Source organism: Methanobrevibacter acididurans, from assembly GCF_046197875.1.
Taxonomy (GTDB): domain Archaea; phylum Methanobacteriota; class Methanobacteria; order Methanobacteriales; family Methanobacteriaceae; genus Methanobrevibacter_A; species Methanobrevibacter_A acididurans.
On record NZ_CP166991.1, the window covers coordinates 1,002,501 to 1,117,843 of the forward strand.

117 protein-coding genes and 1 tRNA gene (2 of these 118 cut by a window edge) are annotated in these 115,343 nt (G+C 27.4%); 17 read left to right on the forward strand and 101 right to left on the reverse strand.

Features of this window, described 5'->3' with window-relative positions; translation table 11 throughout:
• The 10 genes from ACA135_RS05000 to cbiM all read right to left on the reverse strand — a co-directional run.
• Window positions 1-252, reverse strand: partial view of an LUD domain-containing protein gene (locus ACA135_RS05000; RefSeq protein WP_409197668.1) — the beginning only. The gene continues 972 nt to the left of window position 1, outside the view; 252 of the gene's 1,224 nt are visible here — the first part of the coding sequence; it begins with the start codon at window positions 250-252; the stop codon falls past the left edge of the window.
• Window positions 252-959, reverse strand: coding sequence for a (Fe-S)-binding protein (locus tag ACA135_RS05005; protein ID WP_409197669.1), 708 nt, complete (start codon window positions 957-959; stop codon window positions 252-254). Before ACA135_RS05005 ends, ACA135_RS05000 begins: the two co-directional genes overlap by 1 nt.
• 25 nt (window positions 960-984) lie before the next feature.
• Window positions 985-1,350, reverse strand: a complete 366-nt coding sequence (locus ACA135_RS05010; RefSeq protein WP_409197670.1) for a DUF2304 domain-containing protein — start codon at window positions 1,348-1,350, stop codon at window positions 985-987.
• A 24-nt stretch (window positions 1,351-1,374) separates the two neighbouring features.
• Window positions 1,375-2,100 carry a glycosyltransferase family 2 protein gene (locus ACA135_RS05015; protein ID WP_409197671.1) on the reverse strand — a complete coding sequence of 242 codons (726 nt, stop codon included), beginning with the start codon at window positions 2,098-2,100 and terminating at the stop codon, window positions 1,375-1,377.
• Window positions 2,101-2,115: 15 nt separating this feature from the next.
• Window positions 2,116-2,577 carry a riboflavin synthase gene (gene ribC / locus ACA135_RS05020; protein WP_409197672.1) on the reverse strand — a complete coding sequence of 154 codons (462 nt, stop codon included), beginning with the start codon at window positions 2,575-2,577 and terminating at the stop codon, window positions 2,116-2,118.
• 177 nt (window positions 2,578-2,754) lie between these two features.
• The gene (locus tag ACA135_RS05025; protein ID WP_409197673.1) at window positions 2,755-4,809 is read right to left on the reverse strand and encodes a heavy metal translocating P-type ATPase; all 2,055 of its coding nucleotides are present in this window, start codon (window positions 4,807-4,809) and stop codon (window positions 2,755-2,757) included.
• Between the two features lie 197 nt (window positions 4,810-5,006).
• Window positions 5,007-5,840, reverse strand: a complete 834-nt coding sequence (locus ACA135_RS05030; protein WP_409197674.1) for an ATP-binding cassette domain-containing protein — start codon at window positions 5,838-5,840, stop codon at window positions 5,007-5,009.
• Window positions 5,841-5,864: 24 nt separating this feature from the next.
• Window positions 5,865-6,551 carry a cobalt ECF transporter T component CbiQ gene (gene cbiQ / locus ACA135_RS05035; protein ID WP_409197675.1) on the reverse strand — a complete coding sequence of 229 codons (687 nt, stop codon included), beginning with the start codon at window positions 6,549-6,551 and terminating at the stop codon, window positions 5,865-5,867.
• Window positions 6,552-6,634: 83 nt separating this feature from the next.
• Window positions 6,635-6,931 (reverse strand): energy-coupling factor ABC transporter substrate-binding protein, encoded by a 297-nt coding sequence (locus ACA135_RS05040; RefSeq protein WP_409197676.1) that lies wholly within the window; start codon window positions 6,929-6,931, stop codon window positions 6,635-6,637.
• Window positions 6,932-6,949: 18 nt separating this feature from the next.
• Window positions 6,950-7,663, reverse strand: a complete 714-nt coding sequence (cbiM, locus tag ACA135_RS05045) for a cobalt ECF transporter S component CbiM (protein ID WP_409197677.1) — start codon at window positions 7,661-7,663, stop codon at window positions 6,950-6,952.
• 283 nt (window positions 7,664-7,946) lie between these two features.
• On the opposite strand from cbiM, the gene pyrF reads away from it, so the two are divergent.
• Window positions 7,947-8,594, forward strand: a complete 648-nt coding sequence (pyrF, locus tag ACA135_RS05050; protein WP_409197678.1) for an orotidine-5'-phosphate decarboxylase — start codon at window positions 7,947-7,949, stop codon at window positions 8,592-8,594.
• Between the two features lie 52 nt (window positions 8,595-8,646).
• Here pyrF and ACA135_RS05055 read toward each other — a convergent pair whose 3' ends face one another.
• The 14 genes from ACA135_RS05055 to ACA135_RS05120 form a co-directional block, all read right to left on the reverse strand.
• Window positions 8,647-9,177, reverse strand: coding sequence for a hypothetical protein (locus ACA135_RS05055; RefSeq protein WP_409197679.1), 531 nt, complete (start codon window positions 9,175-9,177; stop codon window positions 8,647-8,649).
• Window positions 9,178-9,216: 39 nt separating this feature from the next.
• A complete protein-coding gene (locus ACA135_RS05060; protein WP_409197680.1) occupies window positions 9,217-10,167 on the reverse strand; it encodes a deoxyhypusine synthase in 951 nt (316 codons plus the stop codon).
• A gap of 205 nt (window positions 10,168-10,372) precedes the next feature.
• Window positions 10,373-11,287, reverse strand: coding sequence for a CBS domain-containing protein (locus tag ACA135_RS05065; protein ID WP_409197681.1), 915 nt, complete (start codon window positions 11,285-11,287; stop codon window positions 10,373-10,375).
• Window positions 11,288-11,461: 174 nt separating this feature from the next.
• Window positions 11,462-12,448 (reverse strand): ATP phosphoribosyltransferase, encoded by a 987-nt coding sequence (locus ACA135_RS05070; RefSeq protein ID WP_409197682.1) that lies wholly within the window; start codon window positions 12,446-12,448, stop codon window positions 11,462-11,464.
• A gap of 42 nt (window positions 12,449-12,490) precedes the next feature.
• Window positions 12,491-13,636 carry a TIGR04083 family peptide-modifying radical SAM enzyme gene (locus ACA135_RS05075; protein ID WP_409197683.1) on the reverse strand — a complete coding sequence of 382 codons (1,146 nt, stop codon included), beginning with the start codon at window positions 13,634-13,636 and terminating at the stop codon, window positions 12,491-12,493.
• 45 nt (window positions 13,637-13,681) lie between these two features.
• Window positions 13,682-13,903, reverse strand: a complete 222-nt coding sequence (locus ACA135_RS05080; protein ID WP_409197684.1) for a TIGR04165 family Cys-rich peptide — start codon at window positions 13,901-13,903, stop codon at window positions 13,682-13,684.
• Window positions 13,904-13,954: 51 nt separating this feature from the next.
• Complete coding sequence (locus ACA135_RS05085) at window positions 13,955-14,905, reverse strand: ADP-ribosylglycohydrolase family protein (protein WP_409197685.1); 951 nt, start codon at window positions 14,903-14,905, stop codon at window positions 13,955-13,957.
• Window positions 14,906-14,923: 18 nt separating this feature from the next.
• Window positions 14,924-15,610: a glycosyltransferase family 2 protein gene (locus tag ACA135_RS05090; RefSeq protein WP_409197686.1), complete on the reverse strand. Its 687-nt coding sequence runs from the start codon at window positions 15,608-15,610 to the stop codon at window positions 14,924-14,926.
• A gap of 45 nt (window positions 15,611-15,655) precedes the next feature.
• Window positions 15,656-16,624, reverse strand: coding sequence for an NAD-dependent epimerase/dehydratase family protein (locus ACA135_RS05095; RefSeq protein WP_409197687.1), 969 nt, complete (start codon window positions 16,622-16,624; stop codon window positions 15,656-15,658).
• Window positions 16,625-16,657: 33 nt separating this feature from the next.
• Window positions 16,658-17,197, reverse strand: coding sequence for a hypothetical protein (locus tag ACA135_RS05100; protein ID WP_409197688.1), 540 nt, complete (start codon window positions 17,195-17,197; stop codon window positions 16,658-16,660).
• Between the two features lie 11 nt (window positions 17,198-17,208).
• Window positions 17,209-18,066, reverse strand: a complete 858-nt coding sequence (galU, locus tag ACA135_RS05105) for a UTP--glucose-1-phosphate uridylyltransferase GalU (protein ID WP_409197689.1) — start codon at window positions 18,064-18,066, stop codon at window positions 17,209-17,211.
• Window positions 18,067-18,328: 262 nt separating this feature from the next.
• Window positions 18,329-18,412, reverse strand: a tRNA-Leu gene (locus tag ACA135_RS05110).
• A 77-nt stretch (window positions 18,413-18,489) separates the two neighbouring features.
• Window positions 18,490-18,912: a DUF371 domain-containing protein gene (locus ACA135_RS05115; protein WP_409197690.1), complete on the reverse strand. Its 423-nt coding sequence runs from the start codon at window positions 18,910-18,912 to the stop codon at window positions 18,490-18,492.
• Window positions 18,913-18,924: 12 nt separating this feature from the next.
• Window positions 18,925-20,778 (reverse strand): sensor histidine kinase, encoded by a 1,854-nt coding sequence (locus ACA135_RS05120; protein ID WP_409197691.1) that lies wholly within the window; start codon window positions 20,776-20,778, stop codon window positions 18,925-18,927.
• A gap of 359 nt (window positions 20,779-21,137) precedes the next feature.
• Here ACA135_RS05120 and ACA135_RS05125 point away from each other — a divergent pair, with 359 nt between their 5' ends.
• Entirely contained in the window at window positions 21,138-21,596 is a 459-nt protein-coding gene (locus tag ACA135_RS05125; RefSeq protein ID WP_409197692.1) for a GIY-YIG nuclease family protein, read from the forward strand.
• 11 nt (window positions 21,597-21,607) lie between these two features.
• On the opposite strand, the gene ACA135_RS05130 is transcribed toward ACA135_RS05125, so the two are convergent.
• The 10 genes from ACA135_RS05130 to ACA135_RS05175 form a co-directional block, all read right to left on the reverse strand.
• Window positions 21,608-22,957, reverse strand: coding sequence for a sensor histidine kinase (locus ACA135_RS05130; protein ID WP_409197693.1), 1,350 nt, complete (start codon window positions 22,955-22,957; stop codon window positions 21,608-21,610).
• Window positions 22,958-22,994: 37 nt separating this feature from the next.
• Window positions 22,995-23,414: a hypothetical protein gene (locus tag ACA135_RS05135; RefSeq protein WP_409197694.1), complete on the reverse strand. Its 420-nt coding sequence runs from the start codon at window positions 23,412-23,414 to the stop codon at window positions 22,995-22,997.
• Window positions 23,415-23,510: 96 nt separating this feature from the next.
• On the reverse strand, window positions 23,511-24,311 hold the full coding sequence (cfbC, locus tag ACA135_RS05140; RefSeq protein ID WP_409197695.1) for a Ni-sirohydrochlorin a,c-diamide reductive cyclase ATP-dependent reductase subunit: 801 nt from the start codon (window positions 24,309-24,311) through the stop codon (window positions 23,511-23,513).
• 15 nt (window positions 24,312-24,326) lie between these two features.
• Entirely contained in the window at window positions 24,327-25,562 is a 1,236-nt protein-coding gene (locus ACA135_RS05145) for a U32 family peptidase (RefSeq protein ID WP_409197696.1), read from the reverse strand.
• A gap of 155 nt (window positions 25,563-25,717) precedes the next feature.
• On the reverse strand, window positions 25,718-27,106 hold the full coding sequence (gene purF, locus ACA135_RS05150) for an amidophosphoribosyltransferase (protein WP_409199089.1): 1,389 nt from the start codon (window positions 27,104-27,106) through the stop codon (window positions 25,718-25,720).
• Window positions 27,107-27,221: 115 nt separating this feature from the next.
• Window positions 27,222-28,277 (reverse strand): hypothetical protein, encoded by a 1,056-nt coding sequence (locus tag ACA135_RS05155; RefSeq protein WP_409197697.1) that lies wholly within the window; start codon window positions 28,275-28,277, stop codon window positions 27,222-27,224.
• Between the two features lie 20 nt (window positions 28,278-28,297).
• On the reverse strand, window positions 28,298-29,263 hold the full coding sequence (galE, locus tag ACA135_RS05160; protein WP_409197698.1) for a UDP-glucose 4-epimerase GalE: 966 nt from the start codon (window positions 29,261-29,263) through the stop codon (window positions 28,298-28,300).
• A gap of 238 nt (window positions 29,264-29,501) precedes the next feature.
• Window positions 29,502-30,683 carry an NAD(P)/FAD-dependent oxidoreductase gene (locus tag ACA135_RS05165; protein WP_409197699.1) on the reverse strand — a complete coding sequence of 394 codons (1,182 nt, stop codon included), beginning with the start codon at window positions 30,681-30,683 and terminating at the stop codon, window positions 29,502-29,504.
• A gap of 24 nt (window positions 30,684-30,707) precedes the next feature.
• On the reverse strand, window positions 30,708-30,875 hold the full coding sequence (locus ACA135_RS05170) for a 4Fe-4S binding protein (RefSeq protein ID WP_409199090.1): 168 nt from the start codon (window positions 30,873-30,875) through the stop codon (window positions 30,708-30,710).
• 267 nt (window positions 30,876-31,142) lie between these two features.
• Entirely contained in the window at window positions 31,143-31,751 is a 609-nt protein-coding gene (locus tag ACA135_RS05175; protein WP_409197700.1) for an acyltransferase, read from the reverse strand.
• A gap of 219 nt (window positions 31,752-31,970) precedes the next feature.
• On the opposite strand from ACA135_RS05175, the gene ACA135_RS05180 reads away from it, so the two are divergent.
• Complete coding sequence (locus ACA135_RS05180; protein ID WP_409197701.1) at window positions 31,971-33,011, forward strand: ATPase; 1,041 nt, start codon at window positions 31,971-31,973, stop codon at window positions 33,009-33,011.
• Between the two features lie 83 nt (window positions 33,012-33,094).
• Window positions 33,095-33,400 (forward strand): hypothetical protein, encoded by a 306-nt coding sequence (locus tag ACA135_RS05185; RefSeq protein ID WP_409197702.1) that lies wholly within the window; start codon window positions 33,095-33,097, stop codon window positions 33,398-33,400.
• Between the two features lie 40 nt (window positions 33,401-33,440).
• Here the strand turns inward: ACA135_RS05185 and ACA135_RS05190 are convergent, their stop codons facing one another.
• The 24 genes from ACA135_RS05190 to ACA135_RS05305 form a co-directional block, all read right to left on the reverse strand.
• On the reverse strand, window positions 33,441-34,145 hold the full coding sequence (locus ACA135_RS05190; RefSeq protein ID WP_409197703.1) for an ABC transporter ATP-binding protein: 705 nt from the start codon (window positions 34,143-34,145) through the stop codon (window positions 33,441-33,443).
• 15 nt (window positions 34,146-34,160) lie between these two features.
• Complete coding sequence (locus tag ACA135_RS05195; RefSeq protein WP_409197704.1) at window positions 34,161-35,309, reverse strand: ABC transporter permease; 1,149 nt, start codon at window positions 35,307-35,309, stop codon at window positions 34,161-34,163.
• Window positions 35,310-35,445: 136 nt separating this feature from the next.
• Window positions 35,446-36,873, reverse strand: a complete 1,428-nt coding sequence (gene argH, locus ACA135_RS05200; protein ID WP_409197705.1) for an argininosuccinate lyase — start codon at window positions 36,871-36,873, stop codon at window positions 35,446-35,448.
• 182 nt (window positions 36,874-37,055) lie between these two features.
• On the reverse strand, window positions 37,056-37,211 hold the full coding sequence (locus ACA135_RS05205; protein WP_409197706.1) for a 30S ribosomal protein S27ae: 156 nt from the start codon (window positions 37,209-37,211) through the stop codon (window positions 37,056-37,058).
• 47 nt (window positions 37,212-37,258) lie between these two features.
• Complete coding sequence (locus tag ACA135_RS05210) at window positions 37,259-37,573, reverse strand: 30S ribosomal protein S24e (protein ID WP_409197707.1); 315 nt, start codon at window positions 37,571-37,573, stop codon at window positions 37,259-37,261.
• A 91-nt stretch (window positions 37,574-37,664) separates the two neighbouring features.
• Complete coding sequence (locus ACA135_RS05215; RefSeq protein ID WP_409199091.1) at window positions 37,665-38,138, reverse strand: GTP-dependent dephospho-CoA kinase family protein; 474 nt, start codon at window positions 38,136-38,138, stop codon at window positions 37,665-37,667.
• 149 nt (window positions 38,139-38,287) lie between these two features.
• Entirely contained in the window at window positions 38,288-38,470 is a 183-nt protein-coding gene (gene spt4, locus ACA135_RS05220) for a transcription elongation factor subunit Spt4 (protein ID WP_409197708.1), read from the reverse strand.
• Window positions 38,467-39,033 (reverse strand): DNA-directed RNA polymerase, encoded by a 567-nt coding sequence (locus tag ACA135_RS05225; protein ID WP_409199092.1) that lies wholly within the window; start codon window positions 39,031-39,033, stop codon window positions 38,467-38,469. The genes spt4 and ACA135_RS05225 overlap by 4 nt, the downstream gene beginning before the upstream one ends.
• A gap of 53 nt (window positions 39,034-39,086) precedes the next feature.
• Entirely contained in the window at window positions 39,087-39,611 is a 525-nt protein-coding gene (locus ACA135_RS05230; RefSeq protein WP_409197709.1) for an inorganic diphosphatase, read from the reverse strand.
• Between the two features lie 66 nt (window positions 39,612-39,677).
• Window positions 39,678-40,031, reverse strand: a complete 354-nt coding sequence (locus ACA135_RS05235; RefSeq protein ID WP_409197710.1) for a PIN domain-containing protein — start codon at window positions 40,029-40,031, stop codon at window positions 39,678-39,680.
• A gap of 86 nt (window positions 40,032-40,117) precedes the next feature.
• Complete coding sequence (locus ACA135_RS05240) at window positions 40,118-41,344, reverse strand: translation initiation factor IF-2 subunit gamma (RefSeq protein WP_409197711.1); 1,227 nt, start codon at window positions 41,342-41,344, stop codon at window positions 40,118-40,120.
• A gap of 256 nt (window positions 41,345-41,600) precedes the next feature.
• Window positions 41,601-41,984 (reverse strand): 30S ribosomal protein S6e, encoded by a 384-nt coding sequence (locus ACA135_RS05245; protein ID WP_409197712.1) that lies wholly within the window; start codon window positions 41,982-41,984, stop codon window positions 41,601-41,603.
• A gap of 96 nt (window positions 41,985-42,080) precedes the next feature.
• Window positions 42,081-43,868 (reverse strand): translation initiation factor IF-2, encoded by a 1,788-nt coding sequence (gene infB, locus ACA135_RS05250; protein ID WP_409197713.1) that lies wholly within the window; start codon window positions 43,866-43,868, stop codon window positions 42,081-42,083.
• 175 nt (window positions 43,869-44,043) lie between these two features.
• Window positions 44,044-44,502: a nucleoside-diphosphate kinase gene (gene ndk, locus ACA135_RS05255; RefSeq protein WP_409197714.1), complete on the reverse strand. Its 459-nt coding sequence runs from the start codon at window positions 44,500-44,502 to the stop codon at window positions 44,044-44,046.
• Complete coding sequence (locus ACA135_RS05260) at window positions 44,499-44,660, reverse strand: 50S ribosomal protein L24e (RefSeq protein WP_409197715.1); 162 nt, start codon at window positions 44,658-44,660, stop codon at window positions 44,499-44,501. The genes ndk and ACA135_RS05260 overlap by 4 nt, the downstream gene beginning before the upstream one ends.
• Before the next feature lie 79 nt (window positions 44,661-44,739).
• On the reverse strand, window positions 44,740-44,949 hold the full coding sequence (locus ACA135_RS05265) for a 30S ribosomal protein S28e (protein WP_409197716.1): 210 nt from the start codon (window positions 44,947-44,949) through the stop codon (window positions 44,740-44,742).
• Window positions 44,950-44,995: 46 nt separating this feature from the next.
• Complete coding sequence (rpl7ae, locus tag ACA135_RS05270; RefSeq protein ID WP_409197717.1) at window positions 44,996-45,364, reverse strand: 50S ribosomal protein L7Ae; 369 nt, start codon at window positions 45,362-45,364, stop codon at window positions 44,996-44,998.
• Between the two features lie 464 nt (window positions 45,365-45,828).
• A complete protein-coding gene (locus ACA135_RS05275; RefSeq protein ID WP_409197718.1) occupies window positions 45,829-46,296 on the reverse strand; it encodes a hypothetical protein in 468 nt (155 codons plus the stop codon).
• A 364-nt stretch (window positions 46,297-46,660) separates the two neighbouring features.
• Window positions 46,661-46,891, reverse strand: coding sequence for a histone family protein (locus ACA135_RS05280; protein ID WP_409199093.1), 231 nt, complete (start codon window positions 46,889-46,891; stop codon window positions 46,661-46,663).
• Window positions 46,892-47,029: 138 nt separating this feature from the next.
• Window positions 47,030-48,229 carry a threonine synthase gene (gene thrC / locus ACA135_RS05285; RefSeq protein WP_409197719.1) on the reverse strand — a complete coding sequence of 400 codons (1,200 nt, stop codon included), beginning with the start codon at window positions 48,227-48,229 and terminating at the stop codon, window positions 47,030-47,032.
• A gap of 220 nt (window positions 48,230-48,449) precedes the next feature.
• Entirely contained in the window at window positions 48,450-49,160 is a 711-nt protein-coding gene (locus ACA135_RS05290) for a stage II sporulation protein M (protein WP_409197720.1), read from the reverse strand.
• A gap of 23 nt (window positions 49,161-49,183) precedes the next feature.
• Window positions 49,184-50,275, reverse strand: a complete 1,092-nt coding sequence (locus ACA135_RS05295) for a tryptophan--tRNA ligase (RefSeq protein WP_409197721.1) — start codon at window positions 50,273-50,275, stop codon at window positions 49,184-49,186.
• A gap of 20 nt (window positions 50,276-50,295) precedes the next feature.
• Window positions 50,296-50,811 carry a tRNA-intron lyase gene (gene endA / locus ACA135_RS05300; protein ID WP_409197722.1) on the reverse strand — a complete coding sequence of 172 codons (516 nt, stop codon included), beginning with the start codon at window positions 50,809-50,811 and terminating at the stop codon, window positions 50,296-50,298.
• A 225-nt stretch (window positions 50,812-51,036) separates the two neighbouring features.
• A complete protein-coding gene (locus tag ACA135_RS05305) occupies window positions 51,037-51,756 on the reverse strand; it encodes an iron dependent repressor, metal binding and dimerization domain protein (RefSeq protein WP_409197723.1) in 720 nt (239 codons plus the stop codon).
• A 242-nt stretch (window positions 51,757-51,998) separates the two neighbouring features.
• Between ACA135_RS05305 and ACA135_RS05310 the strand changes: the two genes are divergently transcribed.
• Both ACA135_RS05310 and ACA135_RS05315 read left to right on the forward strand, forming a co-directional pair.
• Window positions 51,999-52,712: a hypothetical protein gene (locus tag ACA135_RS05310; RefSeq protein ID WP_409197724.1), complete on the forward strand. Its 714-nt coding sequence runs from the start codon at window positions 51,999-52,001 to the stop codon at window positions 52,710-52,712.
• Window positions 52,713-52,717: 5 nt separating this feature from the next.
• Entirely contained in the window at window positions 52,718-53,203 is a 486-nt protein-coding gene (locus ACA135_RS05315) for a hypothetical protein (protein ID WP_409197725.1), read from the forward strand.
• A gap of 116 nt (window positions 53,204-53,319) precedes the next feature.
• On the opposite strand, the gene ACA135_RS05320 is transcribed toward ACA135_RS05315, so the two are convergent.
• The 4 genes from ACA135_RS05320 to ACA135_RS05335 all read right to left on the reverse strand — a co-directional run bounded on the left by ACA135_RS05320 (window position 53,320) and on the right by ACA135_RS05335 (window position 62,248).
• Window positions 53,320-56,874 carry a transglutaminase domain-containing protein gene (locus tag ACA135_RS05320; protein WP_409197726.1) on the reverse strand — a complete coding sequence of 1,185 codons (3,555 nt, stop codon included), beginning with the start codon at window positions 56,872-56,874 and terminating at the stop codon, window positions 53,320-53,322.
• Between the two features lie 1,442 nt (window positions 56,875-58,316).
• A complete protein-coding gene (gene thsA / locus ACA135_RS05325) occupies window positions 58,317-59,990 on the reverse strand; it encodes a thermosome subunit alpha (RefSeq protein WP_409197727.1) in 1,674 nt (557 codons plus the stop codon).
• Between the two features lie 233 nt (window positions 59,991-60,223).
• The gene (locus ACA135_RS05330) at window positions 60,224-60,898 is read right to left on the reverse strand and encodes a DNA alkylation repair protein (protein ID WP_409197728.1); all 675 of its coding nucleotides are present in this window, start codon (window positions 60,896-60,898) and stop codon (window positions 60,224-60,226) included.
• A 126-nt stretch (window positions 60,899-61,024) separates the two neighbouring features.
• Window positions 61,025-62,248: an FprA family A-type flavoprotein gene (locus ACA135_RS05335; RefSeq protein ID WP_409197729.1), complete on the reverse strand. Its 1,224-nt coding sequence runs from the start codon at window positions 62,246-62,248 to the stop codon at window positions 61,025-61,027.
• Between the two features lie 138 nt (window positions 62,249-62,386).
• Between ACA135_RS05335 and ACA135_RS05340 the strand changes: the two genes are divergently transcribed.
• Together ACA135_RS05340 and ACA135_RS05345 are read left to right on the forward strand one after the other, a co-directional pair.
• A complete protein-coding gene (locus ACA135_RS05340; protein ID WP_409197730.1) occupies window positions 62,387-63,214 on the forward strand; it encodes an alpha/beta fold hydrolase in 828 nt (275 codons plus the stop codon).
• Window positions 63,215-63,238: 24 nt separating this feature from the next.
• Window positions 63,239-64,060, forward strand: coding sequence for a pyrroline-5-carboxylate reductase family protein (locus tag ACA135_RS05345; protein WP_409197731.1), 822 nt, complete (start codon window positions 63,239-63,241; stop codon window positions 64,058-64,060).
• A 202-nt stretch (window positions 64,061-64,262) separates the two neighbouring features.
• Here the strand turns inward: ACA135_RS05345 and ACA135_RS05350 are convergent, their stop codons facing one another.
• Both ACA135_RS05350 and ACA135_RS05355 read right to left on the reverse strand, forming a co-directional pair.
• Window positions 64,263-65,468 (reverse strand): PH domain-containing protein, encoded by a 1,206-nt coding sequence (locus ACA135_RS05350; protein WP_409197732.1) that lies wholly within the window; start codon window positions 65,466-65,468, stop codon window positions 64,263-64,265.
• A 246-nt stretch (window positions 65,469-65,714) separates the two neighbouring features.
• Window positions 65,715-66,965, reverse strand: coding sequence for a proteasome-activating nucleotidase (locus ACA135_RS05355; protein ID WP_409197733.1), 1,251 nt, complete (start codon window positions 66,963-66,965; stop codon window positions 65,715-65,717).
• 408 nt (window positions 66,966-67,373) lie between these two features.
• Here ACA135_RS05355 and ACA135_RS05360 point away from each other — a divergent pair, with 408 nt between their 5' ends.
• Together ACA135_RS05360 and ACA135_RS05365 are read left to right on the forward strand one after the other, a co-directional pair.
• Window positions 67,374-68,351 carry a transposase gene (locus tag ACA135_RS05360; RefSeq protein WP_409197734.1) on the forward strand — a complete coding sequence of 326 codons (978 nt, stop codon included), beginning with the start codon at window positions 67,374-67,376 and terminating at the stop codon, window positions 68,349-68,351.
• Window positions 68,352-68,569: 218 nt separating this feature from the next.
• Entirely contained in the window at window positions 68,570-69,046 is a 477-nt protein-coding gene (locus tag ACA135_RS05365) for a multiprotein bridging factor aMBF1 (RefSeq protein WP_409197735.1), read from the forward strand.
• A gap of 32 nt (window positions 69,047-69,078) precedes the next feature.
• On the opposite strand, the gene ACA135_RS05370 is transcribed toward ACA135_RS05365, so the two are convergent.
• From ACA135_RS05370 to ACA135_RS05425, 12 genes are all read right to left on the reverse strand, one after another.
• A complete protein-coding gene (locus ACA135_RS05370; protein WP_409197736.1) occupies window positions 69,079-69,501 on the reverse strand; it encodes a DUF356 domain-containing protein in 423 nt (140 codons plus the stop codon).
• Window positions 69,502-69,797: 296 nt separating this feature from the next.
• On the reverse strand, window positions 69,798-71,078 hold the full coding sequence (locus tag ACA135_RS05375) for a hypothetical protein (protein WP_409197737.1): 1,281 nt from the start codon (window positions 71,076-71,078) through the stop codon (window positions 69,798-69,800).
• Window positions 71,079-71,101: 23 nt separating this feature from the next.
• Window positions 71,102-71,590 (reverse strand): hypothetical protein, encoded by a 489-nt coding sequence (locus ACA135_RS05380; RefSeq protein ID WP_409197738.1) that lies wholly within the window; start codon window positions 71,588-71,590, stop codon window positions 71,102-71,104.
• 422 nt (window positions 71,591-72,012) lie between these two features.
• Window positions 72,013-73,176 (reverse strand): hypothetical protein, encoded by a 1,164-nt coding sequence (locus tag ACA135_RS05385; RefSeq protein ID WP_409197739.1) that lies wholly within the window; start codon window positions 73,174-73,176, stop codon window positions 72,013-72,015.
• Between the two features lie 29 nt (window positions 73,177-73,205).
• Entirely contained in the window at window positions 73,206-73,676 is a 471-nt protein-coding gene (locus ACA135_RS05390; RefSeq protein ID WP_409197740.1) for a methylated-DNA--[protein]-cysteine S-methyltransferase, read from the reverse strand.
• Between the two features lie 85 nt (window positions 73,677-73,761).
• Window positions 73,762-75,273 carry a Mur ligase family protein gene (locus tag ACA135_RS05395; protein ID WP_409197741.1) on the reverse strand — a complete coding sequence of 504 codons (1,512 nt, stop codon included), beginning with the start codon at window positions 75,271-75,273 and terminating at the stop codon, window positions 73,762-73,764.
• A 72-nt stretch (window positions 75,274-75,345) separates the two neighbouring features.
• A complete protein-coding gene (locus ACA135_RS05400) occupies window positions 75,346-76,434 on the reverse strand; it encodes a glycosyltransferase family 4 protein (RefSeq protein WP_409197742.1) in 1,089 nt (362 codons plus the stop codon).
• 204 nt (window positions 76,435-76,638) lie between these two features.
• Complete coding sequence (locus ACA135_RS05405) at window positions 76,639-77,757, reverse strand: ATP-grasp domain-containing protein (RefSeq protein ID WP_409197743.1); 1,119 nt, start codon at window positions 77,755-77,757, stop codon at window positions 76,639-76,641.
• Between the two features lie 72 nt (window positions 77,758-77,829).
• Window positions 77,830-78,309, reverse strand: a complete 480-nt coding sequence (hycI, locus tag ACA135_RS05410) for a hydrogenase maturation peptidase HycI (RefSeq protein WP_409197744.1) — start codon at window positions 78,307-78,309, stop codon at window positions 77,830-77,832.
• A 25-nt stretch (window positions 78,310-78,334) separates the two neighbouring features.
• Window positions 78,335-79,126 carry a 50S ribosomal protein L11 methyltransferase gene (locus ACA135_RS05415; protein WP_409197745.1) on the reverse strand — a complete coding sequence of 264 codons (792 nt, stop codon included), beginning with the start codon at window positions 79,124-79,126 and terminating at the stop codon, window positions 78,335-78,337.
• Between the two features lie 133 nt (window positions 79,127-79,259).
• Window positions 79,260-79,679, reverse strand: a complete 420-nt coding sequence (nikR, locus tag ACA135_RS05420) for a nickel-responsive transcriptional regulator NikR (protein WP_409197746.1) — start codon at window positions 79,677-79,679, stop codon at window positions 79,260-79,262.
• Between the two features lie 180 nt (window positions 79,680-79,859).
• On the reverse strand, window positions 79,860-80,330 hold the full coding sequence (locus ACA135_RS05425; protein WP_409197747.1) for a hypothetical protein: 471 nt from the start codon (window positions 80,328-80,330) through the stop codon (window positions 79,860-79,862).
• A gap of 83 nt (window positions 80,331-80,413) precedes the next feature.
• On the opposite strand from ACA135_RS05425, the gene ACA135_RS05430 reads away from it, so the two are divergent.
• Window positions 80,414-80,959: a DUF2115 family protein gene (locus tag ACA135_RS05430; protein ID WP_409197748.1), complete on the forward strand. Its 546-nt coding sequence runs from the start codon at window positions 80,414-80,416 to the stop codon at window positions 80,957-80,959.
• Between the two features lie 20 nt (window positions 80,960-80,979).
• Here ACA135_RS05430 and ACA135_RS05435 read toward each other — a convergent pair whose 3' ends face one another.
• The 5 genes from ACA135_RS05435 to ACA135_RS05455 form a co-directional block, all read right to left on the reverse strand.
• Entirely contained in the window at window positions 80,980-82,482 is a 1,503-nt protein-coding gene (locus ACA135_RS05435; protein ID WP_409197749.1) for a glutamate synthase-related protein, read from the reverse strand.
• Window positions 82,483-82,497: 15 nt separating this feature from the next.
• Window positions 82,498-83,190 (reverse strand): tributyrin esterase, encoded by a 693-nt coding sequence (locus ACA135_RS05440; protein WP_409197750.1) that lies wholly within the window; start codon window positions 83,188-83,190, stop codon window positions 82,498-82,500.
• A gap of 15 nt (window positions 83,191-83,205) precedes the next feature.
• Window positions 83,206-84,120, reverse strand: a complete 915-nt coding sequence (locus ACA135_RS05445; protein WP_409197751.1) for a class II glutamine amidotransferase — start codon at window positions 84,118-84,120, stop codon at window positions 83,206-83,208.
• Entirely contained in the window at window positions 84,108-84,695 is a 588-nt protein-coding gene (gene pdxT / locus ACA135_RS05450) for a pyridoxal 5'-phosphate synthase glutaminase subunit PdxT (protein WP_409197752.1), read from the reverse strand. Before pdxT ends, ACA135_RS05445 begins: the two co-directional genes overlap by 13 nt.
• A gap of 315 nt (window positions 84,696-85,010) precedes the next feature.
• Window positions 85,011-85,490, reverse strand: coding sequence for a HEAT repeat domain-containing protein (locus ACA135_RS05455; protein WP_409197753.1), 480 nt, complete (start codon window positions 85,488-85,490; stop codon window positions 85,011-85,013).
• Window positions 85,491-85,672: 182 nt separating this feature from the next.
• On the opposite strand from ACA135_RS05455, the gene aksF reads away from it, so the two are divergent.
• The gene (gene aksF / locus ACA135_RS05460; RefSeq protein ID WP_409197754.1) at window positions 85,673-86,671 is read left to right on the forward strand and encodes a homoisocitrate dehydrogenase; all 999 of its coding nucleotides are present in this window, start codon (window positions 85,673-85,675) and stop codon (window positions 86,669-86,671) included.
• Window positions 86,672-86,692: 21 nt separating this feature from the next.
• On the forward strand, window positions 86,693-88,195 hold the full coding sequence (locus ACA135_RS05465; protein WP_409197755.1) for a class I adenylate-forming enzyme family protein: 1,503 nt from the start codon (window positions 86,693-86,695) through the stop codon (window positions 88,193-88,195).
• 14 nt (window positions 88,196-88,209) lie between these two features.
• Here ACA135_RS05465 and argB read toward each other — a convergent pair whose 3' ends face one another.
• Window positions 88,210-89,085 (reverse strand): acetylglutamate kinase, encoded by an 876-nt coding sequence (gene argB / locus ACA135_RS05470; RefSeq protein ID WP_409197756.1) that lies wholly within the window; start codon window positions 89,083-89,085, stop codon window positions 88,210-88,212.
• Between the two features lie 190 nt (window positions 89,086-89,275).
• Here argB and ACA135_RS05475 point away from each other — a divergent pair, with 190 nt between their 5' ends.
• The gene (locus tag ACA135_RS05475) at window positions 89,276-89,884 is read left to right on the forward strand and encodes a class I SAM-dependent methyltransferase (protein ID WP_409197757.1); all 609 of its coding nucleotides are present in this window, start codon (window positions 89,276-89,278) and stop codon (window positions 89,882-89,884) included.
• 147 nt (window positions 89,885-90,031) lie between these two features.
• Here the strand turns inward: ACA135_RS05475 and ACA135_RS05480 are convergent, their stop codons facing one another.
• Window positions 90,032-90,865, reverse strand: coding sequence for a hypothetical protein (locus ACA135_RS05480; protein WP_409197758.1), 834 nt, complete (start codon window positions 90,863-90,865; stop codon window positions 90,032-90,034).
• Between the two features lie 870 nt (window positions 90,866-91,735).
• Between ACA135_RS05480 and ACA135_RS05485 the strand changes: the two genes are divergently transcribed.
• Entirely contained in the window at window positions 91,736-92,389 is a 654-nt protein-coding gene (locus ACA135_RS05485) for a hypothetical protein (protein WP_409197759.1), read from the forward strand.
• Between the two features lie 38 nt (window positions 92,390-92,427).
• Here ACA135_RS05485 and argJ read toward each other — a convergent pair whose 3' ends face one another.
• Window positions 92,428-93,672, reverse strand: coding sequence for a bifunctional ornithine acetyltransferase/N-acetylglutamate synthase (gene argJ, locus ACA135_RS05490; protein ID WP_409197760.1), 1,245 nt, complete (start codon window positions 93,670-93,672; stop codon window positions 92,428-92,430).
• A gap of 382 nt (window positions 93,673-94,054) precedes the next feature.
• Entirely contained in the window at window positions 94,055-94,294 is a 240-nt protein-coding gene (locus ACA135_RS05495; protein WP_409197761.1) for a hypothetical protein, read from the reverse strand.
• Window positions 94,295-94,847: 553 nt separating this feature from the next.
• On the opposite strand from ACA135_RS05495, the gene ACA135_RS05500 reads away from it, so the two are divergent.
• The gene (locus tag ACA135_RS05500; protein ID WP_409197762.1) at window positions 94,848-95,045 is read left to right on the forward strand and encodes a hypothetical protein; all 198 of its coding nucleotides are present in this window, start codon (window positions 94,848-94,850) and stop codon (window positions 95,043-95,045) included.
• Between the two features lie 27 nt (window positions 95,046-95,072).
• Here the strand turns inward: ACA135_RS05500 and ACA135_RS05505 are convergent, their stop codons facing one another.
• From ACA135_RS05505 to ACA135_RS05545, 9 genes are all read right to left on the reverse strand, one after another.
• Complete coding sequence (locus ACA135_RS05505; RefSeq protein ID WP_409197763.1) at window positions 95,073-96,284, reverse strand: hypothetical protein; 1,212 nt, start codon at window positions 96,282-96,284, stop codon at window positions 95,073-95,075.
• Window positions 96,277-97,308, reverse strand: coding sequence for an NYN domain-containing protein (locus tag ACA135_RS05510; RefSeq protein WP_409197764.1), 1,032 nt, complete (start codon window positions 97,306-97,308; stop codon window positions 96,277-96,279). Before ACA135_RS05510 ends, ACA135_RS05505 begins: the two co-directional genes overlap by 8 nt.
• A 344-nt stretch (window positions 97,309-97,652) precedes the next feature.
• A complete protein-coding gene (locus ACA135_RS05515) occupies window positions 97,653-98,393 on the reverse strand; it encodes a metallophosphoesterase family protein (protein WP_409197765.1) in 741 nt (246 codons plus the stop codon).
• A gap of 38 nt (window positions 98,394-98,431) precedes the next feature.
• Complete coding sequence (locus tag ACA135_RS05520) at window positions 98,432-98,782, reverse strand: nascent polypeptide-associated complex protein (protein ID WP_409197766.1); 351 nt, start codon at window positions 98,780-98,782, stop codon at window positions 98,432-98,434.
• 50 nt (window positions 98,783-98,832) lie between these two features.
• Entirely contained in the window at window positions 98,833-100,812 is a 1,980-nt protein-coding gene (tgtA, locus tag ACA135_RS05525) for a tRNA guanosine(15) transglycosylase TgtA (RefSeq protein WP_409197767.1), read from the reverse strand.
• Between the two features lie 138 nt (window positions 100,813-100,950).
• Window positions 100,951-101,790, reverse strand: a complete 840-nt coding sequence (locus ACA135_RS05530; protein WP_409197768.1) for an N-acyl homoserine lactonase family protein — start codon at window positions 101,788-101,790, stop codon at window positions 100,951-100,953.
• A 132-nt stretch (window positions 101,791-101,922) separates the two neighbouring features.
• Window positions 101,923-102,432, reverse strand: a complete 510-nt coding sequence (locus tag ACA135_RS05535) for a hypothetical protein (protein ID WP_409197769.1) — start codon at window positions 102,430-102,432, stop codon at window positions 101,923-101,925.
• A 153-nt stretch (window positions 102,433-102,585) separates the two neighbouring features.
• Window positions 102,586-102,795, reverse strand: coding sequence for a KTSC domain-containing protein (locus ACA135_RS05540; protein WP_409197770.1), 210 nt, complete (start codon window positions 102,793-102,795; stop codon window positions 102,586-102,588).
• Window positions 102,796-103,190: 395 nt separating this feature from the next.
• Window positions 103,191-103,481 (reverse strand): hypothetical protein, encoded by a 291-nt coding sequence (locus tag ACA135_RS05545; protein ID WP_409197771.1) that lies wholly within the window; start codon window positions 103,479-103,481, stop codon window positions 103,191-103,193.
• A gap of 404 nt (window positions 103,482-103,885) precedes the next feature.
• On the opposite strand from ACA135_RS05545, the gene rqcH reads away from it, so the two are divergent.
• Window positions 103,886-105,892, forward strand: a complete 2,007-nt coding sequence (gene rqcH, locus ACA135_RS05550) for a ribosome rescue protein RqcH (protein ID WP_409197772.1) — start codon at window positions 103,886-103,888, stop codon at window positions 105,890-105,892.
• Window positions 105,893-105,917: 25 nt separating this feature from the next.
• On the opposite strand, the gene ACA135_RS05555 is transcribed toward rqcH, so the two are convergent.
• The 7 genes from ACA135_RS05555 to hypE all read right to left on the reverse strand — a co-directional run.
• Window positions 105,918-106,631 carry a metal-dependent hydrolase gene (locus ACA135_RS05555; protein ID WP_409197773.1) on the reverse strand — a complete coding sequence of 238 codons (714 nt, stop codon included), beginning with the start codon at window positions 106,629-106,631 and terminating at the stop codon, window positions 105,918-105,920.
• Window positions 106,632-106,657: 26 nt separating this feature from the next.
• Complete coding sequence (locus ACA135_RS05560) at window positions 106,658-107,977, reverse strand: hypothetical protein (RefSeq protein WP_409197774.1); 1,320 nt, start codon at window positions 107,975-107,977, stop codon at window positions 106,658-106,660.
• A gap of 399 nt (window positions 107,978-108,376) precedes the next feature.
• Window positions 108,377-109,375 (reverse strand): tungsten-dependent formylmethanofuran dehydrogenase subunit FwdF, encoded by a 999-nt coding sequence (gene fwdF, locus ACA135_RS05565; RefSeq protein WP_409197775.1) that lies wholly within the window; start codon window positions 109,373-109,375, stop codon window positions 108,377-108,379.
• 231 nt (window positions 109,376-109,606) lie between these two features.
• Window positions 109,607-110,065 (reverse strand): phosphopantetheine adenylyltransferase, encoded by a 459-nt coding sequence (locus ACA135_RS05570; RefSeq protein WP_409197776.1) that lies wholly within the window; start codon window positions 110,063-110,065, stop codon window positions 109,607-109,609.
• A gap of 186 nt (window positions 110,066-110,251) precedes the next feature.
• A complete protein-coding gene (locus ACA135_RS05575; RefSeq protein WP_409197777.1) occupies window positions 110,252-113,059 on the reverse strand; it encodes a transglutaminase domain-containing protein in 2,808 nt (935 codons plus the stop codon).
• A gap of 813 nt (window positions 113,060-113,872) precedes the next feature.
• Window positions 113,873-114,328, reverse strand: coding sequence for an RDD family protein (locus ACA135_RS05580; protein ID WP_409197778.1), 456 nt, complete (start codon window positions 114,326-114,328; stop codon window positions 113,873-113,875).
• A gap of 69 nt (window positions 114,329-114,397) precedes the next feature.
• On the reverse strand, window positions 114,398-115,343 hold the 3' portion of the coding sequence (gene hypE, locus ACA135_RS05585) for a hydrogenase expression/formation protein HypE (protein WP_409197779.1). 65 nt of this gene lie beyond the right edge of the window; 946 of the gene's 1,011 nt are visible here — the last part of the coding sequence; its start codon lies off the right edge, out of view — the gene reads right to left on this strand; the stop codon is at window positions 114,398-114,400.

Below are 115,343 nucleotides of genomic sequence, written 5' to 3' on the forward strand. Positions count from 1 at the left end.
TTCTTTTATTAAATCTACGATTTTATCTTGAGCATCTTCAATTGTTGAAGCAAAAAATGAATCAATACCATTTCTTTTAAATGACTCACAGGCAGTTTTATATAATTCTTCATTATTATTTATACTGTCTTTCCTAATATTTTGAACTTTTTCTTTTAATTCTAGAGATTTAGGTTCTTTCATAATATGATTAGTTCTATCATTTGCTGTTTTGAAAGATTTTCTCATTGTTTCTAATTCATTTTCTTTCATCACATATCCTCTTCTTCTTGTTTTTTTAGATTAGTGCAAATAAATTCAGATAAATCTAATACTTCCATATCTGAATTATCATTAAGGTTTAATTTACAGAATGGACATGCTGTTACTAATAATTCTGCACCAGATTCTTCTGCTTCTTTCATACGATTTTTAGCTATTTCATTACTCATATCATTATATGCAGATTTAACTCCACCACCAGACCCACAACATAGGGCATCTTCTCGATTATGTTTCATTTCAACTAAATCAGCACTACTTTTTATAACTTCACGAGGAGCTTCAGATTCTCCAGCATGACGACATAAATGGCATGGATCATGATAAGTTACTTTGATATCATTTTTTTCAGGACTAATTTTTCCTTCTTTTATAAGTTGATTTAATAATTGTGATATATGAATAACATTAAACTCAGTGTTTAATTTTTCTTTATAATCATTTTTTAAAGTTTTATAGCATCCAGCACAAGATGTGAGTATTGTTTCATTTTGATAATCTTTTAAAAAATTTATATTTTCTTTCATTTGTTGTATTGCAGCATCATGGAATCCTGTTCGTAATAATACAGATCCACAACATGGTTCATTTTCTAAAGTATGGTATTTTATACCTGCTTTTTTAAGTATATATTCTGTTGCATCAGCTATTTCAGGTATTTTTTCACTGGCTGTGCATCCTTTATAATAAAGTATCATGTTTTAATTTTCCTAAAAAATTTTTTTATTCCTTTTTATCTTTTTCATCTTCTAATATTATTTCATTTTTAATTGCTAATTCTCTCACTAAATCATTAATATTCTGATTTAAATCATCAATTTTAATATATAATCTAAATATTAAGTAAAAACATCCTAAAATTGCTATTATGAATAATAAATTTGCACCTGTAGCTATACCGAATACATGTGCTATAGAATCTATTGTATTTGGTACAAATGCAAACAGAACAAGGAAAACCCATAATATAGCCCATAATATAAACGTTGGAAAACTAGTTTTTTCTTTTGTATATCTATGATAAATTAAAATAACTGCTACAATAGCTATAATTAAAAATATTACTTGATATAATAATAATTGTTGCATTGTATTTACCTACCTATCTTTTTATTAAAATCTAAATAAATCTAAAATCATTTGGAACATAATTTTTAGTCCTACCATTAAATTAGTCCCTTTTTCTTGTGTTTCTGGAGTGTATATAGTTGTAATTGTTACTTCTCCTACAGATATTTTATTTAACTTTATCTCTTTAATGAATTCAGAAGATACTCCATAACCTTGGGAAACTACATCAATTTTACTTGCAGCATCTGCTGAAAATGCTCTTAATCCTGATTGTGAATCTTTTACTTTAACTCTATAAAATATTAATGTAAGTAAATTCATCATTGTATTTGCAAAATTTTTACTTCTAGGCATATCTTCAAAAGGTCTTGCACCTATTACTGCTTCAACTTGACCTTGTTTTAATGGAAAACATACTTTTTTTATATCTTCAACTTCATGTTGTCCATCTGCATCAAATGTCACAATATATTTAGCATTATGTTTTAAAGCTGTATTCATTCCAGTTTTTAATGCTGCTCCTAAACCTCTGTTTATTACATGGGACACTATAATAATATTATTTGGATATTTTATTTGACTTTCTTTTGCACATTTTAAAGTCGTATCAACAGATCCATCATTAACTACTACTACATGATATCCTTTTTTTGAAATTTTTTCTATAACTTCACTTACTGTTTTTTCTTCATTAAATGCAGGTACAACTATGTATACACCGTCAGTATCTTCATAATTTGTTTTAGTTTGCGCTTGTGTGTTTGTCATGAAAATCAAAAAATATTATAAAGGACCTGCATCAGGTTTACCTTCTCTTTTACCTTTTCCTGCTTCTTTTGAAAATTGTTTTGGTTTAAACATCATTTTTATTAAGTTTTGTGCATGTTCTCTTGCTCGTGTTTCTGCAAGTATTTTTAAATCTTTTTCATTATCTTCTTCATCTTCATGTACAAAAACTTCCAATATATGTTTATTTGTCATTAATTGTGCTCTGATTAAACCTGTAGATGCTTCATGTGCACACATTTTGTCTTTTTCCATTGGACCCGGCATTCCAAGAGCCATTACAATTTCACAATCTTCTTCTTCTATTAATTTTTTAGAAGCCACAGGTAAGTCTTTTACACCAGGTACAACTGAATGAATTATTTTTATATCTGAAGCATATTTTTTTAATTCATCTATTGCAGCAGCCCCCATTTCAAAACGTGCAAATGTTGTTTCACAAACTCCTATTTTAAGCAATGTTTTATTCCACCTTTTATAATTTATTTTATGAAAAAATGATATAATATTATAATATATATTAATATTAGATATGAATTTTGTAATATAAAAAACTTTACAATGAAAAAAGAGTAGTTTGTGGAAGTAGAATAAAATAAAAAAAGGAGAAAGAAATTAGTATAAAAGAAAAAATATTTAATGCATATGTTTATGTGTATGTGATGAACCATTAAAAGTAATTACTTCCCCTAAATCTAAATTTTTATGAGAATGATTAAGATTACCTTTATCATGTGAATGGGTTAAAATTTCATTGTTTTTAACTGGTTCATTAGGATTATATTTTTTAATATTATCATCAAATTTACGATCATATAAAAATCCTGCATTAGCAATAACAACACATGATCCAATGTTATGAACAAGTGCACCAGTTACTGGGTTTAACCAACCCATTACACTACAGAATATAGCAACTGCATTTATACACATACTTAAAGTAATATTGAAATGTATATTATATAATGTGGCATTAGATAATTTCTTAAGATATGGGATTTTTTCAATATCATCACCAAGTAATGCTACATCTGCAGCTTCAATTGCAATATCACTACCCATTTTAGCCATAGCAACACTAATATTAGCTGTTTTTAATGCAGGAGCATCATTTACACCATCACCAATCATTGCAACCATTTCATTATTATCTTTGATTTTTTGTATTTGTTTTACTTTATCTTCAGGTAATAATTCTGCATGAACATTACTTATACCTACTTGTTTAGAAAAATAATTTGCTGCTTGTATATTGTCTCCAGTTAAAAGAATTACTTTAGTGTTTAATTCTTCTAAATTTTTAATCATTTCTTTTGCATCTTCACATAAAATATCGGATAATGCTATAATACCTAATATTTCATTTTCATTTGCAACAATTATATTTGCTTTACCTTCATTATTTAAATATTTTAATGTTTCATTTAACCCATTAGTATTTATATTATTTTCTTTTATGAAGTTTAAGTTTCCACAAAATATTTCTTCTTGATCTATTTTAGATTTTACTCCTTTTCCAGGTATCATTTGGAAATCTTCACAATCATCAAATTTTATATTATTTTCTTCAGTATATTTTATTAATGCTTTAGCTAGTGGATGTTCACTTCTTTTCTCACAACTTGCAGTTATCTTAAGTAATTGCTCATTACTTAAGTTTTCTTTTTTACTTATCACATCTGATACTTTTAAATCTCCATATGTTAATGTTCCTGTTTTATCAAATGCTATAATATTGGTTTTTCCAAGATTTTCTAATGCTTCACCAGATTTTATAATTACACCATATTTTGTTGCTTGACCAATTGCAGCCATAATACTTGTTGGTGTGGCAAGTATTAATGCACAAGGACAAAATACTACTAAAACAGTCACTGCACGATTTATATCACCAGTAAATATGAATGCACATATAGCAATTAGTAATGCTACTGGCACTAACCATGTTGCCCATTTATCTGCAATTCTTTGGGTTGGTGCTTGTTTATTTTCAGCATCCCTCACCATGTCTATTAATTTTTGTAAACTAGAATCTTCTCCACGACTAGTAGTTTCCATATCTACACTACCATATAAATTCATAGTTCCACAAAATACTTCATCCCCAGGTTTTTTATCAATTGGTAAAGATTCCCCAGTCATAATAGATTGGTCTAGAGAAGTATTTCCTTTTGTTATTACTCCATCGACGGGTATTACTTCACCAGGTAATACTCTTAAAGTATCTTTTAAGTTAATTTCATTAACATTTACTATTTCTTCTTTAAAATTTCCATTATTTGTTTGTATTATTTTTCTTCCTTTTTGTGGGGTTAAATTTATTAAGTTTTTTAAACCATTTTGAGCACGATCTACTGTATAATCTTCTAATAATGCGCCTAAAGACATTATAAATGCTACTTCTCCTGCAGCAAATATTTGACCTATACCTATACTTGCAATCATTGCAACTGTTATAAGTAATGCAGATGATACAAATTTTTCTTTTATTACTCTAATTAGTGCAAGATATATTAAAGGAAAACCACTTATTATTACTGCACCCCATGCTGGATCTATTGGTGATTGAATATGAAATACCATGAAAACTAAACTTATAGCTAAGAATATTCCTGAGATTATAGTCATTTTTAATCCGGCTAATAATTCATTTAATTTTTTCAGGCTCATATCCTCTTTATTTATATTCATTTTTTTCTCCCTGTAATAAATTGTATTACTTTTTTTGAATTTCTTTATATACTTAGTATTACTATAACTAGAAAAAAAATATAATAATACTTTTTTTAAATTCATTTATATAGTAAGTATTACTTAACTTGTATTAAAAAATCCTAAATCATAACAATTTAGGAAAACCTTTACTTAATACAAATTTTCTATAATAATTATAAATCTAATTTTTCTAAGAATTGATTTCTAGCTTGACTAATAGTTAAAGGATATTCCCCTTCAAAATCTATAGAATCTTCCTTTTCTAAAATTTCAGCTAAATGAGCAATACGAGGTAAACGTAAATTAGCATCTCTAATAGTTTTTACATCACTGAAAACTTCACTAGGAGTACCTTCCTTAATAATTTGACCTTCTTTAATCACATAAAGACGATTTGCATATAAAGGAACTAAATCCACATCATGAGTAGAAATAATAATAGATATACCTTCACTATTTAATTTATATAATAATTTTAAAACTAGTGAAGCACCTTTAGGATCTAAACCACTAGTAGGTTCATCTAAAACCATGATTTTAGGTTTCATAGCTAAAACACCAGCTATAGCCACGCGCTTCTTTTGACCACCACTTAAATGATGTGGAGGTTTACGTTCAAATCCAGACATCCCCACTTTTTTTAAGGATTCTTTAACACGATTTTCCACTTCTTCTTGAGAAAGTCCTAAATTTAAAGGACCAAAAGCCACATCCTCTTGAACTGTTGGTGCAAAAAGTTGATCATCAGGATTTTGAAAAACAACACCTACTTTAGATCTAACATTAAGTAAACCTTTATTATTATATTTAATTGGTTTACCCTCAACTAATACTTCCCCTTTATCTGGTTTAAAAATTCCATTAAAGTGTAAAAAAAGAGTAGATTTTCCAGCACCATTCTTACCAAGTAATGCAACTATTTCATTATCATTGACTTTAACAGTTACATCATTTAAAGCTTTAGTACCATCTTCATATTTATAAACTATATGATTTGCTTCTAACATTATTTTTTTTAACTCCTCTAAACTTTATTTACTAGGTTCATAAATTGGTATTTCACCATTATAACCACGAGATTCCAAAGTTCTTTGTAATGATTCTGCTTTTTCTAATGATTTAAAGAAAAGATTTGCAATAATACTTCCAAGAGATTTGAAAGAATTCATATAACCATTAAATCCTAATCTTGATTTTTGAGCATTTCTCATTGTTTCAACTTCTTCTAAGAATATAAATATAATATTATACATTAACATGGATAATTCTATAAATATTTTAGGTACATGAACTTTAGCTAAAGCATGTAAAAAATCATTTATTGGTGTTGTAAGTGACATGAACCCTAAACATGAGAAACATGCAAATACTCTAAAGAAAGTTAAAACAGCAAGGTTATATGCATCTTGGCGAATTACTATTCCCCAAATTCCACTATCCCATATAACAGGACCTACTCCAAAGAAGAACAATAAAAATACACAAGTAATACTTGTGAAAGCAAATGGTATCGCTATGAATTTTAAATAAATACTAGGTTTGACACGAGCCACACCCATAATTCCAATTGCTGCTAAGATTATTACACAAATTTCCAATGGAATATTTTGGCTAATTAAAGCGATTAACATTATCCCTATAGATAATACTATTTTAAGATTTGAGTTTACATCACGTAAGCGATTTGTTTGTGCAATGTAATCTATATTCAATGTCATGTTCTCATCTTTACCTTTTTTTTATTTTAATTTTTTAAAAAAAATTATTTAATAGATTTTTTAAATCTATTAATAAAATTCCATTATTCTTTAATATTGTATTTTCTTTGTGCTCTCCAATAACCAAAGAAATAACCTATAATTATAGTCCCTATAGCAGTTTGAACACAGAAGAGTAAACTTTGTATTTCCCCACTTGGTGGTTCCCATATTGAACTGAACCATGGTGTGTAACCAGTTGATTCTATTGCAGTTGCTCCAGCATCATCAGATCCGCCAAAATAACCTTGGTCTTCACCTAATCCACTATACATTGCTAAGGGTATCATTACAATGATTGCAACTAATATTAATAATATTATATACATTTTTGTTTTCATTAATTAAAACCTCCAAGTTTATATAGCAGATCCTTTATCATCATCTAATGCTTCAACTTGAGCTTCTTCAGCTTCTTTTGATGTTAATGCACCAAGTTTTTCCATGAGTTTTGGTTTATTTTTCTTTAACATATCCCATATTACAACTGTTAAAATACCTTCTGCTATTGCTAATGGTATTTGAGTTACTGCAAATATTGCAAAGAATTTTACAAATGCAGCTGTGAATGATGGTATTGGAAATGCAGCTGATAATTGTACAGCTGTTGTTACATAAGTTAATAAATCACCAAAGAATGCTGCAAAGAATATTGCAACTAGTGATCCAGCTTTTGTTTTATTGATTGCCTTATATACTGCCCATGCTACGAATGGTCCTACTATTCCCATTGAGAAACAATTTGCCCCTAAAGTTGTTAATCCTCCATGTGCTAAGATGATAGCTTGGAAAAGTAGTACGATTACTGCGAGTACACTTGTTGCTGCTGGTCCGAATAGTGCTGCTCCTAATCCATTACCACAAGGATGTGAACAGCTTCCTGTTACAGATGGCATTTTAAGTGATGATAGTACAAACATAAATGCTCCTGAAACTGCAAGTAATGCTTTTGATTCGGGAGTTTTTTCAAATGTTCTTTTAATTTGTATTAATCCCCATGCTACTACGGGTATCATTAGTATATACCAAAATAAACACCATAGTGGCGGGAGAAATCCTTCCATAATATGCATTTAATATCTATCCCCATAATTTTTTTTGTTTTTTTTTAAAAAGTTTTAAAATAAAAATTTATTAAAGTTAAATTGATTAAATTAAATTTAACTTTATAAATATTATTTTATCCAAAACCCTATTTAAGCCTTTCTAAAAATTTCAAATAAATATGAAAATAATAAAGTTAAATTAATAAAAACTTCTTGAATTAAATTAAGTAAATTTTAATATTTATAATTTACTAAAAAAAATAATAAACTAGAAAAAACAAACAATAAAAACAAAAAAGGATAAAAAAATATGAAAATAAAAAACAACCTAATATTAGCAATGGACATAATGGAACTCCAAAAAGCAGAAAAAGTATGTGAAACAATAGGAAACCAAATAGACACAATAAAAATAGGTTACCCCCTAACATTAGCAGAAGGAATAAAAACCATAAAAATATTCAAAGAAAATTATAATTACCAAATAATATGTGATTACAAAGTAGCAGATATACCAGCAACCAATTCAAAAATAGCAGAACAAACATTCAAAAACGGTGCAGACGGAATAATAACACATGGATTCGTAGGAGAAGACAGCGTAAAAGCATGCCAAGACAAAGCAGATGAATACAACAAAGACCTGTTTCTACTTACAGAAATGTCACACCCTGGAGCAAAAAGATTCCTACAAAAAGATGCAGATGAAATAGCTAAAATGGGAGTGGAAATGGGAATAAAAAATTATGTAGCACCAGCAACACGAATAAATCGTTTAAAAGAAATCAGAGAAATAGTTGGAAAAGATTCATTCATAATATCCCCAGGTGTAGGAAAACAAGGTGGAGAAGCTAAAAAAACATTAGAATATGCAAATGCAATAATTGTTGGAAGATCCATTTATGAATCTGAAAATCCAAAAAAAGCGACAGAAGACATAATAAAATCTACAAAATAAAAAAAAATGAGAAAAATACATTTAAAATATTTCTCATTAATAAAATCCTTTTTTATATTAAATATTTCTCAAATAATTCACGTGCAATTTCATAAAATATTTCAAAAAGTAAGAAATAAACAAAACTTATTAATTGAAGATACCCAAACATTGCTAAAAGTAAAATAACAACTTTCATTGAAAAACGATAATCAAAGAAATACTCAAAAAATTTACCTTTAGAATAAACTTTAGGATTATCATTACCTAATTCATCTATCCAAGCACCTAAAATACAAGCAAATAAAATAAAACCATTAATCCCTGGAATACCTATTATGGCCACAATAATTAAGAAAGTTAAAAGTGTAGCTATGTGATGAACACCATCAACTTTTAAACCCAAAAGATTACCAATAAGGATGCCTATAAAAATGTAGGCAGCATCTATATTTGTAACTGTAGCATAAGCTGCGAATAATCCACAAATTATACCCAGTATAACTGCTAAGATTTTATTGTTTTTCTCATCAAATTCATCATCACTAAATTTCATGAAAAAACCAGATAATGCATAGGATACTGCTAATAAAATTGGAGTCATAAATTTTTTACCTCAAAAATAATATTCCTCAAACTTTTTCTATTGAATTTTGTCTAATGCTGCAGCAAAAATCAATGGGAATATAATAGTTGCATCCCCTACAACATTAGCTAAATTTGAACCACACTTAGCTTTAGACCAACTTTTAGCTTCTTCTAAAGGAGCACCACTTAAACTTCCAGTTTCAGGACGATCCATAGTTATTTGTATAGCTGCATCTAATCCTCCTTTAAGTAAAGTTGATGCCATAGTATAATGTTTTGGAACTCCCCCTCCAAGGAAAATTCCACCAATTTCTGAAGATTCAAATACTAAATCTGAAAAATGATGCATATCTTTTACAACATCTAAAATTAGATTATGATCTTGTGTAAACATCCATAACTGTAACCCAAGCATACTATCCACAATTCCAGGTGCAAATATATCAACATTATGTATTGCTGCTTGATGAAGGATACTGTTTTCATCATCTATTATTAATCCTATTTCATGTAATAATGTGTTAATTGAAATTATCCCTTTATCTTTAGGATTATCTAATTTCTTACTAAGTTTATCAAAGATTTTATTGATTTCTGTTTCAAATATTTCAAAATCATCATTTTGAGTGTAAACATCAGCAATTCGTCCTATTCCTGCTTTGTTTAATTTTTCATCATCATCCCCAAAGTCCCTGTAATGTCTTCCTCCAAATGATTCTAATAAATCATGAGTAATATTTGCCCCACTTGTAACTAATACATTAATATATTCATGTTTTATCATGTATGCTATAATGTTCCGCATTCCCCCAGGTACTTGTGGTCCTGCCATACTCATAAAAATATGCATATCTTCTTCATTTATCATTGCTGCAAGTAAATCTGAGGCTCTTGCAACTCTTCCAGATCCTAATACTCCACAGTTTTCAAATTCTTCCATGAGTTCAGATACTTTCATATCTTTTTTAATATTCATTTGATTAACTTTAGTTTGTTCTATTCTCATAAAAATCATTTAAATTATTTATTTTATATTTTGTAAATTTTATTTTAAGAAAAATATATGTTTAAAAAATTTTACTTTTTTTATTAATATTTTATTATAAAATTTTAAAAAAAAGAATTATTAATTAATATAATATTTATTTATTATGTTAAATAAGTTTTATTAAAAAAAAGATAAATTTAATTTAAAACTTAAAAAGAGGATTTTAAGATTTTATAGAATCCATAATTGGGAAATTTTTTAAATTTGTAATTTGTTCTATTAAATCTGTACGTGTTACTATTCCAGTTGGTATTTTATTCTCATCAACAAGTATTAATCTTCCAACATGATTTTTATACATAATTTCAACAGCATTTGCTATTTTCATTTTACTGTTTACTGTTATGACTTCATTACTCATTATATCTTGAACTTTTAAGTTTTCCCTAGATTCTGCTAAGGATTCAACAATATCTGTTAATGTTAACATTCCTATTGCACAATTATTTTCAATTATAGGTGCTCCTTCAATATCATTTATGGTTAATATCTTGGCTGCTTCACGGATACTATCTTGACTTTTTAAACTTATTAAATCTGTAGTTGCTATGTCTTCTATAGCATTTTTAGGTATACTTCTAATAGTCGTTGTGTCTAAAAGTATTAGATTATCCATATCATCTCTTCCAACAATTTCTCCCATTACACCTAAATTATTTACCGGTGTTGGTCCTATTGTAACAATATCTCCAAGAGTTAAATCTTTAATATTTCCTAAAATTTTTATTGCTGCTTCACATTCCCCTGGGTGTGGAACACTTGTAAATTCTATTTTAGCAACAGATAATCCTTCTAATTTATTCCCATCTTTAAACATTGGGACTTTAAAAGAATCTTCATCAGAAACTGTTATGTTTAATGTTTGATATGCTTCAATTGTAGGTTTATACCCTCCTCTTGGGCCAGGAACACCTTTTACTAAACCTAAACTACGTAAAGATTGCATTTGGTTACGAATAGTACCTGGATTTCGACTCATAACATCAGCAATATCTTCCCCTTTAATAGATTTCCCATTAGAAGTTTGATATAAATTAATTAAATTTTGTAAGATTTCTTTTTGTACAGAAGTTAACATTTTTTTTAACACCCAAAAAAATATAATGATAATTTATAATGATTTTTTATGAATAATTATAATTTATTAAAATTTATATAAAAAGATATTGATTTAAATTTACAAAAAATATATAAAAAAGTTAGAAATAGTTAAAAAAATAAGATATAAAGTTAAAAAATTATTTAATAAATTTTATTTAACATACTGTTTTACATCACTTCGAATAATACTTGATGCACCATACTTTTTAATTTCATATAACATTTCAGGGAATTTTCCTTTCGGAATTAAAACATTTACCTGAGAGTATGTAGATCCTTTATTAATTGTTGGTTCATCTGAACATAATTTATTTTCAATTAAATAATCTGTTAATTCTTTAACAATATCATTATTAATATTAAATTTAACATCAAAGTATTTACGTGCAAGAATAGCCCCATATAATTGATCAAAAATTAATTGAGCTTTTTCCATTTTTTCCCCTGTACATGATACTCCAGCATATAATCCTGCAGAAGAGTGAAGAATTGTTTCTAATTCTTTTAATCCAGCTTTTTTAAGAGAGTTTCCTGTTTGAGTATTATCAACTATTAAATCCGCACCTTTAGCAATGTAAACTTCTGTTGCCCCATCACTGTTAATTACTTGAACTTTATCATTATTTCCATCTTTTAATCCTCTAACTTGTACAAGAGGTACAGTATCTCCATAAATTTCTTGATAACCTTTATTTTGCATCATGAATTTACGTGTTAAGTTTGGATATTCTGTAAAACATAATATTGGAGTATCCCTATTTTTATTTTTTCTGAAAAAGTCTGTTAAATTTTCATATGGAGAATCATTTGGCACAGCCATTATTAAACGTGTTTGACCATAATCTAAATCTCCAAGTTTAGTTATATCATTATCACTTAATACAGATTCTTCTTTTACCCAATCCTCACCAACAATAGCTAAATCCACCATTCCTCGATTTAATTCTACAGGTGAACTTTGAGGTCTAGTTAAAAATGCTTTAATATCCTCATCATTCACTATTTGTATTTCAAAGGATTCATCTTCAGGTTCATATCCTTTCATTTCATAACCTGCATCTACAAATAATTGATAAGTATTTCCTCTTTTAATATTATTTAAACTTCCTTTTGGAAGACCTAATGTAATTTTTACCATTTTCTAATCATCATCCTTAATATTTAATAAATATATTTTAAATTATTTTTTCATTGCTAAATCCATAATACTGAATTGTTTTTTAGACTTGTTTACTTCTTCAGAATTATTATTTAACATTTGTCCCATTGCACCTTTCATGAAATCTTTATTTATACGTTTGGAAACTTCAGCAAATATCATACTATAAGCTTCACATTGAGGATCAACTGCTTGTGGTGTTCCATTTGATACTAATGCATTATATGGGCAGCCTCCACGGCAATATTTTATAAATTTACATTTTCCACAATTTTCATCAACATATTTTTCAAATTCCATTAATTTTTTCCAAGCTTGTGATTGTTTTAAATCTTCCATACTTGGTTTATCAGCAACATTTCCCATTATGTATTCATCCATTCCTACAAAACGGTAGCAGGGGTATATGTTTCCTTCTGCACCTACTGCTAAAGTAGTACCCATACAATCATTAAATGTACATAATGTTCCTCTTCTTCGCAGGGTACTTTTAGTTATATGATCTAAATCCATTACAACAAATTTATCTAAATCATATAAGTATTTGTCTAACCAATCCACTAATATTTTCCCATGTTCTTCTTGAGGTAATGCCCATGGATCTGCATTTTCCCCTCTTAATGATGGTAGGGCTGCATGAATTTTAAGAATATAACCATTATCTTTGAAAAAGTCATATATTTGATTACTGAAATCTTTAGAGTAACTTGTAAAAGTACATACAAAGTTAATATTTAAACCATTTTCTTCTGCAAGATGTACTTTTTTCATGGTCTTGTCAAAGTATCCTTTTCCTCGTTGGTAATCGTTTATATCTTTTGGACCATCTATACTTGTACTAATGTTAATATTATATTTTGAGAATAATTTAGCCATTTCATCTGTTAATAACCATAAATTACTTTGCAAGGAGAATCCTTCTGTAATATGAGTATCACTATCATTTAAAAGTGGTAATGCTTCTTTATAAAAGTCATAACCTGCTAATAATGGTTCTCCTCCATGGAATGTGAAATGAACATCATCATCTCTGAAATCTTTTAACCATTCATTAATCTGTTTTATCACACTTATACTCATTATTGGTGATTTATCTTCAGATCCCCAACAGTAACTACAGTTAGATGGACATTTTAATGTTGGTATAATCATTACATGAAATGTCATAATATTTTAAACCTTCAAATCTTAGAAAAAAATGAAACATAAAAATTAGAATAAACCATTTTGGGTTAATTCTCTTAATACTTTTTCTTTTTCTTTAATTTCTTCAGGTTCTTCTTCAGAACCATCACTAAATACATGTCCACAATTTTCACATACAATTTCTTTTAATTCTGCATGTGCATGGTGGTTATCAATCATTCTTCTTTTAATAATTTTATCTGTAGAACCACATTCAGGACATTTTGCTAACATTTCTTCAAGTTTCATTATTTTTCTCCCTTAAGTTTTTATAAATTTAATTAAATTTAAAATTTTTTTTTATAAAGTTTCTTCAAAATTATCACATAAATCAATAATGTAATTAATATTTTCTATCTTAGAAAGCCAATCGGTTGGAATATTATCATAACCATAATATATTCCAGATAAACCACCACAAACAGCTGCAGTTGTATCTGTATCATAACCTAAATTCACAGATTTAAGTATAGAATCTTTATAATTATTTGTTTGAGCCAAACACCATATACTAGCTTCTAAAGTTGCAGTTACATAACCACTACTCTGTATTTTATCACGTGATAAAGTATAAATTTCACCGTTAATAATTCTTTTAAAATAATGATTTAATTCCCTAGAATACTCTTTTTTTGAATTATAATAATCTACAGCATCTTCCACACCATTTTTTATTACTTCAATAAGAGGTAAACCTATATCATTATTTAATAATTTTAATGCAATATTTACATATATACCGCAGGATATTTTACTTCTAATATGGTTATGAGTTAATGAAGATAAATTATGAATAATTTCCATTGCTTCTTCTGTTTCCATAGATTTTCCATGTAGATAATAAGCAGCAGGTAATATTCTCATAAGGGATCCATTACCATTATCTCTTTCACCATTACCTCCACAGAGTATTGGACTTTCACCTTCACCATATTTTATAATTGCATTTCTAGTACTTATACCCATATCAAATATTTCACCAGTTGCAGTATAATCAGAATCAATGAACCATGCATAAAACTTTTTCATTATATCTTCATAATCTAAGCCACAACTTGTTAAACTATCTATTGTTGCTAGTGTTAAACTAGAATCATCAGACCATGTTCCTGCAGGTTGATTATGGGTACCATATCCATCCATATTTGTTACAGGATGATCATCAAAATATTTTCTTGGTTTAAATTCATATGGGACTCCTAATGCATCCCCTACAACTAAACCCATTATACCATCTTTAACATTTTTCATAAAAATCAACAAAAAATTTTATTTTTTTAATGTTCTTTCAACTTTATCTTTACCAATTTTTAAGAGCACACCTACTCCATGAGTTACTGGATTTTTTGTTGAACTATTAACATCATATCTAACAGTTATAGGTACTTCACTAATCTTCAATCCATTATCAGATGCATCTGCTAACATTTCACTTTCAATACCAAATCCAGGATCATTAAATCTGAAACAAGGCAAAGCCTTATTACTGAATGCTCTAAATCCACTTTGTGAATCTGTTACATGAATTCCAGCTGAAATATTAGTTGCATGATCTAATACTTGTTGACCAACCCTACGATAAGCTGGAGTGTTTTCTTCATGTCCATTTAAATATCTGCTACCATTAACTAAATCTACTCCATCTTCAATTACAGGTTTTATTAATTCTGGAATTTCATCTGGGTTGTGTTGACCATCAGCATCAATAGTGATTATAACATCATAGCTTAAATCGGAAACATAATCAAAACCTGATTTTAAGGCTATGCCTTTTCCATAATTAACAGGATGAGTTAATACATGAGCTCCAGCTAATAATGCTGTTTGTTTTGTTTTATCTTCACTACCATCATCTATAACCAAAACATCATCAATATATTGAAGAGTTCTTAAAATTACTGAACCTATTGCAACTTCTTCATTAAATGCTGGAATAATTGCTATTGATTTAACCAAATTTACCAATTCTCCATTTGAAAATAATTATTTAATTAAAATGATTTATTCAATTCTATAATAATATTTCATCCAATCAACTGTTCTTTTAATACCTTCTTCGGGAGGTATTTGAGGATTATGTTTTAAATCACGAATAGCTTTGCTGAAGTCAATAGTTTTAACTTTAGTAGTGTAAGCTTCAGGTTCGGTGTAAGTTACAAGAGAATCATCCACTCCACATGCATCTAAAACCATATCAGAGTATTGTTTAATATCTCTTTCCCATTCTTGTTTACTTCCCACATTATATACTTCTCCAGGGATAAAATTATCCACAATATTAGCAAAAGTATTTACAGTATCATCCACATAATCTATTATTCTTTTATGTCCCATATGAACACTGTAAGGGAGACCATGTAATGCTTTATAGATAAATATTGGAATAAAACCTTTATAAGGAGAATAAGCTTCATGAGGGCCATAACAGTTTACTGGTCTAACTCTTACAGTTTCAGTGTTGAACATTGTTGCTGAATTCATTACCATTAATTCTCCAGCCCATTTACTGATTGCATAATCATTCATTTGATAGGTATCTGCAATTGGATTATTGGTCATTACATCTTCAGTCATAATACCATCATAATCTCCGTAAACTTCTGCTGAGGAAAAACTTATCATACGGAAACCTAATTTTTCTTGTAAACGAATCATATTTTTTAATCCCATTACATTTGTTTGCCAAAGGTTTTCATAGTATGCTTCACCATTCCATCTTCCATATTCTGCAGCTAAATGGTATACATAATCAAAATCATCATTATCATCAAATATACGTTCCATTTGACGATAACTTCTAACATCTCCACGTACATAATCTGAATATGAGTCACTGTATAAATCTGCTTCCCCTTCATGGTGTAATAAATCACATGCTAATACTTCATGACCTCTACTTCGGAGTTCATTTACTAAATTAGTTCCGATAAATCCACTACCACCAGTTACTAAAATTCTTTGAGTTTCCATTATTTAATTCCCCTAATTTTTTTATTAATTTAATTATTTTTTATAAATATTAGATATTTCACTGTTATCTCTAACAGTTTCTTCATATTTTGTTAAGTTTTCCGGTTTTTTATTACTTAAATAATCCCATAAACTTTGATATTGGTAATCTATGATTAAATCTTTTAATAAGTAATTTTCATCAATTAAATAATCAATATTTTCACTTATATCATCTATAATTTGGAATAATTCTTTAATATTTTTATCACATTTGGCTAATTTAAGGTTAAAATTTATATTATCTTGTCTTTGCTCATCTAATAAATTTTTTGTAACCTTTGTTCTATGTTTCATTTTATTGAAATCAATTCTAAATTTTACAACTTCTTTACTTTTTAATTTTAAATCCATTGCTTGATATTTTAAGAGTTCTTCTTGAACATTATTTTTCTCTTCAACCAATTGGGACATTCTTTTTTGTATGTAAGAGTTTCTGTCTTTTACTTGCTGGTATAATTGGTTTGTATTTTGAAGTTTTCGTTTTGTAATGTCCAATTCTTGTTTTAGTGAACTCATTGATTCATTAGCCATAAATATTACCATCAATCTTTATTTTTGAATAAATCATTTTTTATATAATTTGTTAAATCTTCTTTTGCTTCTGGATCATCCATTGCAAATTTCAATGATGTTTCTAACCATTCTAAACGATTCCCGATATCATAAGATTTACCATCAAAAACAGCACCATAAACTTTATCTAGTTTAGATAAAGCATCAGTTAATTGTATTTCTCCACCTTTTCCAGGTTGAGTTTCTTCTATTGCCTCAAAAATATTTGAGGTTAATAAGTAACGACCCATTATAGCTAGATTACTTGGTGCTTCGTTGATTGATGGTTTTTCAACTAAATTATTAATTTCATATACATTATTTTCCACTTGATTTCCATCAATAATACCATATCTTTCAATTTTATTTTGAGGCACTTCTTCAACGGATATTGCAGAAGAATTATATTTTCTATAAACATTTATTAATTGTTGTGTACATGGAATTTTGCCTCTTGTAATAGTATCACCTAACATTACAGCAAAAGGTTCATCACCTATATGTTTTTCAGCACAGTAAATCGCATGACCTAATCCTTTTTGTTTTTTTTGTCTAACGTAATAAATATCTGCTAAGTCACTAATTGCTTTAATTTGTTCAAGATAATCTAACTTACCTCTTTCTCTTAAGTGATGTTCAAGTTCAAATGACCTATCAAAATGATCTTCTATAGTTCGTTTACCTTTACCTGTTACGATAATTATATCATCTATTCCAGATGCAACTGCTTCTTCTATAACATATTGTATTGTTGGTTTATCATAAACTGGTAACATTTCTTTAGGTTGAGCTTTAGTAGCTGGTAAAAATCTTGTTCCTAAACCTGCTGCTGGTATAACTGCTTTCAAATATATTACCTCCTGAATAAATTATTCTAATTATTTTTATTGGGAAAATTAATTATTTTTTTCAAATTAAAAGTTTTTTCCAAAATTAAACTATTTATTAAATATTATTAGTTTATAATTTAAGTTATTTTTATTTTTTAAAATATATAAAATTTGATAAATTAAATTGTGAAAAAATTAGATTAAGAAATATTTTTTAGAAAAACTAGAAATTTTTTTATTAAAAATAGATTTTTTTTGAGTTAAATTAAAAAAGTATGAGTGCGGGAGACGGGACTTGAACCCGCGAAGGGACTAACCCAATAGGCCCTCAACCTATCGCCTTTGACCACTCGACCACCCCCGCATTATTAAAAATAAATAATACAGTAATTAATTATTTACCTATTAAAGTATTTAAACTTAACCATTATATATTTAAAATTATTTTAAAATAATTTCAACATCCATAAGCTCTCCATTACTTAAATCATCAATAAGATCTGCATTTAAATCACAAGATGCTTTATTTGCATTAACCATTAAAGTTCTATTACAAGTATAATTACTTTTTCTACATACAATATCTGTAGGATGATTTAATGTAAGTTTTTCATCTCCATAACCTTGAATTTCATCAAAACCATGAATTGTTTTAAGTTTCATAATAATTTGAGTATTAGAATCTCTAATTTTTTCTTTAAAATCGTCTGGAAAATCTAGTAATGATTTATCCATTTTAACTCCTATAATACAATCAGCAGTTTTACCAATTTCTGAATCTTTTGTTATTTCAAAAGTAGATTTATGTTTACTAGTCACATTCTTATGGCCTTTTGTACGAATTTTAAAATTATAATCATTCATTAAGATCACAGCTTAAATTTGGGGCATTATGAAAATAAATTCAACACCATTATTTTCCACTATCTCATATTCTGCAGATAATTGACTGGATAAAGCATTCATTAATTCTATACTAATATTTAAATCTTTATTAGAAAGATTAAAACCCCTACCATTATCTTTAACTTTTAATATAGCTTCGTAATTATCATTCTGGAATAAATTTACATCAATAACTCCTTGAATGTTTTTTTCTTTTAAATACTCCCCATTATTGAATCCATCGATTATAGAATTATTTAATAGTTCATTAATTATTAAACCTAATGGCACAGCATTATCTAAACTTATAAATTTATCTTCAACATTATTATTAATTGTTAAATTAGGAATATTACTGTAATGATTTTTAACTTCACCAATTAATAAGTCAATGTAATCTTTAATATTTATTTCTGAAAATTGTCCTGACATGTAAAGGTTTTCATGAACTAATGAAATTGCTTTAATACGTGATTGACTATCATTCAATACATTTATCACATTTTCATCTTTAATTTGATATTTTTGTAAGTTAAGTAAACTTATAATAATTTGCATATTATTCTTAACACGATGATGAACTTCAGTTAATAATACATTTAATAATTTTAAGGAAGACTTCAGATTACTTTCATCTTTTTCAATATCAGTTACATTAACTATAACATTTATACTACCATTAAAATTACCATCTTTTAAAATTGGTACTGCATAACCACTTAAATATAAATCTTTACCTTGAACTGTTACTTTATGAGATTCAATGAATTCTGTTGTTAAATTTTTACAAGATTTTAAATATAAATCTTTTTTTATAAACAGTTCAGGAGAAACATCCATAAAGTTTTTACCTAAAAAAGTATCTTTATCTAATTTTAATATTTCAAATAATTTAGAATTTGCATAAGTTATAATATGATTTGAATCAGTTACTAAAACCATATCATTTGTATAATCTATTAATCTTTCAAAAAATTTTTCCCTTTTATCAGATTTCATCTTTAAAATTATACTATTAATATCCTTTTTATTAATGTTACGTACAAATGCAAAAATTAATAAATAGAATACAAATAATAGAATAAAAGTTATTAATCCTTCAAATGGAAAGTCTTTATGCATTAAATAATTTGTATGGTTTACAATAGGAGAAATAAATAGTAATATTGAAAACATTATTACGGAAAATATGCTTAAAAAATATCTTCCAAAACGACTGCTCAAGTTATTTAAACAGAATATTCTCATTAAACCCTTATCTGGATGTATTAATAAAAAGGCAAAACCTAAGATGAAATAGGTTACTAAAGCACGAAAAGCTAAATTATGGTTATGCATACCTGGTTGTAAGTAAAAGAAAAATCCGATAATTCCAGTTACAAGTAGTATGAATGATAATATTTGTGATTCTTTAACATATTTTTGTTTAATTGTTAAATATAACAATACTAAAAAGGAAGATAAACATAGAGCATAAATTATATTAGAAATCCTAAGAATAAAACTTGGATTAATAAAAATTATGAATAGAAAAAATATTATAAATAAAATTAATGTTAAGAAAAATAATCTTTTAATTAAAATTTCATATTTTTCCCTAAACTTTGAAATGGACAATAGTGCAGTTACAGAAAAACAGAGAAAAAAGGTACTTTCTATCATGTAACGTTGAAAAAATTTAATATCTGTTATGGATACTAAGTTAAAAACCATACTCACTACAAATATTAAAATAGATAGTAAAAATAATAGTTTACTTAATTTTTTTAAATTATTAGCATAAACTTGATCTACTAATCCTGTTAAATATTTTTCATATTCCCCATCTTTAGTATTTTCAAACAATTGTTTATCTCCGATTCATTAGGAAAAAATTTTGTAATATAATCTTAATTTTTATCTTTGATTATTATTTATATTTAACTAAGACATAAGTATTAACATATCCCTAGAAAAATTTAAACATTAATTTCGATTTTATAATCAATTAAATAGTAAGTTTATTAATTAAATAAAAAAAATATGAAAGGTAAATAGTATTAAAATAGAAGTATAAGTTAAAATTATATTTTACTAATCCAACATATAGATATATAGATAACTAAATAAGAAAAAAGACTTTACTATAAAATATTAAATAAAGAAAAAATAAGAAATTTAAAAAAACCATTAGTTTTAATAAAAATTTTAAAAAGAGAAAAACAATGACATTAAAAGGTTCTTATTGTTTAATTATACATTTAAAAAAAAATGAAAATATAAAAGTAGGCAGTTTATACTCTAAACTAAAATTAAATAAAGGATATTATGTTTATATCGGATCTGCTATGAATTCACTAATTCCTCGGATTAACAGACATTTATCTCAAGAAAAAAAATTACATTGGCATATCGATTACTTATTAAAAAATAAAAATACTGAAATTGAAGAAGTCTTATTCAATATTTCCAATAATAAAATTGAATGCAAATTAGCAAAAAAAATAAGTGAAAAAGGAATGGAAATACCAAAATTTGGATGCTCTGATTGTGAATGTAACAGTCATTTAATTTATTTTAAAAATTATGAAGATGCAAATGAAAACATTAAAAAGGCATTTAATTACCTTAATATGGATTACCATAACTTAAACTATTTTAAAAATAAACTACAAAAAAAATAAGTTATTGATAATTAAACTTTATTTTTAAAAGTTATTGAAACTTTAGTTCCATTCTTACTATCAATTTCATATGTTCCTTCAATTTGAGCAACTAAACTATTAATTAAAGTGGAACCTATACCTGTACCTTTACTTAAAGAATTATTAATACCAATACCATTATCTTCAATAATTAAAGTAAACAAACCTTCATTTTCACTTAACTTAATCCATATTGTTCCTTCATCCCGACCTTCAAAAGCATACTTAATACTATTTGTTAAAAGTTCATTAATAATTAGACCAAGAGAAATTGCAATATCTAAATTTACATATGTTTTAACTAAATCCATTTTAAAAGTAATTTTCTTAGAAGTAACATAAGATCCTTTAATCTCACGAACTAAATCATTTATATAATCAAAAATATCCATATCCTCAAAATTTAGATTTTTATACAAATTCTCATGAACTAAAGCCATACTACGAACACGAGATTGAGTCTGAAAAATAGCTTCTTTAGCTTCTAAATTATCTATTTTATGGGATTGAATACTTAATAAACTAATAATAATTTGCATATTATTCTTAACACGATGATGAACCTCAGTTAAAAGATCATTCTTTTCTTTAATACTTTTTTTAAGAACTGATTGTTTTTCAATAGATTCAGATATATCAAAAGTTGTTATAACAACACCATCAAATTGATCATTTTTAATAAAAGGTATTACCCATCCATTAAAATTTCTATTAATATTTTGAGATTTATGACTAAATTCAAAAAATTGAGGTTTCAAGGATTTTTTTACTTCTAAAACATGATTTTTAACAAGAGCATCATATTCTGTGAAATAATTTAAACCAATAATACCTTCATCAACCCCGATATATTCATAAAAAACATCATTTGCATAAACAATCACATCTTTTTCATTTAAAACTAACACACCCTCAACAGTATACTGTAGTATATCTTCAAATAATACTTGCTTTTTTTCTGCTTCTTCCTCAGATTTAATACGAGTAAAATCAGCAAAACTAATATTATTAATATAATAAAAAACTAAAAATATTAAAAATAAAACTGAAGATAATATTAAAAAAAATTCATTAGAGATAAAAGCAAACCATTCAGATTTAAGGATTAAGATTAATGTAAGCACTACAATAAAAATACTGCCAAAAATGAAAATATTCCTTCCAAAAACACTATTTTTAGTTTTAAGATTTAATTGTTTTATAATTCCTTTATCAGAAGTATAAGCTAAGAATAAAAATGAAATTATTAAATAAGCTAAGAAAAAAAACAATACCACAATACTTTTAAAATTAGTATCCACATAAGTTATTGCAAAACCCACAAATCTTTCAATAATCAAAAATAAAGCTAATACTTGAGCAAAAGCATAATACTTTTTAAAGATTAAGGAATAAGAAAGGAATATAATTTAATATAATAAATAATAACATTAATTTACCAAAGCTAAAAATAGATGATAAATTAATTAAATTAATTAAATATAAAACAAATAAGCCAGTCATCAAAATCATTAAAGCAAGAAATAGTTTAGAAAATCTATTTAAATACTTTTTATGAAGATTTTTTTCATTAGCAACTAATAAAAACCCAATACAGAATAGTGATAAAAATGTAGTGCTATATATTACAAAATTTTTATCGGGTAATGGCCACAAAAGATTTAAGGAAATCACAATTAAACAGATTATTAGCATTATAACAGCAATTAGAACAGAATATTTTTTAAATTTATTAACAAGAGTATAATTAATAAATGCACTATAATCATTATCATCTTCTAATAACTTGTTTAACATGTTTTATACTTTCCTAATAATTACAATATATACATATAATAATTTTTTTGTTAGTAAGTATTAAAATAGTTTTCTAAAAAAAAGTAAATTTTATAATTAAATAAATTGTTTAAAAAATTTTTCAAAATCTTCATCATTTAATGGGTCAGGTACTACATAATCAGTGTTATCTAATATTTTTAAAGCTAAATCATTATATTCTCCTGCTTCATCAGATTCAGGATATTTTTCAACAACTGTTTTAGCATCTAATTCACTTTGTTGTATAAGATTACTTCTATGGATAGTTCCAATTACTTTAGTACCTATCTTTTCAGCAAATAATTTAACAATATTCTCTTCATTAGGTATATTTTTACAATTACAGATTATACCTGCAAGGTTACCATGTAATTTTTTAATTCCTCGAGAAATATTATTTGCAGCATATAATGACATATATTCACCAGATGATACTATAAAAACTTCATCAGCATAATCTTCACGTAGAGGAACTGAGAATCCTCCACATACTACATCTCCAAGAACATCATAAAATATTATATCTAAATCTTCATTGAATGCACCAACATTTTCTAAACGTTTCATCGCAACAATAACACCTCTTCCTGCACATCCAACTCCAGGTTCAGGACCTCCACTTTCCACACATTTTATCCCATTATATCCAGTGAAAACTAAATCATTTAATGTTGGTTTATGATTATCTTTTAAGGTACTAACTACTGTAGGTATTCTTTTACCATATAATGTTCTTGTAGTATCTGCTTTAGGATCACAACCAATAACCATTAATTTTTTTCCTTGTTGACTATATGCAGCTGATATATTCGCTACTGTTGTAGATTTTCCTATTCCACCTTTTCCATAGATTGCTATTTTTTTCTGTTTTTTCAAACTTTAACCTCCTAATTATTCCCTTTTAATTAATTTATATACATAATCACTTTCTCTTAATTTTTCAGATATTAATATTGCTACATTTTGGCCTTTATAAGCAGTTTGTATAGGTTTTTTGTTTATTTGCATTGAACTTATTTTATGAGTTATTGAACCTGTTGTTGGTCCCTGAATCATTATTTCATCCCCTAAATGTAAATCATCCCAAATTTTTAGCTCAGCAACATGTATTTTATTATAATAGTTTACTACTTTACCAATATCTTTTTTAATGTATTTAGATTGATTATTTTGACTTTGAGTGTAAGGTATTTTAAAGTAGAATCCTGTGTCAAATCCTCGATTAAATACTTTATTTAATTCTTCCATCCATAAAGGGTTATATTCATAGTTTCCAGTTTCATATGAATTTATTGCTTCACGGTAGACTTTTGTAGCTGTTGCAACATAATCAGGAGATCTTGCCCTTCCTTCAATTTTAAAAGAATCCACACCTGTTTTCATTATTTCCGGTATATGTTCAATTAATGCCATATCTTTAGGTGAGAAAAAATTAGTATGATATGAATTATCATATGCTTGTGTTATTATGAAAGATTCATCTTCACATTCTGTTGTGTTTTCAACATTTAAATTATTACTTCCTTCATAATTTAATTTCCATTCTTTTCTACAAGGTTGAAGACAATCCCCACAGTTTGCACTTCTATTATACAATCCATAACTTAAAAAACATCTACCACTAATAGCCATACACATAGCTCCATGAATAAATATTTCTGTTTCTATTGGAGATTTATGTGCTAATTTAGAAATTTCCTTTAGATTTAATTCTCTTGAGAGTATAGCTCTTTTAACTCCTAATTCATTTAATATTTTTAATGTTTCTAAATTAGTAGTGTTTTCTTGTACACTTAAATGAGCTTCTAAATCATTTTCTATTACAGAATGAATTAATCCTAAATCAGATAGAATTATTCCATCAGCACCCGCTTCTTTAATAGAAGGTAATTGTTTTTTCATTAAATTAATATCTTTGTCTTTCATTATAGTGTTAGTACAGACATATAATTTACTATTATATTCTTTAACAATTTCTGCAACTTTTTTTATGTCTTTAATTGTGAAATTGTTTGCATTTACTCTCATATTTACACCTTCTAATCCAATGTAAATTGAGTCTGCCCCATTTTTTAGTGCTGCAGATAAGCTTGTGAAATTTCCTGCCGGTGCTAATAATTCTACCATTTTTAATACTTACCTTAAATTATTTTTTTGTAAACTTATAAAAGAATATTAAATTATTGAAAAAGAAATTTATTTGAAAAAAGAAATTAATATTTAAATAGAAAAATATTTAAAAAAATTGTGAATAAATAGAATCTGAAAATTCCATTTAAATTTTAAAATTTATAATAAGATTCTGGAGTAGCTGTATCTGGAATACAAGTAGGATATTCTTCAGTTATACAACCTAAGCATAATTCTTCTCTATCAAATCCTATAGCATCTATTAAATCTTCAATAGTGATATATCCTAAAGTTTCTGCCCCTAATTTTTGTCTGATTTCTTCAACAGAAAAATTTGCAGCAATTAATTCCTTTTTTGTAGCCATTGCTACACCATAGTAACATGGACTTATGACTGGTGGACAACCTATCATTAAATGAACTTCTTTTGCCCCAGAAGCTTTTAATACATCTATTAATGATTCTGAAGTTGTTCCTCTAACTATACTATCATCAATTAAAACTATTTTTTTATCTTTTAATTCTGAAGCTAATGGGTTTACTTTTAATTTAACTGCCATTTCTCGTTCTTCTTGAGTTGGCATGATAAATGTTCGTCCAACATAACGATTTTTAATTAAACCTTCAGCATAAGGTATTCCAGAAGCCCGTGAATATCCAATAGCTGCAGGTATAGATGAATCAGGTACTGGCATTACAACATCAGCATCATCAATAGGATATTCTTCATAAAGTTTTTCCCCTATCTTTTTACGAACCTCATAAACTGTTTTACCATCTATAATACTATCAGGTCTTGCAAAATAAACATATTCAAACATACATCTTGCAAGTGGGAATCTTCCTGCAATTTCTAAAATATGACTTTTAACTTCATCACCATCAAAGTATACTATTTCACCAGGTTCTAAATCACGTATATATTCTGCATTAATAACATCTAATGCAACAGTTTCAGAAGCTGCTATATATACATTATCTTTTTTACCAAGAACTAATGGTTTTATTGCTCTTGGATCTCGAATTATATATAAATCATTGTTTATAAGTATTGTTAATGAGTAAGATCCTACAATATCTTTTGAAATAGTTTCTAATACTTCTATAATGTTATCATTTTTTTCATGTTCTCTTTTAATAAGATAACATAATACTTCAGAATCAGTATCTGATTGGAATTCATAACCATCTTGGATTAATTCTTTTCTCAATCTAGCAGAATTAACTATATCCCCATTATGAGCTATTGAAATGAATCCATCATCGAAGTCTGTTACAAATGGTTGTGAGTTTTCAAGTTTTGATTTACCAGTTGTTGAGTAACGTACATGTCCAATACCAACATTTCCAACTAAATTTTTGATTTGATCATCTTTAAAAACATCAGTTAATAAACCCATTCCACAGTAATAATTTAAGCCAGAATCATGATTAAAAGTAGCTATTCCTGCTGATTCTTGACCTCTATGTTGTAAAGCATATAATCCATAATAAATTAATGAAGATACATCAAAATCTTTATTTGTTGAGTGTATCCCCATAATTCCACATTTATCTCGCAATTTATAGTCTCCGTAGTTATAAAAAAAAATTAAAAAATATTTATAATTAATTAAATATTTAGTTATTCATAATATATAATATTTTATTTATTTCTTAATCCCAAAGGTTTTGAAAATTTGACATATCATATTCATCATTATTATTTTCATTTACACCATTAATTGAATTATCAATATCCTGATTTTTAGTATCAATATTATGATTTAAATCGTTTTGTAAATTTTCATTATTATCTAAGAATATTAAGGTTGTTCTAATTATTTTTAACCAATCAATTGCTTCATCTTTAGTTTTTGCCACTATAAAACCTTGACCTACAATCACATTTAATGGTTTAAAATTGTTTGTTGCATAAATGACTTTATCTTCATTTGGTAATAATTCATCAAAAGTTTCTTGCCATAATTCTTTAAGGTTAAATACTTCTAATAAATCTTTGGTGTATATATTTGCAAATTTTGATTTGAAATTACTGTATTCAGATTTAATTTCATCTAAAGTATTTTCTAAGCTTTGTATTTCTTCTTTTAAACTTTGATTATTATCTGTTAATTCTTTAGAATAATTAATTGCATTAGTATTCTCTAAATTTAATTGTTCATTAGTTTTAATTAATTTCCCATAATCTATTTTTAAATCATATAATTCTTTTTGAACTTCACTTATGTCTTCTCTATTTAATATAGATGTTAGGGATGCTCTAATTATACTATTATGAATTTCATGCTCTAATTTAGATGGTTCTATAAATTCATTCCCATTAGCATTTGAGAATATTAAATATTCCACATAATTATAATCTGTTTTTAATTCTTTGTATTGATTAATAAATTGTTCTTTTCCTTCAGATGTTAAATCAATGGCAATTAATATTAAATCAGAACCTATAATTGATTTTTTCATTAAATTTATATCTTTTGTTGGTATTATTGAAGAAACAGACATATTATAATTATCTGTTAAGTGCATATTGTTTACAGCTTTAATTAAAATTTCAGCGGCATTTAAATCTTTTACAATTATTTTTACATCTAAAATATTTTTTTCATAATCATGAGCTTCTTCTGAATATTGATATTTTTCTTCGGTGCTAGGGGTTTCTAATTCTTGTGAAATTTCATTTATATTAAAATTATTTTCATCTTCCATTTTAATTAATCCTTCATATTTTATTGTTTTTTATGCCAATTCCATGCAGTTTCTACAATTTTATTTAATGTATCATATTTTGGTTTCCAGTTTAATTCTTTTCTAATTTTAGTAGAATCTGCTACTAATTTTTCTGGATCTCCTTTTCTTGGTGATTTAATTATTGTGGGAATTGTGGTTCCTGTAACTTCTTGACAAGTATTAATTACTTCTTTTACAGAGAAACCTTCTCCATTTCCAAGATTAAATATTTTTGATTTTTGTTTATCTTTTAAATAGTTTAATGCTAAAATGTGTGCTTTGGCTATATCATTTACATGCACATAATCTCTGATACATGTTCCATCAGGAGTGTTATAATTTTCTCCATAAATTGAGATGTAACTTTGTTTTCCCATTGCAGTGTTAAGGATTAGTGGAATTAAGTGTGTTTCAGGATTGTGCATTTCACCTATTTCACTTTCAGGATCTGCTCCTGAAGCATTAAAGTACCTTAATGCGATATAATTTAAATTTCCATTTTTAGATTCATTTTCTAAAGTTTTTTCAACAAGTAACTTTGATTGTCCGTAAGGATTGATTGGTTTTGTTGGAGCATTTTCAGTTATTGGCATTTCTAAAGGATTTCCATATAATGATGCTGTTGATGAGAAAATGAAATCTTTAACATTATTTTGTTTCATTACTTTAATTAAGTTTAAAGTATTCTGGTAATTGTTTTTTAAGTACATTGCAGGATATTCAACACTTTCAGGTACTGATGTAAATGCTGCACAATGTATTACTCCATCAATTTGATATTTATTGAAAATTTTATTTAATGCTTGAGTATCTTTTAATTCTGCTTCTACAAGTTTACCCCATTTTACTGTATTTTTATTACTGCTTGAGAAGTTATCAAGCACAATTGTATCATATCCATCTTTGTTCAATAATTTATTGATATGTGAACCAATATATCCTGCTCCACCTGTGATTAAAATCATACTTTTTATTACTCCCATTATATTTGTAATTTTTATTAAAATTTAGATTGTACTTATAAATATTTAGAATTGAATATTAGTTAAATATTTAATTATGTTTATAATTATATTTATAAAAGATTTTGGAAATGGAATTAAATTAATTCATGAAAATTTTTAAAAAAAGAATATTTATGTTAAATTTTAAAAAAGAAAAAATGGTGGTGGTTGATTGTATTTTTAAGTAAATTATTTGTGTTTAGAATAATTTACCTAATTTTAATACAGCTTTTGGTGATACTTTAATTAAATTTTTAACTAGCTCTTCTGTGTTTGCTTTTTCAAATTCAATATCTTGGAAAGCATTTGCTACACTGTTTAATTCTTTATCGTTTAAACTGAGTAAGTAATCTTTTACTTTCAAGTATTTTTTCATTTCATCACCGATTGCGTCTCTTAAGTTTGTATCATATTCTTTGAGACGTTTTTCACTGTAATCTTTTTCTTCAATTGCTTTTGCAGCTACTTTACCTGCGTGTAAACCACCTGTCATTCCACTGATGATTCCTCCACCAGTTAATGGATTAACTTGTCCTGCTGCATCTCCAACTACTAAAAGATTGTCTGCATATATTTTTTTATGGATTCCTCCAACTGGATCTCCACCAACATTCATTTCTACAGGTTGTGCTTCTTGTAATGAATCACAGTTTGCTACGAAATCATCTAAATATTCTATTGCAGGTTTTTCTGCCACATTAGGTAATACTGCTAATCCTACGTTTGCTATGTCATCTTCTTTAGGGAAAATCCATACATATCCTCCAGGAGCAACACTTCCAAAGTAGAATTCTATAACATTTCTATCTTTAAGTTTAACATTACACATTTCGTATTGTATACCTGATTCCATATCTTTTGCTTTTGTGCTTGTTTTTAATCCTGCCCATCTTGCAATATGTGATTCTGGCCCATCTGCTGCTATTAAAATTTTACATTTTATTTCAAATAGTTCGCCCATTTTTTCACAGGTAACTATAAATCCATCTCCATCTTTTCTTACTCCTTTTGCTTGAGTTTTAATGAAGATTTTTGCTCCTTCTCTTGCTGCATCCATTGCCATGTATTTATCGAATACTTTTCTTTCTAAGATGTATCCTGCTTCAGGGATTTCAATTTTATCATTGGTTAACCATACATCAGTTCCATCTGGAGCTACTAATCTTACTCCATCTAATTCACGTGTTACCCAACGTGGGTTTGGTTCTACTCCAACTCTTTTTAATCCATTTTTAGAGACTCCTTCTGCACATCTTTTTGGAGCACCTATTTCTGCTTTTTTATCCATTAATATTACATCTGCTCCGCCCATTGCTGCATGTTTTGCTGCTGAGGAACCTGCAGGACCTGATCCTACTACTAATACATCAGTTTTAATCATAAGTATCATTATCTCCTAAATATTTTATTGTTTTTCTAAAGCATGTAAAGGACATGTTTTTATACAAATATCACATTTTTCACTACATTCGTCTTCATCAAAAACTAAATTAGTTTCTTTTACTTCAATACAATTTTTAGGACATACTCCAGCACATGCACCGCAATATGAACACCAATCTTTTATTATCATCATAGGGTTCTTAACTCCAGAAATATTTATTCTTTTATATTAATTAAAAATTTATAATTGTTAACTTAATTTAACCATATTTTTTCTTTTTTAAAAATTAAATATTTAGTTATGTAAAAAAAAAATTTTTATTATGGTTTGTAATTATAAAAGTTATAATATCTTAAATTTAAGTCAATGTAATATATATATTTTTCTAAAAAAAGTATTATTATTCAAATATCAAATTATTTAAAAAAAACTAAGGGAAGATTATAAAAATGTTTTTTAAATAATATTTTTAACTCTTAATGATGCTGCTAATGGTTTTATCTTAGCTGGTGTTCCTATAGCTAAATAAAATGGAGGAACACTTCTTGTTACGACTGCTCCTGCTGCAACCATAGCACCTTCCCCTATTTCAAGATTACTTAAGAAAGTGGTATTAGCCCCAATTGAAGCTCCTTTTCTTATTCGTGGACCTTTTAATTTGTAATCTACTCTTATTGGATATCGATCATTAGTAAAACATGCACATGGCCCTATAAACACATTATCTTCAATTATAGTGTTTCTTGGAATATATACGTTTGATTGAATACTTACATTATTTCCAATTACACATTCTCCTTCTATTACAGTATTTGTACCAATGAGAACATCATTTCCAATGTTAGTTTTTTCACGTATCACTACATTATGACCTGTTTTGAAATCATCCCCAATTACAACATCATTGTAAATAATACTATTAGATCGTATAACTATATTTTTCCCAAGGACAGGTTCTTTACTGAATCTTTTATAGTTCACTCCTAATTGAATATTATTTCTACTTAATTGTGGACTATCAGTAGTAGTATCTTCATCACCTAATATTCCAAAGAATTTTGCCATTTTATCTTCAATCTCCCCTAAATAAATTAATTTTATTAATTGTAAATCTTGACTTTAAAAAAAATTATTAAAATAATAAAATGAATATCAAAAGATAATAATTTTTTTAATATGATAATGATATATAATTACAAAGTATTTAAAAATTTTGTAAAAAAAGTTTAATATGATTATAAAATTAAGTTTATTATAAGTCTTAAATTAACTGAGGGAAAAATTTTGAAATTTACTAAGGAATATATTTTAAATAAAATCTACGAAATTCGAAAAGATATTGGTCATGACCCTATAATTATTAATATTCATGATATTATTTATAATGAAGAAGAAGATGAATTATGGATTATTACTACTGATAGACCTGATAAATCTGCTGTGATTGGTAAAGGTGGATGGGTAGTAGGTAAATTACGTGAAGATTTAAGTATTAATAGTATTCATGTAGAAAGTTACAGTGATTTTTTAACTAAAGAATATAGATTAAATTTATCATTAAAAACATTAAATATGTTTCGTGAAGGTTATCCTAAATTAAATAACCCATTAGTTAATTTAAGTAAATTAATTATGGATAAATTAAATAATCTTTATAGTTTTGATTTAGAACAATATTTTAATGAACATGATTTTGTTGAAAGTGACAAGCATTTAGCTGTTGTTGCTTTGTCTGGTGGTGCTGATAGTTGTTTTTCTCTTATTTTAGCTAAAATGTTAGGTTTTAATCCGATTGCTATTAGTGTTGATCCTGGTACTATTGTATTACCAAAACAGTTTAAAGAAAATATTGAAAAAATTACAAGTGATTTAAATGTCCCTCAAGTGTATATTCCTGTAGATTATAGTGAAATTATTCAAGAAAGTTTTAATGGTCGTTTTCATCCCTGTGGTAAATGTTCTGATGTTATTGAAAAAGAAGTTTTAAAATATTCTATTAAGAAAAATATTCCTTTAATGATTTTTGGTGATATGTTATCTACAGGTAGTCAATGCATTACAAAACAGTATAGTGGAAATAATGAAGTTTTGAGATTGAATTTACCAGCTTGCATATCTTCAACTAAAATGGAGCATAAGAAATTGAATAAAAATTATAGTCTTAAAAAGATGGAAGGATTTGGTTGTCCACTCCTACATGAAGTTCATAAAAAATATCCTTTTATGAAAAAATATAGTATTCAAAGAATTTTACGTGAAACACGATCAGGAGTTTTAGAACCAGGTGAAGCTTTAAAATTAATTTGGAGTTTTTATAAAACATGAAAAAATAGTTTTAATAATGTATAAAATAAATTAATAAATAATTAATAATTAAAAAAAAATTTTTATATAGAAGTTGAGTAAAATTGAAAAAGAAAATATGTCCAAGATGTGGATCTGAAAATGTCAAATGGATAATACCTCAAGTTTGGTCCCAATGGTTATGTTATAACTGTGATTATACTGGACCAGTAATAGAAGCAGATGATAAATTACAAAAAGAAATACAGGAAAATTGGGCTTTAAATAAGGAAGAAATCTTAAGTGAAGAAAAAGAACGTTTCGAAGAAACATTTGATGATGAAAGTGAATTTGATAAAAAATTAGATGATGATTTAACTGATGAAGAGATGGAAAAAAAGTTAGATCAATTATTTGAAGAAAATAAATAAAAAAAGAGCATTTTTTTAATAAAAATGCCTTTTTTAAAAATTAGATAGAAATTTTATTATCAAGTAAAGAATCCTCTGAATTTTCAAGGATTTTTCCATCTAAAACTTCAATAACTCGGTCTGCAAGTTTTGCTACATTCATATCATGAGTAACAAGAATTATAGTAACATTTTTTTGTTTATTTAATAAAGTTAATTTTTCAAGAATCTTATTACTAGTTTTAGAATCTAAGGATCCAGTAGGTTCATCAGCTAATACAATAGAAGGATCATTTGCAAGAGATCTGGCAATAGCCACTCTTTGACGTTCACCACCAGATAATTGATTTGGTTTCATTTTAGCCTTATCTTCTATTCCCACATCTTTTAATAAACTTAAAGCTTTAGTTCTTTGATCTTTACTAGAAATTTTTTGTGTAAACATAGGTATTTCAACATTTTCTACTACAGATAGATTAGGTATGAGATTATGTAATTGGAAAATAAAACCTATTTGTTCTGCACGAAATTCATTTAATTTTTTACTTTTTTCTAGATTTATATCCCCTACACGTATTGAACCACTATCCGGAATGTCTAATGCTCCTAACATGTGTAAAAGTGTTGATTTTCCACTACCAGAGGGTCCTATGATTGAAACAAATTCTCCTTTTTTTATGTTGAAACTTATATCATTTAATGCTTTTACTTGACCATTTTCATAAGTTTTCACTAAGTTTTTTACTTCTACAATATTTTCACCCATAATAATTTTCCCTCCTTATTCATATCTTAAAGCTTCTGTTGGTTGTAATTTAGTTGCTTTGATTGCAGGGTATAATCCTCCTAAGAGCCCTACTATAATTGCAACTGCGAATGCTTCTGATATAGTAGTTATGGTAAATATTGGTGTTAATCCATTCATTATTCCCATGGCTGTTATTAGTTCCACACCTATTACTCCCATAATAGTTCCAACTATAGCTGATATTACTGTTATAACTACAGATTCTCCCATTATCATTAGTAATATTTTTTTACTACTCCATCCAACAGCTTTCAATACTCCTATTTCTCGGGTTCTTTCCATTACACTCATTAGCATAGTGTTGATAATTCCTAATCCTCCAATGATTATAGCAAGTAAACTTATTGCCCAAGATGCACTGTTTAACATATCTATTACACTTTGCATTGATGAAATATCGGAAACTGAACTTATAGTAGTTACATTATCCTTATATAAGTTATCGATTCTTTGTGTAACTTGATTTACATCTGCTCCTTTATCTACTTTAACATATATCATGGAAACATTTCCTTTTGCATCATCTATGTTTTGTGCATTTTCTAAGCTGGTGTATACTCCTTGATCTTGGTTACTATCTCCAGTTTCATATGTTCCAACTATATGATATGTTTTATCATTAAGAGTTAAATTGTCACCTACTGTTTTGTTTAATTGTTCTGCTGAGAGTTTTCCCATTATCATTTCTGAAGTATTTTTATGGTAAGAGGTTCCATTGGTTATTGTTAACTCTGCAAATTTTGATTGGCTTGGGTCTAATCCTATAACAACTAAGTAACCATTTAATCCTTGAGGTTGTACCATAGTATTGTATATACCTACTGCAGAATTTACTCCCGTTACATTTAATATTTTCCCAACCCATGATTGGTTTAATGGTGTGGCACCAAATGATGCCATATTCTGTTGTGACATTCCTGAGTCAGTATTATTTTCATTTCCTGCAACTGTAAAGTCTGAGCCTCCAGCATGTAGGGTATCGTCAACACCGGCTACCATTCCTTCAGTCATTGCTCCTAGCGCTACTATTGTTGCTATTCCTATCCCTATTCCTATTATTGCAAGGATTGCTCGGGATTTACTCCTAAATGGGTTTTTAAGTATTAATTTTAAAAATGACATTATTTTTTTAATCCTTTAGTTTATTTAATTAAATTATAAAATAGTACAAAATTGAACTATCATATGTTAGTATATTGTTTATTATAATATATAAAAATAAGGTGAAAAAATAAAAATATAAAAAAAGTAAAAAATTTTAATCTTTAAAAGATTTCTTTAAAGAAACCTCATTATTAACAAAAGAAATCATATTAGTTCTAGCTAGCTCAACCATTTTAGGAGAAGGACCACCAGGAACATTTCTCATCTTAACATTTTCTAATGGATTAAGAGCAGTATGAACTAAATCATCACCTAAATTAAGTTTATTAAAACCTAATTCAACAGCAACATCATCAACATAAACTGAAGTAATATCCTCAGCACTTAAACCATTACTAATAGCTTCATTAACTATCCGACCAACAATTTTATGAGCAGTACGGAAAGGAATTTTACGTTCACGAACCATAATATCTGCAAGATCAGTAGCAGTAGCAAAATTCTTACTAGCTAAATCTAAACATCTATCTGTATTAAACTTAACAGACAATAACATATGTTTAACTATCTCTAAAGTATCATAACTATTTTGAATAGCATTCCAAAGATGAGGAGTGAGTTCTTGTAAATCCCTATTGTAAGTATAAGGTAAAGCTTTAAGCATAGTTAAAATTGTAACTAATTCCCCATTAGCAATGGTAGCTTTACTTCTTGCAACTTCAGCAACATCAGGATTTTTTTTCTGAGGCATAATACTACTTGTACTACAATATTCATCAGCCATTGTAATAACCCCAAATTCATAAGTACTCCAAAGAACTAACTCTTCACAAATTTTAGATAATGTAGTACATAATTGAGTTAAATCAAAAACAGTTTCAGCAATAAAATCTCGTGCAGCAACTCCATCCATACTATTCTCCATATATGAATCAAAACCTAAAAGTCGAGTTGTTAATTCCCGATTAATTGGAAAACTAGTAGTGGTCATAGCTGCAGAGCCTAATGGATTTATATTAACTCTTTTATAAGTATCATCTAAACGCTGATAATCTCTTTTTAAACTTTGAGCATAAGCCATTAAGTGATGTGCTACAGTAATAGGTTGAGCATGTTGTAAGTGAGTGAAACCTATGAAAACAGATTCTTTATATTCACCCGCAAGGTCAACTATACCACTTATAAAATCTAAAATATTAAATTGCATTTCTCTTATTTTTTCACGTAAAACAAGACGAATATCAGTAGCTACTTGATCATTTCTAGATTTAGCAGTATGCATGAAACCTGCTTCAGGACCTATTTTATTAGTTACATAATTTTCAACAGCCATATGCACATCCTCTACAGAGGGATCAAATTCTAATACATTATATCCTTCATCCTTAAGTGAAATTAATGCATCGATAATATGATCAGCTATATCAGAATCTATTATGTTCTCTTCTTTTAACATTAATGTATGTGCCATGTTACACTTTACATCTGCATTGAAAATGATTTTATCAAATTCAAGGGATGAAGTGTATTCAGCTGCTTCATCTGTCATTTCTTTTTCTAATCTTCCACTTCTAAGTTTCATGACTTCACCTTAAAAAAAATTTTATATTAATTAGTTTATATAATTTTCTAGATATTAAAATGTAGAAAAAATAGTATTAAGTATGTAAATATTTGAATTTAAAAAAAAATGAGCGTATTTATTATGAATTTAAAAAAAAATGGATAGTTAAGTAATAAAAAATATAATAATTTTTTATAAACTTAATCTTTATTTTTCATTTCAGTGTATCCACATTTACCACATGCGTATCTATCACCGTGGTCTGCCATAAATACTCCATTTCCACAACGTGGGCAGATTGGATTTTTACGTTCTATTTTATCGCCATCGACTTTGTAAAGACTACTTACTTTCATTTAATTTTCTCCCTTAAAATTTATTTTATTAAAATATTAGACTAATTTTATTCTTCTGCTTCTTCAGATTCTTCTGGAGCTTCAGGTTCAGTATTTTTTTCAATAACACTAGTGGTTTCAACTTTCTTTAAAGCTGCTTCATTATTGTATACTTTTGCATATCCTATTGCAATAGGTTCACCATAAGATGGTTTAATAGTATCTATTACAATTAAATCTTTTTTAGTATCTAAAAGTGCAATAAGTTTACTTTTAACAGTCATTGTGTTAGGAGTAGCTTCTCCTTCATAATCAATTTCAAATTTAACTTCAGTTCTTTCTAAAACATTGTTTTCTTTTTTTTCTATGATAGTGTATTCCATTATTAAACCTCATTATATATTTATTTTTTATATTTAAAATATCCAATTATTATTAATTTTTTGGGGTTTTCTTTATTTAATAAAAAGCATATTAATGTTTACTATAAGACATTAATTCTTTTGCTTTAGATTTAACATCTGAAGCTTTTACATAAACTAAACCTTCATTTGGTTGTCCATATAATATAATAGTATCTTCAGGTGCAATCAAGATGCAAGGAAGAACTGCAAGATCTTCTTCCCCTTTAACTACAATTTGACGTTTAAGTCCATCAGTATTGATAGCTTTAATAGCAGATTCTATGGTTTCCCATAGATCATCTGTAATTGTTCCTGCGGGATTATTTACTTCAAGAATGTTATTTTGTATTAAATCATGAGAATGATCTTTTCTTTGTATACGATTATCAATTATCCCAAGATGTGGTGTTAAATCGTTATCCTTTAAATTTTTAGTAGTTTGATCTCCTACTGAGATTAAAAAATCTGCTTTCTTTATATCAGGAATCGCATCCTCAAAATTTGGATATAATTTTCCAAGTGGTTTTTTGAATTCTGATATCATATCATTATTTAATATAAACAAGATTTTAACCTCTAATTATGTTTTAATTTAATTATATATTTAATATTTATATTTAAAAAGAATAATTAAAAAAAATTATATTCTTTTAGTAATTTGACAAATTTTTTTTTATGAAAAGTTTTAATTAATTATCTAACTCTTAATGCATATTCGCCTTTAAGAGATATATTTAATTCTTTAGCAACATCAGAATTATCAGGATCAGTTATGATTACTAATCCACTCCAATTTGAGCTTGTAGGGTTTTTACAAACAGGACATCTTTCTTTAGAAGTTAACATTTTACAAGAGGTACATGCTTTTTCACTCATTTTTTAGCCTTCTTACCTTTTTTATTCTTGTTTTTTTCTTCTTCAATCCATTCAAATCTACCTAAACCATTTTGTCTCATAGTTAACCCTATACGTGTATCATTAACAGATTTTCCTTTTAGACTAAGAGCAACAATTCTTGCTCTTACACGGTTAGTTTCTTCTAAAGATTTATTAGATTCTTTACCAAGAAGTGCTCCTCTTTTGAAATCATAATTAATATAATCATCAGTTACTTGAGAAACATGAACAAGACCATCCATTGGTCCAATTCTTACAAATGCTCCAAATTCAGCTATTTCTATTACTTCACCTTCAACAATTTCTTGTTGTTCTGGTTTGTAAAAGATAGCATTGAATGTTACATGATGGTAAGCTGCTCCATCACCCATTATGAGTACACCATCATCGATTTCATCGATACTTGTTACTGCTACCATTAAACCTAATTTTTTATCTAAAACACCATTATATTCATCGTTTAATGTTTGAATAGCAACATCATCAAGAGGGTCTTCAAATTTATAAGGTGGGATTCTTACTGTGTCTTGAATTTTACTCATATAATACAAATTTATCCCTTCTTTTCTCTTTTATTATTTATAATTTCTCTGTTTTAGTATTTTTCTTTATACATATCGATAGAACGTACTAATTCTGTTTTTGCAGCATCAATATCTTCCCAATCTAAAACATCTACTTTTTTACCTTGTAAATTTTTATATACACTGAAGAAATGTTGTACTTCTTTTTTAAATGCTTCAGGCACATCATCAATATTTTGTATTTCTGCAAATCTTGGATCATCTACAGGTACTGCAAGTATTTTATAATCTTTTTCTCCAGTATCAATCATACCCATTATACCTACAGGTCTTACTTTTAATAAGCATCCTGGGAATGTTGGTTGTTGCATCATTACTAATACATCCATTGGATCGCCATCATCATAAGTTGTTTGTGGTATGAAACCATAATCTGCTGGGTAATGTACGGGAGAATATAATACTCTATCTAATTCAAATGCTTCAGCTTCTTTATTATATTCATATTTGTTACGAGAGCCTTTAGGAACTTCAATTATTGCATTGAATTCGTCTGGTATGTTTTCTCCTGGTTTTAAATCTTTCCATAAATTCATTTTTTTGCCACCATTATCTTTTTTGTCAATAAATATTTTATTTAATATTAGTATGAAATATTTTATTTAAATATAACCATCTACTGCTACATATCTTTTTTGTCTTAAGTAAACGATCGTTCTTCCTTGATTTTTAGCCCTTTGTTTTAATTCTTTATCGTTTGTGGCTAAAACTTTACTTACTCTAATCAAAGCATCGTCTACAGTTTCTTTTTCTTGTAATGATATGTTTTTTATTTTTATTTTAGATGATTGTGCATATTTTAAAGCTAATCCTGCTTCTACCCTAGTTTTGCCTTTTTGATTTCTTTTTAAACCTTTTAATTCATTGATAACGAATTGAGGGGTTGTTAATTTATAAGAGGGAAAGGCTTTTTCAAGTTCATCAATTATATCTATATTGAACTGAAAGGGAATCATGAAAAATTCGTATCTAATATTATTTCTTTTTGATTTTCCATGATATTTAATACCTCTTATATTTATATATTGTATTAAAAATTTTTTTATTGGATAATACCGAAACCTATTAATCTCCAACGTGCTCCAACTCTACGACTTAGTGCTAATCTGTCACCACTATCTGCACATACAGGGAGTTTTAAGTTTACGTGGAAATCATCACCGGAAACTTCATCTACTACTCCAATTGTAGTAGTTGTTCCACAATTTATCATTAATGGTTCATGTAATTTAATTGGGGAAACTTCTCTTTCTTCTTTAGTACCAACTACACGATCTAATAAGTTTGCTTTCATATTGAAGTTATGTAATACATCTGGTAAGGAACCTTCTTTACCTGCAACAGAACCGGATAAAGTATCAGCTTTTGTTAATGATGGATCAAGTTTTGTAGCTACTCCTATTAATCCTCCAGGACCTACTTCTTCAACATGTTGTCCACCTACTTCTAAACCAACAATTTCACTTTTAAGATTAATCCATTTAGAATGTTTACCTTCACCGATATTGATTCCTGGGCGGATTTCAATAGTGTCTCCAACTTTAAGTTTTCCTTGAATGAGACTTCCACCTATAACTCCTCCACGAAGTTTTTTAGGAGGTGAACCTGGTTTGTTTATATCAAATGATCTTGCTACATACATACGTGCAGGTTTTTCAATATCATGTTCTGGAGTTTTTATAACTTCACCCATAGCTTCAATTAATATATCCATATTTGCTCCTTGTTGAGCTGAAACTGGGATGATTGGTGCGTTTTCTGCACAGGTACCTTTTACAAATTCTTGTATTTCTTTATAACTTTCAATTGCTCTCTTTTTTGGGACAATGTCTATCTTGTTTTGAACAACAACTACATCTTTTACTCCAATTACATCTAGAGCCATTAAGTGTTCTTTTGTTTGTGGTTGAGGACATTTTTCATTTGCAGCGATTACTAATACTGCACCATCCATTATAGCTGCACCAGATAACATGGTAGCCATAAGAGTTTCGTGTCCTGGAGCATCAACAAAAGATACTTGTCTTAAAAGTTCAGTTTCACTTCCACAATGCTCACAAGTTTTTTTAGTAGTATAACATAAAGGCTCGTCACATTTTGGACATTTTCTAAATTCTATATCTGCATATCCTAATCGGATAGATATTCCTCTTTTAGTTTCTTCACTATGAGTGTCTGTCCATACTCCAGATAATGCTTTGGTAAGAGTTGTTTTACCATGGTCGACATGACCCACTAAGCCTATGTTTACATCAGATTGTACTGTCACAGATTACACCTGCTAATTATTTTTTTTATTTAATTTTTTTATTTCGTATATAAGTGATAAAAAAAGGAATTGTTTTAAAAAAAACTATTACCCTCTTTTTTTATAATCGTTAAAAATCTATTTATATATTTATTATTTTTTAAATTTATATTATTGTATAAATTATAATTATTATATTTAATTTAAATTCTTTTTAAGAGTTTTCATTAAATAAAATTAAAAATTTAATTGAAAAATAGTTAAAAAAATATTATAACTATTCTTCAGCTTCTTCTTCAGGATTTAAGATTTCAGCTAATGATTTGCTACCATTTTTAGTAACAATAGTGTTAATTTGAACTATATCATCAGATATGACGTTTCCTCTTAAAGTTTTTCGTCTTTTAACACCATTATTTTTTGGATTGTAACCTACTCCATTAGATAAGAGACTTCTAACTCTTCTTGGTCCAGAAATATCACGTCTCATAGGGAAACCGTTTTTATCACTACCACCAGTGAGTTTAAGAGTGTATCCTTCTAATCCTATGACATTACCATCGAATTCTTCACCAAGAGATAAGCCTACAATTTGTTTAGCATCTTCAGCTTCAACTTGATAAGTTTCTGCTTTATCTGAAACAACTATTTTGAATGCCAAATAAATTCCTCCATTATTTTTTTTAATTTTTAAAATGTTTAATAATTTTAGTAAAATGATTTTTCTAATATAAAATTAGAAAAATTATTGTTAAATTTATTCAAATAAACCGAATTTACCCCATTCAAAATCATCTTTACGTTTAATACGTACAAATTCTTCTAAACAAGCTAATTCATCATCATTTAATTTATCCTTGAATTTTCTTTCAATAACTTTAAAATGTTTTTCAGGAATATCCACGTATAAGCTATCTCCCTCTTCAAAGTCTTTACCTGCAATAGCATCATTAATTGCCATTGCAACTTGTTGACCACGACTCATACTTGGTAAAGTTTCACCTTTATCTTCCATACTAGCTATTGAACCTACTTTATTACCATTTTCATCCATTAAAATATAACCGGGTTTTACAGTACCATTTAAAACTTCAATACCGCAAATAGCAGGTTTTGATTGTCTGAAAATAAGTTTAGGAAGAATCATAATTTTAGCTGGTTTTATTAAAGAATCAAGTAAATGTTTTTTAACAGCACTCTTTCTTTCTTCTAACCAATCATGATGATCTTCAGTTAATTTATAAATTACATTACCTTGGAATAATTTAAGAGATGTTTCTTCAAGTTCTCTTCTTGCTTTTGGATGAACATCAACATTAAAAGCAATAATTACCCCATGATCAGGATCTTCTTTTTGTGAGATAGATGCTTTAATAACATCCTTTTTATTAACATCTCCAATATCTGCAGATCTAATTGGAATTTTTTCTTGATTAAGTATATTAACAACTGCTTCAAGTGAACCTAAAGTATCTGCTTTAACTAAAACACCATTTTCTTCAGTGTCTATAGTGATATCTTCAATTTCTTTTAGGATTTCTTTTTTAACATCTTCTTCATCATTAATAACACGTAAAGGTGAACCAGACACTACATCTTCTAAGTTAGGTGCTGCTATTTTAACTCCTGCTGCAGCGACAATTTCATCAACTTTTTGGAATCTTTTCTTAGAATCTCGCATTTCTTCTAAAGGATTTGGTTTAAGTATAGATCTAACATTAGTTGTTAATATCTCATTTTTAAGCATTAAAACTATTTCATCATTAGTTCTTAAAACCCCATCATAAATGATAGTGTCAATTGTCATTCCTAATCCTGTTTCTTCTTTAACTTCAAGAACTGTACCTTTAGCAGGTGCATTTTCATGTATTTCTAACTGTTGTGTTAAATATTCTTGAGCTAAACCTAAAAGCATTGCATTTAATTCTATTATTCCTTCACCAGTGCTTGCACTAACTGGAATTATTGATATTTGACTTGCATAGGAGCTTATTCTATCAAATCTTTCTGATTGAAAACCTAATTTATGTAGTTCTCCAACAAGTTCATACAGTTTTTGATTAAGATCTTGTTGCACACTAGGTGCTTGTTCTTGAAATGATTGTGTGAATGAATTTCCCGGATGGGATTCCCAACCAAATATTTTATCAATTTTATTAGCTGCAACGACAAAAGGGGTTTTATACATTTTAAGGATATTTATTGCTTCAATAGTTTGAGGTTTAAAACCTTCATTTATATCCACTATAAGTATTGCTAAATCTGCTAAAGCTCCTCCACGTTTTCTTAGTGATGTGAATGCTGCATGTCCTGGAGTGTCTATGAAAAATAAACCTGGAATTGTATCTTTAATAGAGAGTTTTGATATGAAGTTTCCACAAATATCTTTAATAGTACTTATAGGAATTTCTGTTGCTCCTATATGCTGTGTAATTCCACCAGCTTCTCTATCAGCCACAGTACTTCCTCTGATATAGTCTAGTAGTGTGGTTTTACCATGATCTACATGACCTAATACAGATATGATTGGTGATCTTATCTTCATTTTTACTCCACTCCTCTTTAATGTTATTTTTTTAATAGTTTCCTCATCAAAAAAAAAGTCTTTTCTTTTTTTCCGTAAAATTTTTTTTTTATTCTCTAAAAAATTAATTAATATGATTTATTAAATTTTTTTGAGTTTTTAATGATGTATGGGTTTGTATAATTAAAATATTAGATTATAACTCTTCATAAATCCAAGTGTTATCTACCATATCATAATCTACTATTTCATCTTCATTAAAGAATAAACCAATTTCTCTTTCAGCAGATTCCGGTGCATCTGAAGCGTGGATTATGTTTCTTCCAGTTTGGATTCCATAATCTCCTCTGATGGTTCCGAGTTCTGCTTCTTGAGGATTAGTTGCGCCAACCATTTTTCTGATTAAGCTTATTGCATCGTCTCCTTCAATGACCATTGCAAGTACAGGGCCACTAATGATGTAATCTACTAAATCATTAAAGAATGGTTTTTCACTGTGTTCTCCATAATGTTCTTTAGCTAAGTCTTCACTTATAGTCATTAGTTTTATTGCTTTTAATTGGAGACCTTTTTCTTCAAATCTTGTTAATATTTTACCCATTAAGCGTCTTGCGACTGCATCAGGCTTCATCATTACAAAGCTTTTTTCCATCATTCTTTAACCCATTTAACTTTTCTTGGAACTCTTCCAAGTTGTATCATATTTTTTTCACATTTACTACTACAAAAGAAATAGATGCTTCCATCTTTTTTAACGTACATTTTTCCAGTACCTTCTTCTATTTCTTTGTTACAGAATGAACAAGTTCTCATGTTCTTACACCTTCTAAATATATTATAGATTAAGCAGTTAATATTTTGAACCTTAAAATTAAATAAATTTTATTTAAATTTATGGGGTTCTAATTTCTTTAGCTTCTCTAATTGTGTCGAGTAACATCAAAACATCTCCCTTACGTACAGGGCCCATGATGTTTCTTGTTAAAATTCTTCCTTTGTCTCTTCCATCGAGAATTCTGCATTTTACTTGCATGATTTCTCCAGTCATACCAGTTCTGTGTAAAACTTCTATGACTTCTGCTGGAACTCCTTCGTCATTCATTTTTTTATCCTCCTGTTTATATTATACTGGAAAACAGAGAATGTGATTATTCTTTGAGTTCAGCGACTTTTTCAACAATTTCGTTTACTAAATCTTCTGCTTCACCTGCATCTACAATACAAGCTGATGCGGTTCCAACGCTTAATCCTGCAGCTCCACCGACTTTTTCTTTAGTTGGTAAGTATGCGTAAGGAATTTCGTTTTCTTCTGCGAGTAATGGTAAATGTGCTACAATTTCAGCAGGATCTACATCTTCAGCGATAACGACAAGTTTTGCGTCACCTCTTTCAATAAATTTAGTTACTTCGTTAGTTCCTTTTGCTACCTTTCCGGTATTTTTTGCTGATTCTAAAGCTTCTTCGGTTTTTTGAGCTATTTCTTCTGGGGTGTCAAATTTTACATAAATGTTTGCCATATTAATTTACCTCCTTTTTCATCTGGCGTGAATTTTTTGCCATCCATCGGCAAATTATTATAACTGCACAGTTTTAAAATAAGTATTTTTTCTGTGGTTATAATAATCAAAACAGTGACTTTTTTAATATTTTATTAAATTGTCACAAATATTTAGTTTTAATCTATAACTCATGAAATTATATTCATATCACTAAATAATATAAACCATTAATTTATTTTTTTGTTTATATATTTTCAATGAATATTATTAGTAAAAATTAGCTAATAATATATTTTCTAAAATTTAGGATTTATGAAATAAATTCTAGAGAACTAGACAATATTAAATTTAGTTGTTATACCTTATATACTTAACTCTTTAAGGATTATAAAATATTTAAAAAAAGAGTGAATAAATTTTTTAATAATCCTTATATTATGTATTATATAGGATTATTTAAATTTTTTCATTAAATTTTGAAATTATGAACTTTCTGGGGATTGAACTCTTCCAGGAAATTCAAAATTAAAGAAGTATTCTGCTAATTTAATGCTTAAAGGCATTACTAATGCAGTTACTAATAAGTATGCAACAACCCATCTAAACGGCCATCCAAAAATTAGTATACTTAATGGCATTCCACCAAATACATAAGCTAATATAAAAGGCATTATAAATGATTCACATAAACTTATGAAGAAAGCCACAGGATTCCATAACTTACCATGTGGAGGGAATGTGAAAAAGTGTTGCGCAAGTCTTAAACTTACAGGAATAACTACTAAGTTAACTGTAAAATAAGCTATTATCCATCTGATTACCCATTGGCTGAAAAGTGTATATAAACTCATATTACCAAAAGGGACTGCTACTATAAGAGGCATTAAAAGTGACATAAATAAACTTATGAAAAATGCCATAGGGTTCCATATTCTATTTTTTATACTCATAACATATATTTTCCAATTATTATCTGTATTATCTTACAGCATTATTACCTAAATATGATAAAAATTAATAATGATTAAATTAAAATTAAAAGAAATTATTTTAAATAAAATATTGAATTTTTATTATAAAAAATTAGGGTAATGATCTATTATTTATTAGAAATTAAAATAAATCTAAATGATATACATAATTAATTATGTTTTCAGATATTATATACTTTATGGTTATATGATGAAAAAGAGAGAGTATAAATTTGATTAAAAATTTTTATTAAAAAAAGAATATTAAAGATTTTAAAGTAAAAGTTGGAAGGAAAAATGAAAATATAATTAAATCTTCATTAATCCTAAATATTAAATAAACTTAGCAAGTTTTAGTTGCTAATTTAATATCTTCAGCTTTTACAGTTTTTCTACCAGCGTGGCGAGCATATCCAACAGCTTTTTGAGAGATACCTTCTCCACATTCTTCGATTACTTCAGCTAATGCAATTTTTGCATCATCAGATACTCTTTCAGCACCAGCTTTTTTTAAAATTCTGCCTATTGGGGCAATTGGTAATTCACTCATATTTTTCACCTCATTTTTAGTAATAAATATAATAATTTCTTATATATAAATATATCGAAAAAATAGGGCTTAAGAGTAAATATTCTAGCTAAAAAATATTTAAAATTATTATAAAGATACAATTAATTAAAAAAAATAGAAAAAATAAAGGAAAATAGAAAATTACTTATTAAGTAAAAGTTCTTTAATTTTATTTAAATCTGCACTAACTTCCTTAGGTTTAGTACAAGCATTAATAGCAGTATTAGGATCTTTAAGTAAATGTCCAGTGACAATACATACTACTTTTTCACCTTTATCAATTTCACCTTCATTAACTAAACGTTTAACCCCAGCAATACTTGCAGCACTAGCAGGTTCAACACCAACCCCTTCTTTACGTGCCAGTTCTAATTGAGCTGCTAAAATTTCATCATCAGAAACAGTTTGAGCAAATCCATTACTATCATATATTGCATGTAAAGCTTTAATACTACTTACAGGTGCACCAATACGTATAGCAGTAGCAACAGTTTCAGGATTTTCAACTGGAGTCATTTTCATAGTATGTTGATTGAAAGCATTAACTATTGGACATGCTCCTTCTGCTTGGATTCCTGTCATCATAGGTAAATCATCAATAAAACCAGCTTCATGGAATTCTGATACACCTTTCCATATAGCTGAAATATTACCTGCATTACCAACAGGTAAAACAATACGATCAGGAGATTCCCAACCAAGATGATCTACAACTTCATAACCTATAGTTTTTTGTCCTTCTAATCTGTATGGGTTAATACTATTTAATAAGTATAAATATTTTTCTTCAGCTAATTGTGTCATAGCTTTTAATGCTTCATCAAAGTTTCCATCTATACTTACTACTTCTGCACCATGGAACATTGCTTGAGCTAATTTACCAAGAGCAACTTTACCTGAAGGTAAGAATACAATACAACGTTTTCCAGCACGAGCAGCATAAGCTGAAAGAGATGCTGAGGTATTACCAGTACTTGCACATCCAACAGTATCAACACCAAGTTCCATTGCTTTAGTCATACCGAGAGTCATTCCACGATCTTTAAAACTTCCAGTAGGATTAGAACCTTCAACTTTAACATATAAATCTATACCTAATTCTTCACCTAAAGTAGGGCATGGGACAAAAGGTGTTCCCCCTTCATCAAGAGAAACTTTTTTATCAGCATCAACAGGTAAAAATTCTTTATATTTCCATAAATTATCTCTTCTACCTTCAAATGTTTCTTTTGGAATATCATAATCTTCTGTTACAACTTCTAAGATTGAACCACATTTTTTACAATTGTAGATGATTTCATCATCATCATATTCTTCTCCACAGGATACACATCTTATCATTTTTTATCACTTTCAAAATATTTTTTTTGTAAGATTTTATTAAATAAAATTAATAATACTTCATTTTTTATTTCATTTTTTCATAATATAAAAAACTATTCAAAATTTAAAAAAAATTTTTTATTATGATATTTTTAAGCTTAAAGATTTAATAAAAGTTGAAAATAAGTATTTGAAATTAAAAGAAAAATAAAAAAATAAATTATTAGAGATTTATTTTTTATACAGATCCAAAGAAATATTTAAAAATTGTGAAAGCTAAAGGTTTAGTGATATTAGCTTCAACAAATGCTGCAATCATTAAAAGCACTACTGCAACAATAAGTAAAATTATAGATTGTTTAAACATTTTACCATTTTTTCTCCAAGACATTTTAAGTGTTTCTTTTAATGTAATTTTATCTTGGTTGTATACTGGATCAAATATTTCAGTATAAGTATAATCTGGAGATATTAAATTAATTAAGAATTTTATAATAAATGCTAACATTACAAATCCACCAGAACTTGCTATAACTAATGCAGGAATTTCAAATATTCCATGAGGGAGTATAAGTAATAAATATAATATTATTTGGTTATGTGCATTGTATATTGCAGCATAAAATCCTATTAGTAATGCATTTACAATTATAGCTAATATTCCAAATACACCCATTAGTAATGATCCCACATATATTGTTAATGTAGCTATTACATTATTGTAGTATAAACTATGAGTAGTTAATGTTACTTGTCCTGAACTAATTCTTTGTTGGAAAGTTTGAACTACTGGATTCATCAATGTTTGTAAGTTTGCTGCAAAGAAAAACCCTATAAGTGCTGTGATTATAAATATTGCAGCTATTATTAAAATTATATATTTATTTTCAGTGAATGCCGCTTTTACTTCTCTTCCAATTATTTTTAGATAATTTTTTATATTTGTCATTATATTAAAAACCTTTATTATTTTTAGAATAGTGTTTTAGCTATTTCTTTTGCTTCTGGTTGTTTTTCATGTAAGTCTTCAAAGAATTCTTTCATTAATTGACTGGTTCTTGCTTTACAAGCTCCACAAAGTAATGTTCCATTTTTACAATCTTCATGGATTTTATTTAATTCCTTATCAGAATCAATGAGGTGGTATACTAACATTTCATAAATTACACATTCATCTGGTTTTCCACCTAATTCTTTTTGTTCTTGTAAACTTTCTCTTCCACCTGTTTTTGCTGTTTTTACTTTCTTTTCAGCCTGTTTTGGTGTATCATTTAAATATATTGCAGTTTTTGGTTTACTACTTGACATTTTTCCACCAGTTAATCCTGTGAGGAATCTGTGGTATGTGCTTGCTGGTGGTTTGAATTTGTATTCTTCATTCATTTTATCCGCAATATCACGTGTTAATCTAATATGAGGGTCTTGATCAACACCTACAGGTACAACGACTTGTTTTGGCCCTCCATTTTCAGGTATTTGTGGGAGTAATATGTCTGCTACTTGTGTTAGTGGTGCATATAAATGTGCTAAATTTGTGGATTGTGTGAATCCATAAATTGCTTTCATTTCATTGAAATTGGATCTTTTACTGATTTTGAATGTTAAATCTTTTAATAAGTTATTTTGTGATTGTAAATAAACATTTATTTTTTCATTAGTTAAGTCCAATCCTAATGCTATATAATTTGTTAAGTATTCGTTTATTGCTATGTCTTTTGCTTTTTCTAAACTTATTCCTCTTGCTGCATATGATTCCATATCTGCAATAGGTAATGATAATGTTGCACCTTTATCCGCATACCATTTTAATTGGTCCAATACCATTTTGTGTCCTATATGCATTTGTCCACTTGGCATCATTCCAGTCACTACTGCAAATTCTTTTTTTTGGTTTGCTAATGGTATTATTTTATCATAGTCTCTGTGTCCGAATATTACTCCTCTTCTCATTAATCTTGAGGGTTCATTTATTTTTCCTATAATATCTTGGAATTTTTTTATTCCGAATTGGTTTACAAGTTTATCATAATCTACTTGTGATGATGCCCATGGGTCTATTAACATGAAAATTTTACCTCCTTTTTTTATGGTCTTGTCCATTCTACATTATAATATGTTATATCGTGGTCTTCGTCTACTACTGCAAGTAATAATTTCTTATTAACACCATGTGCTACTCTTATATAGCTTGCAAAGTCTAATGCGTGTATGTCATAAGATTCATATAATACTTTAACTAAATAGTCAGAATGTCCTGCACCTGGTTGTCTTCCCCGATCGTATAATCTGAATTCAGATCCATATTTAAATCCGGTTTTTATAATATATCCTCTATCTTTTAAATCTTTATATACTATATATTTTCCAAATAAATCTTGGTTTTTAATTAAAGTTAAGATTTGGTCTTGAGTACATTTTTGATTGTTTTTATAAATGTCTATTCTTCCATTTTCCATTAAGTATAATGCTTCTATTAGAGATAATTCTAATTTATCTTCACTTAATTTCCCAAATCCACTTTTTTGATTGAAGCTTATGGCTCTTTTACTTTCATTATCTATTTTTATTGTTACTGTTTTATCAAATAAGTCGGCACGCATATTAAAGTACAACCTTTTTTTATTATTGTTAAAAATTATTTCATTATCATTTTTTTATTATAAGAATTAGTTAAGAAAAAATTTTTTAATTAATTTATTTGTTTATTCTTTTATACTTATAAAAATTTTTAAAGATAAGTGGGTGGTTTTATAATTATTTTTTCTTTAAAAACTTTTAAATGGTTGTTAAATTAAATGGTGGAAATTTTATTTAACTATTATTATTTAGTTTTCTATTTTTATAAAGATATTGTTTGAGATTTCTGGTTTTAATATTTTTTGTTTAGAATTAACCAGGATATTTATGACATTGCTTGTTTCATCTTTTTTATTGAATGAAATTTCTGTTCCTATTGCTATGCCTTGACTTAATATTTTTGTTAATGTTTCTTCATCTCCTCTTATGAATAAAACTGTGCCTTTTTGTTTTGGTAAGAGATCAATTATACTTATAAGATTTTCATTTCTTATTCCTACTTCTGCAATATCTTTTGTGTTTTGCATACATTCTTCACAGTTTTCAAAGTCGAAGTGGCATGGAGGGATTAAATGATTATCTGGACATACATCGGGATATTTTAACATGTGACATAATGCTCTTTCTGCTTCATCTGATAATGCATGTTCCATTGCACATGCTTCTAAGTGAACATTTTCATCTTTTATTTTAAGAATATCTTTTAAGAATCTTTCAAGTATTCTATGTTTGCGTGTAATTTTTTGAGATACTGTTAATCCTTTATCGGTTAATATTGCACCTTTGTATGGTATATATTTAATGTATCCTAATTGTTCTAACTTTTTTAGCATTTGAGTTACACTACCTGGTGCTATATTTAGGTTTTTGGAAATTGTGGTAGTGGATACATGGTTTTTGTTTTTCCCCTCTTTGTATAAAACTTCTAAGTATTCTTCTATATTTTCACTAATATCTTTTGTTGACATTTTATTGATTAATACCCTCTTGAAATTTTTTTAAATAGTAGATATATTATAAAATAAAGTATATAAAAGTTTTGGTTAACCTAAACTTTTAATTAATGTATGAAAATCAGGCTCTGTCAAAAACTTATGTGTTTTGATTTTTTGAAAGTTTTGGCTTATACTTTTTTTTAAGCTTTAAAATTGTTTTATTTTTGATTTAGAAATAGTAAATTTAATATATTAAGTGGAGCTAATATATTTATATGACTAAAACAAAAATAAAAGCTCCATGTTATACTATGGAGCCAATACAATTTAAACTTTACGATTTTTGTGAAGAGTTTTCTGGTTTTAGATCTGATGTGTCTAAAAAGTTGATTGGATGTCAAGAGATGAGTCCTAATTTGATTCGTCTTGAAAAAAATGGTAAGATAATATTTAGCAATAGTAATGCTGTTTGTCCAGTGTGTGGGTCTAACCATAGTCGTAAAAATGGTAAAATAGAACGTGAATTAATATTTTTGAATAAAGGAACTGAAACTTGTATTGTTCAAAAGTATAAATGTAAAAATTGTGGTAATGTATTTAATGCTGATTTATCCTCCATAGTTGAGGTTAATCGGAATATTACTAAGCCAGTAATTGATTTTATCCTTAAATCCTATAGTATTGGTGGTGATAGTATTCGTAAAATCATGCACAGGTTAAAAGAAATCCATAATGTGGATATTTCTTATCAAAGTGTTGAAAACATTTTATTAGGCTTTGAATATGAAATGGATAATGATTTTTATAGTCTTTCGGGTTATTACTTATTTGATGCTTTGTGGGTTAAAATTAACAGCACATGGAATTATCTTTTAGCTTTATTCGACCTACAAAGTAATACTATTGTTTCCTATGATTTAGCCTCTTCTGAGTCAGAAAAAAGTATTTTACAAGTTTTTAAGCGAATCTACTTACAATCAAGATCGTAAATATATTGTATACTGATTTAAAACATGAATATCGCCAACCAATACGAAAATTAGGTTTTAAACATCAATTCTGTGTGTTTCACACAAAACAAAAAATAAACAGAGACATAAACGATTACTTAAAACAAAACAAATTAAGTTTTGAAGATATTGAATCTGTAAAAACTTTTAAACATGAAATTTTCAATATTATGGATGCTCCAGACTTAGAAACAGCTAAAATAAACAGAGATAAACTTATCAAAGAACAAAAAACCCTACCTGAACCAATTTTCAAAATCTTATGGAAATTCATAGTCCCCTACTTCAAAAACTTAACATATTACATTAAAAACACTAACATTAGTCGTACGAGTAACAAAATCGAGAATATATTCCAAAAAGTATTCCCAAAACATATTAAAAGACTAATGAAAACAAAAACCGGATTAATCAACAGATTCAAACTAAAACTAGAATTCTGGAACATAAAAAATAAAAACCAAATTTAGCACACAAGTTTTTGACAGAGCCGAAAATCAAAACAATAAAAAAAATAATATAAAAAAAGGTTTTAAGGAAGAATAATTATTCATTCCTTAAAAATTGCTTAAAATAAATTTTGTGTTTAAAAACTTAATGAACTATAAATACCAGCTAAAGTAAAACTACCAGTATTCCAATTCACAATATTCCCTAAACTATTACGTTTACTGGTAGCATCTGCTACTTTCCAAACACCATCAACATATATTTGTGCCCATACATGACCTGTTACAAGTCCACTACTAAATACACAATTTTTACCATGAACGTATCTAGCAGGAATTCCAGCAGCACGACATAAAGCAATTACAAGGTGTGCATGATCTACACAATTACCTTTACCTGCATTAAGAGTACCAACAGCACCATATTTAGTATTAGCATAAAAACTGTAAGTGATTTCATCACGTACATAATTAAATATTGCAGTAGCCTTAGCAAGAGAAGATGTTAAACCACTAGTTAAACTAGCAGCTAAAGCTTTAATTTGTGCATTATTTACTTCACAATTATTAGTTGCAACAAGATATTTTGAAGTATCAGTACCATCACCTTTCTCATTTAAACCAGATCCAGAATCGCTAGAACTAGAAGATGAGCTTGTAGTAATAATACTAGTATTTACACTAATACTTGTAGGTAAAGTATTAGTACTTGCATAGCTTGTTAAGATATTAGCAAATATGTAAACATAATTATCATAGGATATTTTACCTAAACCATTTGATGAATCAAAGTTAGGTGTGTAACCATTTGCATTTACAAATTCAATTATTCTTGAAGCTAAAGCTAAATATTGAGTACTTGATAATTGACCAGTTAAATTATCACCTGCAGAGTTTGGTGCACTAGATACATCAGCAACTGCAATATTATCAGTTTGCCCTGCACTAATTTTTAGCAATGCAGTCGCCATTAAATATGCAAATCTAGATTCCTCATATTGAACACCATTTAATGTTGTATATAATGGCAATCTACCATTTTTTACAATAAATGCTTGAACTCTTTCAGCAGCACTAATAACATCCGCTATTGAAACATAAACTTTATTAGTTGAATTAGTTGAATTAGAACTTAAAACACCTTTAACAGTTGAAGAATCAAAAGATACAGAGTTAGGTAAACGTGCATTAGTATTAACAAATACTAACATTTTTGAGAAAGCATAAGTATATGATTCAAAACTAATTTGACCAATACTAGAACTTTTATCAAAATTTGGTAAAGCGTTATTAGTATTCACATAAGCAATAATCCGATTAACCAATAAAATAGTGTCAGCTAAAGTTAATGTTCCTGTAGCACTACCTGTTGAATTATTTGGAGAATTAACATCCACAAAATCAACAGCATTATTATTACCACTATTAATATTTAAAATAGCTTGTCCCATTAAATATGATACTTGAGCAATAGTATATTCAACACCATTATAAGTTACAGAACTTGGTAAATAACCAGTACTTAAAACAGATTGACTAACTGTATTTGCAATAGATTTAATATCATTAATACTTAAAGAACCAACAATATCTGAACCATTATCTGTACTATTATCAGAAGTAGCATTTACAAGAACACTAACTCCAACTTTAGTTAAAACTTTTGTAGATCCTACGATTTTTTCTTTACCAGTTACTGCACAATAATCAGAATCACAAATTGCACATGTTAATTCAACTTCAGATACATTTTTAGGATTAATTAATAATGTTCCATATAAATCACAATCTGGACAATAGTTAATGAAAGTTGTATTATAATAAGCATATTTAAATCCAGTATAATTACTTGCACTTGGTCTAGCTATTACGTTAATGTAATAATTATCAGAAATATCAGTAACAACTACACTAGCGGGGAGTGTTTTATGATTATAATAATAAGCCATAACTTTTGTAAATGTATAAACAATTGTATTATATTGAATAACTCCAATGTTTGAGCTTATACCAGGATTAGCAGAATTAGTTGATGACATATAATTACTAATTGAATTTGCTAAACTTAGATAATCAGTTTTATTCATATTAGATAATACACTTGTTCCTTTTGATCCAGATGGACCACTAATAGATATTATGGGAATATTAGCTGTAGAACCATTATTAATTTCTGCAATTGCTGTAGATAAGAAGTATAGGAATTGTGGTGTAGTATATTTAACACCATTAATTCCAACATATTCAGGAATCTGCCCTTCATAATCTTTTTCAATTAAATCTTTAAGTGATGTTGCAGCACTTCCAATTAAATCTATACTTATAGTAGTTTCATTATTATTCACAATGGATTCATAGTTTGTAAAATTTATTATATTTGTTAAACCATAACGGAATACAGAAACTCCACATGCTCCACCATCATATGCTGCTTGAACATCATTTGCAAGTTCAGTTGCACTGAGTAATGTAACATCATTATCAGATTTATATCCTTGTAATGCTGCCCAAACTAATGCCCCTGCACCATTTTGAACATACCATTTAGTAGTACTTGTTATCCAAGTACTAGTTTTACCATAGTTTCCTTTGTATAACATTGGCATTAATACATCTAAGTATTGTCCTAGTTGAGATACATCTTGACCATAATAATATGCTCCAGAAGTAGTTTCTGGCATGATAGTTCCTGCAACAATTAGGTTACTGTTTACAGTTTTAATAGCTTTTGTTAATTCTGATACAAATGTATTAATAGCTGCAGTAGAACCATTATATTGGTAAGCATTACCCGCATAACGAATATAATCTAATAATACTCCTTTAATTCCAGATGTGGATGCGTAAGTGATTGCATCATTAACTTTAGAATCAAGTAATGTAGTATTTATAGCACCAGTTGAAGATATAACTGGATTATAAAATGATCCATTTTCATGTAATATTTGCATCCAAATATAAACATCTATCCCTTTAGAACTTGCTGTTGAAATCCAAGATTCAATAGCACTTTTAGTATATAATGAAAATGCACCATAACTAAGAAATATAGCGTTAACTCCATTGTTTTTTAAATTATCTAAATCAACAGAGTACATATTCTTACCAAATAGCCATAAAGCATTACCTGAAACGGAAGTTACAGTTTCATATATAGAAAATGAACTTGTTCCAGATATAGGTGCATAAGTATTACTACCCTCAAAAGAGTAAGTCATATTATATGCTCCTGAAGCTAGATTAAGTTTTAAGTAAGCTATTCCTTTACTATTGGTTACATTGGAATAAGTTACATTTGTTGTTCCTTTTGAAATAGTGAAATATATTGTTTGACCAGATACAGGATTTCCATTAGAATCTAATAACACAACTTCATAATTACTTCCATATTGTATTGAACCAGTAGTTCCACTAATAACCGTATCTTTAATATTAACATTATTATTAGTTATAGTTATACTTGTAGAAGCTGCAGAAGCTAAATACTTACTATTACCTTTATAATTTAATTCAGCAGTGTAAGTTCCAGCACCTAAACCTATTAACATTGATCCTTTACCAGTAGAATCAGTTACAATTGTATATACTTTACTTGCAGATCCTTTAGATAAAGTTAAGTAAACAGTTTGTCCTGAGATAGGATTACCACTAACATCAACTAATGTGAAATTAAAATATCCATTTTGACCCAAAACAGCCGTATAAGGATTTACATTAATAATTGTTGATGTTAAATTGGTTGTAGCGGAATATACTGTAATACTGTTTGTTGAAGCAGTACTAGGATTATAAGTTACATTATTTCTTGTAGTGAATCCACCAAAACTTGCTTTTGCTGTGTAATCATTAGGAAATAAATTGATTTGAAGATAAGCTTTACCTTGTAAATCAGTTGTTGCCCAATAAATTTTACTTAAACCATTAGAAGGATTAGTTAAATTTAACGCAATGTGTTGTCCAATAACTGGAGTTCCATCTGCTTGTGTTAATAAAACTGTGTAATTTAATCCTTGTCCATAAATTTCAGTAAAATTATATCCAGTTAATATAGTGTTTATATTACTAGAATCTGAATTAGATAATGAAATGACTGCATTAGATGATTTTAAATTATTATCATTATTTGTTGTATAATTGCTGTCATCATTTCCATTAGCATTACTGGTTAAAATATTTGAATTGCTTGAACCAGTACTTAGACTACTATTATTATCTATAGTAATTTGATTGCTATTTGAAATTCCATTGTCTGAACTTTCAATACTAGTTTGATTGTTTAATTCAGTAGCACATACTCCACTTATAGAAACGAAGCATGAAACTAAGAGTACGACTAGTAAAGTTTTACTCCCAATTGAAATTGTTTCACCTCACAATATTACCACTTTATATTTTTTTACGGGAAAAATATTTTTATATTTTCTAAGTAAAAAAATCGGTAATAACATTTTTTTAAAATAAAAACAATCCATCTTAGAATTTTTTTTTAATAGTTCATCCAAAATAGATTGGTTAAGATTTATAGTGTTATTATAATATAAAAGTTTCTAACTAATAAATAAACCTAAAAAGGAGTTTTATAGTTTAATTACATTAAATAAAGGGGAAAAATCATTAAATTAAGTTTAAAAAATGGTAATGTATCTAAAAAAAATTTTATTGTTTTAAAATTTATTGATAATAATTACACAAAATATTATGACATGAAAATAGATATGTAATATTAAAGCTTTAAATTAAGATAAAAGGAAAATAAATCAATAATTTAATAAAAATTTAAAGATTTTAACTTATTACTGGATAAATTAAGTAATATTTAAGTTATTACCTTAAAAAAAGTTTAATAGTTAAGTTTTAATTTTTGATTAAGTTCTTTTAAAATCTTAAGTTTTAATTAAAGTAAATTTTTATAGAATATATCGGTTGAAATTTAAGAATTTAAAGTAGTAATGAAATTTAAGAATTTTTTTACTTTCGAAAACTTAAAACTAAAAGTTAGTTAATTATTAAACTAAAAATTTTAGGAAAGTAATTTGAAATAATTAATTATATAAAATAAATAAAATTTTTTAAAAAAGTTTTAATGAAAGAAATAAAAAAAAAGAAAGATGTTAAAAAATTTAATATAAATTTCTTACATCATTGGAGGCATGCCGCCCATACCACCCATTCCTCCTTGAGGAGGCATTGGTGGAAGGTTACCTGGGTCATCCATTCCTTCTGCTTTGTTTGGTTTGTTTAATGATCCTTCTGCTGCAACTAAATCATCAATACGTAATATCATTTCACATGCTTCTGCTGCAGATAAGATTGCTTGTTTTTTAACTCTTTGTGGTTCGATTACTCCACGGTCTTTCATGTTAACTACTTCACCGGTGAATACATCGATTCCCATGTAAGGATTTGTTTCATGTGCACTTCTAAGATCTACAAGAACATCAATTGCATCTAACCCTGCATTTTCTGCTAAAGTTCTTGGAATAATTTCTAATGCTTCAGCAAATGCTTTAATAGCTAATTGTTCTCTTCCTCCAATAGTATCAGCATATGCTTTTAATTGTTTAGCCATTTCAATTTCTGGTGATCCTCCACCAATAACAACTTTTTCATCTTCAATTGTTGCTGAAACTACTCCTAATGCATCTTCTAAAGCTCTTTCAATTTCTGAGGATATGTGTCTTGTACTTCCTCTTACTATTATACTACAGGATTTAGGATTATCACATTCTTCTACAAAAGTAAATTTTTGATCGAATATTTTCTTTTCAAAGATATGTCCTGCTGTACCAAGTTTATCTGAGGTTAAATCTTTAATATCGGTTACTAATTCAGCTCCAGTTGCTTTTGCAATACGGGATATGTCTGATTTTTTAACACGTTTTATTGCATATATTCCATTTTTAGCTAAGTAATGCATTGCAACATCATCAATTCCTTTTTGACAGAATAAAACATTTGCTCCTGATTCTACAATATTATTTACCATATTTTTTAATTCTTGTTCTTCACTATCAAGGAACATTTGTAATTGTTCTGGACTAGAAAAGTTTGCTTTGGAATCAGTGTTAGTGTCTTTGTGTTCTATTGGATATTTTAATAATGCGATTTTTGCATCATTTATTTCTTCAGGCATTGAAGGTGAAGCTCGACCTTTATCTATGAGTATTCCATCTATTATTTCTGATTCGGAAATTTCTCCACCATTAACTCTTTGTATATTTATGTCTTTTTTATCAACGTTTCCATTATTTTCTACACGTAAAACTGCTTCTACTATTACATCTGAAAGTTCATCAGCTGCGACATCTGTTCCTTTTCCAGTCATTGCGGTTTTTGCAATTTTTTCTAAAGTTTCTTTATCATTGGCATCTATTGATATTCCAAATAATATTTCTATAACTTTATCTAATGCTAAGGTGAATCCTCTTAGGACAGTACTTGCATGAACTCCATTTTCGAAAAGTTCTTCTGCTTTTTTAAGTAATTCTCCAGCAAGCACTACTACTGTAGTGGTTCCATCTCCTACTACATCATCTTGTTTTTTAGCTACTTCTACTAACATTTTTGCTGCTGGGTGTGTAATATCCATTTCTCCAAGTATGGTTGCTCCATCATTACTTACAACAATATCTCCCATACCATCTACTAGCATTTTATCCATCCCTTTAGGTCCAAGGGTTGTACGAATTGTTTCTGCTAAAGTTTTTCCTGCTAGTATGTTCATTTTTGTTGCTCTACTTCCTTGGAATCTTTCTGTTCCATCTCGTAGAATGAATATTGGTTGATTTTGTTGATTTCCATTTGCCATTATTATCCACCTTCATATTTTATTTTTTCTAAAAAATTTACATAAAATTCGTTTTTTAGCTTTTAAGAGCTTTAAACTTTGTTTTATGGTTTTTCATTTTAAAATTTAATTTTTTTATTAAAATTAAGAATAAATATTATTGTTTATTCATCATTTATAACATGGGTTAGAGGTTATATAAAAGCTTTACGGTTAAAAGTTACAAAAAGTTAATTTAATATTTTGATTAAAATTTAAGAAAATTTACTTTGAACTTTATCACTACTTAACTCCTTAATAACACTACGAGCAACCCATTTAGAACTTTTACTACCCATTTCAAGAATATCATAAGCCAAATCCAAAGAATTTTGATTACAAACAATATTACGTTTACCAATACTTCGTAAAGCCCAACTTACACTTTTTCGTACAAAATTACGATTATCTAAAGAGGCATTTTTAATAATTGGAAAAAATTTAAAAAAATAATCATCAGATGAGATTTTATCATGAACTGCTAAAACTGCTATAAGACTAAAAGCAGTACGTTTAACAAACTCTTCTTCAGCTTGAGCCCAGATAGGAATATTATTAATTGCTAATGGAACTTTATCAAAAAGATTTAAACAAGCTTGATCCACTATATCCCAACTATAAAAACTATAAACCCACTCGTTTAACTGATTTTCAGTTACTTTACCGGGATCTTCAACCATGGTAGCAAGTAATCTTGTTTCATGATATCCATAATCCCATAATTGTAAAGTTAATTCATGATTTTTACCAACTGTTTTAGCTATTTTACGTAAAAAAGGAATTCTAACACCATAAGCTTTTAAAGTTTTTATCCCAAATCGTTCCATACCTTTAATATTATCTAAATTTTGATTAGATTCTAACTCATGTATAATATCTTCAAATTCCATAATTTTCACCAAAAATAATATTTAAAAAAATAGTAAAATTTCCATTTTTTTTTTCAAATGTAATTATTATATATAATATATTAAAAAAAAAAAATTAGAAAATTAAGAATATAAAAAAAGTAAATTTTATTCTTTTATAGTTTTAGCTAGTTTTTTACCAGCTTCATAACATTCTTCAAGAATTTCTTCTGTAGGTGTGAATGTTGTTTCCACATCATCAAATATTTCAAATCCTGCACCTTCAAGAGATTCTTCAAGTTTCTTAACAGCTCCTCCACCCCATCCTTTGGAACTGAAAACTAATGCTTTTTTAATACTAGTGGTTTGTTTAAAGTTTAAACAATTAAACCAGTACATAGTGTTTCCTATACGTGGAAATGGATTGTTCATCATTGTAGGTGCACCTACTGCAATAGCTTTACTATCTAAAACATCAGACACTACATCATCTGCTCCATCCTCTTGCATGAAGTACATTTTCACTTCTACACCTTCACTCATGATTCCTTCAGCTACACTATAAGCCATTTTTTCAGTGGAGTGATGCATTGTATCATAAATAACTGTGATTTTATCTTTACAAACTCCATGAGACCAATCAGTGTAATAATTTAATATGGTTTCAGGATTCTTCCAAATTTCACCATGACATGGTGCTATCATTTTTATCTTTTCAAGTAAACCTAAATCTGCTACTTCTTGTAGTTTACGTCTTGCAGAAGGTGAACCAAAAGTTACAAGATTGGCATAATATTTTCTTGCAGCATCTTTAATAAAATCTGAATCATTTTCTTCCGCAAATCTTTGAGATAAGCATACATGTTGTCCAAAAGCATCATTAGAAAATAATATTCCATCTTCATTTAAAAAAGTGAACATATTATCTGGCCAGTGAAGCATTGGTGCTTGGATGAATGTGAATTTTTTACCACCTAAATCTAATTCATCACCAGTTTTTACTATGTTGATTTCTTGATCTTTTAATTCAAAGTATTGTAATTTTAAAAATTTATTACAATTTGGTGATGCATATACCTCTGCATCAGGGAATTTTTTTAAAGTTTCAGCAAGACAAGTTGCATGATCTGCTTCTGAATGATTTTGTATAAATACATCAATTTTTACGTCTTCTTTTCCTTCTTGTTTAAATGCATCTTGTATTCTAGCATATAATTGTGGAGACATACCAGCATAAACATTATCAATTAATGCTGTTTTTTCTTCACCAAATACAAGATAACAGTTATATGTGGTTCCTGGTATGGAGTATCCGTGGAAACTTCTAGCATCCCAATCTAATGCCCCTACCCAGTAAACACCTTCTCCTATTTTTACTGAATCAGCTTTCATATTTTTTAACCTCTGAAAATAAAATTCATGAAATAATATATTTTTATTAAAAGTTTAATTAATATTAATATAATATATTTAAATTAATTATTATTAAAATTTTTTATATAAATAAAACTATTGGTGATTTGAAAAATTATGATAAATGTTAATGAATTATTTTATGAAGAGGAAGGACTAGGTAATGAAGAGACAGTAATTTTTTTACACCCTAAAATATTATCAAATTGGATTTGGGAAGAACAAAAAGGGCAATTAGAAAATTATGATTGTATTTATTTAGATTTACCTAATCATGGAAATAGTCCTCCTATGGATACTTTTACTATTAAAGGAGTATGTGAACTTATTAAAGAGTTTATTTTAATGAAGATTAAACCTAGTTTTAAAAAGGATAAAGTGAATCTTGTTGGTATTGGAACTGGTGGTTTAATTGCATTTGAACTTTTATGTAAGTATCCAGAAATTGTAGATAAAATAATAGTTACAGGCATTTCAAGTCCTGAGGATGTTGGTTTTGAAAAACGTGAAACCAGTATGGTTAATATTTTTGATAATACAAAAAAGATTTTAGATAATAAACCTAAGGGTTTTTTAACTAAAGCTTGGCTTGCAAATTATGGTTTTTCTGGAAGATTTTCTAAAAAAATGAAATTTAGTTATGAAAATATAAGCCAAAAAGATTTAAAAGATATTAGTTTTGAAGCATTAAATTATAAAATACCTGAAGTAAAAGATGTGGATAAAGGTAAAGATTTATTAATAGCTTTTGGTACTAAAGATGAAAGAGTTGTGAATTATAGTAGTGTATTATTCCATTCTAAGTTTCCAAGTGCTAAATGTTTGAAAATTGATAAAGCATTACATATGTGGAATCTTTTAGAACCTAAGCTTTTTAATGAAATTATGGTTGATTTTATTAAAGAAGGTAATGTTAAGATTTATCCACAAATAGTTGAAGAATAAAAAAATTAAAAGGTTGTGATTTAAGTGTTTAATATTGGATTAATAGGTTATGGAAACATGGGATCCATGATTGTTAATAATATTTTGAAATTAGATTTATTATTAGAAGATGAGGTTCTTTTTGTAAGTAATCATAACATGAGTAAAATTGAAAGTTTAAAAGAAATTTATCCAGATGTTACTATTACTGATGATAATAAAGTGATTGCTGAAAATTGTGATGTTATAATTATTTGTGTAAAAAGTCCTGATTTTAAAGATGTGATTTGTGAAATTAAACCTTATTTAAAAAATAATGTTCATATAATTACTAGTTGTGCAGGTATAAACTTCAAAGAAGTTGAAGATTATTATGAAGGTAGTTTAAGTATTGTAATCCCTACATTAGCTTCTTATGTTGGACAAGCTTCTGAAATAACATCAAATAATAGAAGAAAAGGTATAACTTTATTTACTCATAATTCTAATGTTTCTAATCCTGAAAGAGTTTTTATTGAGGGATTATTTGATGAGTTTAGTTTTGTTAAAGTAGTTCATGATTATGAAGATTTAAAAATAGCAACTATTTTAACTAGTTGTTCTCCAGCTTTATTATCTTTACTTGTTGAAAAAATAGCGGATATTGCTGATAAAAATAGTAATTTTAGTAAAGATGATGTTGTTTATTTAATAACTAAGTCTTTATTAGGTACAGGTTTAATTTTAGATGATAGTTTTGAAACAAATGAAGTTATAGAAAAAGTTGCTACTCCTGGAGGAATTACCCAATTTGGTTTAGATTATTTAGATTCTGAAATTAGTGAGGACAGTAAAGAATTGTTTAAAATTTTACTTAAAAAATATTAAATTAAAATTTTTTATCTTATTTTTGTTTTAGTCTATTTTTTAATTCTTTTAAAATGATTTATTGATTAATAATAATTACGTTAACATTGTTAAGTTAACGTAGAGAGCATAATATTTTTTTAAATTATGAGCATATAATTAGTAATGTGAAAAATAGTGATAGTACATACATGAAGTAGATGAAAAAATTAAATTATTGAAATTATTTATTCTTTTTAAATTTTAAATCATGACGTTTCATAATATCACTATCTTCAAGATTTCTATGATTCTCATTATGAATTTCTTCAACAGGTTCATCATCATTATTTAAATAAGGAGCATAATCATAATCCTTATATTCATTGAACTGAGAAGGAGATTGTTGATAATTAGGTTGAACTTGTGGTTCAGGTTCATTATAATATTCCTCACGTTCATCATCAAAAAGATTATGTGGACCATTTTTATTTTTACCTAATTCTTCAAAAAGATTATGGGATTTTAAATTTGGATTTTCATTATTTCTAAACTTTACATCCCCATCCATATTGCGCATAGCTCTTTTAATATTATTATCAAAGTCACGATCATCAACAGGATTATGTGAATATTCTTGTTGATTTCTTATATTATTTAAATCCGGATTTTCTCTATCATGATAAGCATAACCTCTTTCTTCATCATCCATAGTATATAAGTTAGTACTGAAACCATAATCTTTAGAAAATGATTCTGGATCTTGATACTGATTTTGATAAGGATTATTCTCAACAGGTTCCTGATACTGATTCTGATAAGGATTATTCTGTTGATTATACTGATTATACGGTTCTTGATTTTGAGACCCATATGAATTTTCAGGCCCCATATTATTATGAATAGGTGTAACAGGTTGTGATTGAAATTTACTATATTGTAACTGTTCAAAAATTATCTCTTCAACTTCATGAGGATTTGATATTTGAGTTAATTGTAAATCCTTACCATCATATGCACTATATAATAGTACTGATCCTATACCTATCATTCTACCTACGATTCCTTGACTTATGACAACATCTTGAATAGTGTTATAAGGCATACTAGATTTATCTTTTCTTATAACTCCACTTTCAGTTATTATCCTACCAGAAGTTATAGTATATTTGTATGAAGACCAAGATAATAATTCAAATAATATGTATAAAACAATTAATATACCTATAACTAAGAATGCTATTGCTGTGTATTCTGTTAGAGGCCATTGTACAAAGTTGATGGTGTTAACGGTTAAATTGGCTACAAATTGAATGGTGGCTGTGTAGACATAAAAAATTACTCCAAGTAATATTACTGCAATCATAATGCCTTTATTACTTAGAAAAAAATTTGGTCTAGTCACTAGTAAAGTTTCTTCACCAGACCATCGTTTATCTCTTTTTAACATAGTAATTTATATTTATTAGATATCTTTATTTAAAACACTTTCTATATGAAATTATTTTGTTTAAAGGATTTTAAATAAAATTAGTAAAAGTTTAAAAATAGTATTGTAAAATTTTATATTAAGATAATATTATAAAAAAATTGGCCTCAGATCGCCCATCATTCATCACCATATCAGAGCTCATAGGGTTCATCACTGGCCAATTATATTTTTTATTAATTAAAGAAAGGATGAATTTGGATTTTTTTATCCAAACATCACACCTGCTTCTTTTATAAATTCTTCATCTTTTTCTGATCCAACAATTTTTTCCACAGCATCCATGAAATCTGATACTATGACTTTATCTCTTCCTTCACGAATAGCAAACATTCCCGCTTCGGTACATATTGCTTTTAAGTCTGCACCAGACACTCCATCTGTGAGTGTTGCGAGTAAATCGATGTCTGCTTCTTCAGATAATGACATTTTGGATGTGTGAATTTTGAGGATTTCTTTTCTTCCTTCTTCATTTGGAGATGGTACTTCTATGAATCTATCAAATCTTCCAGGTCTTAAAAGTGCTGGATCTAGGATATCTGGTCTGTTAGTAGCACCTATAATTCCTATGTCTCCTCTACTTTCAAATCCATCGAGCTCTGCTAATAATTGCATGAGTGTTCTTTGTACTTCACGGTCTCCACTAGTACTAGATTTTAAACGTTTTGCTGCAACAGCATCAATTTCATCTATAAATATGATTGCTGGTGCTTTTTCTTTTGCTAGTTCAAATACTTCTCTTACTAGTCTTGCTCCTTCTCCTATATATTTTTTAACAAATTCTGATGCTACTATTTTAATGAAAGTAGCATTTGTTTCATTTGCTACTGCTTTTGCTAGTAATGTTTTTCCTGTTCCAGGTGGACCGTATAAAAGAATTCCTTTAGGTGGGTCTATTCCAATTTTTTCAAATAGTTCTGGATGTTTAAGTGGTAATTCTACTGTTTCTTTCACTTCAACTATTTGTGGGTCTAATCCTCCAATTTGATCATAGGTTACATCAGGTTTTTCTTCTACTTCCATTCCGGATACACTTGGGTCTTTTTCAGATGGTAATACTTCTACTACCCCAAATGTTTGTTGGTTTAATGCTACTCTTGATCCTGGAACTAATAGTTTAGGATCTAAAAATTTTGAGTAATTTATAAGGAAGTGTGGTCCTGTACTACTTTTTACTGTCATTCTAGTATCATCTAAAACTTCAGTTATTGTAGCTAATATTAATGGTGGAGTTCTGAATCTTTCTACTTCCCCACGTAATGATTTTGTTTCTCGTTCTAAACGTATTTTTTCATTTTCTGTGAGTATTTTATCTTTTTCTAGTTTTCTTATTTTCCACATTAAATTACGTTTAGTTTTTGTGTGTTCTTCTTTTAATAGTGCAAATTCTTTTTCAAGATTTTCTTGTTTATTTTCTTCAGTTACACTATTATCTATTTCTTGAGAAGATTCTGGCATGGTGAATCACTCCTTTTTTTATTTAAAATTTTATCTGTTAAATTATAATTATTATTTATTTTTGCTTATTAATAATTATTTTTTCGATTCCATTATAATTACATTTAGTTACTATTATGTATTTAATCTATTTTTAGTTACTAGTATTTAAACCTAATGAAACTTGTTTCAAATAATACTAATAATTTATAGTTTATAATTTTTTGGTTCTGTAGAAATCCTATATTTTTATTAAAATATTTTTTCAGTTGAAGTTGTACTTGGGTATTTTTTATTTTTTGGTTTTCTTTATTTGTTTTTTAAAGAATTTAAAGGTGATTTTAGCAAATTACACTTGAAATACTACTTAAGTGGTTTAAAATAAGTTATAATAAAGTATTAATAATTAAATGGAGAAAAGATATTAATATGATAAGTAAAAAAACCTTTTCTCCATATCATATTTTGTTTTCAAGACAGTTAAACCTTTTGGATTTTGAATGTGAAAAACCATTAGAAAACTGTTTAAATCGTCAGTCAAAAAATGGTAATATTGAATTATCAGGTAATCACATGCTGCTATATGCTGAAAAAGTATATAACTATGCTAAAGCATGTTTAAATGATTATTCCAATTATTTTAGTAATCATTTATACACACAGCCTAAATTATTCACTATTTTAGCTCTTAAAATGTATTCAAAAATGACCTATCGTGAAATAATTGAGTGGATGCAATTATCAGATAAGTTACTTAAATTTTTAAGATTAAAAACCGTCCCACATTATACAACAATCCAGAAATTCTTTAAAAGAATATCTGAAACAAGTTTTAAAGAATTAAACAAGAAAATATTATCAAAATTTACTTTAATTGGTGGAAACATTGCTTTAGATGGATCAGGATTCACCAATGATTATGCTGATAAATATTTCGCGAAAATACGACGTAAAGAACGAAAAAGCTATGTGAAAAACCATATTGCAATCAATGTTAACACACAACTAATTCTTGATTATCAAGTTCAAAGAGGCCCAAGACACGACACACACTTCGCAAAACAATCAATCAGAAACATAAAAATATATAAACCACATTACATAATTGCAGACAAAGCATACGATACAGAACCCATAAGAAAATGTATAAATGAAGAAGTAGGAGCATTTGACCAAATACCATTAAAAACAAGAGCCAAAAACGGACACTACAGAACCAACAGCCCCACAATATTCCGACCAAAAATATACAGCAAAAGAAACAATGTAGAATGCGTATTCAGTGTAGTAAAAAGAAAATTTAATGGAACAAATCACAGCAGAAGCCTAAAAATGTCAAATAAAGAAACCAAACTCAAAAACACATTCTACAACTTCTACAGATCAACAAAAATACCTCAAAAATAGGGTTTCTACAGAGCCAATTTTTTTATTAAAATAAACTTTAATTAAAAAAAATAGCTTAAAAAAATAAATTAATTTAAAAACTACAAAATTAATAAAGAGTAAATATAATTTAAAACTCAAATCATTATATTATATACAATAAATTTGTATATAAAGGTTTTGAAAAATTATAAATGATTCGAAAAACTTAAAACATTTAAAAAACATAGTTGATTAACATGAGATGCGAGATTTGTGGAAAACCAATATCTGGTAAACCTATAAGAACAAAAGTTGACGGTGCAGTTTTAGATACATGCAAAGAATGTTCAAAACTTGGAAGAATACAAAAAGCACCCCCTCAAAGACAAATTAAAAGAAAAACAGCAAAAAAACAAAGTACTCAAAAATACCAAAGAAAAAGAGACGAACCTAGTGAAGAAATTGTTGAAAATTTTGGTAACATTTGTAAACAAGCAAGGGAATCTAAAGGCTGGTCTCGGGAACAATTAGGTGAAAAAATCCAAGAAAAAGTCTCAGTAATTAAAAAAATAGAATCTGGAAAAATGACACCAGAACTTAATTTAGCATATAAATTTGAAAAAACATTAAATATTAAAATTATAGAAAAAGTAGATAACCTCGATTTAGAACAATTTAAAACATCTTCATCAGGTGGTTTAACACTTGGAAGTATAGTAAAAATAAAAAAATAAAAAAATTTTATTATATTTCTAAAATTCTTTTTTTATAAATAACCTATTTTTGAATTTTTGTATTCTCTAGCAGATTTATATTTATAATCTTTCATCATAGTACCTTTATTCTTATTAGAATAATAACCTTTTAAAGGTGCTGATTGATTTAAAATTTTAACTAAATCCCCATACCCTTCATAATCATCAATTACCACTACTACATGAGCTGGTGGGTGAATTTTTTTCACTTGAATGATAGATAATGTTATGTCTTCTTTTACAAAAAAAGCAGTTGCAACATGTGATTTGTTACGTATTTTTTGATTCAATATTTTTCCTACAATTTCATCTGCGAATTGAGGATCCACATTTTTAGGTTTTGATGTTAAATTTAATTTAGCATGTCTTTCAATATCTGCAATTGCATTTAATAATTTTTGATTGTTTTCGCCACGAATTAATATTAATGCCATGTTTTTTTACCCTTTATTTTTATTGTTTAATAATTTTTAAATTTTAGTAAATTTTTATATAATTTTTTTGAATTATAATTATACAGCTTTTTTAGTGTTTAAATCCTGATAATAACTGTTAAAATTTTATTTTTTTAATAAATTGTGTTTAAAATTTTCTTTATTTGTTTTTTAGATTTAAATTAAAAAATTATAATATTATTCAAATTGATTTTGTTTTTTTATAAAAAAAGGTTATATAATGAGATTTATTTTTTAAATTTATAATTTTTCCTCATTAAATAACCTGAATTATTCTATTTTCGATCTTGGAAGTTTTTTATAAGCCTACTTCTGAATATTACTAACAGTATAAGAATTATACCAATTGCTGTTTGTATTGTTCCAATAATAGTTAATAAAAATGAACTTACTGGTAAATTCCAAGGTGGGGATGTTCTTCCATCAGCTAATGGTTCAAAGTATACTCCAACGGCTCGAGAGTTTTCTTTAACACTTATGTCTTTAGGTTCAACATAATTTACTCCCATTATTAAACCATTATGAATACCTCTATTTATAGATCCTGCAATTTGATCAGGATTATAACCATATTTAGTTACTGATGCTTGAACAATAGCTTCCGTCGTATCTGCTAATCCTGCCCTATCACTACCATAAACTGATACACTTGTTGTATTTGATGTAACAGTTATTGCATTGATTAATGCATCACAAGCATTGGTTGTTTTTAGTTGACTTCCATCAACTGGACATACTTGATAATTTTCTGCTTCAGGGAATCCTACACTCCATCCACATGTTGGACATGATTTAGTATAGTTTTCACTCATTGCATAACCAGTAGCATTCATTTCAGTTGGTGTGAACATATCTCCTGTAGATACACGAGATACAAGATTAACAGCACCTCCACCGTATTGTTCTCCGGAATCTGTTGCAACTTCTCTCATTGCTTCTCCAACAATACGTGTAGCTGGGTAACCATCTCTTATCATTTTACCTATATTCACAGCAGTTTGATATCTTACTGAATCTGCAGTACCCATCTTTGGGTTTCCTTCAGAGTTTCTTAAGTGAATAATAGCTCCTTTATGACCTTCTTGTAGTACTGCCAATCCTCCGCTTGTTGAGGAGTAAGGTGTGACTGTAATCTCACCATTATCTTGTTCTTCAACAACATATGCATCAAATGATCCGCCAATAGCTGCCCCTACATTTGGACCACCTACTATAAGACGAATCCCATTAAAGGAACTTGCTACAGATGCTGCTGTAGAAGGTGAAGCACCATTCTGTAATGCTGCTACACATTGACCAATCGCTTGTACACGATCTGAAGAGTTACCTTCACCCCCAGATAGTACAGCAAATTGTTTATCCTTACTCATAAGGAAAGATGATTGAAACATGTTTTTAGCAAATGACATACTCCCTGCAGCAACACCATTAGGATCATTTCCTGCTGGATCAGTGATTACTATAACGTTACAAGTTGCTGAAACTTCACTAATTACAGTAAAAACGGCCAAGAATAATATTAATCCAAGAAATATATATTTAGTTTTCTTATTCATCTATTATCATCCTCTTTATAAATTTACGCCGTTTCCTTAAATTGTGCAGTGTTCACTCCATTGTATGATGCATTATCTGCATTAGAAGTATTACTGACAGGTATTGTTGAGAAATCTTCAATAACTGTAACAGTCACAATTCCCGTATTTTTATCTACTTTAACATCCGCCGCTGCAATAGGTTGTAATGTTGTACCTGGAACTGTGGATTTACATGCAAATTGTTCAGCATTAGATATGGCCTCCGACAGTGGCAACGTACGTTTACTTGTTACAAGCATATCTCCATCAATATAAGAGCTTTCTCTGAAACCTGCTGCTTGCACATTTTCTCTAATTGTTTCGATTGGAACAACATCATTTCCTTTTACAATAATCCCTGCTATTGGAACACCTTGGTCCACTTCAGGAGATGAGGCATATGCAACGTAAGTTATAATTCTTCCACATAAGATTAATAAAAATGCTAAAAGCAAAATCATTAATGTGTCTCGTCTTACTTTAATAAACATATGAATATATCCTCTTTAATATGAATTAATTATGTTTTTGAATTAATTTTATAATAATATAATTATCAATTTATCGCAAATATTTCTCTAATATTACTATAAATATAATAACATTATTTTATAAGATTAATATCTTATTTAATATTATGTATTCTATGAAATTAATAATAAATCTTTAAATATAATATAAACAATGATTTTATTAATAAATAAGAAAATAAGCACAATAAATAATTGAAAATAGGTAAAAAATAGTAGAAAAAAGAGAAAAATTTAAATTTAATTGAAAAATATTTCATAAATAATAAAAATCTAAGAATTTTCTTGAATTTAAAATTTAATAATCCGGAATATGGGAAATAATTTTTTATTACCAACTAAAAGAAAATAAATTCAAACAATAATTTTTATATCTTATTTCTTTAAAAAAATGCGTCTAAAGTTGTTTGTTTAGAAATAAAAAGTTCCTTTAACAAATGACTATTTTCAATATAATAATTGGTTGAAGATTTCAATTTATTATTTGCAAAATTTAAAGAATCTTTTAAAGTTTCAAAACTCATTGAATTTTGACTCATAGCTATTCTAATATTTTCTCGAACATTAAATACTCCAAGTGGTTCAAAATTCTCATAAATTTCACGAATAATTATCACTCCAGATTGTCTATGAACTTTTCGTAAGTGCTCTAATACAGCTAATTTTCCAGCATAATATGCTCCTTGAAGAGGACTATAAGAGGTTTTACCTTTATTATATTCATGATCTATGAATGTGATTTTTTCATTATTTAAAACTTTTAAATAAGTTTCTATCATTTCAAACTCCCATTCTTCAGGAATTAAAATAATAATGAAATTATTCCCTAAACTTGAGTAATTGTAAACTTCGTAAGAGTCTATTGTTGGATTATATTTCACTTCTTTTAATAATCCATTTGAGATTGCAGTATCGCAAGCTGTTATACTCCATCGTGTAGGTACTAATTTACGATTCTGTTTTTCTCCAAATGCTCCAACACTGAAAGTTTTTTGTAGTTTACTGAATGGTACATTATGATTATACATTGCCATTACAGCATCTGTTGCTTTTAAATCAGTATCATAATAAGATTTTTCCAATTTTTTATCCCATCTAACTTCATCAATATCAAATTTCTTTATTAATGCACTAGGACCATGAGGTTCACTTTCACCTTGATATCCTCCACCTGTAGGACGTTTTTTAAAGGTTGCTTCACTATCTGTAGAATATTTGGATAAGCTGATACTTTGTAATTTTTCAACATAAGGGTTTTCAAGGTCTTTTACACCAATTAATTGTTTTCCTCGTATTAAATTCATTCTGAAATTAAAAATATCTTTTCCTGTTTTACCATTTTGTATCCATGTTTCAGGACTATCTAATAAACTAGTATCTCCTTTATCAGGTGTTATCATTGGACCAGCATATACTTTAGGATAATTCCAATGACCAATAAATACTGATGGAGGTGTACTACCGTCTAGGTTTTTATTTATCTTAATACTTCGAATTTTCTGGTTTTTAGTTAGTTCATCTAAGTATTGACTTTTATTTATTGACATGAAAAACTCCTATTAAAGCTTTTATTTAATTATATTACTTTATCCATTTGGAATTTTATCCCTTCATTAAAGAGTAATTGTTTTTTTAATTCTAAACCTCCACGATATCCAGTTAATTGATTATTAGAACCTATCACCCTATGACAGGGTATGATAAATGGTAATGGATTTTTTGCTAAGGCCCTCCCAATTGCTTGATATGCTTTAGAATTAATAGAATTACCTATTTGTTTATATGTACTAGTTTTTCCTTTTGGTACTTTTAATGTTTCAATATAAACTTTTCTTTGAAAATTAGTAATAGGAAGAGTGTTTAAATCAAAACAATTTTGAAAATTAACATTTCCTCCTTTTATGAATTTTTTTATTAAATTTTCTAAATTTTTAGACTCAATAAGATTATGATTTTTAATATACTCCTTATTTATTTCATTAAATTCATTTTCAAAATAAATAAGTTGTGCTAATTCGTCTTTGTTAATGTATGCTTTTATATTCATGAAAATTTTTTTAAACCTCCTTTATAATCTTACTTGTTTTAAAGGATATTTAAATAAAAAAAAGAAATTAAATTTAATTATTAATTTATAATATTTTTTTAAGTAATTCTTCTGCAGGATCCATTCCTTGTGCCCCAATAAGTAAAATTAAATCATCAGGTGTGGAAAATTCCACAGTATCAGATAATGCGTCTATTAATTTATCATAAATTACATATTCTGTATTTTCCTTGTTTAATTCATCTTCAAATATTTTTCTCTCTTGAGGTGTTACAGTATTATTGTGATCTACTTCATCTTCACTACAAGATAATATTAAATTAATTGGTATTTGATCTTCTTCTTGAAGATTATTTATTACATCTGATAATGCTTCTGCTATTAATTTATTTAATACTATTCCTCTAGAGCCTCTAATTGCATCAATAACCCATAATGTTTTTAAATTATTTTTATTAGCAGTTTTAAATGCTGATTGTATTGTTGCTTTAATTCCTTCAGGATTATGTGCAAAATCATCAATTATTAATGGTTTTTCATTTAATGTTACAAATCTTCTTTTTAAAGGTTTATATGATTTTACTCCTTCTTTAATTTGTTCAAGAGGAATATTTAAGGATATTGTTGATGCTATAGCAGATAAAGTGTTTTGTATGAAGTGGTGAGATTGGAATGGTAATTCATCTAATTTTAAAAATATTTTATCTTCATAAATTATTGCTTCTTTTTCATCACTATAAGATAATTTATTTATTCTATTAGTAGTTTTAATGTTTTCTAAGTTTTCAGGGTCCATACTTAAATAGAAAATATTACAATTTTCTTTAACTGTTTCATCCATTATTCTTACTCTTTCATCATCATAGTTAAGTACTGCTGTTCCATGAGTTAAGGATTTTATTAAACCTTCAGTTTCTTCTTTAACTTCTTCCACATCATGAACTAGTCCTATATGATCCATTGCAACATTAGTTACTACAGATACATCTTGGTTTATAGCTTCACTCATTAAATATGCATGATTTTTCATGAAGTAATCTTCCCATCCTTGTACTTCAGAAACTTCAACAACTAAATAATCTAAACCTTTTTGTTCATTATATGATTGTACTAAAAGTTTTGATACCATTGGATCAATTAAAGTATTAAATTCACTTCTTGCATCAGTATTAGTGAATACTTTAGCTCCAAAATTTTTTAGTATATGGTACACCATATGAGTAGTGGTGGATTTCCCATTTGTCCCTGTTACAACTACTCTTTTAGTATTTGGTGCATAATTTTCAACTGTCCATTTTATTGCATATGCATTAGCTTCTTCTATTTTATTTACAACAATTATAGGATATTTTAATTTATCTGCAATTTCTAAACAATCATCTAATGGATGTAAGGTTATTATACATGCTACATTTTTTTTATTAGCAATTTCCACCCCTTTTCCATTAATTTTATGTCTTATTACAATATCTCCTTTTTTTGCACTGTTTAATGTTGTGAATGAACCAGTGAACCCTAATGATTTATAATCATTGCTTCCATAGAGTGTTCCATTGATTTTTTGTGTTAAATCTTCGATTTTAATATTTTTTGTCATTGCGAATTTACTTCCCTTAAAAAAAAGTATTTATATTGAATTCTTATATGAAAAAAAGAAAAATAGATTTTTTTATAGTATGAATACAAAATAATCTATTAATAATCCAATTATACAAGCTATTGCTGTTATTAACCAATAACTACTTACGATTTTTACTTCACTTATTCCTCGATAATTTAATGCATGATGTAATGGTTCTACAGGTAATGTTATTATATGTGCACGATGCATTAAACTAATTATAGTTGAACCAATTGGTACTGCTAAGGATAATAATCCAAAATATGGGATATTTGTGATTAATACTGCTGCTGCAAATCCTGAACCTAAAATGAATGATCCAGTATCTCCCATGAAAATTTTTGCAGGGTACTTATTAAACACAAGGAAACCTAAACAGATTGCAAATAATATTGCAAATGGTGCTATTCCTTCCATATTCCCATTTATAAAACAGAATACTCCACAAGCAAAAGAGGCTATGGCAATTATTCCAGATGCTAAACCATCCATTCCATCTATAAGGTTTACTGCATTTATACATCCTAATACTGCTATTATAACTATTGGTATAGCTAATAATCCTAAGTTAAATCCTCCAAGAGTCCATACTGTACTTGTTAATACTAGGAATATACCTGGTAAAAATTGTGCTATTATTTTAACAGATTCATGAGGTTCATATTTAATAGGTATTTCTGCAACTTGTTCTAATTTTCCAGCTGCAAGTAAAGGTTCTAATTGTTTTTTAGCTTTATCAGTAGTTACTCTTGCTTCTTCTGAAACACCTAAATTTAAGATACCTATTTGGACAACATCCGGAGAAATGTTTTTAACTACTTTTTGATATTCTTTTACTTTTAATCCAAGTAAATCATCAAGTAATCCCATAACTCCACCTGTAACCATTATGAAACTAGTTATAAGAATTGGTAAATTTTTATAGAATAATGAAACAACAAATAATATTGCGAATAAGAAGGATATTCCACCCATTGTAGGTGTTCCAGTTTTATGTCTGTGTTCGCTTACTATTGGAGAGTCTGAAATATCTGCATCTATTAATACATGACGTATAAAAAATGTAGAGAAAACAGTGACTACAAAGGTTATTAAAAATAAAATTACCATATTTGTTGTGTTCATTACTAAATACATTATTACCACGATTTTTTTAAAAAATTTTTATTTACTAATTATATATTTTAGAATTTAATATTATTTAAACTTTATTTTAAGTGCTTTAAAAAGTTAAAAAAAGGTTTTAAATTAAGTTAAAACAATATTTATAACTTAATTAATTTGATTTTTATTCTAGGATATTTAAAAAAAGAGTAAAAATTGAAAAAATTAAATTTAAAATTATTTTTTATAATTAACTCCAGTTAATTGTTTTGCTAGTTCATAACAATCATTTAAAGTATTTCCTCTTATGGTTAATCTTTGATAACCTTTTGGACCATGAACAACATAAGGACTATTAATGAAATCTTTAAGTGGTTTCCTAGATTGGGGGCCATTATAATTATGTACTGGGATTTCAAGACTATGATAAGTTTTTCTTAGATTATTCATTTTATCTTCTGTAAAATCACCTGTAACCATTCGTATAAGATTTATTAAAGGGTTTATTCCAGTTGTTGCACAACTAAGATAACGTGTTCCACTCACTCTAGTGTTTATTTCTAGTGCATAAATTTCATCATTAGTTGGAGAATAAATGAGATCTATGTCTATAGTTCCTTCTGCATTTAAATTTTTCGCTATTTTATATGCTAAATCCATTACTCTTTGATTATTTAATCCTTTTAATTCTGTTGGTCCGGATCTTAATCTTAAAATTGGATGGATACCTTCAAGAGATGTTTCACCTTTATATATAGGTGCTATAGGATAATATAAATTATTCCAACTTGATACTTCTATACTAATTTCAGAACCAGTTATGAATTCTTCACATAAAGCTTCATTAAAGGTTTTAAAGTATTCCTCAACATCTTTAAAGTTTTTACATACTTTAATATCTTTTCCACCTTGCCCTTCTCCTTGTTTTAAAACTACAGGATAATTAAATCCATTTATATCATTGGGTTGGTGTAAGATTTTTGATTTAGGTGTTGATATGTTATTTTCTTTAAAAAATTCTTTGGTTTTTATTTTATTTGAACATAAATCCACTGTTTTAGGGTTAGATATCAATACAGGTATTTGATGTTCTTTTTCTATTTTTTCCTTCATTTCTGCTACACTTAATAAAGGAGGATCTATTCCAATTAAAGGTATTATTGCATCTACTTTCTCTTTTATTGCAATATTCATAGGTTCCCCCATACCTCTTGGAACTATGAATACTTCATCTGCATCTTCTAAGTTAGGTGCATCTTTGTTAGATTCTGTTACTAGTGTTTTTATATTGTTTTCTTTACAGTAATATGCAACATCATCAAATAGTCTTGATCCGATAAATAGTATTTTTGTCATAAACATCAGCTTAAATAGAAATTAAATTTTTTTTATTGAATATTATATACTCATTTCTTTATATTTCTTATTTTATAAAAGTTTGAGTATTAATTCTCCTAAATTTTCCACACCTTCTTTTACATTTGGTGTTAAACCTAATTGTAAAGATAAATCTGCAGGTTGAACTCCAATAAATAGTATTTTATAAGTTTTCTCCAATTCTAAATAGTTTATTAAATAAGATAATGGCATATTATGACTAGATATTCCCATATTTTTAATTTCTTCTTTTTTTACTAATCTTAAAAATCCAGGTTTTTCATCCATTATTACGGCATCAATGAGTATTATGTGAGTTGGGTTTAAAGTTTTAATTTTACCTGTGAAGTTTTCTGGTGCGCTTCCAGCATTAATTAGTGTGATATTGTTTTTATTTTTTAATTTTGGAGTTAAATCATTTATAATGTATGGTCCAAGTCCATCATCAGTTTTTAATTCATTTCCTATTCCCATTATTACTAAATTTTCATAATTTTCTAAAAATTTTTTTAATTCTTTTTCTAATAACATGAAAAAACCTTTATATCCTTCTGTTTTATATTAAATTTATTTTTATTGATTCTAATCCTTTACCCATAGTATATGATAAGTTTATATTAATTGTTTCTCCTTGATGTGCATCTAATTCTTTTGGTAAAGGTATGATTAATTCTGGATTTAACATAGGTGTTGGTCCGCAAATTAATTTTTGATTTAATAATGTGTATGTGGTTATTTTAACTCCATTAAATATAGAATTTTTAGTAATGTAAAATGATATTGTTTTATCGAATACTGGATTTATATAATCTTTAAATCGTATTATATCATAGATTACACTTTCACCAATTATATTATATTTTGGTTGTGATTCTAAATCTTCATACATTATTATATTATCTTCCATACATACTGGTTCTATTTTGTTTATGATTCCATAAGGGATTATTTCTGTGTAACTTTTTATTTTATTATGGATTTGATTGAATGTTAAAACTTCTTCTTCCTCAATTAATGCTGTATCTAACATTTCACATATTATTAAATCAGGTGTGGATTCAAATTCATGTTGTGTTGTGTCTGCATTAATGATTTGAATATTATTGAAGTTTTTTGTGTTTTCTTCTGCACATTTAATTGTTTTTGGATCTAAATCTATGGCTTGTATTTTTTCATAGTATTCACTAGCAAATATTGAGAGTATCCCACTTCCACATCCTAAATCTAATGCTAATTTTTTATTTATATTTGGATTTTCACCTTTATTTTTAATAGCTTCATAAAATGCGGATAATCTTTCTGTATCTTTTAATAGGTTGAAATGATAATGAGTTGTCTGTAATTTCATAATGAATCTTTTTTTTAAATTTTATTTTTTACGGTTTTTTAGAAATAGTTATAAATGATTTTGAATGTATTTATTTAAAAAAATAGATTAAATGTTTAAAAAAAAATATTTAAGAATAATGATTAATTTATGTTTATGTAGGATCTAAGTTTTCTCCATTAGCTGTACTTGTGAGTTTAACGTGATCTACTCCTTTAAGTCTCATCATTCTTTCTGTAAGTTCACGAATATTATTTACATCTCCGTTTACAACTATTACTTCCATACAATATTTGTTTGTCATGTGAATATGCATACTTGCATTTATTTCATCACGAAAATCGTGTTGTATTTCTGCTAAGTTTTCCATTACTCCTGTGAAGAAATGGTCATATATTACGGTGATAACCCCTATTCTTTGCCCTTCCATTTCGTTCATCCATTGGTAACGAACAATGTAATCTTTAAGTGCATCTCGTATCCCTTTAGAACGTGATTGATAACCTCTATCTTTTAATACTTCATCAAAATCAGCTAGTAATTTTTTTGGTAGGGACATACTTATTCTCATCATTTTTATAAAACCTTCTGTTTTTTTACAAATTTTTATATTTAACCCAAATTATTTTAGTGTTTAAGATTAACTAAGTATTAATCGTTAATAAATAAGTAGTAATTAATCTTATATAAATTTTATTAAATGAATATTTGTCAATTAAAAAAACATTAAATAGATTAATTAAATTGTTTTGAATTAATTAATAAGTTTATAGTATCTACCGTCTCTTTTTTTAACCTTTTTAATAATACCTTTAATTTCTAAAGATAATATTATATGATACATTCGAAAATTAGTAATTTTTTCAGGACCATAGAGTAAATAACCTTCCAAAATATATTTAGATACCAAATTATCTTCATCAACTACTTCACGAATAATTTTTACAACATTAGCTTCTTTAATATCTAATTTAATATTCATGACATCTTCTTTTGTTTCGAGAGTTTGAATTTCAGTACCCTCATTTATTAATTTAATTTTTTTTTGTTCATAAGTTATTAAATCTTTTTTTGCAAGGGACTTAAGAACATCATGAAGATTATGTTCATGAACATTTAAATCTGTTTGAAGAACTTTTAAAGGTATACCTTCATCATATTCTGGATTAAATGTTTGTATACGACTTAATACCGTATTTTCTTTTTTTGTTATATATATTACCATTATAATTCTTTATCCTAAAACTTAATTATATTATATATTATATTATTATTATAAAAAAAGTTTTTTTAATTTGTAGTTTAGAAGTGATTATTATTAATATCTTTAATGAACTTACTAAGATAAGTAAAGAACCTGAAATTAAGATTAATAATTTAAGGGATATTTTAAAAAAGTATGCTAAAACAGTTAGTGTTTTTGATGAAATGAATGCTACATGTATTATACGAGAAGATTGTAAGTATATGCAAAAGAATATTCAAAAAGAATACTTAGAAGTTTATATTAAATATTTTTTTAAAAGAATCAAAGAAATTTTAAATGATAATATAAATTATAAAGGGAATATTGATATTATTAAGTTTCAAAATTCTTTAAATTTACTCAGAGATCAGTTTATTCAATATAAAGACAGTAGTAATAATAGCAAATATTCTTTAATTTTAACTTTAATTAGTTTTTATGCTACATTCATTAAAAATGAACCAATACATCCAGTAGGTACACCTTTTCCTGGAAATTTAAAACTAGAAAAAAAAGGTGAAGAATATTATTGTCCAGTAAAAGAAAAACAATCCAAAAATCCTAATGCTGTTTGTAATTTATGTATTTCTAAACAAAAAGAAATATAAAAAGAATAAATTAAATTTTTTTATATTTTAGAAGATAATCCCATTTCCCCTGCCATTGGAACACCAGTTAATACAGATGCTTCAAAAGTTAAAGATTTAAGATTTTCTTTTTCTAATTTAGATAAATGAGAATTTCCTGCTTGTTGAGCAAGCATTGTTGCTTCATCAGTCATTGCTTTAATATAATTAGCAACATGTTTTGCACCTTCTCGATAATTTAAACGGTGTCTTAATTCAAGATTTTGTGTTGCAATTCCTTTTCTACATGTTCCATCATAACATTCTTGACATACTCTACAACCTAATGCAACAAGTGCCCCTGTTGCTACATATGTTGCATCTGCTCCTAGAGCTAATGCTTTAAGAACATCTACACCAGTTCTTATTCCACCAGATACTATTAAACTTACTTCATCACGTAAATTTATGTCTTTTAAAGCAGCATCTGCTTCAACAATAGCTGAAAGTGTTGGAACTCCTGCTTGTTCCATGATTACATCAGGACCTGCACCGGTTCCTCCTTGCATTCCATCTACAACAATTGCATCTGCTCCACCTTTTGCTGCAATTTTAACATCACTTGCCACACGTCCTGCTGCAAATTTAACCATAATAGGTACTTGCCAATCTGTAATTTCTCTTAATTGACTTATTTTCATACTTAAATCTTCAGGTCCTACTATATCCATGTGTCTTGCTGGTGATAATGCATCTGCTCCTTCTGGTATTTTACGGATTTTACTTACATCTGCAGTAACTTTTTCTCCAAGTAAGTGTCCACCCATACCACTTTTTGCTCCTTGACCTATTTTAATTTCGATTGCATCAGCATTATTTAAATATTCAGCAGATACACCAAATCTTCCAGAAGCATATTGTGCTACTAAATTATGAGATAATGCTCTTTCTTCAGGAAGCATTCCTCCTTCACCAGTGTTAGCAACTGTTCCTGCAAGTGTTGAACCAAGTGCTAATGCCATTTTAGCTTCTTTACTTAATGCTCCAAAACTCATTGCACCAATCATGATTGGAGTGTCAATGTGTAATGGGTTTTCCGCATAACGATCACCTATTATTACATCTGTTCCACAAGGTTCTCGATAATTATCTAATGGAGGTCTACTTACTTGTGCTGGTGTTATGACCAAATCATCAAATGTTGGAAGTGTTCTAGTTGCACCTGTACTTCTAATTTTATATGACGCTGCTGTTGTTTTTCTTTCTATTTCTAAAATATCAGGATATTTCCATCCTAATCTTTGGTCTTCTGGCATTGCTAAGACTTTTATTGCTCCGTGAGGACACATTTCACTACATATTCTGCACCCTACACATTGTGCTTGATGTAATGGTTGTGGTTCTCCTCGAACTATTTCGTATACTCCATGTGGACAGTTGTTCACACAACTAAAACATTTACCACAGATATCTTCATCTCGATCGTCACATAGATACCAGCAACATCCTGGTCTTTCAAAATCTCTTTTACATATTAGTGGGTCTCTTATTACATTAAATGGCATTTTATTTTTCCCTCCTTAATCTTTTTTATGGAAAAATGGTCTTTTACTTTGAGGTATGATTTTTTTAAAATTTTTATAATCTTCATTAGATATCTTAAAATCATATTTATTAAGAATTGTTTTTAATTCTTTTATATCTTCTTCATTAGCTTTCAATTGGAATGCATTTTTTCCAAGACTTTCTATTTTTCCTAGTACGTATATTTCCCCATTTACAATGGATTCTGCTAAGTCTTCACCTACATCTCCGAGGATTATGATTTTTCCCCCCATCATGAAAATTCCTGTCATAAATCCAGAGTTGCCTCCTATTATGATGGTTCCATTTTTCATGATTTCTCCAGTACGGGCCCCAACACCTTTTTTAACTACTACTGTTCCACCATAAATTCCTTGACCTGCTCCATCTCCTGCAGAACCTTCAACTATGATTTCTCCTTCAGTCATGTTGTCACCTACAAACCAGCCTGCATTTCCTTTGATTAATATTTGTAATTTATCAACCATACTTCCAGCAAAGTATCCTGCAGATCCATCTATAATTACTTGAGATTCCCCAATTACTCCATTTACAAGATAATGCATTGCATTTGGGTTTTCTAAAATAATTTTTTCTACTTTTTCATGATCTATTGCATATCTGATTTTTGTGTTGGTTTGTCGTGGTGTAAGTTTGGATACGTCTATTGTGATTGTTTTTTCACTCATATTTATTTCCGCCTTTTAAATTTCGTATACTCTTACTTCTCCAGGAGAGATTTGTTCTACATTATGGGTGTCAATTACTTGTCGGAGGCTTACTTCTTCTGATGCTATTGCGAATTTTTCATCGTTTTCAGCAATTACTCCTGGTCTTAATCCTAGTTTATCTTTTGCTATTCCAATTCCGTTAGGTGTTCCTATTATGAAACTGAATGGACCATCCATATCTTCAACTGCTCCTTCTAATGCTTCTTCTAAGGTGTAGTTTGAGATTAGTTTATCTGCAATGTAGTGTACTAAACATTCAGTATCGTTGAATGTTTCAAATATGTGACCTTTTCGTTCTAGAGGGTCTCTTATATTCCAATAATTTGTTATTTGTCCATTATGTACTACTGTTACGTCTTCTGAGATATAAGTTTGGAATGGGTGTGCATGGAATCTGTCTATTGCACTTTCTGTTGAGAATCTTGTGTGTCCTATTGCATGTGTTCCTTTTACACTTCTTGTATCATATCTGTTTGCAATTTCTAGAACTGATCCTACATCTTTTATCATTTCAAATGAATGTGAACCATTTAAAACTATTACATCATCTATTTGATCAACTTTAGTGATTAAGGGTTTTAGTTGTTTGAAATTATCCAAATTGACATGACATCTATATATTATGGTATCGTCAACTGATGGGATTTTTTCTTCTTGTGCGATTGATGAGTTGTTTTGTATTATGTTTTTTACATCAGATATTTGATTATCATCATCAATTTGTATGTTTAAAATGTATTCTCCATCTGGTAATCCTAATCCTCCGTATAATGCAAATCCTGCAGAGTCTGGTCCTCTGTGTTGGAGTGCATTTAGCATGTTTGTCATGTCGTTTCCAATGTTGTGCATTTTTTTATCTTTGTATACTATTCCTGCTATTCCACACATTTTTTAACCTCCTTTATGAAGTATTCATGTAATCTTGTATCATTAGTTAATTCTGGATGAAAACTCATTGCTAGATTAGGGCCTTGTTGTATTGCTACGATTGTGTTATTTACTTCACATAAGACTTTGATGTCTTTTTTGGTTTTATCATAGTTTTTTAGTGTTGGTGCTCTTATAAATACTCCAGGGTATTTATATCCTAAAATATTGAGTTCTGTTTCAAAAGAATCTTTTTGTCTTCCAAAACTGTTTCTTACAACTTCTATGTCCATTATTCCTAGTATGGGTTGTTCGTAATTTGTTTTTTTTGCAAGTAATACCATTCCGGCACATGTTCCGAATATTGGTATTTTTTTGTCTTTTATTATTTTATCAAGGTCTCGTTCGAATAAGATTTTCCCTATTACTGTTGACTCTCCTCCAGATATGATGAGTCCATCACATTTTTTTAGGTCGTCGGCATATCGTACATTTTTGGTTTGGGCTATTATACCCATTTTTTCTATTGCTTTTTCGGTTATATCTTTATGTTCTGATACTGCGCCTTGTAAGTTGAGAATTCCTATTGTTAACATGAAAAATCACTGAATTTTATATAAAGTTTATATTTTTTTATCATATTTTTTTTTAAAAATAGATTAATATTATATTATGTTCTTTTTGTTTATTTATTTTATTGTTTTATAAGTGATTTTTATGTTTTTTGAGTCTATATTTTTTTGGAGATGAATATTTTTCATCCTTATGGTTTCTTTATATTTATTTATATATAAAGTTGGTGGAATATCCCTTCCGGTTGAATTTTGTTTATATGAAATTATTTTAAAAAATTGTGTAAAAAAAAGTGAAAAATAGGAATAATTAAATGTTAGTTATGTAAAAAAATTTTTTTATTCTTCTTTTTTAGGATTTTTAATTGCATCAATTGCGTATCTAGCACCTACAACTACAAAATTTTTTTCATCATTTAATAATTTTTCTATAGATCCTACTGCTCTAGAATCACCTATAGCTCCTAATGCCCAAACTGCTGCTCCTCGAACTTTCCAATCTGGACTTTTTAAAGTTTCCATTAATGGATCTACTGCTGCTTCACCCATATGGGATAATGCAGTTGATGCTTCTCTTCTAACTAATTTATTTCCATCAGATAATGTATTTATTAGTGGTTCTATTGCTTTAGTATCTTTAATAAGTCCTAATGCTTGAGCTGCACCTTTTCTTATTTCTTTATCTGAACTTTTTAATGCATTTATAAGTGGGTCTACGGATTCTTTTGCATTGAACTCTAATAATCCCATTGCTTCTTCTTTTACAAATTCATCGGTTGATTTTAAATCTTGTATTAATTCTTCTATTGTTTTTTCCATTGAAAATCACCTTATTTATTTTTTTTATTATTATAATATAATTTATAACTATTTCTTAAATATATGTAAAGGATTATTTAAACCTTTCGATATTTGACGAACAATGTATTTTTTCTATACAACAAAATACTTTAAAGTACAAAAATATAAAAATAATAGATAAAAACAATTTGGATAATAAAATGAAAAAGATAACAACAATACCTGGAGACGGAATAGGAAAAGAAGTAATGGAAGCAGGACTGTACATCTTAAACAAATTAGATTTAAATATAGATTACAGCCCACAAGAAGCAGGAAAAGAACTATACGAAAAAACAAACGATAATCTTCCCCCTGAAACAATAAAATCAGCAAAAAATACAGATGCAACATTATTTGGAGCAGTTACATCCATACCTGGAGAAAAAAGTGCAATAATAGAATTAAGAAAAGCACTCAATGTATATGCAAACTTAAGACCTGTAAAATCATATCCTGGAGTAAAAGGAATCTATGATGATGTAGACTTCTTAATAGTAAGAGAAAATACAGAAGGATTATACTCCCAAATAGAAGAAACCACAAAAGAAGGAGCCATTGCAAAAAGAGTAATAACCAAAAAAGCAAGCCAACGAATTTGTGATTTAGCATTCCAACAAGCAATAAAAGAAGACAGAAAAAGTGTTACCTGTGTTAACAAAGCTAATATCCTTAAAAAAACAGACGGACTATTCAAAGAAACATTCTACAAAGTAGCTAAAAATTATCCAGAAATTAAAGCTAATGATTTTTATGTTGATGCAACAGCAATGTATTTAATCACAGATCCTCAAAGATTTGATGTAATAGTAACAACCAATTTATTTGGAGACATATTATCAGATGAAGGAGCAGGATTAGTAGGAGGCTTAGGAATAGCACCTTCAGGAAATATTGGATCAGAAAATGGACTATTTGAACCAGTTCATGGAAGTGCACCTGATATAGCAGGACAAAATATAAGCAATCCCGTAAGTATGATATTAACCATAAGTATGATGCTGGAATACTTAAATCAAGATTATTATGCAGATAAAATAAAACAAGCCACAGTTACAGTATTAAAAGAAGGAAAAGTGAAAACTCCTGATCTTGGTGGATCTAATAAAACCATGGAACTTGCAGAAGAAATAAACAAAAAATTACAAGAAATATTATAAAAAAAGAGAGAATAGATAATTATGCTTAATATAACAACATTTTTAGATGCTAATGCAAAAAGACTAAAAAAAGATGTATTTTACTGTCCCGAAAAAGGAACTAAATATAATTCTAGAGAAATACTTGGAATAGTATCAGAACTTGGAAGAGAATTAAAAAAATTAGGAATAGGTAAAGGAGATCGTGTATTAATCTATTTAAAAAGTTCACCTGAATACTTATTCAGTATGTTTGCTTTATGGAGAATAGGTGCAATAGCCGTACCAACAAATAGAGTTTATAAAGAAAATGAAATAAAATACATGAGCCAAAACTCAGAAGCAAGATTAATGATAACTGACTTAAAAGGTGAAGAAATAGGAGAAAAGATTGGAATAAAAACTTACACACCAGAAAATATAGAAAATTATCGTGAAGCCGAAGTTTTACCCTCAGAAACTACTGATTGGGACGATTTATGTCAACTACAATATACTTCAGGTACAACTGGAAAACCCAAAGGAAGTATGTTAACACATGGAAACTGGTTTACAAGTATACACAATGAATGTGATGTATTAGAATTAAGACAAAATGATGTATTTCTTGGAATTTATCCAATGGCTCATGTAGGTATAAGTTGGGGAATAAGTGCCTTACGTGCAGGTGCTTTATATATTATGATGGAAAGATATGAGTTAAATAAATATTTAGAATTAATAGAAAATGAATATGTAACTGTATTAGCAGGTATGCCTCCAGTTATACATACTTTAACTAATCTTGACAGTGATTATATATCTAAACTTGATAGTGTAAGAGAAATAATTAGTGGTGGAGGACCAATACATAAAAAGATTTGGAAAAAATTCACAGATCAATACAGTATACCTATAATAAATGCTTATGGATTATCTGAAACTATTGTAATAGGTACAGGTACAGTAATTCGTCCAGAAGATTATATTGAAGCAGATCGTTTTGAAAGTGTAGGACATCCAGTATGTTTTAGTGAATGTAAAATTGTAGATGAAGATGATCCTTACAGTACTTTAGATAAATATGAACATGGTGAAATAGCTTTGCGTGGTCCTGCAGTTGCTAAAGGTTATTGGAATATGGAACGTGAAACACGTGAAAGTTTTCTCCCAGAAGGTTGGTTTTTAACTGGAGATATTGGTTATTTAGATAAAGATAATCGTTTATTCATTACTGATCGTAAAAAAGATATGATTGATATGAGTGGTTGGAAAATTTATCCAACTGAAGTTGAAGAAACATTAATTAAATATCCTGAAGTTGAGGATATTGCAGTTTTTAGTATTCCTGATTGTCATCGAGGAGAATTACCAGTTGCAGCAGTAATTTGGAAAAATGATGAAGATAAAGAAGGTTTAATTAAATTTGCTAAGAATAATATTGCAGGTTATAAAGTTCCTCGTGAAATTTACAGTACTAATGAACTTCCTCGTGTTAATGGTTGGAAATTATTACGTAAGGAGTTAATTAAAATGTTTGCTCCTGAAAAAATAGAAAAAAAATAAAATGTTTATATAAATTAATATATCATGGTTCCAATACCATCAGTTGTGAAAATTTCAAGTAGTAAAGAGTGTTTTAATCTACCATCTATAATATGTGCAGATTTAACACCATCATTTATTGCTTTTACACAAGTTTCAATTTTTGGAATCATTCCACCAGTAATTATACCTTCTTCTATGAGTTTTGGTACTTCTTCTACTTTTATTTTTTGAATTAAACTTGATGGATCTTTTGGATTTCTTAATACTCCTGGTACATCAGTTAAGATTATTAGTTTTTCAGCATCTACTTCACTAGCTAGTGCTCCAGCTACAGTATCTGCATTAAGATTTAGACTGGTTCCGTCTTCTGCTATTCCAATAGGGGATATTACAGGTATGTAATTGTTTTCAGTAAAAAGTTTTAATATGTCAGGGTTGACTTTTTTTATTTCTCCAACAAGTCCTAAATCTATTTCTTCTATTTCACCAGTTTCTTCATTATGATATTTATGGAGTTTTTTACATGCTTGTATGAGTTTGTTATCTTTTCCACTAATTCCCACACCTTTACCATCATGTAAACAAATTTTACTTACAATATTAGTGTTTATGTTTCCAACTAAAACCATTTTCACAATTTCCATTGTTTCTTCATCTGTTACTCTAAGTCCTTTGATGAATTTTGGTTCTTTTCCTAATTTATTCATGCTTCTAGTGATTTCCGGCCCTCCGCCATGAACTACTATTGGTTCCATTCCAACATATTTAAGGAGTACTGTATCTCTAGCTGTAGAAGCCATTGCAATTTCATCTATCATTGCATGACCTCCATATTTTATCATTATTTTTTGTTTATGGAATTTTTTTATGTAAGGTAATGCTTCAACTAATATATTTACTTGTTCCATGTTTTATCACTATAAATTTTTTGAATATTAAAATTAAATTTTTATTACAAATTTTTTAACACTAATAGGTTTTGTTTGATGTATTATTTATAATATTATTAAAAAAATTATCGAAATGAATATTAATAACAAACGAATAAATAGTAAATATTAATTAAATTTTAAATTAAAAATGGAAGATTGATAAAAAATGCCGAAACCAAATATGATGCCAAAGAATGGTCATAGAATACAAGGATTCTCAAGTGAAAGCTTTATAAATGCAAAAGAAATATTAGAATCCTTTAAGTTTAAAGGAAATGAAGTTTTCATGGATCTTGGATGTGGAGATGGACATATAAGCATGGAAGCATTAAAATTATTAAATGATGATGCAACAGTAATTGCTATAGATAATTATGAACCAAGTATCATAGATTTACAAAAAGATGTAGATGAGCAAAACATAAAAAATTTAAAACCAATATTTGCAGATTTTACTGAAGGAACACCAGTCGAAGATGAAAGTGTAGATGTAATATTTTTATTAAATGTTTTCCATCACTTTAATGCTGCACGTAAAAGTAGTGAAAGTATTAAAGAAATGAAACGTATTCTAAAACCTGAAGGAAAAATATATGTAATGGAATATAAAAAACAAGAAGTTAGACATGGACCTCCTTACCAAATGAGAGTAAGTGATGAAGATGTTGAAAAAATGTTTAGTGATGAAGGATTTAAAGTCTTAAATGTGGATAATGAAGTTGGTGAAGATATTCCTGAAGGAAAATCTCATTATTTAATAAGTTTTCAAAAATAGATTTTAAAAAAAATTCCACAATTTAATTATTTTTTTAAAATTAAAAAATTTACTAATTTTGATATTAATTTAAAAATTGAAATTATAAAAAAAGAATGTAAAAAAAAGTTCTTATTTTTTTAAATAGAAAAATAAGAAAAACCTTTTTTATGTTTTTAGATTATCTATTGTAATTACTAAATCTGTTAATTGTTGTTGTACACTTAAACCAGGTTGTCCGTGTGCTTCATATACAAGTGCTGGTGTTCCATTCTCTAATATTGGTTGAGTACAATATTTTGGACTTGAATATTCAGGAGGTTCATAATAGTATAACCAACTATTATTTTTAACAATTTTGTTAGCTATTTGATGACTTGTTCCATTTGCACTTCCTGGTGTGAAGATATATGGATCTGGGAAGTAAAATGCATTTGATGTATGAATATCACACACTAAACTATAATCTTTACTTACTACATCAGGTACAACAAATTGTTGAGCTAATAATTGCCCATTCATTCTACTTTCTGAGAAATCACTACTATTTGCTGTAACATTTATTTTGTAAATATAATATTGATATTCACAATCACCGGAAATATTTTTAACAGCATTTTCAAGTGCTTGATGTGAATCAGATTCCCGTGGGTGTTGTCCTATAATGTATGCTATTTTTACTTTAGAAGATGTGTTTCCATATGGTCCTTCAAGTGTTACAAAACCTTCCTCAGCAGTTCCTAATTTAGTTGATATAGTATTTGGGTGATTTGCATCTGTATCAATATGTAATAAATTTGCTAATGGTTCAAATATTCCACTTAATGAAGTATCTACAGCATTACTTGTGCTTTCTAAATTAGGGTTTGAGAAAAAGTTACCTGAAAAAATTACAATTCCTCCAATTAGGATTATTAATATTATTACGGCATATATTAATTTTCTTTTAGGGGGTTTTGATTTAGGTTGTTTTCTATGTAAACTGTTTTTTGCATCAGTCAATTTTTTTATACCTCTAATTAATTTTATTTTTTTAAAGTTTTTATTTATTTTATAATTGAAAGAAAATTTTTAAGTTTTTAAATTAATTATTGAATTAAAATTTCTTTTTTGTGGTGTTGAAAAAATGTGTTTATAATAATTGTTTACTATTTTTTTAAATATACTTATTTCGTTTTTTTTAATTTATATTGAAAAAAAAATCTTATAAAATTATTGCTAAAAAATAGTATTTTAAAAAGGGGGTGGTGAAGTATTAATTATTGGTTTTAAAAAAAAGATGGCATATGTGATAAAAAAAATTTATTTCAATCTTTTTTATCTCTTTTTCCAAGATTGTTTTGCAGCTCTTCCTCTTTTACTTCCAGGTTTTCTGTATCCTTTTTTTTGTCTGGTTCTTCTATTTGTTCCTTTAACCTTTGCCATTATAATCCGTCCTTTAATTTTATTTTTTGCAAATATAATTTTTAAAATTTTTATTATTAATATAAGAAATAAAACTTTTATAGAATTGTCTATACTGAGAGTTTTATTTTTATAAAAAAGTTAATTTAAAAAAATAAGCTTCTATATTATATAAAAAACTTAATATAATAATTTTAGCTTTTAATACATATAAACTTAACTCATTAATTTTAATAATTAGTATCTTTTAAAAGAATTCATTAATGAATTATAGGAATAGTATCAAATACTCTTTAAATTTTATTATTATACAAATTTTGTTGAAATTAAATAATAAATGTTAAATATTATTTTATGTTAAATATATTTTTAATTATTATTAAATAAATATTAGTAAATAGTTTTACTTAATACTTTGTGATATTTAATTTAAATTATTTTTTTATAAAAAGGGGAGTAATGTATTAAATGAAAAATTTAGGAAAAATAAGTATTCTTCTAGTTTTACTATTTTGTAGTGTATTGATTTTTTCTGGAGCTATTAGTGCTAGTGAATCTGATGGTAATATGGTTTTAGGTAATGTTAGTATGACTATTCCAAATGATTTTTTAAATGGTCAATTAAGTAATTATTCTGATGCTGCTATTTATGAAAAAATTGTTAATGGTGATATTTTCCGTATAACTGTACATAATGATTCAAAATATTTTATGAATATGGCAGGTTATGATATTAATCAAGCAGAAAATTCTAGTCAAATTAGTATTGGTGGACATCCTTGTTTGATTTGTGAATGTGGTAATAATTATATGGGAAATTATACTGTTATTATTTTCGAATCTAATGGATCTTTAGTCCGTGTATACATACCAAATAGTACAGGTTTAACAAGTGAAGGTGAAAGTTTAGTAAGTAGCACACCCCCTTCATTATATAGTGGATCTACATTTTACAATTATTTAAATGCTACGCATAAAGCATATTTGAATCAACGTGAACAAGAGGATATGATAGCTGATTCTTATGATGAAGGATATGATGAAGGATACGGTGAAGGATACGATACTAGTAGTGATAAATGGTATCAAAATATTCCAGTAATAGGACAATTTATTATTTAAAAAAAGAAAGTTAAAAAAATGAATTGAAAAAATTTGTTTTATGTTGTGTATTCAGCATTGATTTTAACATAATCATATGTTAAATCACAACCATAACTTGTAGCTGAACCTTGACCTTGATATAATTCAATGAAAATATAAATATTTTCAGCTTGAACAATTTTTTCAGCATCATCTAAATAGGAGGTTCCCTCAAATGCTAATATTTCACCATTACGTACAAGATCAACTTTATCTTTATCAGATGCAATACTTATTGTGATTTTATCTGGATCCATAGTTGTGTTTGAATATCCCACTGCAGCAATTATTCTTCCCCAATTTGGATCCCCACCAAACATTGCAGATTTAACTAAAGATGAGGAAACTACAGTTTTAGCTACTTTGATAGCTTCTTCTTCATTTTTTGCACTGTCAACATTTACTTGTAAGAATTTAGTTGCTCCTTCACCATCACGAGCCATCATTTTAGCTAGTTCTATACATACTGTATTGAATGCTTCTTGGAAATTTTTATCTATGGTTCCATCATATTTTATAATACTTGATTTTGATTTTCCATTTGCAAGTAATATTGCAGTATCATTAGTAGATTCGTCTCCATCAACAATTACCATATTAAAACTTTTTTTAATAGCTTCATTTAAAACTTTTTGAGAATGTTGTTTGTCAATTATCGCATCTGTTACTAAAAAACATAACATTGTTGCCATATTGGGAGCTATCATTCCACTTCCTTTACACATTCCACCTATATGTACTTTGTTACCATTTTCTAATGTGACTTCCACTGCAAATTCTTTAGGAAATGTGTCTGTTGTCATTATTGCTTTAGCTGCATTATTAGAAGCTTCATTACTATGTTCTAATTCAGCACTAACTTTTTTTATCATTGGTGTGAAAATATCCATTGGCATTTTTCTTCCAATAACACCTGTTGATGCTGTTGCGATTTCATTTTCAGGAATATTTAAAATTTCAGATGCTATTTTTACTGTTTTTTCACAATCTATTATTCCTTGTTCCCCTGTAAAACAATTAGCGTTTCCACTGTTTGCTATGATTAAAGATATTTTTCCATCTTTAATGATTTCTCTAGTATAATTTAATGGAGCTGCAACTATTTTATTAGAAGTATATACTGCCGTTGCTGTACTATTTGGAGCATAGATAATACTTAAACCGTATTTATCTTTTTTGAATCCATTTGCTTTAACTCCATCTATTTGACAGATTCCTCCATTGATTTTTGTGATATTTTTGTTAAATTGATTTATTGTCATTTTTAATTAGATTCTCCTATGAACAAATTTTAATTTAATATTTTATTTAATGTTAATTATTATTAAATTTATTTTTTTAATGATTTTAATGTAAGTGTAAGTTCTTTAATTACTTTTTTTTGGAACTTTTATAATTACATTAAATTATTTCTTTTTATGGGTTCTTAATTTTTAATTTATCTTTAGCATTTATTTAGGATAAATTTTAAGATTATAATTTTTTTAATTTTTATAAGAAATTTTGTAAAATTAGATATTTTATTTTAAGAAATGGTGTGTAATTTTTTTATTAAAAATAGTATATGAAAAATTTTTTGATGGTAAATCAAATTTAATAAAATTAGTTTACCCAATAATTATATTTTTATTATGTGAAAATATTTTATTTAAGGATAAACAGTAAATTTGATTGAACATTTTGACTGTTTACTTCATCTGAGGAGTTTGTATTACTTACACTTGTAACATTAGATCCATTTACTGATAATTGTTGGTTTTGATCTTGGACTGCTTGACTATGGCCGTTCATTCCAGTTGTAATACCTATACCTGTACCTAATCCGAATGCAATAAGTGAACAAACTAATAATATTACGATTATTGCTTCATTTCTAGATCTCATTATTCCTCCAAATAAATTTGTAAATTTTTTCTTTTCATTAGTAACATTTTTATAATTTAATGTTTTGTATGTTTAAAACTGGTTTATGTTATAATGCTATTAATAAATTTTATGGATAGTCTTATATATACTTTATTAAGTGAGTAAGTGTGTAATTATATGTGTATTAAAATTTTTTAAAAAAATTTAAAAAATAGTATAACTATTCTAAAAACATCAAACAATTAAAAAATAATAAGGAAAATAAATTTCAATGCAGTTAATTAATTTAAAAATATTTTTAATAGAAAATTTAATCTAAATAAGATATTGAATTATTATTTTTTATTATAAAATTTCTTATGGTATAACAATGGGTTTTTTGCAAATAAACTGATAGGTTTATGTCTTATTTTTAGTTAAAAAATAAAAATAAAGAGTGTGTAAACAATTACACATAAACATATATATTCATATATAAAGTATAAATAATAAACAAAAGTAAACATAAACAAAAGTAAATATTAAAATAAATCGTAAAGATTATATACATTATAAACTAACCTAAAGGTATATGATAGAAAAAGACGATGTAGATCGAAAATGGAAATTATCTGAAAAAACAAGAATGAACATATCATTACCATCAGATATAGCCAATTGGCTAGATGACAATGCATCATTAACTTGGAAACTAGATAAAGCAGCACGTTCCAAACAAGTAACAAAAATACTTATGGAAGCTAAAGAAAAAAGCGAAAAAGAATACTAATTTTAAAAAATATAAAAAGGATTTAATTTAAGTAGCTACTGCATAAATCATTGCAATTAAAACAACAAAAAATCCTAAAAATCCTAAATTGAAAAGGAACAAGAAATAACATAATATGAATACAACAACAAATAAACTTATCAATTTAGATTTATGGTTAAAAAATAAATTTATAATAGTTCTAACAAAATCTGAAGGAATATTATAAGCATATAAACCATTTGCCAAATCAAATACTACTAAAGATAATGGTTCAACACCTTGAACCTTAATTTGCTCTGCAATATTAGCACGTTCACCAGCTTCACGTCTAGTTTTACCAATACCAATCTTAACTTTAGCACCATTACTAAGAATATACCATGCTGAATCTAAACCCGCACGGATAGCTAAATCTTTACTTGGAAATTGGGCAATTAAATCATCTCCACCTTTACGGTAACCTTCAATAGTACCTTCACATTCTTCTTCCATAAAAGCTTTAATACCTGTCATCAATTCAACTAATTTACTACGACCATTTTCACTAATAAATTTAGTAGAATTAATTATATCAATGAATAAATAATAACTATAATCTACACTTTTAGAATGACCTAACTTAAATGGAGTATCAATAACTAAAGCATATTCTCCACCAAGTTTAGTGAAAGCTATACCTGAAACATCTCCCACTTCTTGATTAAATTTAATACTACGTTCAATAGCAGCTGCACCAGTCATACCTACTGCTGATCGTACCCCTATTTTATTATCTAAACCTATGCCAATTAATTTAATAGCAACACGTATAGCATCATTTTTACTAGGTAATTTACTAACTATTTCATTAGCAGATTCTTCAACAATTTCCCCTTTTTCTTTAAGAATAATATCAGTAAATTCTTTAATAATATAGGAAGGTTTACTTAATTCAATATAAAGATAACGATCACTACCCATGATAATATTACTTACTAATGCATATTCTTCTACAGCATTTTCTGCAGGAGTTAATTCATAGAAACTATGAATCTCAGGGATATTTTCTTTACCAACATCTCTTACAAGATTAGTAAAAATGCTTTCTGTTGTAATGTTTGCTTTTTCAAGTTCCATTAAAACTGTTTGAGTGTAGTTGAGCATGTCAACATATTCTGTTTCTAATGGTGTGGTTGGAAAGTATTTTGTTCCTATACTTATTGCTTCATAACCTGTAATTAACTTGAAAAAAAACCTAGTTAAGCTGTGTTCAGCCATCAGGTTTTCCTCCTTTTTCTAAATATATGTCAAATTCTCCGGGTTTTTCCATTAACATGTCTGATTTAACACTTACATATGGAAATTTCCATGATCCGAGTCTTGCAGCTATAGTACTTGCAATGTTTCTTGAATTGTTTTTAACAAACATTTCATCATATGAATTAATTCTTACTTCTACATTAAATGGACATATATCTTCTACTTCATCAGATACTATTATGTTTAATGCAAATTCACCGGGTTTTACGAATAAATCATTACGAACTGCTATTAATGGTCTATTAACTAAGTGTAAACGATCAGCCACTGTTACACTAATATTTCCTGCGTCGTGTACTGCTGATTTATAATCTTTAGGATGTACTAATACAAAGATTACATATGGTGCAGAGGTTTCAACATCATCCACCATTTCCATTATGTTTTTAAACATTGGCATTCTATGGAATGCATTTTCTATACGTGTTCCTACTGTTTTCTCATTAGAGGTATCTAAACGGAGTATTGCGGCTTTTGCAACATTTAAAGGACTGAATGGTTGTGTTGTTTTATCTGTGAAAACTTCCCATCTTTTTCTTTCAATTTCATTTAATATTTCATCTGCAATGTTTTGGAGGAGATTTTTAACTTTTTTAGGTTTTTTGGATTTTCCAAGTACTAATTTATCTCCTTTGATTGTAAATGGTATTCTCATGTTTTTAATATCATGAAATTCATCTGCAAAATCTCGGTATTTATCATTGGATAAAACTTTTGCATGTTCTTGTTCAGCGGTTTCAAGTATAAAGTGGTCTGCTATGTTTCCTACTGGTACTTCATCAATAATTCCATCATCGACAAGTTTTTCATATTCTTCTTTTTTATCAATACTATGACGGAGTGATGCATCCGCTATGATAAGGAATTCATGATTTCCTTTTTCTAATGCTTTGATAGCTGCTATTATATTTTTAAATTTAGCTTTACCATTATTTCCTTTTTTGTAATGAGCCACATTAGCTGCATCTATAATAATTTTCAAAATGACCACCGTATTGTAAATTTATATTGTATTTTTTATAGTGTAAAATTTATTATTAATAAATTTTAAAATCTTTAAGTATTCATTAATTAGTTATAAAATATTTTCTTTAAGAAAATAATTTTTTAAATATTTGATTTTTTTTGTGAAAAAAATATTGATTAATTAAAATAAAAATTTAATTCTTTAAATTAAACTATTATTTTAATATATTACTTTAACATGTATTTATATTTTGTTCATGGCGAAAACTAGTTTAAAAATTTAAAAATGGAAAAATAGATTATTGAAGTTTTTTATTAAAATAAAGAGTAAATTTAAAAATATTAAAAAGTATAAATTATTCACAATTTTCTATTAAATTTGCCAAATGGTATTTTAGTACCATCTATACGATTTAAGAATATTTCAATATAATCATCAGTTATATTATAAGTATTATAACTATTCACATCTTTTCCACGTAATTTAACACTTGACACAGATCCTGCATTTACAAATAATGTGTCATGCATTTTCCAAAGGTTAGGTACATGCTTATGTCCACACATTACAATATCTACATCATGGTCTATTAATGTTTTAAGTATGTCTCCTGCGTCAGTTAAAACATTTCTTTCTCTACCTGTTTGTGGTATTGGTATTACATGGTGGTGTAGGGCTACAATAGTTAATAATCCTTCTTCTTTAGCTTGTTCCAATTGTGCTTCTAACCAAAATTGTTGTTCTCGTCCTATATGCCCATAATTCACATCTGGTGCACTGCTGTCTAAACCAATTATTACCATTTCATCTTCTTTGGTAAGTTTCCAACTTCGTTCACCAATTAATTCTTCAAATGTTTCATATCCAATGTTTCGTGAATCATGATTTCCCGGTACGGCAAATAAAGGTGCATTAAACATGTCTAAATATTTGGATACTTGTTTAAAATCTTGATAGTATCCTTCATCAGTTAAATCTCCAGTTAATATAATCATATCAGGATTTAAATTGTTAATTTCTTCCATGATTTGTAAGAAAGATTTTTCATTGAAATTTGCTTTACTTACATGTAAATCTGATATGTGTGCTATTAATGTCACCTTTATCCCCTCTAAATTTTTTTATAATTAAATTTTATTTATCCTTGTAATTTAAGGATTGCATCTGCTATATCACCATTTGCATCTTCTAATGCTTGTTTTGCATCTGATTCAGTTACCCCTGCAGTATTTGCAACCATTTCTATATCTTCATCTGGGATTTCTAATTGAACATCAATTGGTACTTCTTTTGCTTCCCCTATAATTTGATAGGTTTCTTGTCCCATAGCATTCATTAAAGTTATATCCGGATCAGTAATTATTAATTCTTTTTCATCAAATCGTATAATTACTTCTCTTGCTCCTTCAAGAGTATCCATTTTCATTCCCATTTTCTTCATTTGTCTTTCCATTTTCTTCATTTGTTTTGGGTTCATTCCAGACATCATATATTATCATCCAATTAATTATTATATTATATAATATTGTTTTTTACTATTTATAATTTAAATCCTTTACGTACTTTTACTGCTTGACCTGTATTAAAATCATTTATTTCTTTAGGGTTTAATAATACTTTACCATAAGCTAGTAAATCATCATTTGAGTTGGTGATTAAAACTTCATCTTGCGCACGTATATTAGAATCTATATCTACTACAAATTTAGAGAAAACACTTTTCCCATCACGTGCGAATTCTTCAACACTTGAATCTACAACTACTCTATTATTTGGGTAGTTTATATTTTTATGTAATCTTTTTGCTCCTTCATCAGATAAGACAAAATTAGCATCAGATGCTCTCATATTAGCAATTAATTCTTCACCATCATAAATGTGTCTAATTTTACCAGTTTTTTTACTTTTTTCAATGTTTAAATCACCATCAAACAATTGTTCCCCTATGTCTGATTGGAATTGGTAATTTGCTATTGCTTTAATTTTTCTTGTATCATCTTTTTTAAATCTGATATCATGAGAGTGTTCATATTCTGGTAGGTCCAAACCATATTCTCTTACGGGTCTTGCATGAATTAATACTTGATTGTAATATTCACTAAACTCTGCTAATGTGTTTATTAAGAATTCAATACTATCATCATCTAAAATTTTAGGTGCAACATTTTGAGCTAATGGATATGTTTCATCTAAATCAAGTGGAGTTAAACCAAATGGAATATCTAGTACCATGAAATCTGCTTCTTCTGGATTTACTTGTTCTTGGCTTCCAGTTAATGTGTGGAATCTTCCAAGTCTTCCTTGGTAATATTTACTGTATGGTTTTCGCCCTCCACCTAAAATTATTAAATCTTTCTTTTTAGGTTGATTTCGTAATTTTTCTAAGTGTCTAGTTACAGTTGCACGTTTTAGTGATTCTGGCCCAGTATAGAAGAATGCTGATTTTTTAACACTTGGATCATATTTTTCTAAATCTTCACTATAATTTCCAAGTTCTCGTACGGCATCAAGTAGTGCAGGATGTGCTCTGCAACGTAGTTCAACAAGTTCCATTAATGTACCTTCATAGATTGCTTGACGTATACGTCTTAACTCAGCAAAACTAACATGTAAATTATGTGCTGCGATTAATTCTACTCTTTCTTTTTTAGGTAATTTTCTTAATTCATCTGGTGTGTATTTACTACATACTTCACAGCTGCATGGCATTTCATGTAAGTTTTCTAATTTTATTGTACCTGTAGTGGTTAGTAATCTATCATCTTCAGCATATAATATGTAAGCTGCTGAATCGAATAGGTCACAACCCATTGCTACACATAATGCAAATACCATTGGATGACCTGCACCCATTAAATGTCTAGGTTTGTTATCAGGTAGGTTTTTTACACTTGCCATTACTACATCTACAAGGTTTTTATAATCATAACCTTCCATTAATGGTACTACTGCTCCTATTGGATATAAATCTGCATTTAAACTTGTTAGTCTATCTGCACATTCACTACGTAAATCTGGAAATGTTGATCCTTGAACTACACTATTTAATTTTAGATTATAGTTTTTATTATTTCTATATTCTATAGCTTCTTGAGCACGTTTTATTGTTATTTCCATATCTTTTCGTGCTTCTTCTTTATCTACATATGGTGCTGTAGGTATATCTAAGCTTGTACCTATATCTGAACCTATTTGTTCTTGGAAGTCTATTACTTCAGTATTACCAATATCAACATCACCATAAACACTTAATTGGAAACTACCTGAATCTGTCATTACAGGTCCTTGGAAGTCAATTAACTTATGTAATCCTTCATCTAATGCTTTTTGTTTAAGTTTAGGATCTTTATAGATTAAATAAGCATTTGTAATTACTATATCTGCACCATATTTCTTTACATCAATGGTTTGTTTTCTTGGATGAATCACAGGCATTAATGCTGGTGTCATGACTTTTCCATGTTGAGTTTTTAATACTCCAACACGTCCTCTATTATCTTTAGCTTTAATCTCAAACATAAATATTAAAATTCCCCTTTTTATTAAATTGTAAAAAAAAGATTTTTATAAAAAAATTAGTATTATTATTATAATAATTATATTTTTTCTGGTTTAAATAGCTTATTTAAAAAAATTGTTAAATAAAATTTTTTTTTATTAAAATGTTATTATATGATGTTTTATATCAGAGTCATGATTTGCTAAAGATTCTATGCAATTTTCATTTAAACTCATATCTCTTATCCATTGGAGTGATTTATATTGTTTTTCTTTATCACTAGATATTCCAGGCAATATCATTTCTTTCCATGATTTACTCGCATATCCACCGTCTAAATATAATAATACAAACTTATTGTTATATGTAATTTTTACGGCAAATAGTCCATCTGAGTGACCTGGTATTTTTATGAGTTTTATAACCTCATTTCCTAATAGGTCGTAAGATTTATGGAATGGTCCATCATTTGTATCTTTAAAATTGAATTGTTCTAAATTGATTCCTTCCCACATAGTTTTTGTATATCTTAATCTATTTTTTTGAGCGAATTTAAGTTCATCTTTTGATACTAATATGTGTTTTGCATTTTTAAGGGTTTTAATACCACTTACATGATCACAGCCAAGGTGTGTTAATAATACATAATCAATGTCTTGTGCTTTTATTCCTATATTTTTTAATTGTTCGTCAATTGTTTGTCCTTTAGGTATTATTGCTTGGTTTATTTTGTATAATATTCTGGACATGTGATTTATTTGAGCTTTTTTATCATAAAGACCTTGGGGGCTTACTTCACGACTCCATCCAGTGTCAACAAGTATTTTATAGTTTTCGTATTCTATGAGATATGCTGATACTGGTAGCCATAATCGTTTACTTTTAGGTGTTAATAATCCTGAAGCTTTTATGATGTTAGTTTTTTCTCCACCGAATGGTATATCTGGTGCTACACATACTTTTCCACAGTGAAATACATGTATTTTTATGTTTGACATAAATTTTTAAATCCTGATTTTAATAATTTAATTATTTATATGTTTTGTTTTTAGATTTAAAATATTTTTTAAAAATAGTTTAATGTTTTTGAAGGTTTTAAAAAAAAGAATAAAAAAAATATATAATTTGGTTTATTTTTTATCTATTGATACTGCAAGGTTTAATATTGTCCCAAGATCACTATCTGCACTTTGATTAAATGAGTTTTCATTTGTATATGTTCTTGTAATACTATACTTTACATCATCTTTTACAAATTCTGCATATAATTGGTATTCGTCTTTATTTGTAATTTCTGTTCTTTGTATTGTGAAATTGGTAAAGTTATCACTTGCCATGTCAAGAGTATTTGTACTTAGAACTTTGGAACCGTTAACAAATTCACCATTAGATGCTGTTTTAATATATGTTGTATTATTATCATTTAATTTATTAATTTTGAATATACTGCTTGTGAATTGGTTATTTTCTATAGAAATTGCCCTATCTGATGTTGATATTACACTATAGTCATGAGGCATTTGTATTGAAAATGAGTCACATTCGGCATCTTTGTTATTAACAGATATTGCTCCATAAATTACGCCTACACATAGTAGTATTACGAGTATTATGATTATAATTTTTAGCCATTTTTTCATTTTGTTATTTCACCACTTATTAAATTTTTTCATAATTTTTAAAAAATAACTATAATGTAAGTAAGTACTTACATACATATAAATCTTTTGTATTAAAAATTAAAGTAAAAAAAATCTTAAAAAAATTAGGAAAAAAAGTTTATAAATTAAAAATTAAATTTTCCGGTGAGGATAATTATTCTTAACATAACGATCAAAATATGTTTCTTTATCATCAACATTCATCAATTTAGTATGAACCTTAACCGGAACACGAGCAAAGTGATAAACATCCCCATCCTTTAATTCTACTTCAAGAACCTTACTGTTTTCATCATAACCAACAGCACATAAATCTTTAGATTCAATAGGACAACGTTCCATATTAAAAACACCTCATATTATAAATTTTTAATTAAATACTTAAAAAGAAAAGATTATCCAAATATAATTTGTTAGTTAAAAAACCAACAAACTAATCATTTTAAAGCCTAAGCTAAAAAAAGAAAAAATCTAAAAAAAATTTTTATAGATAAAATAATAATCAAAATTTTCAGCTAAAAAAACAATAAAATAATCAAAACTTGAAATTTTAATAATCTTTTTCTTTTAATCTTCTATTTATTATATATGTTATCTACAGTATATATAATTCTCCCAAAAAATAGGGGAAATAGTATAAAAAAAGGTATTATATAAAAATTAGAATATTTTAAAAATAAAGTGAAAAAAAGAGTAAATGATGAAATTTATAGGGTTTAAAATTTTAAATAATTAATTTAATGTGGTAAACCTAAATAATTAAATAATAAAGTCCATACAAGGAACCAACAGAAAATGAATGGTACTATACCATCCCATAACCATTTAGTGAAACCTTTTAATTCTTCATCATCAGCAAAAATTTTATTACATAATTGTCCTGTAATATATAGTAGAACTATTCCTACTAAAGCTGCTATGACTGGATTTGTGAATCCAAACCATCCTATTGTAAGTGCAGAGGATAATAATGCTGCCACTATTGCAAATATGAGATGTATTGATGTTACTTTAACTGTGTTATCCATTTTATCATTCCGATTATTGTAAATATTTAATATAAATTTTTTTAAGAATTAGAAATTATATATAATCTATAATTTTTTATTATTATTATATTTACTTTTACCTAGTATTTAAGTTTATAAAGAATTTAAAAAAATTTTTACTTAATAAGTTTTTTTAATATAATGATGTATATGGGTTTATTTTAAATTACTTAAATTCAGTGTAAAACATTACTTGTTAATTTTACATATTATAATTAATAAATATTACATGATAAGTATAAGAATAATTAAAAGGTATTTTGATTTTTAGTATAGATAAATTTTTTTAAAATATGTATTAATAGGTTTAAGGTAAATCTTAAAATATTTAAAAAATCATAAATAATAATAGTTAATTTATTTTAAAGGAATGATGTTTTAATATGAAAACTATGTCAAATGTTGATGTGTATACAATAAGTTATGAATTAAACAAATTATTAACAGGTGCAAGAGTTGATAAATCTTTTCAACCAACTGATGATACTGTTGTAATGAGGTTTCATAAAGCCGGATATGGTCGTGTAGACCTTGTAATGCAAGCCGGAGTTCGTTTACATATTAGCCAATACCCATTAGAAAACCCATTAACTCCTCCTAGTTTTCCAATGTTACTAAGAAAACGAGTTAAAGGTGCAAATGTTATTAGTATAAAACAACACGAATTTGATCGTGTTGTTGAAATTAAAATGCAAAAAGAACAAGTTTACACATTAATCGTAGAATTATTTGATAAAGGTAATATAATCTTGTTAGATGAAGAAAATAATATTATTTTACCATTAAAACGTAAACATGTAGGTAATCGAGATATTTCAAGTAAAAAAAATTATGAATTTCCCGCCAAACATGGTATGAACCCCATAACAATTAATTTATTAGAATTCAACGATTTAATAAGATACAGTGACAGTGATATTGTCCGTACCCTTGCACGTAACGGTTTAGGTAGTTTATATGCAGAAGAAATTATATCCCACACAAATATTGATAAAAACACAGAATGTTCTAATTTAAATAATGATGATGTTGAAGAATTATATAATGCATTAACTAATACTTTTAAACCTTTAAAAGAAGACGCTTTTAAGCCTCAAATTGATAAAGAGGAAAAATCAGATAAGAAAAAAGAGTACTTAGTACCATTAAATTTAGGCAAATATCAAAATATGGAAAAAACTGAATTTAAAACCTTTAATGAAGCTGCAGACGAATTTTACAGTAGCAAAGTTAATAAAGAGATTACAAGTGTTCAAGAACGTGCATGGAATAAAAAAGTAGGGAAATTTGAAAAAAGATTAAAATTACAGGAAGAAACATTAGAAGGTTTCCATGAAACTATAGAAACATGCCAACATAAAGGAGAATTAATTTATTCCCATTATACTGAAATTGAATCTTTACAAAAAGTAATTCTTAATGCACGAGACAAAGAATATTCTTGGAAACAAATTAACAATACTTTAAAAAAAGCTAAAAAAAGTGGATTAAAAGATTCAAACATTTTTGAATCTATGGATAAATTAGGAACTATGACCTTAATTTTAGAAGATACTCATATTAACATAGATTGTAAAAAAAGTTTAAATGATAATGCTGAAATTTATTATGAAAAGAGTAAAAAAGCAAAACATAAAATTAATGGGGCAAATATTGCAATAGAAAATACACGCAAACAATTAAAGGATATACGTGAACGCAAAACTGTTGCTATGGAAAAAGTGAATGTTACCCAAAAACGTGTTAAAAAAGAATTAAAATGGTTTGAAAAGTTAAGATGGTTCTTATCAAGCGATGGTTTCCTTGTAGTTGGAGGTCGTGATGCTAATACTAATGAAACTGTAGTTAAAAAATATTTAGATAATAATGATATTTACCTACATTGTGATATTCATGGTGCACCTTCAATTAGTATACGCTTAAAAGGTGAAGAATTAACAAATCAAGCTATAAAAGAAGCCGGAATTTTTGCAGCTTCTTATTCTAGTGCATGGTCTGAAGGTTATAGTAACCAAGATGTATACTATGTATCACCAAGCCAAGTAAGTAAAACACCAGAATCTGGAGAATATGTACCTAAAGGTTCTTTCATAATACGTGGACATAGAAATTATATTAGAAATGCAAATCTTGAATTAGCAGTGGGAATTGTGGATTATGAGGGCAAACGTATAATGGCTGGACCTATTGAAGCTGTGAATAAATATTGTGATAATTTTGTAGCATTAAAACCCGGACACATTAAAAAAGAAGCAATAGCTAAAAAAATCTTAAGTAAAATTGATAAAGAAAATATTTTAGGCATAGATGATGTTGTAAGAGTTTTACCTAGTGGTAAATGTGATATTATTGATCCAAGAGAAATACAATATCGTTTAATGAAAAAATAAAAAAGAGATTTGAAAAAAAATAGTATTATTCATCCTTTAATTCCGGGACAAATGTTTCTAAAGGATTAATAACTATTGTTTCTATTTTTGGATTTAATTGTGTTACAAAATTACTAAACACTGCAGGATCTTGTTCTATAGCAGGGAAAGTATTGTAATGCATTGGTAAAACATATTTTGGATTAATCCACATAGCAGCTAATGCTGCTTCGAAAGGTCCCATTGTAAATTTATCTCCTATAGGTAAAATTGCAACATCAGGTTTATAAATTTCACCAATTATAGTTTTCATATCTCCAAATAGTGCTGTATCTCCAGCATGGAATAATTTTTCACCATTTTCCATTGTTATTAAGAAACTTGCAGGTTCTCCACCAGCAACTGGTTCTTCTACAATATCTAATGCTCCTGAATGTTTAGCATCTAACATTGTGAATTTTATGCCTTCAAGAACAAGTGAACCTCCTTTATTCATACTTACTTTATTTATTCCTTGTTTTGCTAAGAATAATCCAATTTCATGTATACATATTATTGGACAGTTTAAATTGTGGGATAATTCCATTGCATCACCAAAATGATCACTGTGTCCATGAGTAACACAAATAATGTCTGCTTCTATTTCTTCAACTGGAAGTGGGCATGCTGGATTATTACTTATGAATGGATCAATTAAGATTTTAACACCTTCATTAGATTCTACTAAAAAGGTTGAATGACCTAACCATGTTATTTCCATTTTTTATCACCTAATATAAATTTTTTTTACTTATTGTCTAAATTATGGGCTAAATCCCATGATTTATTAAAGTTATCTTTAACTAAATTAATAGATTGTATGTCAGTATAAACTGCACCATAATCAAAATCTATTTGATCTTCTCCATTAGAAATTATTAATGCATAAGAATCATCACTTATTAAGTTAAAGGTGTTTACTATTGGTAAAAGTTTTACTTTCACCCCATCTTCAATTAATGCTGATATTAATAATATGTATGAAGTGTCTTTAAGATTAAATTCTTGAATAATTAATTTTGTATTTAACTTACAAATATTAGCTAAAAAACCACTGCTTAACTCTTTAAGTGAAGGTACTTCTAAAAATATTTCAGATTTTGCATGTTTACCTATTAATTCAAAAGCATTTTCTGAAGTCATTATACCTTGATTACATATTACATAACTTTTTCGTAGCCTAGATCCTTTTTTAACTTTAGAAGGATTTGTTTTCTGCACGTTTTGTACATTATGAGTTTTTTCTGTAATGAAATCTGATAATTCTGTAGATTTTGTATTTTTTGGTATAAGATTATAAGTATCATCATTTATTTTATGATTATTCACATTAGAAACAATTGATGGTTTACTTATAGTTTCTTCTTCATCATAAACAGTTCCATATTCTTCGGCATAGACTGGAGTTATTGATTCAGGAATAGGTTCTTGGTAAACTGGAGCTTCAACATTTTCATAATCTAATGGAACTTCTCTTCTTTTTGGTTTACGTGTGACTTTCATTGGTTTTTCATAATTAGGAGTGAAGTTAAATTGTCGTACTGGAGGATGTTTTTTATATCCTTTTGGTATCATACCAATTTTATTAAGATTATTTTTTCTAGACTTATTTTGTTTAGATGGGGATAGAGAAATATTTCTAGAATTTGAATCTTCTTCTAGTTCTTCATAATTATATGAGGGTTCGTCCCAAACTTGAGGGTTTGAGCGTAATACTGCTTTTGAATTATATTCTGGATTGGTGAATCTTTCAGCAAATTGTTTGTTTATAGTTGTGAATATTGATTCATTATTATAAGAGTCATCTAAGGATGCTATGGATCTTGTCTCTGAAGTTAAATTGTTTTTTTTATTACTTAAAGAGTGTTTAGTTTTTGTTATTAATCCATTCTGATTAGAACCTTTTGGTAGAAAAATTGATATTAACATTATTATTCCAATAAATAACATTAATAATCCTAATAGTAAAATAATATCTAATAAACTGTAAATTACTGATTCATATATAACAATTAAACCTATAGCGGCGAGTAAAATTCCTTTAAATATTTGATTCATTTCATCCATTCTTCTTTTACCACCATAAAACATTATTTAATAATTATTAAAGTTTTCCCCTAAAATTTTTTTTATAAAATTAAAAGTTTAATTATTTTAAAATTTGTGTATGTGTTTTTATTTATTATACTAAATAGGGTTAGTTTAGTATAATTGTAATAAAATGATTATATTAAATATCCTATAATTTTAATTATAAATTAATATAATTATTTTAATATATAAAATTAATGTTTAATAATGGACAGATAAAGGTTTAATATTAGGTTATAATTAAAAAATAGTGAAAAATGGTTAAAAAAAGCAATTTATTTTATTAAAAGAGATAATAATATTTTTTTTAGAATAAAATGAAAATTAATTATTCATTTATGAAATCTCTAAAAAAAAATTATTTAATATTTATTTTTATTCTAAGAGTTTTCCTATGATTTTTTGCCATGATGCATTTGTTATGTTTTCAAGTTTCATACTTGATCTACGTAATTGTAGGGCATCTAAAGGACATGCATTTATACATGCACCACAGAGAATACATCTTTCTTCGTTAAGTGATAAAAATCCATCTTTAATTTCTAAAGCATTACATGGACATACTTCTATACAATCTTGACAATCTTTACATTCTTCTGCTTCTGGAATTAGCATTTCTCCATCGAATGGTTTAACTACTTTTATTGTGTCTTCTGGACATAATTCTTTACAATATCCACAGTAAACACAATTATTATCAATGAATGTTTTTCCAGTTATTTCTGGTTCTGGTAATTCATCAGCATACATACATGTGTCACAGACTTGTTTTATTGCATTTTGTGGACATGCTCGTTTACATACCCCACATTGTACACATTTATCTAAATCCACTTCTATATTATTTGGTACTGCTAAATCTGTTCTAGTTGAAGATTCTGGAATTGCTTTTATTGTTATTGCACTTACAGGACATAATTCTTCACAAATTTTACAGTATAAACAATCATCTTCATTTATTGATATGTTTCCATGAATTAAATCTGTTGGTTTTGGTAAGTTTCTTTGGAAAAAGACTGCATCTTGTGGGCAACTATAACTACATTTTCCACAGTAGATACAGTTCTCTTCATCAATTTCTGAGAAGTGTGTCCATTTTGGATAATTAGGTAAGTCTTGTATGTTTTTTCCGTCTATTTCTAAGTTTAATGCATCAAATGCACATACTGATGCACATAATCCACAGAGCACACAACTATCTTTTTCTATTTTTATTTTATCTTGGTTGGTTTTGCCTCTTGAGATGTCTGCTATTGGACCTAATTCTAATGATTGTGTTGGGCATAATTGTACACATATTCCACAACCTACACATTTATCATTTTTATGCATTAATTTTCTTTTTTCATTACCATTTCTTTCAATAACTACCATTTGAAAACCCCGAAAATTTATTTTTTATCTTTTGGAATAGTTAAAAAATGTGTCCATAACCATTTTTATTCTCTTCGCTCTTTTAATGTATTATATTTTGAATAATATTTTTTTTAACTATTGAATATTTATAAACATTCTATAATATAAGAGTTTATATTTAATTATTTAACGAAATGAATATATAAACATATCGTATTTTTTTAAAAAAAAATTGAAATAATCAAATAATTATTTCAAAAGACGTCCCTTTTTATCAATTTCACCAGCACGAATCCGGGTACTGGAAATAGGCACATCATCAACTGCTAAAACAAAATTAATAACAATAATATCTAAAGGATTCATACCTTTATTTTCTCTAATCTCATTAATTTTATGAGCATTAGGTTCTGTTTCGAGACTAACAACTATAGCATCATAATCTGGATCATCAATAGATGGTCCAAAAGGATCATCTAAACGACTAATATGAAAATTAGCATGAGATCCCTTAAGAAAATTATTTAAATTACCCATACGAACATCACAAGAATCAATATCTCCTTTTAAACCTCCAAAAGCATTTGAAGTAACACCAATCTCTACTTCTTCACCAATCTCAAAAGCTTTTCCAATTAATTCCCTATGTCCATAATGAAACTTATCAAAAGTTCCACCAACAGCTACTTTCTTATACTTTTTAACCATAAACAAAAACCTTTAAAAAAAATATTACTTTTAAAAAAAATTAATCAAATTTTATAATTACCTAAATAATTATACACTTTTAATTTATTTAAAGTTTTATGAAAAAAATAATAAAAATAAGATAATGAGTTTAAAAAAAAAAAAAATAAACTCAAATAATAAATTTTTAATTAAAACATACTAAATCTAAAATGGCACTACAACATATTTATGTAAATCTGAAAATGAATACACATTCCAATTCACTACATGACCTAAACTATTTCTAACACTAGTAGCATCAGCTGAATACCATGTGTCCCCAATAAGAATTTGTGCCCAAACATGTCCAGTAACTAAACCACTACTAAATGTACATCCTTGACCATGACAGTATCTAGCAGCTAAACCTGCAGCTCTACAGAGAGCAATAACAAGACTAGCTTGATCTACACAGTTTCCTTTACCTGCAGATAAAGTACCAGAAGCACCTCTAACACTATTACTATAGTAACTGTAACTAATGTCATCTCTAACATAATTAAATATGGCAGTAGCTTTATCAGCTTGAGTAGTTAAACCTGAAGTTAAACTATTAGCTAAAGATATAATAGTGCTGCTTTGAGAGTTACATTTCCAACTAGTACTATTAGCATAATAAGCACTTGCATCTGCACCATTATTTCGCTCATTTAAACCAGATACAAACTGGTTAGTTGGTAAATCACTAGAAGTACCACCATTTACAGAAGAAGAAACAACAGAAACAAAATTAGGGAAACGACCATTCTCTGAATAGAATATTAAAGCTTTTACCATAGCATAAGTATAATCATCAAATGACATTTGACCTAAAGAAGTACCTACATAATTAGGATCATAACCATGATTATTAACAAAAGTAACAACTTTAATAGCAACATTTACAAGTTTATCCATATCATATTTACCATTAATATAATCTCCATTAGGATTAGGTGCAGTAGTAACATCCTTAAGAGTTACGCTATTAGTATTTCCAGAATTAATATTAACAATTGCTTGAGCAACATAATATGCAAAATCACCTATAGTATAAGTTTTATCATTAAGAGTTATACTATCAGGTAAGAGAGAATTAGCTAAAACATAATCCCGTATAGAAATAGCTCCAGAAATTATTTGATTAATAGTTATATCAGAGCTAACAGGTTGCGGATTAACAATTATATTTTGAATATCCCCATTACAAGCACTGTAAACAGAATCTCCAGAATAGAATCCTTGAATAGTGTAAGTTCCTACTGCTAATCCAATTGGTATGTTTATTATACCATTTTCATCTGTAGTGTAAGTATAGTTAAATTTCTGTCCAGATGCTTTAGTGAATACTATTAACATTTCTTTATTTGCTATTGTATTTCCATAAATATCAATTAATGTTAAAGTGTAAGATTGACCTGAACCTTGATACATAGTAAGATTAGAAGATTGGATTAAAGTAGGAGTTTTAGGAGCAGATATTGTTAAATCAACAACAACACTACTTGGATTATAATTATTATTACCTGCAAATGAATATTTTACACTATATTCACCTTTAGCAAGACCTACTGAAAAAGTTGCTTTACCTGTATTATCTGTACTTACATAATAATCTTTACTATTATTACCTAGAGAAAATGTCATACAAATATGTTGACCGATAAGTACTTTACCATTAATATCTGTTAAAATAACACTTACATTAGTACCATCATCTTGGATCATACTTACATTATCAGCAGTTAAAACTGTATCAGTTTTATTTGTATTATAATTGTTAACTATAAAAGAACTAGTTCCTTGACATGAATTGTAAGTTGAATCACCTTTAAAATTATAGGTAATTGAATATGTACCTGCAGAATAACCATTAGGCAAATATAAACTTGCAACACCTTTTTCATTACTTACAATTTCAAAAGATAAACCATTAATAGATACAAAAATATTTTTATCATCTAAAAGATTACCTGATGCATCAAGAAGTGTGATATTGTATAATATGTTTTCATAATTAGTGTAAACAGTTAAATTTTTACCATTGACTACAGTATTTGTTTTAGAAACTGTTGGAGTAACTACAGAAATAGGAGAGAATCCTGAAACATTACGATAGGTATTGTCTCCATTATATGTATAATAAACATCATATGATCCTAGTGCAAGATTTACTTGAATATTTGCTTTACCTTCTGAATTTGTAGTTATTGTATAAGGATTAGTATATTGTGTTCCTTTTCCAAATACTACATTAACTTGTCGGTTACTTAAAGGGTTTCCATTAATATCTGTTAATGAAACTGTTAAACTGTTTCCTTTAGGAATTGTATTATTTAAAAGATTAATAATAGTATAAACCCCATCTATAACAGTTAAATCTACAGAATTACTGCTTGCAGGATAATTAGTTGATCCAGCATAAGAATAAGTAACTGTATAAGTATTAGGTGCTAAGTTAATTGGTATACTCACATCTCCATTACTATTTGTAGTTAAGAAGTAAGTTTTATTATTAGAACCAAATTTGAAATCTAAAGCAATTATTTGATTGGATATTCCATTGTTATTTCCATCAAATAGAGAGACTATAAAGTTATCTCCTTTATATACAGTATTTCCTGAACAATTCAATGTAGTGGTTGATAGATAAGTATCCCCAAGAATATTATTATTATTTGTTTGACTTAACATACTTTGTGAAGATTGTAAAACCACATTACTATTAGAACTATCCAAATTATTATCACTAGTTGTAGTATTTGCATTATTTGCAATATTCCCATTAGTGGATGAGTTGGAAGCAACATCCTGAGAAGCTTCAATATTATTTGAAACTTGAGAAGTACTATTAGTTAAATCTGAGATTTGGTTAATATTACTACATAAATTTGGATTGTTTGATACATCACTAGCATTACTTGCACAAACCCCACTAATACTTATAAAAAGTATTAATGATAATACAAGAATAAATGCTTTGTTTTTTATCAAAATTTTTCCACCTCAATTTATTAAATTATAATTTTCTAGTAATTATGAAAAAATTATTTTATAAATTTGATCACCTAAAAAAAATAAGCTTTTTAAAAATATTTCTAAAAATTTAATTTTTTTAAATCCTTTTATTTCTTAAAAAAAAATATTCACGAAAATAATTAATTATTTTATATTAATAATAATTTTTTTTATGTGAAAAATAAAAGGTGTATTTTTTTTTTGGGTGAAATATTTTTTCCACAATTATTATACATATTTTTATATAGTGAAAATATATAAAAGTAACTACGATAAAAAATTAATAAAATCAATGCTTTTCAATTTTAAAAGCTTAATAAAAGTATAAACATACTTAATTTTAAATTAAAATAGTTTTTGTAACTATAAACTCAATAGATAAGTTTAAAGTTTATAAAGATTAAAATTACCTCTGAAAAATTAAGTGATTTTGAAACTATTAATAAATATATATTTAATTATCTATTTAAAAAAAAATTAACTTACTAATAAAATTTCATTAATGAATTAATTAAGATTTCTAAATTTAAGAGTGAATATTGTATCATGATTAAAAATAAATTATTAATAAGTATATAAAAGTAAGATTATGATTATAAAATGTTAAAAATCGTATAATCGTGATGATTAAATTATTTTTAATAACTTATTTTGTTTAACTGTTTTAAAAATAGTGTTAGTTGATTTTTGATTAATATTTTTATAAAATAGGGTTTTAAATATGTTTTAGAAAATTATTTTAAAAAAAGTTTGTTTAATGAAAAAAATGTGTTTTTCATTAACCTAAATTTAGTTTATTAATTCTTCTTTATCTTCAGCATCATCTTGAGAATTATCTTCAAATTCTTCTTTTACAATAACTGTTCTTGAGATGTAATCAAGAAATCTATCATCTTTTTTAACTATGATACCTACTAAAATATCTAATATAATAATTACCCAATAAATTTTAGAAATACTTCTAACAAATGTTTGGGCATATGATAAATCTTTATTAGTAGATTGAACTTCTATAGCAAATAATCTTTTACCTAATGTTGCATGATTAACTTTTTCAAGCACAGTGAAATAAATTAATTGAACTATTGGTAATACAAAGATGAAATAATGGTATATTGCAAAAACGTTATAATGATTTGCGAATAAATAAAGGACATAGGATATTATCCACATGAATGCTGATACGACAAAAAAGTCTACTATGTAAGCACCAGCTCTTTGTTTAAAGTATTCAATTTTAACCATAAATTTTTTGCCACCTATATTATAATCTATTAATATTTATTATATTAATGATATATAAAAACTATTTTTTTAACAAACTCTTGGAACCGGATCAGCAATTGGTGTTTCCATGATTCTTACACCACCAACAGGTGTTTCAACTAATACATGATTGTCATCAGTTACTTCACCTATTATTGCAGCGTTTTTACCATATTTATCTTTTTTAATAGCTTTTAAAATATCTTCTGCATCGCTTGCTTTAACACCCATTACTACTTTTCCTTCATTAGCAACTTCATAAGGGTCTATACCTAACATGTCACTAACTCCACGAACTTCATCACGAATAGGTATACTGTCATCTTGGAGAAGTACTCCTACTCCAGATTTATCTGCCATTTCATTTATAGCATTAGCAAATCCTCCACGTGTAGGATCTTTCATTGCATGAATTTCTCCAGCAGCAGTTGCTTTTTCAACAATTCCCCACATTGGTGCAACATCACTTTGTAGTGTTGATTCAAAGTTAATACCTTCTCTTAAACTCATTAAACTTAAACCATGATCTCCTACAGTTCCAGTTATTATGATTTTATCTCCGATTTCTAAAGTTGAATCTCTTATGACTTTATCAGTATCAACTATACCTAACCCTGTAGTTGATATAACAATTCCATCTAATTTATCAGATTCCATTACTTTAGTATCTCCGGCAACTATTGCAACATCTACTTCTTGACAGCAAGCATCCATAGATTTCATGATTGTGTCTAATGATTCTTCTGGAAATCCTTCTTGAATTATCATTGAATTTGTGATTGCAAGAGGTTTTGCCCCCATCATACTTACATCATTTATGGTTCCTGCAGCTGCGATTCTACCAATATCCCCTCCAGGGAAGAATAAAGGATTTACAGTATGTCCATCAGTTGTTATTACAATTTGTTGATTTCCAATTGGAATAGTTGCTCCATCATCTAATGAATCTAATCCAATTCCATCATTAACCGCTTTTTTAGTTACATTTCCAAGG

Bases quoted from the DNA above. Each gene is read 5' to 3' on its own strand.
- ACA135_RS05005 (WP_409197669.1), bottom strand. From the start codon at position 959: ATGATACTTTATTATAAAGGATGCACAGCCAGTGAAAAAATACCTGAA.
- ACA135_RS05010 (WP_409197670.1), bottom strand. From the start codon at position 1,350: ATGCAACAATTATTATTATATCAAGTAATATTTTTAATTATAGCTATT.
- ACA135_RS05015 (WP_409197671.1), bottom strand. From the start codon at position 2,100: ATGACAAACACACAAGCGCAAACTAAAACAAATTATGAAGATACTGAC.
- ACA135_RS05025 (WP_409197673.1), bottom strand. From the start codon at position 4,809: ATGAATATAAATAAAGAGGATATGAGCCTGAAAAAATTAAATGAATTA.
- ACA135_RS05030 (WP_409197674.1), bottom strand. From the start codon at position 5,840: ATGTTAGAAGCAAATCATATAGTTTATAAATATGAAGATGGTACTAAA.
- cbiQ (WP_409197675.1), bottom strand. From the start codon at position 6,551: ATGACATTGAATATAGATTACATTGCACAAACAAATCGCTTACGTGAT.
- ACA135_RS05040 (WP_409197676.1), bottom strand. From the start codon at position 6,931: ATGAAAACAAAAATGTATATAATATTATTAATATTAGTTGCAATCATT.
- cbiM (WP_409197677.1), bottom strand. From the start codon at position 7,663: ATGCATATTATGGAAGGATTTCTCCCGCCACTATGGTGTTTATTTTGG.
- pyrF (WP_409197678.1), top strand. From the start codon at position 7,947: ATGAAAATAAAAAACAACCTAATATTAGCAATGGACATAATGGAACTC.
- ACA135_RS05055 (WP_409197679.1), bottom strand. From the start codon at position 9,177: ATGACTCCAATTTTATTAGCAGTATCCTATGCATTATCTGGTTTTTTC.
- ACA135_RS05060 (WP_409197680.1), bottom strand. From the start codon at position 10,167: ATGAGAATAGAACAAACTAAAGTTAATCAAATGAATATTAAAAAAGAT.
- ACA135_RS05065 (WP_409197681.1), bottom strand. From the start codon at position 11,287: ATGTTAACTTCTGTACAAAAAGAAATCTTACAAAATTTAATTAATTTA.
- ACA135_RS05070 (WP_409197682.1), bottom strand. From the start codon at position 12,448: ATGGTAAAAATTACATTAGGTCTTCCAAAAGGAAGTTTAAATAATATT.
- ACA135_RS05075 (WP_409197683.1), bottom strand. From the start codon at position 13,636: ATGACATTTCATGTAATGATTATACCAACATTAAAATGTCCATCTAAC.
- ACA135_RS05080 (WP_409197684.1), bottom strand. From the start codon at position 13,903: ATGAAACTTGAAGAAATGTTAGCAAAATGTCCTGAATGTGGTTCTACA.
- ACA135_RS05085 (WP_409197685.1), bottom strand. From the start codon at position 14,905: ATGAAAAATGTTAAAGATGGTATAATGGGTTTAGTTGTAGGGGATGCA.
- ACA135_RS05095 (WP_409197687.1), bottom strand. From the start codon at position 16,624: ATGGAAACTCAAAGAATTTTAGTAACTGGTGGTAGTGGATTTATCGGA.
- ACA135_RS05100 (WP_409197688.1), bottom strand. From the start codon at position 17,197: ATGGCTAATGAATCAATGAGTTCACTAAAACAAGAATTGGACATTACA.
- ACA135_RS05115 (WP_409197690.1), bottom strand. From the start codon at position 18,912: ATGAATGATTATAATTTTAAAATTCGTACAAAAGGCCATAAGAATGTG.
- ACA135_RS05125 (WP_409197692.1), top strand. From the start codon at position 21,138: ATGACATTAAAAGGTTCTTATTGTTTAATTATACATTTAAAAAAAAAT.
- ACA135_RS05135 (WP_409197694.1), bottom strand. From the start codon at position 23,414: ATGTTAAACAAGTTATTAGAAGATGATAATGATTATAGTGCATTTATT.
- ACA135_RS05145 (WP_409197696.1), bottom strand. From the start codon at position 25,562: ATGGTAGAATTATTAGCACCGGCAGGAAATTTCACAAGCTTATCTGCA.
- purF (WP_409199089.1), bottom strand. From the start codon at position 27,106: ATGGGGATACACTCAACAAATAAAGATTTTGATGTATCTTCATTAATT.
- ACA135_RS05155 (WP_409197697.1), bottom strand. From the start codon at position 28,277: ATGGAAGATGAAAATAATTTTAATATAAATGAAATTTCACAAGAATTA.
- galE (WP_409197698.1), bottom strand. From the start codon at position 29,263: ATGATTTTAATCACAGGTGGAGCAGGATATATTGGTTCACATATCAAT.
- ACA135_RS05165 (WP_409197699.1), bottom strand. From the start codon at position 30,683: ATGATTAAAACTGATGTATTAGTAGTAGGATCAGGTCCTGCAGGTTCC.
- ACA135_RS05170 (WP_409199090.1), bottom strand. From the start codon at position 30,875: ATGATAATAAAAGATTGGTGTTCATATTGCGGTGCATGTGCTGGAGTA.
- ACA135_RS05175 (WP_409197700.1), bottom strand. From the start codon at position 31,751: ATGGCAAAATTCTTTGGAATATTAGGTGATGAAGATACTACTACTGAT.
- ACA135_RS05190 (WP_409197703.1), bottom strand. From the start codon at position 34,145: ATGGGTGAAAATATTGTAGAAGTAAAAAACTTAGTGAAAACTTATGAA.
- ACA135_RS05195 (WP_409197704.1), bottom strand. From the start codon at position 35,309: ATGTCATTTTTAAAATTAATACTTAAAAACCCATTTAGGAGTAAATCC.
- argH (WP_409197705.1), bottom strand. From the start codon at position 36,873: ATGAAACTTAGAAGTGGAAGATTAGAAAAAGAAATGACAGATGAAGCA.
- ACA135_RS05205 (WP_409197706.1), bottom strand. From the start codon at position 37,211: ATGAAAGTAAGTAGTCTTTACAAAGTCGATGGCGATAAAATAGAACGT.
- ACA135_RS05210 (WP_409197707.1), bottom strand. From the start codon at position 37,573: ATGGAATACACTATCATAGAAAAAAAAGAAAACAATGTTTTAGAAAGA.
- ACA135_RS05215 (WP_409199091.1), bottom strand. From the start codon at position 38,138: ATGATATCAGAATTCAAAAAACCACTTGGAAAATTATATCCAAATTTT.
- spt4 (WP_409197708.1), bottom strand. From the start codon at position 38,470: ATGAGTGAAAAAGCATGTACCTCTTGTAAAATGTTAACTTCTAAAGAA.
- ACA135_RS05225 (WP_409199092.1), bottom strand. From the start codon at position 39,033: ATGAGTAAAATTCAAGACACAGTAAGAATCCCACCTTATAAATTTGAA.
- ACA135_RS05230 (WP_409197709.1), bottom strand. From the start codon at position 39,611: ATGAATTTATGGAAAGATTTAAAACCAGGAGAAAACATACCAGACGAA.
- ACA135_RS05235 (WP_409197710.1), bottom strand. From the start codon at position 40,031: ATGATTCCCTTTCAGTTCAATATAGATATAATTGATGAACTTGAAAAA.
- infB (WP_409197713.1), bottom strand. From the start codon at position 43,868: ATGAAGATAAGATCACCAATCATATCTGTATTAGGTCATGTAGATCAT.
- ndk (WP_409197714.1), bottom strand. From the start codon at position 44,502: ATGATGGAAAAAAGCTTTGTAATGATGAAGCCTGATGCAGTCGCAAGA.
- ACA135_RS05260 (WP_409197715.1), bottom strand. From the start codon at position 44,660: ATGAGAACTTGTTCATTCTGTAACAAAGAAATAGAAGAAGGTACTGGA.
- ACA135_RS05265 (WP_409197716.1), bottom strand. From the start codon at position 44,949: ATGAATGACGAAGGAGTTCCAGCAGAAGTCATAGAAGTTTTACACAGA.
- rpl7ae (WP_409197717.1), bottom strand. From the start codon at position 45,364: ATGGCAAACATTTATGTAAAATTTGACACCCCAGAAGAAATAGCTCAA.
- ACA135_RS05275 (WP_409197718.1), bottom strand. From the start codon at position 46,296: ATGAGTATAAAAAATAGAATATGGAACCCTATGGCATTTTTCATAAGT.
- thrC (WP_409197719.1), bottom strand. From the start codon at position 48,229: ATGATAAGATGTGTATCCTGTGGAGAAGAATATGATGATGATGAAATC.
- ACA135_RS05290 (WP_409197720.1), bottom strand. From the start codon at position 49,160: ATGACAAATATAAAAAATTATCTAAAAATAATTGGAAGAGAAGTAAAA.
- ACA135_RS05295 (WP_409197721.1), bottom strand. From the start codon at position 50,275: ATGTTAATAGACCCATGGGCATCATCACAAGTAGATTATGATAAACTT.
- endA (WP_409197722.1), bottom strand. From the start codon at position 50,811: ATGCGTGCCGACTTATTTGATAAAACAGTAACAATAAAAATAGATAAT.
- ACA135_RS05305 (WP_409197723.1), bottom strand. From the start codon at position 51,756: ATGTCAACAAAAGATATTAGTGAAAATATAGAAGAATACTTAGAAGTT.
- ACA135_RS05310 (WP_409197724.1), top strand. From the start codon at position 51,999: ATGACTAAAACAAAAATAAAAGCTCCATGTTATACTATGGAGCCAATA.
- thsA (WP_409197727.1), bottom strand. From the start codon at position 59,990: ATGGCAAATGGAAATCAACAAAATCAACCAATATTCATTCTACGAGAT.
- ACA135_RS05330 (WP_409197728.1), bottom strand. From the start codon at position 60,898: ATGGAATTTGAAGATATTATACATGAGTTAGAATCTAATCAAAATTTA.
- ACA135_RS05335 (WP_409197729.1), bottom strand. From the start codon at position 62,248: ATGAAAGCTGATTCAGTAAAAATAGGAGAAGGTGTTTACTGGGTAGGG.
- ACA135_RS05340 (WP_409197730.1), top strand. From the start codon at position 62,387: ATGATAAATGTTAATGAATTATTTTATGAAGAGGAAGGACTAGGTAAT.
- ACA135_RS05350 (WP_409197732.1), bottom strand. From the start codon at position 65,468: ATGTTAAAAAGAGATAAACGATGGTCTGGTGAAGAAACTTTACTAGTG.
- ACA135_RS05355 (WP_409197733.1), bottom strand. From the start codon at position 66,965: ATGCCAGAATCTTCTCAAGAAATAGATAATAGTGTAACTGAAGAAAAT.
- ACA135_RS05360 (WP_409197734.1), top strand. From the start codon at position 67,374: ATGATAAGTAAAAAAACCTTTTCTCCATATCATATTTTGTTTTCAAGA.
- ACA135_RS05365 (WP_409197735.1), top strand. From the start codon at position 68,570: ATGAGATGCGAGATTTGTGGAAAACCAATATCTGGTAAACCTATAAGA.
- ACA135_RS05370 (WP_409197736.1), bottom strand. From the start codon at position 69,501: ATGGCATTAATATTAATTCGTGGCGAAAACAATCAAAAATTATTAAAT.
- ACA135_RS05375 (WP_409197737.1), bottom strand. From the start codon at position 71,078: ATGAATAAGAAAACTAAATATATATTTCTTGGATTAATATTATTCTTG.
- ACA135_RS05380 (WP_409197738.1), bottom strand. From the start codon at position 71,590: ATGTTTATTAAAGTAAGACGAGACACATTAATGATTTTGCTTTTAGCA.
- ACA135_RS05385 (WP_409197739.1), bottom strand. From the start codon at position 73,176: ATGTCAATAAATAAAAGTCAATACTTAGATGAACTAACTAAAAACCAG.
- ACA135_RS05390 (WP_409197740.1), bottom strand. From the start codon at position 73,676: ATGAATATAAAAGCATACATTAACAAAGACGAATTAGCACAACTTATT.
- ACA135_RS05395 (WP_409197741.1), bottom strand. From the start codon at position 75,273: ATGACAAAAAATATTAAAATCGAAGATTTAACACAAAAAATCAATGGA.
- ACA135_RS05400 (WP_409197742.1), bottom strand. From the start codon at position 76,434: ATGTATTTAGTAATGAACACAACAAATATGGTAATTTTATTTTTAATA.
- ACA135_RS05405 (WP_409197743.1), bottom strand. From the start codon at position 77,757: ATGACAAAAATACTATTTATCGGATCAAGACTATTTGATGATGTTGCA.
- hycI (WP_409197744.1), bottom strand. From the start codon at position 78,309: ATGTTATTAGAAAAAGAATTAAAAAAATTTTTAGAAAATTATGAAAAT.
- ACA135_RS05415 (WP_409197745.1), bottom strand. From the start codon at position 79,126: ATGAAATTACAGACAACTCATTATCATTTCAACCTATTAAAAGATACA.
- nikR (WP_409197746.1), bottom strand. From the start codon at position 79,679: ATGATGAGAATAAGTATGTCCCTACCAAAAAAATTACTAGCTGATTTT.
- ACA135_RS05425 (WP_409197747.1), bottom strand. From the start codon at position 80,330: ATGGTAATATATATAACAAAAAAAGAAAATACGGTATTAAGTCGTATA.
- ACA135_RS05435 (WP_409197749.1), bottom strand. From the start codon at position 82,482: ATGCCATTTAATGTAATAAGAGACCCACTAATATGTAAAAGAGATTTT.
- ACA135_RS05440 (WP_409197750.1), bottom strand. From the start codon at position 83,190: ATGAGTGAAAAAACAATCACAATAGACGTATCCAAACTTACACCACGA.
- ACA135_RS05445 (WP_409197751.1), bottom strand. From the start codon at position 84,120: ATGTGTGGAATAGCAGGAATAGTATACAAAGATAAAAAAATGCACAAC.
- pdxT (WP_409197752.1), bottom strand. From the start codon at position 84,695: ATGTTAACAATAGGAATTCTCAACTTACAAGGCGCAGTATCAGAACAT.
- ACA135_RS05455 (WP_409197753.1), bottom strand. From the start codon at position 85,490: ATGGAAAAAACAATAGAAGAATTAATACAAGATTTAAAATCAACCGAT.
- aksF (WP_409197754.1), top strand. From the start codon at position 85,673: ATGAAAAAGATAACAACAATACCTGGAGACGGAATAGGAAAAGAAGTA.
- ACA135_RS05465 (WP_409197755.1), top strand. From the start codon at position 86,693: ATGCTTAATATAACAACATTTTTAGATGCTAATGCAAAAAGACTAAAA.
- argB (WP_409197756.1), bottom strand. From the start codon at position 89,085: ATGGAACAAGTAAATATATTAGTTGAAGCATTACCTTACATAAAAAAA.
- ACA135_RS05475 (WP_409197757.1), top strand. From the start codon at position 89,276: ATGCCGAAACCAAATATGATGCCAAAGAATGGTCATAGAATACAAGGA.
- ACA135_RS05485 (WP_409197759.1), top strand. From the start codon at position 91,736: ATGAAAAATTTAGGAAAAATAAGTATTCTTCTAGTTTTACTATTTTGT.
- argJ (WP_409197760.1), bottom strand. From the start codon at position 93,672: ATGACAATAAATCAATTTAACAAAAATATCACAAAAATCAATGGAGGA.
- ACA135_RS05495 (WP_409197761.1), bottom strand. From the start codon at position 94,294: ATGAGATCTAGAAATGAAGCAATAATCGTAATATTATTAGTTTGTTCA.
- ACA135_RS05500 (WP_409197762.1), top strand. From the start codon at position 94,848: ATGATAGAAAAAGACGATGTAGATCGAAAATGGAAATTATCTGAAAAA.
- ACA135_RS05505 (WP_409197763.1), bottom strand. From the start codon at position 96,284: ATGGCTGAACACAGCTTAACTAGGTTTTTTTTCAAGTTAATTACAGGT.
- ACA135_RS05520 (WP_409197766.1), bottom strand. From the start codon at position 98,782: ATGATGTCTGGAATGAACCCAAAACAAATGAAGAAAATGGAAAGACAA.
- tgtA (WP_409197767.1), bottom strand. From the start codon at position 100,812: ATGTTTGAGATTAAAGCTAAAGATAATAGAGGACGTGTTGGAGTATTA.
- ACA135_RS05530 (WP_409197768.1), bottom strand. From the start codon at position 101,790: ATGTCAAACATAAAAATACATGTATTTCACTGTGGAAAAGTATGTGTA.
- ACA135_RS05535 (WP_409197769.1), bottom strand. From the start codon at position 102,432: ATGAAAAAATGGCTAAAAATTATAATCATAATACTCGTAATACTACTA.
- ACA135_RS05540 (WP_409197770.1), bottom strand. From the start codon at position 102,795: ATGGAACGTTGTCCTATTGAATCTAAAGATTTATGTGCTGTTGGTTAT.
- ACA135_RS05545 (WP_409197771.1), bottom strand. From the start codon at position 103,481: ATGGATAACACAGTTAAAGTAACATCAATACATCTCATATTTGCAATA.
- rqcH (WP_409197772.1), top strand. From the start codon at position 103,886: ATGAAAACTATGTCAAATGTTGATGTGTATACAATAAGTTATGAATTA.
- ACA135_RS05555 (WP_409197773.1), bottom strand. From the start codon at position 106,631: ATGGAAATAACATGGTTAGGTCATTCAACCTTTTTAGTAGAATCTAAT.
- ACA135_RS05560 (WP_409197774.1), bottom strand. From the start codon at position 107,977: ATGGATGAAATGAATCAAATATTTAAAGGAATTTTACTCGCCGCTATA.
- fwdF (WP_409197775.1), bottom strand. From the start codon at position 109,375: ATGGTAGTTATTGAAAGAAATGGTAATGAAAAAAGAAAATTAATGCAT.
- ACA135_RS05570 (WP_409197776.1), bottom strand. From the start codon at position 110,065: ATGGTTAAAAAGTATAAGAAAGTAGCTGTTGGTGGAACTTTTGATAAG.
- ACA135_RS05580 (WP_409197778.1), bottom strand. From the start codon at position 114,328: ATGGTTAAAATTGAATACTTTAAACAAAGAGCTGGTGCTTACATAGTA.